The following is a 115,343-nucleotide window of genomic DNA, read 5'->3' as shown; positions in this document are numbered from 1 at the left end:
CAGCCTCTACCGTTGGTTCGGTAATGAGTAGCGCACAGTCGTGGTTGCGCAGAAAATCCGCCAAAAAGCAGTTCGCTGGCAAATGTGCCAAAATCGGACGCCCCGCCAAAAGGTAATCCAGTGTTTTCGTAGGGAAGATCGTCCGAATTTCTTCCTCCGGCAACCCCGTCTGAAAGGCATGAGGCAGCAAGAGTATATCCGCCGCTCGAAGCGCCTTTCGCAGGGCGGCATTATCCGGCGTGCTAATCGTAAACGCCGCCCCCGTCGCCCCTAGAGCGGTCAGGTTGCTATAGGGTGTCCCCGTGTAAAGGGCGCAGCGCACATCGCCTTCTGCCTTTACCGCCGCAATCATCCGTTCCAACGCATCAGACACAGACGCCCAGACGCTCCCCATGAAGGCTGTTTGAAGGGGAGCGCTAAGGGGTGGGAGAGCGGCATCCTCAAGAGGGGGCGGCATCCCGCTGAAGGTATGGGGCAGGGCAGAACAGGCAAGGGTGGGATAGCGTTCGGCATACAGGGTTCGCATCCCTTCGCTCATGACGAAAACATGCCGCGCCCGCCGGAAAACACGGGGTTGCAGCCACCGTGCCAAGCGCCCCTTATGCGCCTCTACATAGGTGTTATGGAAATAGGCGTAAAGCGCCCGTCCGGTGATCAGGCTGAGCAGATACCCCACAAGCAGGTAGATCGCGTCGGGGTAAACGGAAAGGATACCCTGACAGCGCCCGATCACAAGCGCCCACCATCCGCGCAGCATCACGTAGGGCAATTGCAGCCAACGGAGATACCGTGCGCCGCGCCAAGTTTCCGGCGGCTGCACCATCACATAGCGCAGTGGGGGAGACCCCTTTGCCCACTCTACAGGGAGGGCGTTCAGATAATACGCACCCATGAGCGTCATGTCGGCGGGGGTAAATTGGCGGGCGAGATTGCCCATCACGGTGGCTGATCCTGTTACAGCAGGGGGGATACTCCACGAGAGGACAAGTAGTTTAGGTATCGTTTGCCCAGTGACTTGGCTCATACCGCGATTTGCCCCCACCTGATCACATCGATCCGGCAGTTCATCAGCCTATCCAACTGTACGTCCTTTTGCTGAACCGGTGGACAAGAAGCGATTAAACCTTATTAGGGTCTATTGACATTGTAATTCCCGTAGGGGCGCAAGGCATTGCGTCCAGCGCCGTCCGTGAGCGCCCGCCGCTAAAGCAGCGGGCTAGGAGCAGCCACCCCTTCGGGGCTTGGAACCCCCAACCCCCTCCCCGTACACAGGGAAAGGGGATAGGGGGTCTAAACCAAAAACGTCAATAGAACCTAGCAATCCTATGGAGACGCCCTTTTTCTTTCCTCAATATAGGCAAGAAAAAGGGAAAAGCGGACGAGGGAACACAACCCCTTAGCGTATCGTTCGTTTCCACTGATCTTTGAATTGTAGATTGGTCAGATCGGGCGCTTCTAGAAAATCGATCAGCAGGCGGTTGAATTTCGCCTGAATTTCCATCATCGGGAAGTGCCTCACCCCCGGCTCGACCAGCGAGAGGAAATGCCCCGGTTGTTTCATCGCCTCAATGCGCCGCAGCAGTTCCAGCGGGGGCGGTGTGATGAAGCCATCATCTTCCCCATGCAGCAAGAGCGTTGGGGTGGTCACTCGTTTTAGCTCCAACGCCAGATTGAACGAGTCAAAGGCTTGGGCAGTGGCAGCAAGGGCGCGTTCGTCCGTCTTATCAATCTCGGTGCGCAGCGCATCGACATCCTGCATATCTTGGCGGGTATGTTTGCTGAACAGCGGTCCCGGTTTTGCCCCCACCAATAACGCCGTCAGCGGATTTGTTCCCGCCTTCACTGGCGCGGGGATAGGCGGCAAGGCTGAGGCTTGTGGGGGTGGGGCGATAGGACGGGCAATACCCGTAGGAAGAACGGGCGACGCCGGGCGTGTGCTTGGGTCGCCACTTGTTCCAGCCGCAGGCGGTACGGCTTGGGTTGGACCGGTATCCCCTGTCCTCAGCGGCAGCGATCCACTTGTGGCGCCGCTTGGGAGAGCCGGTGCTGCGCTTGTCGGCGCGTTTGCCGCAGCGGGTAGATGCGGTGACGCCGGAGGGGGGGGCGCTCCGGTGGGCGTTGTCACCGCTGGCGTTGAGCCTGTTCCCCCTGTTTTTACAGGCGGCGCAGCGCTGGTTGGCGCGTTAGGGAGTGTTGTTGCCGGAGAGATGGGCGTTCCCCCGCTAGGCGTCGGCTGCACTTGGGATTGTGTTTGCGTGCTGCGGGCGCGAAGGCGGGCAAGGATTTCTTCCGGTGTTTCGCCGCGGCTGCGGAAGGGGTTACGCGGAAGCGTCTCACTGCTGCTGCTGTAGGTGGGGGCGTTGGCGGGAGTCACCGTTCCGGGTTGTTCCCGCAGGGCAGGCAGCGGGGGTAGCCCCGCTGGGGTGCTTGTCGGCGGGGCTGCGGATACGGGCGGTACATTCCCAGAAACACTTGAAGATGATGATGGCGTCGTCGGCGCGATAGGCGCGGCGGGCTGTGTTTCCCCACTGATCGCCCCTCCGACGGAAGGTGAGGGGGCGGCAGGTGCTGCGCTGGTAACGACACTGGGCGGAAAGGGGGTGCTGGTGACAGGCGGGGCGGCGGGAACAGCGGGAGTTATCCCTGTCCCCGTGACGGTTCCACTCATCCCAACCGTTTGTGTGCTGGTAGTATTCATGCCGCCGCTTAAGCCAATCATTGCCTCTGGACGTGTTTCGTCCAAGCCACCCGCATCATAAAGCGGGGGGCTGATCAACATCATCCGATAGGCACGATCTGGGAACTGGCGGGCAAAGCTGAGGCAGACTGCCGCCCCCAACGAATGTCCCACCAAGGCTGCTTTGGGAATCCCCAAGCGTTCAAAGAATTGAAACAGAAGCATCACCTGAGACTGCAAGGAGTATTTTTTCTCATCCTTGCCAGAATCCCCAAAGCCCCATAGATCAAGGGCATAGGTGCGGTACTTGCTGCTGAGGTACTGCATCGTATTCACCCAGTAGCGCCACGACCCCAACCAGCCGTGAACGAAGATTACCGGGCGACCTCTGCCGAGGACTTCATAGTGTACAAGGTCGCTCTCGATGGTAATAGCACTCATGAACCGCCGCCTACTTGTTAAACTTGGCAAGGATTTCTCCGACACGTTGAGCCAGTTCATCGGGCGCAAAGGGCTTCAGAATGTAGTCATAGGCGCCCACATCCATCCCTTCATCAATCTCCGAATCCTGCCCCTTTGCGGAGAGGAAGACTACCGGAATATCTTTCACACTCTCAATGAGCTTCAGAGCGCGACACGCCTGATAGCCCGTCATACGGGGCATCCGCACGTCCATCATAATCAGGTCGGGCATCACCTGTGGGGCAAGTTCAACGGCCTCTTGCCCATCTTCTGCTTTGATCACCTCATGTCCGGCAAAAACCGTCAGCGTCACATCAATCAATTCCCGAATGTCACGTTCGTCTTCTGCGATGAGGATGCGTGCCATAAATGTTCCTACAGTGTTCCTACCTTAGTTCTCTGTGAAGGCGGGGATGCGAATGTAGAAGGTCGTCCCCTCTCCGACCTCACTCTCTAACCAGACCTGCCCATTATGCAGATCAACGTACTCCTTCACAATAGACAAGCCCAACCCCGCCCCAGAGGTTTCCATGACAAGGGTTTGCTCCTCATCGCGGTAGAACCGCTCCCAGATGCGATCTTGCTTATCCTTGGGAATACCCACCCCGGTGTCGGTGACGGTGATCACCACACTGCGTTCTTCGGGAACTGCCCCAAGCCGTATTGTACCGCCCACCCGCGTATAGCTGTACGCATTGGCGACGAGATGGTTGATAATCTGCAAGAGTTTATCAGGATCAGCACGCAGCAAGGGCAAATTTTCGGGAAGGGTGTTTTCGACGTTGACATCCTTCTTTTCCGAGCGGATGCGCTCCCCAATTTGATTGAGGCTCATATCGATGATCCCCATGAGATCGGTGGGTTGTAGGTTCAGCTTGACAACGCCGCGATCAATCCGCGAGATATCTAGCAGCTCGTTCACCAACACCGAAAGGCGATCGGCATTGGTCTTAATTGTACTCAGGAAGCGCTGCTGCTGCTCGGTCACTTTGCCAGCCGCCCCAAGCAAGAGCAGATCGGCATAGCCTTTGATGGAGGTCATGGGGGTACGCAGTTCGTGGCTGACCGTCGCCACAAACTCAGATTTCATGCGATCCACCTCAATCTCACGGGTGATGTCACGGAAAACCGTCACCGTCCCCAAGAATTGATCGCCCATCGTCACGGGCGAGAGCGTCACCGCCACGTAGCGCCCGTTATCAAGGGCAAGCTGCGCCCGAACTTCCTCGCCCGCCCGGTGTTCGGTGGGGGCGTTCGTCCAGCGTTCAATTGCCTCCAACCAGCTTTGCCCGCCCGCCGCCGCATACAAGCCAGAGAGCGCCGAGATGTGCTTGCCGATGATCTGCTTGCGCGGCAAGCCCAAAATACGCTCCGAGGCGGTGTTAAATTGGGTGATTTCCCCTTCGCGGCTGCCGACCATCACACCATCGGCAATGGAGTCAACGATGGCGAGGTTCTTTGTACTATCGACCTGTTCGCGGCGCACCATGGCAGCCAACCGATCCGCCTGATCGCGGATGAGGACGTACAAATCGGCGTTGTTCATGGCGCTGGCGATCTGCGTTGCCGCCGCCTCAAGGATGCGCAGTTGCGCCTCGGTAAAGTGATTCGGCTCAGTGTGGTAGAGCATCACCACGCCGAGGGTGTCCTCGTTTGCCTCTAGAAGCGCCCCGATTGCCGAACGAGGGGCGTTTTCCCACGTCCCCAATTGCAGCCAGCGGTAATCGTTCTTCACATCGGGGACAACCGCCCCCTGATGGGATTGGATCATCCACCCCGCCAACCCGTCGCGGGTGCTGATGCCCGATTCGCGCCCGACTTCCTCACTCAGGTTGTACAGGGCGCGGAAGGTCAGGTTATCGCTGATGCTATCAATGCCCAAAATCACGCCCATATCGGCGTTGAAGGCGTCAACCATCATATCCAACGCACGGTTCAGCGTCAGGTTGATGTCCAAGCTCATCGTCAGGCTAGAAGTCAGCCGGTAGAGGAAGTCGATGCTATCCCGTTCGCGCTGAAGTTCTATCGTGCGCTGTGTCACCGCCCGTTCCAGTTCGGCGGCGAATTCGCGTGTGCGGGCAAACTGCCGCGCATTTTGCAAGGCAACGGCAATTTGCGCCCCGACGGTGGAGAGTACCTGTTGGTCGTCCAAGCTTAGGGCGTAAGGATTCTCATCGTCCCCGGCGACAAGCGCTCCGAGGACGCGCCCACCGGCAATGAGCGGCACGCCGAGGAAGCTCTTGGGGTTGCGCATCAGGCGCGGCGTAATCTGTTGGTTTTTCAACACGCCCGCCACTTCCGCGCCAACCAAGCGCTGCGTCATCCCTTGCCGCATGACAAAGGAGACTTCATCATTTCCGGCAAGGTGCGATTCTAGGGCGATCTTCTGCCCATCGCGGATTGCCAGCGGGTAGATGAGCGTTTGGGAGTCTTCCGATTCAACAATGCCCAACGCCAGTGTGTGCGATTTCACCAACTGCGGTAGGCGCGTGCGCACCAGATCGAAAATCTGCTTTTCCTCAGTGACACCCGCCAATGAGGTTGAAAGATCATTGATTACGAACAGTTCGGCAAGCTTGGAGGCAGTCACCGTCTGCAAGCCGGCGTTTTCAATTGCCACCGCCGCCCCAGACGCCAAAGACCGCGCCAAGCGGACTTCTGTCGCCGTCAGGGTGCGGTTGGGATCGTTGATCTCTAACTCAATCAACCCGATGGATTGATCGCGGACGATCATCGGCAGCAAGACACGGCTTGCCGCGTCGCGTTCCTTCAGCATCGCCCGTTCGCTCTTTGTCAGGGCGGGGTCGCTGGCGCGGATCATCACGGTGTTGCGGGTTTGCATTGCCCGCCGCCGGATGGGGTAATCGGTCAGCGGGATGATTGTTCCTTTCGGGCTGATAGCCGTTGGATCGTTATCGGCACGCAAATCAATGGCAACTTCCAACGCCTCTTGCGCCGTATTGAAATTCAGAATTTCACAGCCATCGGCGTTCAGGGCAACCATCATCTGCATGGCGATGTTTTGGATCACCTGATCGAGGTTGAGCGTTGCCGAGATCGATTGGGTCGCCTCAAAGAGTGTTTCCAACTCACGGGCGCGGGCAAGAGACTGCTCCAAGAGGTTGGCATTGGCAACGGCAATCGCCGCTTGGGAGGCAATCGTTTGGGAGGTCTCTACCTGCTCTATGTCAAAATCGCGGTATTCGGAGAGCGAATCGAACTTCAAGAATCCGATCAACTGCCCGCTGACACTGAGGGGGACAATCACTGTAGAAAGCGGGCGGTTCGTCAGCAGCGGGTCATCGACATACTCTGGGCTATGCGTCACATCGCGGATCACAATGGGCTGCATCCCCGTCCGAATCGCCTCGGCAATCTTGCTGCTTTTCAAGACGATTAGGGCGGTCTTATCGGGTGGGGTATCCCCGCGTGGCGATTCGATCACCAAGCGGGCGTCTGCCCCCTCAAGGATGTACGCCGTCCCCCGATCCGAGCCAAGCATTTGGTTCGTCTCGCGGAGTGTGACCTCAAAGACATCTTCAAGGTCAATCGACTGGGTAAGGGCATTGGAGACGCGGTAGAGCAGCCCCAAGCGCCGCGTTTGCTGGTCAAGCTCTTTGGCGCGGTTCGCCGCGTCGCGGTAGAGCAGCGTATTTTCCTCAGCGGCGCGGGTGGTTTCCTCAAAGAGTGCCGCATTTTCAAGGGCGACGGCGCATTGGTTGGCAAAGTTCAACGCCACCTGCTCCATCGTATCCGTATAGTAGGTTACTTCTTTCTTCTCAAGGACGAGCAGCCCCGCCAAATTTCCACGACTGACGAGCGAGACGCCCAACCACGAACGCATGGGGTGATCTTCGCTGAAGGTAGGGAAGCGCTTATCCAACGTCATATCGGGGATGTTCAAGACCTGCCCACGCCCCGCCAATTCGCGGAAAAGCTCCGAGTCGGCAATCTCTGCCTCAATCCCGATCAGCGCTTCGGCGTTTTCGTAGCCGCGTGCTGCTTCGATCACGAGTTTATCCTCACGGCGCAGCCAAAGCGTGGCGCTGTCGTAATCGAGGATGCGCTCCAATTCATCAAACATGACGCTAATGACTGCCGAGGGTTTCAGCAGGGCGGTCAGTTGGCTAGAGACGTCTGTCAGAACAGAGAGTTGTTGAGCGCGGGCGGCAATATCCGCCTCCAACGCAGTACGGGCAGATACGTCCTCAACGAGGATAACGATACCCTCTACGCGCCCCTCTTGAAGAAGGGGGTAGACATAGAAGTTGCGCACCACATAGCCGCCGTCATCCGCCCGTTCGCGGATGTTGTAGCGAATTTCCGGGCTGCCCGTGACGAGGACATCCTCAATGGCTTCCTCAAGGAAACTGCGGTAGTTCGGGCGGTATTCAAAGAGGTGCGTCCCCTCGCTCTCCGTCCCCCAGTTGTAGACGCGCTGCATGAAGTTATTCACTGTACGGATGCGCATATGCCGATCCAGCACGACGATCCCTTGCTGGATGGATTGAATGACGGCGATGTTGAAGGATTGCAGTTCACGCGCTTCCTGCGAGAGACGACGGCTTTCCAGTGCGATTGCCGCTTGCACAGCAAAGGCGGAAGCGCGTTCCAAATCGGCGTCGGTAATGCGCCGTTCAACATCCTCTTGGATGAAGATCAATGCCCCCAATGCCCGTTCCTCACGGACAAGCGGCACACCCAAAACCCCCTTCCCGTGCGATTCGGGGATGATTTTCGTAATGAGTGGGCTGCGCCACTCTGCGGGGGTTGTCTTGGGGCTTAGGTAAATGGGCTGGCGTTCGGCAATAACCGTCCGCATGAGGCGATCTTCCTCATCAATGGCAATCCGTAAGCCGTTGAACCGATCTGCGTTCGTCCCCCGTCCGGCAGTGCCAACCAGTTCATCGCCACCTATCGTCCATATATAGGCGCTGCGCGTGTTCAGCAGTTCGCGTGCCTCGTCAAGGATGGTCGCCAAGACCTGCTCTGCTGGAATCTGAGCGTTCACCGCTTGGGAAACGCGGCTGAGCGCCGAGGCAAACCGTTCACGGTCTATCGTTTGTTGGAAGAGGCTGGCGTTCTCAATGGCGACACCGGTCAGGTTGGCAATACGGGCAATCAGCGACAATTGCGACTCGAACCCGAATGCCTGCGCCAACTCGCTGCCCATATGGAGCGCCCCTACTGCCCGCCCACCAGCGACCATGGGGACGACCAACGAGGTGCGCTCCCCCTCTGCCCGCCAGCCTGTCAGATCCGTATATTCGGGGACGATCTCCGCCGTCTGGGTGGTCAGTATCCCTTCGGGGCTGCTGCCGTCAATTTCCGCCTCCAGACGGGCAACATTCGTGGCATGGTAAACGCGGGGGGATGCCCCTTCCATCGCCGCGCCGAGTGCCGTCCCTTGAAGGGGAATGGGCGTCCCTTCCCGCACGTCCACCTCCCCGCGCAAACTGATCGTCACACTCAGAATATCGAGCATGTCGCTGCCTTCGGGGAGCAAGCCAAAGCTCATCCGCGTGAAGGGGATCATTTGCTGCAAGCCGTTTGCCACACCGCGAATGATCTCATCGAGGTCAAGGGTGGCGGCAATGGCTTCAGTGACCTCGTTGATGCGCTGCTCCTGTTGGGCAGAGGTGATCATCGCTTGATAGAGGCGGGTATTTTCAATCGTTGCCGAGGCTTGGGCGGCGAACAATTCAATGGGACGCATGACCGCTTCGGTGGGGATATTCCCATCGGTGGGCGTGTCCATTGTGATGATCCCAATGGCGCGGCTGCGATCCACCCCATAGAGCGGCAAATAGACGGTATCAAGTGGGTGCCACTTCGTGGGAGAGGCAGCTCCCTCGTCTTGAACAACTGGTTCAACCAGCCCCGCCATCAATTTTTTCTCGGTCATCCAGGGGTCATTATGGCGGAGGTAGTATGCCTGCCCCAGACGGTAGCGGCGGAGTTCGGGGTCGGCAAAGCGCTGTAACCAAACCGAGCCCGGAAGGATGTTTTGCTTGAAAGCGGTCAGTTCCGTCTCATTGTAGCCGCTGGTGATTGTTTCCATCGGCTCAAAGTCTTCATCGCGCAGCGTGATGGCAACGTTTTCCCAACCAGCCGCACGGATACCATCGGCAATGACCTGCAAGCGGGTGACGAGATCGCCCTCGCGCTGCGATTCACTGGAGACGGCGTAAAGCTGTTCCAAGCGTTCCGCTTCGCGGCGGGCGGCGTCAGCTTCGCGCTGGAATGCCTGCACCAGACGAAAGTTCTCAATGGCAAAGGCGGCTTGGTTGCCAAAGGTTTCCAGCGCCTGGAATGTACGCAGTGCCGGGCGGCGTCCGTCGCGGGGGTCGTCCACGCTCATGATCCCGATCAGTTCATCGTTCGAGCCGCGCAAGGGGACGATCAGGAAGTCTTCGGCGTCCCACCGATCCCGCCCCTTGTAAGGATTGACTGTCTGGGAGGGAATCACCGGCAAGCTGCGCACGGCGTCCGCCGACTCTGAGGGGACGAAATAGGAGGCGCTCTGTTGAAATTCGGGGCGGAAGAACCGATCTAGAAAACTGAGTGGGTTTTCGCGCTGACGTGCCGCCTCCCATGTTTGGATGGGCAAGCCGGCTTGTGCTACGCGGCGTGTCACCTGCTTTTCATCATCAACGATGCTCAAAATGACGGTATTGAACCCAACCGTTTCGCGGACGCCATAAGCGACGGCTTCTAGGACACCCTCCAACGACTCACCGGAGCGGAGCATACGCCCTAATTCAAAAATCTGGGAGAGTTGTTCCCCGCGCTGCTTAAGCAGTTCGGCGCGTTCAAGCTGTTCCTGATAGCGAAGGTCGTTTGTATAGGCAATGGCGGCTTGGTTTGCCAGCGTTCGGACAAAATCTTGGTTTTGCGCGGAATAAGTGGGCAGTTCCGAATTCCAAATCTGGATCACGCCAATAATTTGGTCGCCATAAAAGAAGGGGGCGGCAATGCCGTTGGTGGTCTCTTTATCTGACCCCTCCCACACAAGTTCCCGTGCATGGATCGCCTTCACTTCCAGCGGGCTGATGCTGTCTCCAAATGCCTCCCCGCCAACGCGCCGTTCGATCTGCACCTCGTCTTCGGGTTCGCCGGCTTGCGGCGCACGGAAGATAACTACCGTAGACCCTTCGGCATAAAGCGTCCGCTGTGCCTCTGTGCGGATCACCTCCAAAATACGCCCGAACTCTACGGTGCGGTTCAATTCGTTCGAGATGCGCGTCACGGCGTCCAATTCGCGCAGACGGGCGCGGAGATCGTCATCGGTTGTATTGCCGAGGCGCTCACGTCCCAAAACGGACGCCAACTGCACGCCAATCGCTTCTAAAAGCCGCAAGTCTTCGGGGGAGAAGGCGCTATCTCGCCGTGCGCCGACGGTCATTTCGCCAATGCCGCGCTCTTGGATAATCAGCGGCACTTGCATGGCGGCGTTGAAGTTATAGCGCTCGGCAATGCCCTTATAAACCGGAAGAACGCGGGCATCAGTACGAAGGTTGTTGCTGAAGAACGAACGTCCTGTTAGTACCGTGCTGTTTTGGAAGCCGGGGGCATAGGTGTCGATTGTGTAGGGAACGTTGATCCCCGCCATGCCCGCCGTCCACTCCGGCTTAATGATGAGCGCTCCGGTTGTCGCGTCAAAGAGCGCCACCGCCCCCACATCACAGTTCAGGGAGCGGACGATCTCCGCGATTACCCCTGCCACAACGCGATCTACGGTATCCTCGGCAACGATCACTTGGGCAATGCGGCGCAAACTCTCGGACTCATCGGTGCGGCGGCGTACCTCGCGGATGAGGCGGGCGTTTTCGAGGATAATCACCGTTTGTCCGGCAAAGATGCTCAAGACACGGGCATCTTCTTCGGCAAAATCGCCTTGCGTCCGGTTGGAAACTTGAACGATCCCCACCCGCCGTTGGTTAATTTGCATGGGGACGACCATCGTCTGCCGAATGCCAACGAGCATAGCGAGCTTGTCCATCCCGCCTTCGCGGATGATGGGGTCAAGCCGTAATTCGTTGCTGATCCAGAAGGGGTGGTTGAAGAAAATATCGCGGAAAGTTGTCCCTTTTGCCACCGAAAGGCGGTAATGGCGGATCACGTCGTTGTCAATGCCAAAGAAGGGCGCTTCGCTGACCAACTGCTCTATCTCAACGTTGTAGAGCAGAATCCCGCACATGTGAACGTCCATGAGCTTGGCGATGCGGCGGGTGATTTGCCCGTAGAGTTCTGCCGGGTCGCCCACCGAGCCAATCGTTTCGCTAATATCCTGCAAGCCAACGAGTTCGGCATCGCGGCGGCGTTCTTGGTCAAAGAGGCGTGTGTTGTCAATGATGATCGCCACTTGGGCGGCAAAGACGGCGAGCAAGCGCATGTCGTTATCGCTAAAGCCGCTGGCGTCGCGCTTGTTGGCAACCTGCACCGCCCCCAAACGGCGCTCCCCAATTGCCATCCGTGCAAGGGCTGTGGTGCGCACGCCAACGGCATCGGCTAAGCCAAGCAGCCCCACCTGGCGAACGAGGTCATCGCCCCGGACGTTGTTGGTGTACCACGTTTCGCGCTGCTCAAAAATCGTCCGGGTGCCGTTTTCGCCGCTGATCGGGATGCGGCACATGCTGGCAATAGAATCGGGGACGCCGGCAAAGGGAAGCTGCCCGATGAGCATCCCCTGATCGTTGTCATAAAGCAGAATGCCGCACATTTCGACGTTCATCAAGCCCGCGATGCGGTTGGCAAGTTGGGAAAACATTCCCCGGCGGTCATCCATATTGCCGAGTGTTCCGGTCAAGCCTTGCAAGCCGATCAGTTCAGCAATGCGCTCTGTTTGCACCTCACCGAGGCGGGCATTTTCAATAGCAATGCCGATCTGTCCAGCTATCGTCCGCAGCAGAGACATATCCTCATGGTCAAAGGCAACCCGTGTTCGGCTGGCAACCTCAATCGCCCCGATGAAGCGATCCCCCACGAGCAGCGGCACACCAACATAGGATTTGAAGGGGTAATCGGTCAGTTTGGGGCGAACGTCTGGGCGAAGGCTGACATCGGCAATGAGCAGCGGCTGCCGGTAACGGGCAACCCACCCGCTGAGGCTGTCGGCAATATGGTACACGCCGTCTGTGTTATCAAAGGCTTCAAAGTAGGCGGTTTCGCCGTAGCGCCCACGCGAGCGCATTACCTGCAAATCTTCGTCCCACAGAGTCACCTCGCCCACATCGAAGGGGATAATGGCGTGAATCTCGGTGAGGACGGCATCGAGCATGTCGTCAAGGCGCGGTTTGGCGCTGACGATTTGCCCAATCGTGCTGAGGATGTTCAGCGCCTCCAGGGGATCGAGCATATCGGGGGTTGCCCTCGCCACGCCCAATTCGCGCATGACGACAACCATCTGGGGGGCATCGGGGCGGGGGACGTAATGGGAGGTCGCCTCTACACGGCGATTCCCAATGCGGAAGGAGGCTTGCCCCTCTTTGCTAAAGAGTTCAAGGAAGGTGTCGGCGGGCTGGACGACATCCGCCATCAGTTCGAGGTCTGGTTCTTCGCCGTCCATCGTGAACCACTGCCGCGCTTTGGGGTTGGCAAAGACCAACTGTCCGCGCTTTTCGGCGACGATCACCGCCGAGTCATTATCGAGCAGGTTGACCTGAACGACAGAGGGCGATAGTTTATCGCTGCTCTGGGTACGTTCGGCACGCACTCGGGTCATGAGGTACACCGCCCAAAATAGGCTGAACCCAACGACTACTAGCAGAAGGAAGTAACCCATGATCGGCTTGCCTTGCCCGTGAACTTGCTACGTTGGTTAATTCGGTAAATCGGCTAACTGGTGGTTTGTTGTCTGCACCTGCGATTTACCACGAGGTTTCAATCGGCTCAACAGAATCGCCCTGAGGACGCCGCCGCGCATCGGCTGCCAATTCGGTGATCTCGCGGATGTCGGCAAAGCGTTGGGTGGCATTGGAGACGATCCCCACACCCATCGTCATCAGTGGGCGAGTCTCGCCGTTTTCAACAACAATATGCCCGCGTTCGCGATCAATGAACGAATAGTGCTGCTTGACATCATCGTTGAAGCGCTGGATAACGCGCTCTTTCAGTTGTTGGCTGCGGGGGGAATAGGTGATAATGACAAAGTTATCGTTACCGGCATGACCGATAAAATCATCGCCCGTCCCCAGTTCATCAACAATCTCGCCCAAGATGAGCGCCACAAAACGCATGATCTCCGTGCTGGCGAGCATCCCATAGACTTCTTGGAAAGCGTCAAAGCCGTTGATCTTCAAATCCATGTAGTACCAGGTGTTTTGCGTGCGCATCAGTTCGCGCAGTTGTTCTTCGATCAGGCGGCTGCTTGGCAGGTTGGAGCGTGGGTCCATGCTCTTTTCCCGATCCACGCGCTCAATCGAATTGCGAACGCGGTACTTCAACTCCTCAATGTCAAAGGGTTTTGTGATGTAGTCGTCCGCGCCCATCTCCAGACCGATCAGTTTATCAGAGCGTTCGTCGCGCTGTGTCAGGAAGATGATGGGGATGTGTTTTGTGCGTGTTGTTTGGCGCAGTTCGCGGCAGACGGCGTAACCATCCATATCGGGCAGCATAATATCGAGGACGATCAGGTTGGGAGACTGCTTACGAGTGATGTTCAGCGCATCCCCACCACGCGGGGCAACCTGCACATCATAACCTTGACCGCTGAAATAAATTCGCAGCATATTTGAGATGTCGGCGTCGTCTTCGACGACCAAGATTCGTCCCTTGCTCACAGCATTCCTCCCGACTTGATGGCTGGCACTATGATAAGTTCGGCGCGTTGATGATCATTGTAGCGTGAAAACCGATTTGTCCACAACTCTACCTTGATTTCTGCCGCCGCGCTGTGCTTTGTGTGGTAGATCACCGCTTTCCAAAGCCGTTTCTTGCCAATCCTCCGTCATGAGAAGCGGAAAAGAACGTCTTGAAGGTTTGCCGCAAAGCCCTCATAATGGGTTGCCAACGTTCGGATGGAGGGAGTTTGTTTGACCATTATGGGGTGTGGCGTTGTTCGGATGATCCTCGTTGGAGGGGTATTCACCATAGCCGTTCTCGGATGTAATCTTTCGGCGCTTCCTTCAACGCCCACCGCCACCCCGTACAGTGTGGTGGTCATCCTTCCCAACGACACACCCGTCCCCACGCCGACGCCAAGCATCACCCCGACGCCTTCGCCAACCTTCACGGCAACGCCCACCGCAACGGATACGCCCCCGCCAACGGCAACCTTCACGCCCACCGAAACGCCAACGATCACGCCCACCCCATCCATGACCTTTACGCCGTCGATCACGCCGACGCCCAGCATTACCCCAACGCCCGCCCCCATTGACTCCAAGGTTTGCGAGACCTGCAAAGTCCGCTTACGCACTGCCCCCGGCACGGCGGGGACGATCCTCGGCTGGTTAGAGGAAACGATCACCTTCACGGCAACAGGGCGCACCGAAGATACGCTGTGGTTGGAGATCACCGTGACAAACCATCCCAAATTTAAACAAGGGTGGGTTTACCGCGACCTAACTGCCCTACGCGAAACGGATGTGACGATGCTCCCCGTGAAGGGCGAGACGAAAGACGCCCCCACACCGCCCCCCGCGTTGCAAGTGGCGGCGGCATCGATCAGCGGCGTCACCGCCCACAGCCATCAGATTTTCCAGCGTGGGCAGGCGCTTGGCAACCGCCCTTTCATCGTCTCCCGCGTGGGGGATAGCATCAGCGCCTCGCCTTACTTCCTGACGACGCTAGGCAGCGCGAATGTCGATTTGGGGATGTACCAAAACGAACTCACTGATGTGTGGAATTTCTTCAAGGGGTCGTTCACCCGCCCTTTCTTTGCCGCTGGAAATGGGTGGGGGGCGGATCGCCTTTTACAGCCGGGTTACAGCAACCCCGGCACCTGTGGCAGTGATTCCCCGATTGTCTGCGAATACAAACAGGCAAAGCCCGCCATCGCCCTGATCATGATCGGGACGAACGACTCCGGCGGCGTTGATCCGGCGGTTTATGAGGCAAATCTACGGCAGATTGTCCAAATTTCCATTGATATGGGGGTGATTCCCGTCCTCAGCACGATCCCCCCGAAACAAAATACGGCGTGGAACGCGGCACGGGCAAATGAATGGAATGGGATCATTCGTCTTGTGGCGCAGCAGTACGATGTTCCGCTGATGGATTATTGGGCGGCGTTGCAGGGCTTGCCGGGGCAGGGCATCAGCGAAGATGGAATTCACCCCTCCTTCCCGCCAGGGGGAAACACCGCCCGTTTCACCCTTGATGGGCTAAACTATGGGTATACCATGCGCAACCTGATTGCCTTGCAAGCGCTCAATGCCCTTTGGCGGAATGTGATGTATTGATGATTACCGTTGAGAACCTGACCAAACGTTACGGACAGTTCGCCGCGCTGAGGGGAATTAGCTTTCATACCTCGGCGGGGGAAATTTTGGGCTTCTTGGGACCCAACGGGGCAGGAAAAACAACGACGATGCGCATCCTCACCGGCTTTATGCCCCCCACCGAGGGGCGGGCAGAGGTGGCGGGCTTCGATGTGTTTGAGGATTCGCTGAGCGTGCGAGAGCGCGTGGGCTACCTTCCTGAAACCGTCCCCCTTTACCCCGATATGACGGTGAAGGGCTTCGTCCGCTATGTGGCGGACTTGCGCGGCGTGCCACAGGCAGCAAGCCGCACCGAGGATGTTTTGAAATTGGTGGGGATGTATGACCGCCGTGACAGCTTGATCCGCACCATCTCCAAAGGGATGCGCCAGCGGACAGGGATCGCCGGGGCGCTTGTTCACGACCCCGCCGTGCTGATTTTAGACGAACCGACCATCGGGCTTGACCCTCGGCAAACGCTGGAAGTGCGGGAGATGGTGCGCGGTTTGGGCAAGCAGCGGACGATCCTCTTTAGCACGCACATCCTCTCTGAGGCGGAACAGGTCTGTGATCGGGTGATCATCATTGATCGCGGGCAGATTGTCGCGGAGGACTCCCCGCAAAAACTGCGGGATCGTCTCCAACAGGGCGGGCGACTGCTGCTCCGTCTGGGGGGGGATGTTCCTTTCGGGACGATCCAAAAAACGATCCTCAACGTGGGCGGGGTGGCGGGCGTTGAGTCCACACCCGATGGGCTGATCGTTGCGGTACGCGGGACACAAGACCTTCGGGGGCGGCTGGCGGCGGCGGTAATACAAGCCGGATGGGATTTACTAGAACTGCGTCCGCTGGCGATGTCCCTAGAAGAAATATTCTTGGAGATCACCGCACGGCAAGGGAAGGGGGCGTAAGCGATGCGTCACATTTGGCTGATTTTCAAACGCGAACTTGCCGCCTATTTCACCTCACCCATTGCTTATTTCGTCGCTTTTGCCATCCTCATCTTGTGCGGGGTCGCTTTTAACAACGACCTTGCCGGACGCAACGGACGGCAAGCAACGGATGGGGCGATCATCATCCTTTACCTCGCCCGTTGGAGCATCTTCTTCATCCCTCTGATTACAATGCGCTTGTTTGCCGAAGAAAACCGCGAAAAGACGATGGAACTGCTTATGACGCTGCCAATCAAAGATAATGCGATTGTCTTTGGGAAGTTTCTTGGCGCGTGGGCGTATTACACGGGCGTCCTCGCGCTGACGCTGATTTACCAAGCCGTCTTGGTGTGGCTGAGTCCGCCGGATATGGGCAATGTGTTCAGCGCCTATCTGGGCGTGTGGCTCTTTGGCGGGGCGGCAATTGCCATTGGGATGTTCTGTTCTGCTCTGAACGAAAACCAGATTGTGGCTGCCTTTTTGGGCGTGGCGGTCTTGCTCCTCCTTTGGCAGGCAGATTCTGTTGGGGAGGTCGTCAACAACAGCGCCTTTGCCGAGGCAATTCGCGCCCTCAGCTTTCAAACGAACTTCATCTATTCCTTTGGGTTGGGGCTGGTGCGGCTTGACCACACTGTATTTTTCCTCGCTGTGATGGGCGTCATGATCTTTCTGACCATCCAACTTGTCGAATCGCGGAGGTGGCGCTGATGGCTAACGAATTGCCGGCGCGGCGCGGGTTTATGCTCAACCGCCTGAGTTTCGCCCGCCTTGCCAGTGGGGTTGGGGCGGCGGCGCTCATCCTCAGCGGCGCCATCCTGATCACCGGAGGCGGAATCACGCCGCTCACCGTGCTGAGCGCTGTGCTAGGGGTAGGTGGGCTGCTGCTTTACATCCTGCTTGCCCCCGATGATTTTCGCCTGCTGATACAAGGGCGGCGGGCGGTCTATGGCTCAAACAGCCTCTTAATTAGTGTGTTGTTCACGGGGGTGATGATCCTCCTTGTGTGGGTGGCACGCCTTTCGGCTGTGGCGGTGGATTTGACCAGTCTGCGCTATTACAGCCTAAAATCGGATGTACGCCCGATCATGGCAAATCTGAATCGCCCCATCCAGATCACCGCCTTCCACAGCCGCCAATTGTTGGGGCAAAAATCCGTAGACACGCCGATCCTTCAAATGTTTTCGGATGCCGCCCCCGACAAAGTGAAGATTGTCCTGATCGACCCCGACGAGCAGCCGCTGACCGCCCGAAATTTTGGCTTGAACGCTGCCTATGGGCTGTTTGTGTCCTACCTGAATACGGACGGCACAGCCGATACACGCCCCGCTGGAACAGTTCAGGTGCGGGGGGATTACGCCAACGAGAAATGGATTGCCGAGGCAATTTTGCAGCTTCAGGCGAAGGGCAATTACAAGGTTGTCTTTAGCACGGGCGGCAATGAGGTCAGCCTGCAAACGGACGCGACGGGCATCCGCGATGGGCTGGCAAGCGTGGGGATTGCCGTTGGGACGGTGGACTTGCTGAACGAGGACATTCCCGCCGACACCACCGCCCTTGTGATCCTTGCCCCCTGGATTGATTACCCGCAGCCAGTGGTGACGAAGATCGCCGTTTATCTGGCGGGCGGGGGCAAACTGCTGCTCATGGCAGAGCCAAGTTTCGACAGCCGGATCACCTTTATACAGCGCCCAGATAGCCCGCTTGCCGTTTACCTTTGGGAGACGTGGGGCGTGCGCCCACAGCGGGACATTGTTTTTGATCCGCTCAGTTACGATGTCTCTCGTTATTACGTGCGGGCGGCGAGGTATTTTGAGGGGCATCCGATTGTTGTCAAAGATGAAACGGGCGCGGTGAGCCGCCCCTTGTTTGTGATTACCCAATCGTGGGAGGTGGGCAGCGCGGACAATGTGACGGCGACCATCCTCTACCAAACGACAGATCAGGCGTTTGGGAAATTGAACTTGCAAGAGGTTGCCGCCGACCCTGACCGCGCCGAACGAACGACGGGCGATCTAGGGGGACCGCTAACGCTTGCCGCTGCCTTCGAGAACGACCTGAACGGGGCGCGGCTGATTGTCGTTGGCGATGCCGATTGGATTCGGAACGATCAGATCGTCGCCTTTGATGGGCAGTATCTCTGGACGGATATGATCGATTGGCTGACGCGCTTTTTGGAACGGATCACGGTGAATCCAGTGGCGATTCCCTTGCCGCTGAACGTTTCCACCGCCGAACTGAATATCGCCGCGCTCATCACGATTATCCTTGTGCCGGGCGTCATCTTGCTGACAGGCTCTGTTGTTTGGTGGCGGCGGACACGGCGCTAAGTAGATAGCTATTAGGACGAATGGCAACATGGACATCCGTGCGGGCATTCCCACAGGGCGCACGCCCTACCACAACTTGATCCTCACAGGCTTTATCGGGATCGGGCGGACGGCAATCGGGCGGGCAATTTCAACCCGCATTGGCGTCCCTTTTGTTGATCTGGAAACGGAAATTCAACTGCGCGACGGTGCATCTGTAGAAGAACTCCGTCGTTTGTATGGCGAGCCGCATCTGCGTGCCGCTGAGGATAAGCTCTGCCAAGAGCTTGCCCTGCGGCGCGGCGCGGTGATCGCCGTTGGGGGGCATACACTTCTGGATGGGGAAAACCGCGAACGGCTGACCAGGGCGGGGATCGTCCTCGCCCTAACCTGTCAACTGGGGGAGATTTTGCGGCGGCTGCATGTGGCACAAGGCGCACGCTTCCACGACCCCCAATTTCGCGCCGCTGCCATTTATCAGGTGCGTATCGAGCGAAAGGCAATGACCTTGCCGGAGATTACCACGCTTGACACAACCACCCTTGATACGGAAGCGATTGCCGCCGCCGCCATTCAGTTCTGGTACGAACGGGAGACTGTTCTTCTTTAGCTGCGCCCTGTTTTCCAGTTTTCCCCTCACCCTTTGCCACACGCTCTGTTTGCCTATCCGTGTGGGCATGGGATAGACTCGTTGGGTAGGCACGCCAAACAGTGACGAATGGTCGAATTTTTCCATGACAGACACCCTCACAATTCGCAAAGTCGAATCCAAGCGTGATTTCAAAGCGTTTTTTGAATTTCCATGGGCGGTCTACAAAGATAATCCTCATTGGGTGCCACCGCTGCTCTCCCAACGCCATCACCTTTTGGATAAGAAGAAAAACCCTAGTTGGGATTATTTAGAAGGCGATTATTATGTGGCGTGGCGTGGTGAGCGTCCCGTTGGGACGATTGCCGCGTTTATCAACCACCGCCACAACGAGTATTGGGAAGAAAAGATCGGCTGGTTCGGCTTTTTCGAGGTTTTTGAGGATGTGGAGGCGGCAAGCGCCCTGCTGCAAACCGCCCTTGATTACGCCAAAGCAAAGGGCATGAGCGCCGTTCGCGGACCGGCGAACTTTACCCTGAACGATGAGTGTGGGCTGCTGATCGATGGCTTTGTTCAGCCCCTTGTCCTGATGCCCTACAACCACCCCTACTATCAACGCCTGATTGAAGGGGAAGGGTTCGAGAAAATCCAAGATACGATCAGCGTGTGGACAGACCCCTCGCGCTACCTTGATGAACAGGGCAACCCACCCGCCAAAGTGATTCGCGTGGTGCAGAAGGTTGCCGAGCGTAAGGGAATTACGACACGTGCCGCCGTGATGAAAAAGCTGAAAGCAGAACTGGAACTGCTCCGCCAAATCTACGAGAAGGCGTGGGAGAAAAACTGGGGTTTTGTGCCGCCCACCCTGCGCGAAATGGACGCGCTGTTCAAATCGCTCAAGGATTTTTACCATCCGGCATTGGGATGGTTTGGGTTGGTGGATGGCAAAGAAGTGGGCTTTATGATGGGCTTGCCGGATATGAATCAGGTCTTGAAACATGCCTACCCGCACCCGCGCACGCCGGAGATCATCACGCTTCTGAAGGCATTCTGGCATTGGAAAATCCGCTCGAAAATTACCCGACAGCGGATTTTGCTCTTTGGGATCAATGCCGAGTTCCGCAGCATGGGCGTAGACGCGGCGATTTTCCTCGCTTATGTCCTCGCGGCGATGAAATCGATCCCCAACATTGACGCGGGGTGGGTTTTGGAAGATAACATCAACGCCCTTTCCAACATGAAAACATGGGGTGCTACCGAGCATCGCCGCTACCGCTTCTTTCAAAAACCGGTGAACTAACCCCTTATCTATGACTGATTACCATGATTATGATGATTTTGACGGGGATGATCCCGATGCGACGAATCCCAACCCCGTCCACCTAGAGAAATCGAATCTCGACAGCGCGGGGGAGATTCTCACCGTCGCCAGCAGCCTTACTGGGCAAACCTTGCGCTCCCTGTTTGGCAATCGGAATTTTGTCCCGCTCTGGTTGGGGCAGTTGGTCAGCTATCTCGGTGATCAGTTTATGCTGATCGCCGTCCTTGCCGTCTTGGGCAAGCTGACGGGTGGGAATACGCTGGCGCTGGTTGTTTTTGCGGTGTCCCTTGCCGCGCCGCAAATCCTCTTTGGTCTGATTGGCGGCGTCCTCACCGACAAACTGGATCGCAAATGGACAATGATTGTCACCGACGCCGCCCGCGCCGGAGCGATGTTTTCTATGCTGCTTGTACAAGGACAGCCGGATCGCATTTGGATCTTTTATCCGGCGATTTTTGTCATCGGCACGGCGCAGATGCTCTTTTATCCGGCGCGGGCGTCGGCGCTGCCATCGATCATCCCCAAGCGCGATCTCGCCGCCGCGAATGCGCTTTTGGAGGCAGGGTTTGTCGTTGCCCTCATTTTTGGGTCGGGGGCGGCGGGGCTTTTGGTCGAAAATTTGGGAGAAAACTTCGCCTTTCTCTTCAATGGCTTCGCCTTCCTCTTTTCGGCGTTGATGATTTTGATCATCCGCATCCCGCGCCGCGACTTGACTGGGACGGGGGGGAGTTACCGTCAGGTATGGGCAGAACTTGTTGAGGGGCTGCGCTACATCTGGCAAACGCGCTCTATGCGCTACATCATGGGGTTAAGCATTATGGTCGCCGCTGGGTTGGGGGCGGTTGTCGTCCTTGTCTTTGAATATCTGAACAAGGAACTGGGGATCGGCGCCGATGGCTTTGGGGCAGTGATCGGCATTTTGGGCGTCGGGATCGTCATTGGCGGGATACTGATTCAGCGGCTCTCAAAATTTCTCCCCACAAACCGGTTGGTGGCACTGGCGATCTTCTTGCAAGGCGTGGCGGTAGCCGCTTTCGTCTTTAATCCGCCCTTCCTCATTGTGCTGCTGCTGACGGCATTAATTGGTTTCAGCCTGATCGTGGCGCGGGCAGTACTTAGCACGCTGACACAAGCGATTCCGCCAGAGGAATATCGCGGGCGGGTGCAAAGCGCCTTCAATTTGATCTTCAGCGCTCCACTGACCTTAGCGATTGGCGCGGCGTCGGCAGTGATCAGCTTTGTGCCGCGTGGGGTGGCGGTGATCTTTTTTGGGGTGATTTTGATGCTGACGGCGTGGTTTGCAGCGTCCATGCTGCGCGGCGTGGATGAAGCGATTTACGGAGGCTGATGCCCCTATGCGCATACCGCGCAGACGTTTTCCGAGAGAAGACGATTAGGTTGTGGTAGAATTTTCCCCGTAATTCACACCGATCAACCCTTTCCCCATTTTGGGAGCAAACACTCACTATGCGTGTACCGCTGTCTTGGCTCAAAGAATATGTCACAATCACCATCAGCGCCGAAGAACTTGCTGAGCGTTTGACGCTCGCCGGATTGGAGGTGAAGCAGCTAGATTACCTTGGTGTCCCACAGGGCATTGCACCAGAGGGGATCACCGTGCCGCCCTCGGATCATCTCGTTTGGAATCCCAAAAAGATTGTCCTCGGTGCGATCCATGAGGTGAAAGCGCATCCCAATGCAGATCGCCTTGTCTTGGCGCTGGTTGATCACGGGACAGGGGAGCTTGATCAGGTTGTCACCGGAGCGCCGAATCTGTTCCCATACAAAGACAAAGGGAAAATCGATCCGCCGCTCTACGCGCCTTTTGCCCGCGAGGGTGCAGAGGTCTATGACGGACATGCCGAGGGGCGGGTGCGTATGGTGCTGAAGGAAAAACCATTGCGGGGAATTCCCAATAAGCATATGGTGTGCAGCGCCAAAGAGCTTGGCTTGGGGGGCGACCACGAGGGGATTTTGCTCTTGGATGCTGACTCGATCCCTACAACGGCAGCGGGGACACCCCTTGTCGATGTGTTGGGGGATGTCATTTTCGAGATTGACCTGACGCCCAACCTTGCCCGCGCTTACGGGATCATCGGGGTGGCGCGGGAGGTTGCCGCGCTGACGGGGCAAACCCTTCGTGAGCCGGATTATGGCAGGGTGGTGGCGACGGGTGGGGATATTGGAGAGGCGATCACCGTTGCGATCAAGGATTCATACTTGAATCCGCGCTTTTGCGGGATGGTGATCCGCAGCCTTCAAATCAAGCCTTCTCCCCAATGGCTGCGCCGCCGTTTGGAGGCGGTGGGCGTCCGTTCGATCAACAATATTGTCGATGTGACGAATTATGTCATGTTTGAAACAGGGCAGCCCCTTCATGCGTTCGATTATGACGTGTTGCAGCAGCGGGCGGGCGGCGGGATTCCGGCAATCATCACGCGGACGGCAAGCCCCGGCGAAACCCTGAAAACCCTTGATGGTGTGGATCGCACCCTTGATGAGCAGACCATTCTCGTCTGTGATGCGCTGGGCGTCCTCGGTTTGGGCGGCATCATGGGCGGCGACGAGAGCGAGATCAAGCCGGACACACGGAACGTCTTTTTAGAGGCGGCGAATTGGAACTACATCAATGTTCGCCGCACAATGACCGTCCAGAAAATGTCCACCGAGGCGGGCGTTCGCTTCAGCCGAGGGATTCATCCGGCGCAATCGGAGCGGGGAGTCCGCCGTGCGGCTGAGATGATGCGCCTGTTGGGGGATGGCGAGGTCTTGGCGGGGATGATTGACGTACACCCCGCCCCCGCCCCCGTGATCCGTGTTGATCTCCCGCTTAGGGAGGTGGAACGCCTTATCGGGATCAGCCTCAGCGCCGGGGAGATCAGCGGAATTCTGACCCGCCTTCAGTTCACGGTGGAACCCCTTGATGAGCAGACACTGCGCGTCACCGTCCCCGATCACCGTGTCGATATTGCCACTGGTGTGGTGGGCGCTGCCGATATTGTTGAGGAAGTCGCTCGTATCTACGGCTACGATCGTATCCCCGACACGCTTATTGAGGACATGCTCCCCCCCCAAGCGAACAACGACGAACTAACCCGCGAGGATCGTGTTCGCGACCTTTTGGCAGAGGCAGGGCTGCGAGAGGTGATCAATTACCGCCTGACGACGCCCGAAGCAGAAGCGCGGCTGATTGCCCCCGGCGAAAGCGCCCCGGAAATCAATGGGGCAGCCTACGTGAGGCTGGCGAACCCAATCAGCCTTGATAAGACCGTCCTACGCCACACGCTGTTGAACGGCGTCTTGGAAAATATCGTCCGCAATGCGCGGCACAGCGTTCGGCAGCGCTTGTTTGAAATCGGCAGCGTCTATCGCTCCCTTGAGGGGGCAGCCCTCCCCGATGAGCCGCGCCATCTTGCCCTGGCGCTGACGGGGGCGCGGCGGGTAGCGACCTGGCAAGAAGGGAAAGATGTGGATCGGGCGGATGTGGCGGGATTCTTTGATCTGAAGGGCGTCCTTGAGGCGCTCGTCAAGGGGCTTCGCCTGCCGGCTGGAGCGCTAACCTTCAAGCGCGGGGAGCATCCGACCTTTCATCCGGGGCGCTGTGCGGCGGTTTATCTGCGGGAGACGCTGATTGGCTATGCGGGCGAACTTCACCCCCTTGTGGCAGCGGCGTATGACCTTGAGCAGACGGTGGCGGCGGCAGAACTGCGTCTTGATCCGCTGATCGCAGACTTGCCGCGTGTGGATCGCATCACACCGATCTTGACGACGCCCCCTGTTTACCAAGATATTGCGCTGATTGTTGGCGAAAAAACCCCCGCCGATGATGTAGAGCGCGTGATCCTTGCGGCGGGTGGTGATCTGCTGCGGGGGGTGCGCCTGTTTGATGTGTACCGAGGCGATCCAATTCCGGCGGGAAAGAAATCGCTCGCTTATGCGCTGACCTTTCAAGCGGAAGACCGCACCCTGACCGATGGCGAGGTGGCGAAGGCGCAAGCGAAGATCGTCAAAGCGGCGGAGCGTGAGTTGGGGGCTGCGCTGCGGGGGGGATGAACGCCTATAGTACCCCTCCCTTGTGGGGCGACCCCCTGTGGTCGCCCGCGCTCAACTATCGGGACATCGTAGGCGGAGGACAACACCTTTGGATCACAAAGCCCACCTGCTGGCTCGCCTTGACGCCATAGGCGAGTCGCTTAAAAACACGGGAAAGGCGCTCGCCTTGCTCGGACTCGGTTCGGTAGGCGTCGAAACCTCACGGCTTGATGCCTATTCCGACCTCGATTTTTTTGCTGTTGTCAAAGTGGGCTGCAAGCCCCTCTTTCTGGATGATCTCGACTGGTTGAGGCGTATCCACCCTGTAGACTACTCGTTCAAAAATACGCCAGACGGCTACAAACTGCTATTTGCCGATGATGTGTTCTGTGAGTTTGCCGTTTTTGAACCAGACGAACTATCCGCGATTCCCTTTACGGGTGGGCGTATTGTCTGGCAAGATGTCGCCTTCGATGCCTCCCTGACAACGCCACGCGACCAACCAGTTCGCGCCAAAAGCACGCTTGAATTTTCCCTGGGGGAGGCGCTGACGAATCTCTACATTGGGTTGGGGCGCTTTTGGCGAGGCGAAAAGCTCACGGCGGCACGCTTCATTCAGAATTATGCCGTCGATCAGATCATCAGGCTATCGGCATTCATTGAGCCTGAACAGCCCGCCTTCACCGATGTGTTCAACCATGAGCGGCGCTACGAAAGGCGCTTCCCCGGCATGGCTGCACACCTGCCGGACTTTGTTCAGGGGTATGATCGCAGCCCTGAGTCGGCACGGGCGATCTTACAGTTTTTGGATCAGCATTTTACGATCAATGCGGCGATCAAGGCGAGGATTGAGGCGCGGTGCAATCGGGCATAGGGAACGATGCCCGATTATGCTCTATCCAAACCCCGCTTTCAGCTCAGCGCTTTTTAGAGGCAGGATCATGCGTCATGCCGCCTGTTCATTGTGGTTGTACTTAGTAGTCCACCACAGAGGTAGATAGTGGCAGGGGGATGAGGGCAACTGGGTAACGTCTGCCCCAATAAAAATTCATAGAAAATTAGTTTTGGGATTGATTTCGGTTAAGAAAACAGTGTTATGATGCTATCTGTCTTTCATAGACAATCGCTACCGCACCACTGGAGATTTCATTGTGAACGCCAGACGCTGTTTCCTCCTCCTCATTGCCGCTTTGCTGCTTGTCCCCTCGGTGATTGCACCAGCACCAGCAAGCGCACAAAATACGTGTTTCCCTGCCAACCAAGAAAATAACCCCGATGTTGTCAATGCTTTTGCCAACGATGTCCTCAAGCGGGTGAACGGCTTCCGCGCTGAGAACAAACTTCCCCCCGTCACCCTGAACCCGCTGCTGAACAAAGCGGCACGGGTCTACGCCGACGACATGAAATACAACGGCTATCCCTACGCCACCCCTCACATCGGTACAGATGGCTCCACAGCCGATCAACGGATTGCCGCTGCCGGCTACGAGGCGCATACGACGGGCGAGAATATCGCCGGGGGACCCGGACCAAACGCTGAATTTGCCTTCAACCAGTGGTATACCAGCACGAAGGGTCACCGCGAGCAGATGATCCGCGAAGATGTCTCCGAGATGGGCATTGCCTTCACCTGCACCGAGAAAGGCAATAAGGGCGACGGACCCGGACAGTACTACTACGTACAGGTCTTTGGTTTCCCCGTTAAGCCAGTTGAGACGATCCGCCAAGAGTTTCTAAACACGATCAACAGTGGGCGCATGGCGAAGGGTCTCAAGCCGATTGCCATGGATCCCATCTTGAACACCATTGCCGATAAAGCGGCGGAAAAGGGCGCGAAGAAGGCGCTAATCAACGCCGATGCTGAATTGAAGGCGCTCAATTACACCTACAAAACAGCCTACGACATTTATGACCTCGCCACACAGGGGCTGTTTTACCCGCGCCTAAGCGCCGCACCCCAAAAGAGTCGTACACTCGCTATGTTGTTCAACCAGTTGGAACTGTGGGAGCCGGGTTGGATGTACACGAAGGATGATGTGAACACCCGCATCGGGATCGGTATTTTCGTCGCCCCCAACAAGGCATTCTACTTCGATGTTCTCTTTGTGACGCTGAAATAACATCCTGTTCTTTCTGCGGCGAGGGGTTGAATAAAACACAAAGGGGAGGGGAACCCTCCCCTTTGTGTTTTCCCCCTCTCCTCGCCCCTCAGCCTGTCTATGTCAAGGCAGCCTAGTAAATAAACGGGATCATTTTTTTTACCCGCTTTTGGTAGGCGGCATACTCAGCATAGCGCTCTTTTAGACGTTCTTCCTCAAAAGACGCCTTCTGATCAAAGAAAAACCCTAACCCAATCGTCAAAACCAGCGAAGGCAAGCTGAGGATCAAGATTGACCACCCAAATGCCAGCAAAATGACGCCGGCATACATTGGGTGGCGGACAACGCCATACACCCCATCGGCGCGGAATTCGCCATCCGTTTTGGGGGCGGGAAAGACGGTGAAACTTCGCCCCAAACGGGTATAGGCAGCGATCCCCATTCCCACCCCTGCGGCAAAACTAATCCCACCCAAGAGGACGCTCATATCGCGCAGAAAATCACCGAGGGGTAAGATTGCCCATGATCCCAAACGCCCCCAGGGGACGACGAAGATGCCAATCAAAACCATGACTTGGATGATCACCCAACCCTCACCCCGCCCTTTTTCGATCATTGCTCCCCTCCCTTGATCTTTTGGGATACTCTGTTACAATCCGTGGTGTTCTTAAGTACGGGGTATGGCGCAGTTGGTAGCGTGCTTGCATGGGGTGCAAGAGGTCCCCGGTTCGAGTCCGGGTACCCCGACAACATCTTTTGATCGATTCAACGGAACGGGCGGTGGCTTATAACACCGCCCGTTCGATTCCTGCTAGCGAACACGCCAGAAATTCAACACCTCGTAGCGAGTCAGAGCGTTTACCTGCTTATCGCCATCTAAGATTCCGGTGGCAATCGAGACATCGCCCGTCACGTCTTGTTTTTCGGAGACATCCAGTGTGGCGATGTACGTTCCATTCACAAACAAGTGCGCTTCTCCCAACGTCACCGCAAGGCGGATGAAGTTCGAGTCCTGCGCGCCATGCTTCAGATTGGGGAGATCGCCCCGCCCTACGACACGCGGCTCACCATCACGCAAGATGAGCGCGAAATCTCCCGCGCCTACCCCTTTAGAGCGGACGAGAAGGCGGTATTGGCGTGTGGCGCTTTCGGTGCGGAAGATGAATCCGTAATCCCATGGAGCCGCCTCTGTTGCTAGGTAGGGGTTGAAGAACCGCGCCTCAACGACAAAATCGGCGGCTCGCCCTTCTAATTTTTCCTCTATGGTGGTTTTCACATCCGCCCCATGCAGCAGAGTGCCGCTCTTTGCCTCAATGAGCAGCCGACCCGCCCGAATCATCCGATCCACCTCAGCAAGGCGGGCGCGAAGTGTGGCAGTTACAGCGGCGGTTGCCGTCGCCACTGGATCATCGGTTGGGGTGGCGGTGGCAGTCGGGGGGAGCGTCGCCGTAGGCAGCGGCGTCTCGGTAGGCGTTGGGGTAAAGGTATTTGGCGGCGTGCGGGAGACCGTCACCGTATGGGTGGGGGTGAAGGTCGCCGTATGCGTTGCCGTCGCGGTGGGGGTGAAGGTTGCCGTCACGGTGAAGGTTGCCGTTGGGGGAACAACCACAATATTCCGTGTGGGCGTATAACTTGGGGTGGGGCTGATCGGATTCGCTGAGGCTGTTGCCGCAAGGAAGGCGACACCCGTCGCCGTCTTATCAACGTCACTCACGCCTGGCGATCCGGCAAGAACGATAAACACAAGGGCAAGGACGACAATCCCCACCCCGCCCAAAATCAAGGGGATAGGGAGCTTTCGTTGTGGGGGAGGGGGGGGCGCGGGCATGACTGGCGGTGGCGGCGCATAGACAGGCGAAAGCCCACCCGCAGAGGCGGGGCGGGGTGGCAGGGTGTCCCCCGTGTATGCCGCCATCGGACGTGTTAAGCCGTCTTCTTCATCGTTGAAGGCAGCAGCCCGCATCGGCGTGGTGACGCCCATATCCCCTTCAGGCATTTTGGGCAGTGCGGCGGGGGTGAAGGCTTGACGCTGGCTGGGATTCACCACTGAGGAGGGGGGAGCAGAAGGCGGAATCACGCCGAGATCAGTTTTGGGCTGCGGATCACGCTGGACAGAGCCGGTAGTCCCGATTGCCATGCCCACCGAGGCGGCGAATTCTTCGGCAAAGTTACTCCCCGACTGGTAGCGCATGTCGGGGTTTTTTGCCATCGCTTTTTGCAACACGCCATCAAGTTCTGGCGGCAGATCGGCACGGGTCATGCGGACGGGGGACGGCATTTGGTTGACATGGGCTTGCATCAAGCCATAGAGGGTGTCATTGGCAAAGGGCAGCCGCCCCGTAATCATCTCGTAGGCAACACAACCGAGGGCGTAAATATCGGCTCGCCCGTCAATGGGTTTGCCTAGCCAATATTCGGGAGCAATGTAGGAAGGCGTCCCTACAACAGCGCCTGTTGCGGTCAGTTCGGCAGTTTCGTCTTGCATTTTGGCAATGCCAAAATCGACCAAAAAGGCGTTGCCCGATTCATCGAGGAGAATATTTTGGGGTTTCAGGTCGCGGTGGATCACGCCTTTGGCATGGGCGTAATCAAGGGCTGCGCCAATCTGTCGCAAGATGGTGACGATTTGAGCAAGCGACAAACTTCGCCCACTGATCCGTTCGCCAACGCTGCCGCCCGGGAGCAGTTCGGTGACGAGGTAAACAATGCCTTCTTGCTGCCCGTAATCAAAGACTTTGAGAATGTGGGCATGGGAGAGCATCGCCACTGCCCGCATTTCCCGTTGAAAGCGCTCAGTGAATTCGGGATCGTTCAAGAGTGCGGGATCAATCACCTTCACGGCGACAGATCGCCCCATACTCACTTGGGTGGCACGGTAGATTGTTGCCATACCACCCCTGCCGATCAACTCATTAATCTGGTAACCGCCCAGCTGCTTGCCACTGTAATCCGTTCCGGTCATGCCGTTTCATCCCTTGATAGGTGATCCCGTGCGGCTTATTGTATGCCGGAGAAGGGGGGAACACAAACGGAGGCAATCATCCTGTATTACCCTGTCCGCTTTGTCAGCCATTCTGCCAGCCAAGCCACATCGGGATAGGCTAAGGCGCGGGCATCGGCAATGACTGCCTCCCAATCGAACGCGACGCGGCGCATATCAAGCGTTAGACTCCCGCCCTCAAAGGTGGCTATGGCATACTGCGCTTCTTGCCCGCCATGAGGCAGCCCAACACTTCCGGGGTTGACCACCCGCCACGCCCCAAAGTCACGATCCATCGGACGGTGGGTATGCCCCCCAACACCAAGCCGCCCCTCCCGATCTGAAAGGTGATCTAGCACCTCCTCAGTGGGGGTGTCGGGGTAAAGAAGCCCTTCATCATTTCCGGGCGTGCCATGATAGCCAAGCAGCCAGCCATAGCCGGGGATGTTCATCTCTAATTCGCCGCGCAGCCCTGCCAAAAACTCAAATTCCGCCCATGCCAGATGCTCCACACCCCAGGCATAGACCGCTTCCCGACTGCGTAGATCAGCGGCAAAGGTGGGGTAGGTTTCCGCTGTTTGGGGTTTTACTTTTCCCCGCGCTCCGCTGACGAGGTAACGATCTGTATTTCCAGAGAGGAATGAGGCATTTGGCAGCGCTCGCACGCGCTGGATCACCTCTGTAGGGCGCGTCCCATGCGCGGCGTAATCCCCCAACAGCCAATAGGCATCCATCGTCCCTTGCCCAGCGAGATCGGCAAGGACAGCGTCAAGGGCGATTAGGTTGCCATGAATATCGGAGAGCAAGGCAAGGCGCATGAATATTTCCTCAATGTGGATCATCCTTTTGCGGCGAAACGTCCTGTATTGTGCCATAATGAGAGGCAAACACCAAACGGTTACAGAGGGACAGAAGGCGCACAGCATGACGAACAAACCAAGTGCAGCTCCCAATTATCCAGATATTCTCGGTGCGCTCAGCGGTGGGACGCGGCATAGTTTCGACGCGCTACAGGTGGCGGTTAGCCCGCGCCCCGTTCGTGTTGAGGGTGGGAAACCATTCTCCATCATTGTTCTCTTGCAAAATTGCCTAAATGTTGATATTGACGCCGTGATCGTCCCTGAATTTCCAGAGGTGGACACTGCGGGCAAGAAAAACATCATTACCACAAAGTTGATGAAACCACTTCGCATTGGGCTGCGCCCCGGCGAGGTTGGCTACGCAGAATTACCCCTCCAAGTGACCCACCAAGCGACACCCGGAGAGGGCTATCAGGTAGGGGCGGACATCACTGTAGAGGTGAAAGGGCGCAACCCCACCCGCGTTCGTGATGCGAATGGAGGTATTCCCGTCGTATGGGACGATTTTCCGCCGGAGCGCCAACCGATTCTTGAGCCAATTCAGGGTTTGGGCTATGCGGCAACACCACGCGGGCGCATGACCGGAAGAAGTGGGGTTGTGACCGCCCCGCTAATGATCCTTCCGGCGGCGATTGCTGGCTTGCCGCCAGACCGCAAACCGAATTATGTATCGCTGTGGACAAGCGCCGATTACGTCGATGTAACCGCCCTTATTCAAGCGGGGAAACCCGCCATTGAGGGCATTCTAAAAAAGCTGACGCGGACTGTTGCCTTTTTTGCCCTTCTAAAGCAGACCCAAACCCTCTTTACCGCTGCCCGCTACCGCCTTTGGGCCGGGGAAGCGGTGATGATTGCCAAACTCATGGTGCAAGTCTTAGAAAGCGGCGAGGCGCTCCCCATTGGTGCATCGACAGTAAAGCCGCGTTGGTACGCAGCGTTGGAAGACATGGCAAAAAAGCAAACTGCCTCGTTAAAACCAGGCTCAGCCGAGCCGCTTTTGATCGGACGGCTTTATAAACACCTTCTTTACGATGCGGCGATGTTTGGCTTTTCTGCGCTGGAGGCAGTCACCCGTGAGGATTTTGGCACGCCGGAGGAAATGGCAGAATTCACCGAAAACCTCATCCATTCGCTGGAAGGGGGCAATCTGCCCCTTGATTTCAGCCGTGCCTACTTACCGCTTGTGTTGGGGGGAATCATTGCCAACAATGTGGTGGTAATGCCAAGTGAACGCGCCAACGAGACAGTTAATTTGCTTCACTATGCGCTTCAGCAGCGTGCCGATGAACGCGACGACTATACTGATTTCATTTTCGCTATGGCGAATGATCTCTTGGATCGGGCGCTGATGAGTTAAAACACCCTTACCTTAATCATCGAATTATTACACAAGGATAGCCGACCCATGCCCGCTGCAATGACGAATCTCCCTGATGTACTTGGCATGATCACTGGCGGGGCGCGTGCCACCGCCGATGTAGTGAGTTACGCTTTTGCCGTCCATCCGCTGGCAATTACGGTTGGGCAAGCGGTAGAGGGCTTAATCTTACTCCAGAATAATTGCGATAAGCCGATTACGGCAACCGTGCAGCTTCGCCTTCCCCGCAAGGATATGGCGGGGCGTCCGATGAGCCTGATTGTCCCCCGCGAAAAACTGGATGTCCCCCTCCAACCGGGGGAGACGGGGCTGCTCCATCTTCCCATTGCGGCCATGCCGCCCACCCAACCAAGCGAAGGCACGATCCTCGGTGTACGTGTGGAGGCGAAACCGCCACGCGGCTATGGATGGGTACGCCCTCCGGCGGGCGGACGCCCGGCAAGCATTTTGAGCATGTCTCCTTTCCGCCTCTCAATTTTGCGCGGGGTGGGGTTCACTGCTCACGAAGAAGGTGGTTTCATCACGCGCATTGTCGATATTGTCGAAGGGCAAATTAACGCCCCAGCGCCGGTTCTCGCCCATCGTTATGAAACGCTTTGGTCGGCACGAGAACTCCCTCAAGAGCAAGCCCGACACACCCAACTGAGCGAGAAAGCCACGCAGTTTGCCGGAACGATTTCCCATTCCCAAATCCTTCTTCCACTGATCAAGCAGACAGAGAAAGTCTTCAGTGATTCCGGCTTGCCCCTGCACCCCGGCGAGGCTGTCTTTATCGGAAAAATTCTTGCCTATACCCTTGAGGATGGCTTAGAAGTACAAGGCATTTGTCGCGTTGGTGAATCAGCATGGTTTCAACATCTTGTTGGGCTTATCGAAGACCCGCTGGTGACGAAACAGCCCGATGTGTTGGTCGAAAAAATTTACATGCCGCTCATTCGTGATGGTGTACGGCTTGGCTTGAAATTAGTGGAGACAGTCACCGGTGAATCACTTGGCAGCGCTGATGATCACCGCAGTTATGCCCAAGAGGTCGTCAGCGTTTTGGGGCGTGGGGATGGGATTGATCTTAGCCATGCCTATTTGCCGCTTGTTTTGGCGGGGGTGATCTTGAATTATGATATGCGCTTGACGAGTGAAAACCTATGGGGGAATATCACTGCCCTGCGCGAGGCATGGCGCGGACGAATCAAAATTATCGGCTCGGAGTTTGAGTGGGTTGCTCAGGTGTTGAGCAACCTTCTCCACGAGGCGGAACAACTTCTCTTGCACCACAAAATCCCCAAACGCTAACCGAATGAAAGGGAGGTTATGTCCAATCAGCCGAAGCCTGCTATAGGCAAGCGTATTCGCCTTGAATCTCTACCCGTGCCAACACTCACTGCCGCCCACGTCGATGACATTTGGACGTTTGCCAACCGCTTTACGGATACCACCCGCGAGATTTACGAGCGCAGCCTTCGCCAAAAACAGAAGGTTTATCTCATTCGAGATCACGATTCGGGGGAATTGGTGGGCTTAGCGGCAGTGCAGCGCTATCCGGTAACCTTTGAGGGGCGACGCTACGTGATCATTTTTGGGGGAAATGTCCTCTTGGCAGATGGCTATCGTGGCTTGAACATTATTCAACGCTTACAGCATTTTTCAAGGAGATTGACCCCTTAGTGGTTGACAGCCCTGCTTATCACGATATACTTATCGATGGGCTAGGCGGTGGTGATCTAAGGGGTAAACGAGCGACGCCCGCCCTTCTTGTAAGAAGGCTGGTTGCAGCCCAACCAGTGAGGGTACTGCAATAGGGATTCAAAATTACCTGCAAGCACGGGTTCGTCACCCCTTCACGCCCATTTTCATCCTCTTTGATACCTTCAGCTACAAAAGTTATCTGATGCTCTCCCGTAACATGAAGGAATTCTACCCCCGCCGTGATCGCCCTACGCCAGAATGGTATGCCCGCTTTGTCGATTTTCTTGCCCGTCAGCGTTATGGAGAGGCGTGGGACGCCGAACGCGGTATTGTCGAAGGGACAGGGGATCGCAAACTGCGGGATTTTGTGCTGCCCGTTTCGACAAAGGAATTGAAACTGCCCACCCTTCGCTTTTTCCTTGAACGCAATCCCGGCTTTCAGAAGGGCGATCTGCTCGTTTGCATTGCCCCACTCTCCATAAGTAACATGCTCTCGGTGGTCACCAATACGATCCGCCGCACAAGAAAGAAACGTGCCAACGCCGCATCATGAATACTACGCCAGAAACAACGATTCGTACCACCCGCCCCGCCGCACTGATCGCGCTGTTGATCTTCCCCATCCTTTTTATGTTAGGGTTGGCATGGGCGCTCTTTGAGGCGAATCAGGGGCAAGTTGCCAGCGGCGATGCGCCCGATTTCACGATTATCCGCTATGACACAGGCGAACCGCTGCGCCTGAACGATCTGCGAGGGAAGGTTGTCCTCGTCAATTTCTGGGCGAGTTGGTGCGGACCCTGCCGCTCGGAAGCCGCCGACCTGAACGCCCTTTGGGAAGATTACGAAGATCGCGGCGTCGTCCTCGTTGGGGTCGGGTACAACGATACCGAAGCGAATGCTCGCGCCTTCCTTGCTGAATTTGGCATAGTCTACCCAACCGGGCATGATAGCGGGAACGCCGCCAGCCGCGCCTACCGGATCAAAGGCGTTCCAGAGACGTTTATTGTCGATAAAGAAGGGAAATTGGCGAAGATTTTCATCCAACCGATCAGCGCCGCCGACGTTCGTCCCATTCTCGAAGCACTTCTTGCGCCGAGTGAGAACACCCCCAAAGAGAACACCCCATGAGTAACGGCGGATACATCTTTTTCGCGGGCGTTGCCCTGATCGTGGCGGCACTGATCGCCTTTCCTCTTATCGGGCGTGGACGGCGGATCGGTAGGCAAAACACAGGCGAGGAAGAATTTGGCGATATGCCTTTGATCGCCCAATTGGAGGCAGAGCGCGAAGCGATCCTCGCCGCTGTCCACGACCTCGATTTTGACCACCAGACGGGGAAGATCACCGACGCCGATCATTACACCCTGCGCGAAGACCTTCTCCGGCGGGGGGTGGCGATTTTGAAGTCACTAGACGCCGCCCAATTAGGGGCAATTGATGCGTTGATTGCTGAGAACATCACCCCCGCACAGCGCAAAGGCGAATCAAAGGCGGCGAAAAGGTGAGCATCCCGCTATGGTCAGCGTGTGGGGTTAGTGCCTGCTCCAACGCTCTCCGGCACGCCGCCCGCCGCCCCTCTGAAAGCGCCTGAAGGGTGTGCCACGCCGTTGCCCATGCCAGTTTTGCCCCTAGAAAGGTGGCAATTGGGATGCGCACGCGGACGAAGGGTTCTTCGTGGGCATAGACGAGCGAAAAGCCCCGTCCACGCAGCCATTGGCGGTAATCATCGGCGTCTTGGAGGTGGTCATACCAGACTGTTGGGGAATCACAAAAGTGGCGCAAGGTAGAGGGCAGCGCTTCAGGCAGGTCAGCGGCAAAGGAATCCAAGATATCCTCAACGATCTGACTAAGCGGATCACGCGCCCCCCATTCCTGAAGGATCAACAACCCCCTCGGACGTAGGACACGCGCTGCCTCCCGCAGGGATACCTTCGGATCGCTGTGATTCAAGCCAAAACATGCCCCAACCAGATCAACACTGGCGCGGGCGAAGGGCAAAGCGTGTATGTCACCATGGACGGCAAAGGGGAGGGATATTTCCCGCAGCATTTCGGGAACAAGATCGATGCCGATCACCTCACGGACAGTACCCGCTAACCCTGCCGCCAACGCCCCCGTACCCGTTCCAAGATCAAGCGCCCGAATGGGATAGACCTCATGTGCGGGGGAACGGATCGAGGGGAGATCGAAGGGATCGAACAAGCGCCCGGCACGGTGGGCGGCAAGGCAGTTAAGCGCCCACTGTGCGAGATCATGGGCAAATTCCCCCATCAGCGGGGTGATCGCAGTTGTATAGCGATCCGCTGTTGCTTTGTACAATTCCCGAACACCTGTCAGGTCACACTTCATGCGCTTTTCCCGTACAATCGAAGCTATAGAGGAGGATCAGTAACCCCAATGGGGGAGAGGGGTATTATGATGTCCACACACCCATTACGACCCGCCGCTGCACCATTACGCCTCATTGCCCTGCGCGTTATGCAGCCCGAACTCACTACGGTAGCCGCTCAACCCACTGTTATTGAGGCGTACCGACTCACCATTCGCTACCACGATGGACGCCACCCCGATCAGGTCGGGACGCTTGTCCGTGTACGAGGGAGCGCAGAGGGACATCTCGCCGTCACCTATCGCCGCCCAAATGCCAAACCGCTGACCCTTGAGACGACGATTGATACCATTCGCTATGGGGCGCTGACGACAACCCTCCGCCAACTTCACTTCGATTCCCTTGATGACGCGAAAAATAGTTCGCTGGTTGGGGCGGATACATGGCTTTTGGAACGAGCATCCGGTACATTTCACCATGATGTAATCCTCACCCCGGAAACTGCGCATGCCGTTTATGCCGACATTGTTGCCGCTGTGCAAACGCATCTACGGGAAGCCGTGCGGACAATAAACCTGTGAGATGAGGGGGGGTGGGAAATCACGTCCCTCGCACGATCAGCCGTGTGCTAAGGACGGTTGCCCCGCTGATGCGCAGCCCATCAATTTGCTTGACCACCTGCCGCGTTGCACAGACGCCAAGCTCGCTCACATTGGCAGCAACGGTGGTCAGATCGGCGTCAAGGGCTTCATGCCCATCGCCAAAGCCAGCAATGGCGACCTCATCGGGAATATCAATGTTCGCCTTGTAAAGGACTTCTGCCGCCGCAATGCCCATCATGTAATCGGCAGCAAGAATGGCATCAAAGGGGAATTCTTTTCGCTGCTTCACCAACGCACGAATGGATTGTGCGGCGATGGGTGGATCAAAATCCCCGGCGACAAAGCGTGCGTCTTGTGGAGAAAACCCGCGTCGGGTAAGTTCTTCTCGAAAGGCACGTTCCCGTTGTTGGGCGTCGATCTGGGCGGCAATGCCTCGGATATAGACAAAGCGGGAGCAACCGCGCTCGTCACACAGATAGCGAACGAGTTCAGCAATGCCTTGCGCATTATTTGAGATTACTGTTGGGACGGGTGTATCAGGGATGATATGGGCGATCAGCGAGAGCGGTTTGGCAAGGCGGTAAAACATGCGCAAAAAATTATCGGGGACAGCCGTCGCCACGCTGATGATCCCCGCTAAGGAGTCATAGCGCGGCGCCGTATTTTGCCAATCTGGAACAGCAATAACCTCAATCGGATAGTCGTGCTGTTTTGCCTCTTGCTCCACCCCGCGTATAACATTGCGCTGAAAGACACCGTTCGGATCATTGGTGAAAACGCCAATTGCTTGGGGGGTTTTGGGGGCGCGTCGCATGAACGTACCTTTTTAGAAAGAATTTCGCTAAACGTAGTATTGAAGATATCACACTGGGCGCAGAGACACCTTATCACATATGCACATACCACATTCAAATAATCCCTAATTCGCGCCGCAGCGCCTCTGCTACTGCGCCCACCGCGCCAAGCGCCGGAGTCGTATTCAGGCTGACGGTCACTTCTTTGAGCAAATCGGGCAGCACAAGGTCATGGGCATGGGCAAGTGTGCGGCGGAGGAAGGGCTGCCCCAAATCGGCAATTGTCCCCGCCAAGACAAGGTGTTCGGGGCGCAGCATGGCAACCGTCCACGCCACCGCCCGCCCTAGCGACGATGCCAATTCCTCGTGGAGCGTCAGCGCCCCGGCTTGCCCATCCAAATATGCCCGCCGAACATGGAGGTACGACCATTCCGCGCCCATGAGGTCATCCCGCCGTTGAAGGTAAAGGTCTTCGGCGCGGCGGCGGACGGCTGTCCAGCCTAAGAGTGCGTCAAGGTAGGGCGTGTCGCTGCCCCCCACCCGCAGATAGCCAATCCCTCCCTGATAGGAATTGCCATCAATGACCCACCCAACGCCAACGCTATTCCCAACATGGATCATTGCCAGTGAGCGAACGGCTTCCCCACTCCCCCAAGCGTATAAACCGAGGGCGGCAAGCGCTGTGCTGCTCCCGATATAAACAGGGACACCGTAACGCTCTTCAATCATCTTTGTCAAAGGGAGGTTGCGCCATGTGAGCGTGGGGGCGAGTTCTACAACACCAGCGTCTGAATTGACCAACCCAGGCACACCAATGCCAATGGCAAGCAGCGGTACACTGATCTGGGCGATCAAGCCATTAATCACATTGCAGATCGCTTCGATCATCTCCTTCCCGCTGAGCGCTTCCGTAGCCAAGCGATGCTCAACCAGCACATCCCCTCCCATATTGGAGAGGACGCCGAGGAGGTGATCTCCGTTGAGGCTAACACCAATGACATGGCGCGTCTCTCGTTGAAATTCCAACAGGCGGGGACGTTTCCCCCCCTCGTCGGTGGATTGCCCCAACCCCGTCTCGGCAAGGTAGCCTTCATCGATCAGACTGCCGATCACTTCCCCAACGGTGGTTTTCGTCACACCGAGGTGCGTGGCAAGGTCAACGCGAGTATTCGCCTCTCCGCTGTAAATGGCGCGGAGGATGGCTTGGCGATTGGCGCGGCGGGAATCACGTTCTCCCGTTGTTCGTTGTTTGAGTGTCATGAGGTCGTGGTGCCGTTATCCTGTGATGGGGGCGCGGGTGCAATCGCCTGTTGAATTGACATACTGAGCGGAAACCCACCCCTCCATCCCGTTGCTGCGGCGGACACTGAGCCAGGTGGTATCGTTGTTTCGCCCAATCACGGTCAAATCCTCACCAAGCGGGAGTTTGACGATAATGGCGTAAGCGGTTCCTGCCCCCCGCCGCATATTCAGGTTGTCAATGTTCACTTTTACGGTACACACTGCTTGCCCAGATGCCGCCCCTAAGGTTGGATCGAGAGAGGCTGGATTGCGCAGTTCTCCCACGCTCCCAACAATCTCTAAGGTGAGGGAAACGGGTGGACTATCCCCCGTTTGGCTGTAGGCAATGACCTCTAAGGTGATGTTCCCTGTCCGCATAGGTGTATAGGGCAAAAGCACAGAAAATTCTTTTTGGGCATTTGGGGAAGGTAGTGTGACCACAACACGCCCTCCCTCACGCATGACGACGCGGGTAATTCCGTTGGTATCCGTCGCCCGCACCTTCACGGTCAGCGGTTGGCGTAAAACGCCTTGCGAGCCGTTGGTCGGCGCTTCGATGAGAACCAGTGGGCGTCCAGCACCGTTGGGGGAAAGTGTCTCCCCCGCGTTTGGTGTTGGCGTACTGCTCCCCGCGGCACCCATCAGGTTACAAGCGAGGATCGCAGCGAGGAGAACAAGGATAGGGAATGTCCGTGACAACCTGTGCATAGGGCAAATCACACGGAGGTCAGTTCGATAGTTTCCGGCGCCGATTGAGCGATCTGACCCGGCAGGCGTCCGACCATCGACCATGGTCCTGTCCATATGATCTCCACATCGACCACCTCGCCGCGTCGATTTGCGCTCGTTTGTCCTTCATCCTCGAAAAACACCAGTTTGTTTTGAGGCGTTCGCCCTCGCCAACGGGTCTCTTGCTTTTCTTCCACCAATACAGGAACAGTTGCCCCTAACAAACGCCCGTTGATCGCGGCACATGTCCGTTTTTGCTGCTCATCTAGCAAGGCACGGCGGCGTTCCTTCTCTACTTCAGGGACATCATCAGCCATCGTCCGCTCGCTGACGGTCTGCGGGCGTGGGCTGTATTTTGCCAGATGGATTTTATCCAATTTGAGGTCTGCCAAAAGATCGTGGGTCGCCATAAACTGGGTTTCTGTTTCGCCGGGGAAGCCGACAATAATATCCGTGTTGATCGCCACCTCAGGGATAATCTGCCGGATGCGCTCAATCAGGCGGCGGTATTCTGCTTGGGTGTAGCCGCGTTTCATGCGCCGCAGCACTTCATCATCGCCAGCTTGGACGGGAACTTCGATATGGGGCATCACATGGGGCAACTCGGCAACTGTTTCGAGCAGTTTATCGGTCATCCAATTGGGGTGGCTGGTCAAAAAGCGAATACGCTCCAACCCTTCCCCAACGCCTACCTCGTGGACAATCCGCAGCAGAGCGGCAAGGTCCGGTCCGTCGGGAATGTCCTTTCCATAACGATCCACAATCTGCCCCAAAAGGGTGATCTCTTTGACCCCCTGACGGGTTAGGCTGCGCACATCAGCGACGATTTCCCCCACCGTCCGGCTGCGCTCCACCCCCCGCCGAAACGGAATAATACAAAACGCGCAGGCATGAGAACAGCCATACACAACCGGAACATGGGCACTGATGAGGTGTCCGCGTTCATGGGTGGGCAGCAGCAGTAAGTCCTCGTCTTGGAGCGCATCGCGGAAGGTACGCGAGGTATCCTCATAAGTGCGCACATCCCCTTCTATTCCTCGCTCGTTCAGGAATTCAAGCATGGGGTCGGGATCAGAGGGCGCCATAAAGACATCGACAAAGGGGAACCGTTTCCGCAAAGGAAGCGGATCGCGGACGCCCACCATGCAGCCCATCAGCCCGATCACTTTGTCGGGAAATTTCTGTTTGAGCGGGCGCAGCATGTGCAGGCGGGAAACGCCTTTATCTTCAGCGCCTTGCCGGACGACGCAGGTATTCACGACGAGAATATCGGCGCTCTCTGGTTCATCTGTCGCCCGGAAGCCGCGCTTTTCCAGTTCACTGGCAAGCCGTTGGGAGTCAGCAACATTCATCTGACAACCGAGGGTCCAAATATGATAGTGAGACATTCGTCCTTCGTACTGATCGTTGTTTGCCACCGCAGCCCCTCCATACCACCCAACGCGAACCTGTCCGTGAATTATAGTTGAGAATCGGCTTAGGATGAAGGTGCGTTATACGGCAAGGTAAACAAGAAATCTGATCCGGCGTTCGGCTCGCTCTCTACCCAAATCTGTCCGCCGTGTGCCTCAACCAATTCCTGACAAATGGCTAACCCTAGCCCTGTCCCCGAACGGCGTTTGTCAAGCGTCTGGGGTGCTTGGTAAAACCGCTCAAAGATGCGTTCTTGGGCATCCAAGGCAATACCGTTCCCCGTGTCGCGGACACCGACGATGAGCATCTCACTTCCTAGTTCGGCATGGAGGACAACCTCCCCCGCTTCGGTAAACTTCAGGGCATTGGAGAGCAAGTTGATGATGACCTGATGAATCCGCCCCGGATCGATGGTGATAGAGGGGAGTTCGGCGGGAATCTCGAGACGAAAGGAAACCCCCTCTGCCCAGGGCAACCCCATACCGATGTTGAAGATGCCTTGCAAAAAGGCAACGGGGTCGATTGGTTCTTTATAGAGGCGCAAGCCGCCCATCTCCAGCTTGGCAAGGTCAAACACGTTGTTGGAGAGCACCAAGGCACGGTTCGTGGCGTCCAGCGCTCGCGTTACCCATTCCAACATCTCGCCTTCCACCGCGCCAAATTCCCCCTCTTGCATCAGCGTCAGCGCCGAGATGACAACGCTCAGCGGCGCACGCATATCGTGGGTGATTTTCCCCAACCACTCGGTGTGCATCCGGTTCACTTCTACCGCTTGCTGCCATGCCGTCTCGACTTGGGTGATCGCTCGTTCTAGCTGGCGTGTGCGTTCGGCAATCCGTTCTTCCAATTCATCGTTCAGGCGGGCATTCTCAATGGCGATTGCCGCTTGGTTAGCAAAGAGCAGCAGCGGTGGCAAATTCGCCTCGCCGAAACGCCCCTCAATGCTGCGGTTTTCCACATAGATTGCCCCAATCACGCCGCCGCGCACCAAAAGTGGGACGCACATCACCGAACGCAAACGGAGCAGCACGACACTGGTGGCATTGGCAAAATTGGGGTCAATACCGGCATCGCGCAGGACAAGTGGCTTGCCGGTCCGAATGACCTCGCCCAAAATCGTGCCGCTAATGGCATCATCGGGGACTGCTGACTTAGAGCCATCGCGGGAATAGGCGGCGCGGAAGGTCAGTGTTCCATCGCTCTCCAAAAGGACAAGATAGCCTGCCTCTGCCCCAACAAGGTTTACCGCCTCCTCCATAGCGTAGTTCAGCAGTGGATTCAGGTTGCGATTCTGTGCCATGTGGTGGCTGATGTTCAGCACTGTCTCCAGTGTCTTGGCATCCATGCCTTGCCCAGATGAGGTAGATGTAAGATCTGTTGGGTTTCCGGTCATTGGCGGCACATCCCCTGAAACGTTTATACATGCCTCATTCTACACGAATTTGCGTTGGAATACGGTTAGGGTGTGGTTTTCTAAAAGAATATCGTTCGTTGAACAGCGATTAAGAAGAATACTCATGACAAATCTGGTGATAAAGTGCCTCGTATTCGTCTGCAATCCGCGCCCATGTAAAGCGTTCCTCAGTAAAGGCACGGTTTGCCTTTCCCCAAAAGGCTAAACCCGCTGGATCGTCAAGAGCGCGGCTAACCGCCGCCGCAAACGCCGCCGGATCAGGATCAACGATAGTGATACCGGCGGATCCTTCCATGCCAGCAATACCTGCCTCGGTGGTGATGATTGGCAGCCCCGCCGCCATTCCCTCTAAGAGTTTGTTTTTCATCCCTGCCCCAAAGCGGATGGGGGCAGCGAGAAGCCGCGCCAGTTGTAGCTCGGCGTTCACATCGGGGACAAAACCCGTCACGGTGATGCCCGCTGCCGCTGCCAAGTTGAGCATCGCCGGCGTAGGGGCATTTCCCACAAGGCGCAGTTGGCAATCAGGGTGTTTTTTCCGTACACGGGGAAAGACCTCCCGCCCCAAGAACAACGCCGCATCTTCATTCGGCGCATAGGCGTAATTTCCGACGAAGATCAGCCTCGGCTCACGATGATCAAGCGGTGACTGGCTGAGGGGAAACCGCTCAAGGGCAATGCCATTGGGAATCACGATCCAGTTCTGCTGGCGTCGCCGTGATAACCGTGCCAAGGCAGCCCGATCTTGTGCGGTGAGAACGACAACCCGCTGAAAACCATTGAACATCCGTCCTTCATAGCGGCGCGTGAGTGCCAATCGTAAGCGCGTAAGCATCTTTTCGCGGGGGGAACGCACTTCTCGCAAGGCGGATTCTAAATATAGGCTGTAGGATTCATAAGGGACGATCAGATGTGGTTTTGAGCGAATCAGATCGCGGTATTCATAAACCTGAATTCCCCCAAACAGGTGAACGACATCAGCACTCGCTAGCCGTTCCTCAACCGCCCGCCCCATCTGTGGCGACCAACACTGTGCTGCCCGTTGTGGGAAAAACGTCCCCGGCACAACCAAGCGCTTCAGATAATCAACTGCCGAGCGGCGCGGGTCTGGGATCAGATGCACACTGGCATAATCGCTTCGGTAGTGGGTTATCTCAGCGCGATCTTCGGTGCGGTCAGAGAAAGCGATCAGGTCAATCGCATAGCCGCGCCGCGCTAATATCGGCAAGAGGTTTCCGAGAATCAAGCGATCTCCGAGATGAAGGGGATAGGGTGGGCAGCGGGCGATCACCAACAGGCGCATCGGATGTCCCCTCTCAAGATTGGTTCTTCATTTGGGTTGGGTAATCCGGTGTTGCGACGCCTTTTTGCCCAAGCAGCATGTTCAACTGGGAGGCGTGTCCGTGAACAATGAGGGTGAAGGGTTCTGGGGGGAGAAAGCCATCCTCTGTGCCAGTCAGGTAAAGGTCTAACCAAAACAGGGTGTGGTAAGCAACATACCACGCTTGGGAGAATTCTGGTTTCGTCTGTGATGTCGTCCATAGCGAGGCACGCCAAAGTTCCTCAGGATAGGCATCTATCGTACCGGCAAGGTACTCAATCGAAGCGCTAAACTGCTCCCAAATACTTGTTTTCAGATTGCTAGCCACTGGCAACCCCTCCTTGAGATAACTAGATGTTACGCAGTTGCCCTCATCCCCCTACCCCCCTTCTCCCAGTGGGAGAAGGGGGAATCCATTTTTTTGAGGGGGCTTCCCCCTCAAACGTCCCCTTTCGATGAATACAGGGTAAACAAGTTCAACTGCGTAAGTTCTATGTGGAATGAGGATTTTTGTTATCCCTGCTTGCCCCCACCCCCCTCACTTTGATATATAACTCTTTGCCCATTCTTAAAAGCCATTTAACAATCCCCGTAGCTATCCTTAACCTGTGATCCGCTATCTTCTCTAACGATGAGGGCAACCCCTCTCAACCGCATGTCAATTTTCGGAGGATGGAACACATGTTGAAAAAACGCCTCGCAGCGCTTTTTGCGCTGGTGGCAATTCTCGCCTCGACGTTCGCCAACACGCGGGCGCAGGCTGGAAAAACGATTGTCGATATTGCGATTGAAAATGGCAACTTCAAGACGCTTGTGGCGGCTGTGGAAGCGGCAGGCTTGGTCGATACCCTCAAGGGTGAGGGTCCGTTCACAGTTTTCGCCCCCACCGATGAAGCCTTTGCCAAAGTTCCCGCCTTTGTTTTGGATTACTTGCTCAAGCCCGAAAATAAAGACCTGCTCATCCGCATCCTGACCTACCATGTCGTCCCCGGCAAGGCGATGGCTGCCGATGTAGTGGGTATGATGACCGACAACGTGGCGACAGCAAAAAGCGTTGAAGGCAGCGAACTGGTTGTCTCTACCGAAGGCGAGAGCGTCTCGGTGAACAGCGCCGAAGTGATCACCGCCGATGTGGAAGCCTCCAACGGCGTGATCCATATCATTGACACCGTGTTGATCCCCGATATTGAACTACCCGAAGTTGATCCCCTCGCCGTAAAGGGCAATATCCTGACCGCTGGTTCCTCGACGGTCTATCCAGTGACTGCGGCTATCGCGGACATCTTCCGCAATGAAGGCTTTACCGATAACGTCGAAGTTGCCTCCGTTGGTACGGGTGCTGGCTTCGAGCGCTTCTGCAAGGCAGGCGAGACGGATATTGCTAACGCCAGCCGCGCCATCAAGGGCAGCGAAATTGAAGAATGTGCCAAGATCGGGCGTGAGCCATATGGCTTCTTCATCGGTGTGGACGCCCTCGCCGTTGTCGTTGGCAAGCAGACCGACTATGTGAAGAATCTGACGAAAGAACAATTGGCAGAAGTCTTTTCCGGCAAGTACGCTACATGGAAGGATTTCAACGCCGAGTTCCCCGCAGACCTCATCAAGCTGTTCAGCCCCGGCACAGACTCCGGCACCTTCGATTACTTCGTTGAAATCATTTTCAACAAGGCGAAAGAGCCGATTTTGAACGCCGCTGGCATCCAGTTCAGCGAAGATGATAACGTCCTCGTCACCGGTGTGGAAGGCACCAAGGGCGCTATCGGCTACTTTGGCTATGCCTACTTCGCCCCGAACACCGACACACTGAACACCGTCAGCATCAATGAGGTTGTCCCCACTGAGGAAACGGCAGAGAGCGGTGAATATGCTCTGAGCCGCCCGTTGTACATCTACACAACGGCAACGATCATGGCGGAAAAGCCGCAGGTTGCCGCCTTCATCAACTACTACCTAACCGTTGTTGATGAAGTCTACGGGACGGAAGCGGGCAAAGTTGGTTACTTCCCGGTGAACAGCGACGCCCATAACCTTGACCGGTTGGCGTTCCTCGCCCTCACCGCCAAGTAATCTCGCCTCGACATGGTGAGTTTATAACATTGTTGTGGGGAGGGGCAGAGTGTCCCTCCCCATAACCTGTCCTAAGGGAGACGTACAAGACACTGCCTATGCAAAACGATAACGCTATCCGCACCACCGCGATCTCGGCACGGGACGCTGTACGTCAGCGCAACGAAACGACGGGCTTACAACGTCACCCGCGCTTCCGCGAAGACCTTATTCGCCTGATTTTGATCGGCTGTGCCTCGGTGTCTATTCTGACCACATTTGCCATCATCCTTGTTTTAGGGACGGAATCCTCGCGCTTTTTCACCCGCGTGGGCTTTTCAGACTCGAACAAATATACAACGGCGGCGCTTGACGAGACGGCAGATCTTTTGGAAGTTACCGATGTGGGCAGCACGCTCAATGTCGGGCGCATCCTCCGCATTGGCGAGGAAGAAGTGCTGATCACTACAGAGGAATCGGCAACGCGCTTTCGCATCCAACGTGCCTATGGGGGGACGCGCCCAGAACGCCATCCGGTGAATGCTGCCATCGCCCTCGGTGAACCTGTCGATCTGGGGGATTACCTGACGGGTACCCGTTGGCAGCCAGAGATCGGGCAGTTTGGGATTTTGCCCCTCGTGAATGCGACCTTCCTCACCAGCCTGATTGCTATGCTCATTGCCGGACCGGTTGGCTTAGGGGTCGCTATTTTCCTGAGCGAATATGCCTCAGAGCGCGTGCGAGCGGTAGTGAAACCTATTTTGGAACTCTTGGCGGGCATCCCCACCGTCGTGTATGGCTATTTTGCGCTCACCTTTGTCACGATGATTTTGCGCTCCCTGTTGAATCGGGGGGACATTGAAATCATTGGGCAGTACAACATGCTCTCCGCCGGGTTAGTGATGGGCATCATGATTATCCCGACCATTTCCTCCATTAGTGAGGATGCGCTCAGCGCCGTCCCCCGCAGCCTACGCGAGGCAAGCTATGGCTTGGGAGCAACGAAATTTGAGACGGTGGTCAAAGTTCTCTTGCCTGCGGCGCTCTCTGGTATTTTAGCCGCCTTTATTTTGGGCATTGCCCGCGCCGTTGGGGAGACGATGATCGTCGCTGTGGCAGCCGGGGCGGGTCCGGTGCGGAACTTGACCCTTAACCCTGTTGAGTCTGGCGAAACCATGACGGGGCATATTGCCCGCATCAGCACGGGTGACCTCAGCTTTGGGTCGATCCAATACAACAGCATTTTCGTCATTGGCTTGACGCTGTTTCTGATCACCCTCGGTTTGAACCTTGCCAGCAACTACATTCGCAACCGCTTCCGCGAGGTGTATTCATGAGCGATCAAGCCATTCAGCCAATCCATCCTGCCCTGCAAAACACCGCCTTGTTTGAAAAAGCCTTAGCACACCGTAACCGTCGGGCGGCACTATGGCGCATGATCTATTTGGGTGCGAGTGTTTTCGCGCTGCTGGCGCTGGTGATTCTTTTCCTGACTATTGTGGATAAAGTCTTTGGGTTGGGCGTGCGCACCTATGACATACGCCCCGCCGAACTTAGCACAAAGCCCTTAGAGACGCTCAGCGAGGCGGAACTCGGCGCGATTATGGTCGAAAAAATCGGGGTGCGCCGCCTGCGGGTCATTGTGCGCGATAACCTGTTGGGCAAAACCATCGATCCAGCGCGGCTTAGCACGGAATCTATTGGGCAGCTTTTCGCTAACTGTCAATACCCTGCCGAAATTGCGGAGAAAATGTACAGCGAATTGGACGCTACCAATTTGGTGGCACTTTTGGAGAGCAACGTTGACCAAGCCGGGTTGTACGCCATCGTCAGCAAAGATGTGCTGCAACCGCGCATTGTTCAATTTTTCCCCCTCTTGCAAACCCTTTTTAACCGGAGCAGTGTAGAGGCAACCTTTCAGGCAAACTATCCGAAAGACGAACTTGTTTGGCACTCGTGGTTGAACCTCTCGTTCCTCACCACAGAGTTCACCCGCGACCCCGCCACCACCGGCTTGCGCATCGCCATTTTGGGGACGATTTACATCCTCCTTTTGACGATATTCATCTCTATCCCGCTTGGGATTGGCGCGGCGATTTACCTTGAGGAATACGCCAAACACACCCGCTTCACCGCCTTTTTGGAGACGCTCATCCGCAACCTTGCGGGCGTTCCCTCGATTATCTATGGGATGCTTGGGTTGGCGATCTTCGTGCGGGCATTGGGCGATGAGGCTGGTCTGACAAATGGGCGCTTTGTTGGAATCACCGACACGAACGGGCGGACGATCCTCTCCGCCGCCTTCACTATGTCCCTGCTCATTCTTCCTGTGATTATCATCAACAGCCAAGAAGCAATCCGCGCCGTGCCATCCTCGCTGCGGGAGGCAAGTTTTGGTATTGGGGCGACGCGCTGGCAGACGATCTGGCGGACTGTCCTACCAGCGGGCATTCCCGGTATCCTCACCGGTGTGATCCTCTCCCTAGCGCGGGCAGTGGGGGAAACAGCGCCCCTTCTGGTGGTGGGCGGGCTGACCTTTACCACACTTGACCCCAACGGCATCTTCTCAAAGTTCAGCGTGATCCCTATTCAGATTTTCGCCTGGACAAGCGAACCTGACCCGCGCTATAAGAATGTTGCTGCCGCTGCCATTCTGACCTTGTTGGTAATTTTGCTCACCTTGAACGCCACTGCCATTGTCTTACGTCAGCGCTATAGCAAGAAATTACGAGGGTAACCACCGATGACCGCACAAGCAAACCTTGCCACCATGAACGGATTGGCTACTAGGGACAACCTCGCCCTTGAACTGCACGATCTAACGGTTTTTTACGGTGAACATCGCGCCGTAGCTGGCGTGAACATGGCGGTTCAGAAAAGCAAAATCACCGCCTATATCGGACCTTCCGGCTGCGGAAAAAGCACTGTTTTACGCAGCATCAACCGCATGAACGACCTGATCCCGGGCGCACGGGTGGAAGGGGAAGTTCTTTATCATGGGAATAATCTCTATGCGATGGGCGTTGACCCCGTTGAAGTTCGCCGCCGTATCGGGATGGTTTTTCAGAAGCCAAACCCGTTTCCCAAAAGCATCTTCGATAATGTTGCCTATGGTCCGCGCTTGTTGGGCATCCGCGATAAGAACGTCCTCACTGAGATCGTTGAAACAAGCCTCCGGGCGGCAGTCTTATGGGATGAAGTCAAAAATGATCTGAAGAAATCAGGGTTGGCTCTCTCCGGTGGACAGCAGCAGCGGCTTTGTATTGCTCGCGCCCTCGCCACGCAACCCGATTTGATCCTGATGGACGAACCCTGTTCGGCGCTTGACCCCATCTCCACGCTGCGCATCGAAGAACTCATGCAAGAACTCTCTAGCCGTTACACGATTGTGTTGGTGACGCACAACATGCAGCAAGCGGCGCGGGTCAGCCATATGACAGCGTTCTTCCTCGCCAACGAAACGCGCACAGGGACGCTCATCGAATATGGGCAGACAACGGACATGTTCACCAAACCGAAGGATAAACGGACTGAGGATTACATTTCCGGGCGCTTTGGCTAGAACGTATTTCAAAAACTCCTATCCCCCCTACGCCCTTTCCCCGCTTGCAGGGAAAGGGGGAGCGATTCCCTCTTTCTGTGTACGGAGTGGGTGTTAGAGTTTCCAAGCCCCAAAGAGGTGGTTGTTTTCAGCCCGCTGCTTTAGCGGCGGGATCACTGGGGTTACACGGTCAACACACCCTACACCCCCTACAGCATTTTTCAAGGGGATTGACCCCGCCCTTCTTGTGAGAAGGCTGGCTGCCGCCCAACCAGTGAGGGTACTGCATTAAAGCGCGAGGGACACCCACCTTTACCCACCAATAGTTGTGGTTGGTCGCTGTTCGATCACGGTGACGCCGACCTCTTTGAACCTGCATTGAGTTTCCTCTCAACTTGCAGTAGAATCCTTACGTTTTCTTTGAATCCCAAAAGCACCCGCACTCAAAAGGACACGCGCAGCTATGGCGAAGATGGTACAGATTGGTGAGCATTCCGTTGGCGCAGGGCAACCTACATTCATCGTTGCCGAGATCGGCATTAACCACAACGGGGATATGGACATTTGCAAGCGCCTGATTGACGCTGCCATCGAGAGCGGCGCCAATGCCGTAAAATTTCAGAAGCGAACGATTGATGTGGTCTATTCGGCGGAAGAACTCGCCCGCCCCCGCGAAAATCCCTTTGGTGCGACGAATGGCGATCTTAAATATGGGTTAGAATTTGGGGTCGATCAGTATGCCGAGATCGACGCCTACTGCCGCGAGAAGGGCATTCTGTGGTTTGCCTCGTGTTGGGATGAGGGGTCGGTAGATTTCATTGAGAAATTCCAGCCCGCCTGCTACAAGATTGCCTCTGCCTCGCTCACCGATGACAACCTCCTCCGTCACCACCGCCAGTACAAACGCCCGATTATCCTCAGCACAGGGATGAGTACACTAGAGCAAATCGATCATGCGGTGGAGGTTTTGGGTAAGGATGATTTGATTCTGCTCCACACGACAAGCACCTATCCTTCCCAGTTGGAAGAACTCAATCTGCGAGTGATGCATACCCTTGCCGCCCGTTACCCCGATGTTCCCGTCGGTTACAGCGGGCATGAGGTGGGACTTGCCCCCTCCATCGCGGCGGCGGCGCTTGGGGCGGTGATGATCGAACGGCACATCACGCTGGATCGCGCCATGTGGGGCAGCGACCAAGCGGCAAGCGTCGAACCCCAAGGGTTCGCCCGCATGGTGAAAGATATTCGTGCCATTGAGATCGCCCTCGGTGACGGCGTGAAGGTTGTCTACGAGAGCGAAAAATCGATCATCAAAAAATTGCGCCGCGTGGGGGCATAACACACACCGTGTCCGTCCAAGAGACACTCTCCCTTCGGGATCGCGTCGCCGTCATTACCGGAGGGGCGGGCTTGCTTGGCATCAAGCACGCGGAGGCAGTTGCCGAGATGGGCGGCAGCCCCGTCCTTGTGGACATCAGCGCGGAGCGGGTGGCTACCGCCGCCGCTGACCTCCAAGCGCGGACGGGCTGTGGGGCGTTGGGCATCCACGCCGACATTACGAATCCTGATTCGGTGCGGGGCATTCTTGAACAAACGCTCGCCGCCTTTGGGCGGGTGGACATCCTGATCAACAACGCGGCGAACAACCCAAAGGTTGAAGCGGCGGCGGGTCAGCAGTGGTCGCGCTTGGAAAATTTCCCTCTAAGCGTGTGGGAGCAAGATATTGCCGTTGGGGTGACGGGGGCGTACCTCTGTTCCCAAGTGATTGGTGCGGAATTGGCGCGGCGCGGAAAGGGTGTGATCCTCAACATCGCCTCTGATCTCGCCGTGATCGCCCCTGATCAGCGGATTTACCGCCAGCCCGGGCTGCCCGACGACCAGCAAATGGTAAAACCGGTGACTTATTCTGTGGTGAAGGCTGCCCTTGTTGGGTTGACGCGCTATTTGGCAACCTATTGGGCGGAACAGGGCGTGCGGGCAAACGCGCTGAGTCCGGGCGGCGTCTTTAATGGGCAAGATGAGGCATTCGTTGCCCGCCTGACAAACCTGATCCCGATGGGACGCATGGCGGCACAGGATGAATACAAAGCCGCCGTTGTGTTCCTTGTTTCTGACGCTTCCGCCTACATGACAGGGGTGAATGTTGTCATTGATGGCGGGCGGACGGTGTGGTAACGGTTGCGATAGAGACACGACAGATTGAGGTGTGAATGGGGATGTAGAGTATGTTCATTCGCCGCCTTATTGGGCTTTCCTTTATTGGGATACTACTGTTCACTACCTTAGGCTTTTCCTCTACCGGAATCAGTCGCGCTCAAGATGAACGTGGCATGGAGCGCTATGCGGCGCAGTTCACTGGCGAGGTTGGCGCGGCAATGGTCAAGATTGCCCAACGGGGGCGCACGAATGGGCTGCACCTCAACGTGTTCTCAACGGCGGGTGATTGCCATGTTGCCGATAACTGGTTCATTCAGTTTTACAAGGATGGACGTTCCTACAACCTCGGTAACTACCACTGGCTGCAAACCGTCCTTGATTACTACACGGAAGGATCGTTTTTGAATCGCAGTTGGGCGCACGAGGGGGGCTTCACCAGTGCCGCCATTCTTGATCCGACATGGGCAGACCCCAAAGCCTGCGTCGCTGACGAAAGCCCGATCTTATGCGAAATTCGGGTGCATCGTCCAGCGGTGATCATCATTGAAGTGGGGGTTATTGATCTCGCCATTGGGACACCCCCGGAGCGGTTCGAGTCCAGCCTGAATCGGATTATTGATGCCGCGCTTGATGCCGGTGTGATCCCCATGCTTGCCACCATGCCGCAGCGTCCGCGTTATTTCCGCCAAGCCATTGCGCTCAACGACACTGTGCGGAGCGTTGCCGCCGGACGCACCCTGCCTTTGATTGACCTCGCCGCTGCTATTGATGCTCTCCCCAATCATGGGGTGGCGACAGATAATCTTCACCTTAGCCCGGGCAACGCCTTCATCAGCGCCGATTTCCGCTATATGGAGGATGGCTTCACCATTTGGAACTTCCTCGTCTTGCAATCGCTCTACAATACCATTCCTATTTTGAATTGGTCGCAAGCGGAGAGCGTTCAGAACTAGCGCTGATTCCCCAATCAAAAAGGCGAAGAGGCGTTACCCCTTCGCCTTTAGAAAAATGATCCTATATCGGCGACGGCGGGTTACGCCTTCGCTTTCTCCAAGACGGTTGCCAATTCAGTACGCAGGCGTTCCTTCGGACGGAAGCCAACCAAGCGTGCCGCCACTTCGCCGCCCTTAAAGACAAGCAAGGTAGGGATACCCTGAATGCCATAGGTTTCGGGGGCGATAGGGTTGCTATCAACATCGAACTTGCCGACGCGCAGTTGTCCGGCGAATTCCTCGGCGATATCCTCTACATGGGGGGCGATCATCTTGCACGGACCGCACCATTCTGCCCAAAAGTCAATCAGCACGGGGGTTTCCGAATCAAGAACCTCCTGCTGGAAAGTTGCATCGGTCACTTCAAAGGTATGTTTACCCATTAGCGTATACTCCTCTATCAGGTATGTTCGCCGCACCGCTGCCGTTTGACGCCTCGCCCTGTGTGGTGCTAAGATGCAGCACAAGAGGGATTTGTATTGGTAAGCAGTGATGTGGAAGGTTATTCTCTATGACTACAGACGCAAATCATCTCCCAGAACTTACGGAGCGTCAAGAAAAAATTCTTACGCTCATTGTTCAGGAATACACCAACAGCCCTGAACCCGTCGGCAGCAAGTACCTTGCCGAAACACACCTTGCCACCATCAGCAGCGCGACCATCCGCAACGAAATGGCGCGGTTAGAAGAATTGGGCTTGCTTGCTGCGCCGCACACTTCCGCCGGACGGATTCCCACTGAAGCGGGCTACCGTTATTTCGTCCGCTCCCTCATGGCGAACCCCGACCATGATCTGAGCGCCGCCGACAAACACCTGATTCGGCAAGATTTTGAACGCACCCCTAGCGACCTTGCCATGTGGCTGCGCACAGCGGCGACGACCCTTGCCCGCACCACCCGTTCGGCAACAATGGTGACCGCCCCTCGCGCCCCGGCAAGTTACTTTAAACATCTTGCCTTGCTCGCCACACATGGGCGGATGGTGATGATGGTGTTGGTGATGCAAAGTGGCGATGTCCGCCAGCAAATGTTCACCCTTGCCGAAAGCTATACCCAAGATCATCTGAGTGCGGCGACAAACAAGCTGAACACGATGTGTGCTGGGTTGGATGCCGATCAGTTGCAAGCGCTCATCCCGTCTTTTGAAAGCGATCTTGAACGGGAAGTGTTCGATCTGGTTGTGGAAGCCCTGCGCGATCTCGATCCACTGGCGGCGAACGCCTATCGAGGGGGACTTAGTGATGCCCTTTTTGAGTTTCCCGACAGCCAGAGCGCCCAACAAGCCGTTCGGCTGATTGAAGGGCAGCGCGGCTTAGAACCGATTATGGATGAGGCTGCCGAACAACCGATTGGCGAGGTGCGCGTTTTGATCGCTGGCGATGGACGTTGGGAAGCGATTCGTCACCTGAGCGTTGTCCTCAGCCGCTATGGAGTGTCGGGGCGGGCGGTGGGGACGTTGATCGTCATTGGACCAACGCGGATGCGCTATGGGCGGGCAATTTCAGCAGCGGGCTATGTCTCTGGGATGATTACCAATCTGATGCTTGGGGTGTATGGTGTGGGTGAGGAGTGACAGGGGTGATCGCGTGAAGGTTCTGCGTGCTTTGCGACGTAGCTCTGTGAGACTGCCTCTGACGGCTGTTCACAGCGCTTATGATCAGTTGGCAGAAATCTACCCCCCGCACGCCCACAACGCCCTGATGCGCGTGGAAGAAGCGGCAATGCTGCGGCATATGCCCCCTCTAAAGGGGAAGCGCGTCCTTGACCTGGCCTGTGGGACGGGGCGTTATGGGCGCTTGGCACAAGAGGACGGCGCGGCACAGGTTGTTGGCGTTGACCTCAGTCTCTCGATGCTCCGCAGCGGCGTGCTGAGCGCCGCCCAAGCGCGGATGGACTGTCTTCCCTTCCTGGCGCAGACGTTCGAGGTTGTCTTGTGTGGGTTAGCAATAGGGCACCTCCCGCCATCAGCCATGCACACTGCCTATAGGGAGATCGCCCGCATCCTCGTTCCGGGCGGCATTGCCCTGATCAGCGATTTTCACCCCTACCTTGCCCTGCGTGGTGGGCAGAGGCGGTTCACACTTTCCGATGGTCGCCAGATTGCCATTGCCCACTTTGTATATTTTCTGTCAGATCATTTTGCAGCCATGCGTGAGTCCTCTATGATTCTAGAGCAGATGGATGAACCCCTTACAGAACTTGGCGGAGAGCATATCCCCGCTGTCATGATTTTACGGTGCATCCGAGAGGAGAAGGAACGATGAATACCGATTATGAGTTAGCCCAACAACTGTGGCAAGATGGCTACCAACGACAAATGTCGGGTGCGGCAGGGGGTATTGACGAGGCGATTCAGCTTTACCAAGAGTCCATCATGACCTACCCAACGGCGGAAGCGCACACCTATTTGGGGTGGGCGTACAGCCTGAAAGGGCGTTTTGAAGAGGCCATTCGCGAATGTGAGATTGCTATTCGGCTTGACCCCGATTTTGGCAACCCTTATAACGACATAGGCGCGTACATACTGGCGATGGATCGCCCCCTAGAGGCAATCGAGTGGTTTGAGCGGGCAATTGACGCGCCGCGTTATGATCACCCCGCCTTCCCTCATATGAACATTGCCCGCGCCCGCCTGAAATTAGGGGAGGTCTACGCGGCATTAAGTTCGCTGCGGCGAGCCTTCCAGATTGATCCCGGCTATTTGCCGGCTGTGAACGCCTACTACGACATCCTAACAAAGTTGAATTAGGCGCATAGGTCAGGGCGCTTTTGCAAAACCCCTATCACCCTTTCTTCGCAAGCCATGACAGGGGAACGGGGGGAATACACCCGTCCCCGGCGCTGAAGTGCCGGACTTGAAAGCCCGTTCTTGGTTTCCTCTGATCGCAGCCCCGCCCTTTAGGGCTTGTTCGGTAAGGAAAAGAACGTATCGCCCATGGACAATCCAAGCCAACAACGAAAGGATTGAACAATGGATAAGGATACCTTCTCCACCGAATTATAGGTGTAGAGGTTACGCCGTTGCCTTCATCCCCCTAACCCCCTTCTCCCTGGGGGAGAAGGGGAAATCACATCTTTGAGGGGGCTTCCCCCTCCCCCCCCCGCCCACAGAATTTCTGACCTTTCCCTGTGTGCGGGGAAAGGCGACTGCTGCGCAGTAACCGGGGGATAGGGGTTCTTTTAGAAATCTTTCCGATGAACGCCTAGCCTTTCACCGACCCCGCCAGCAGACCACGAATGAAATACCGCCCTAACAGGATATAGACCAACAGTGTTGGCAATGCCGTTAGGAACGACCCCGCCATTTGCAAGCTGAAATCGATTGCCTGTCCGCCGCCTAAACTAGCGAGCTTCACGGTGATCGGCTGCGATCCCTCGCTGGTGAGCATGACGGCAAAGAGGTACTCATTCCAAATTTGGGTGAACTGCCAAATGATCACCACAACGAATCCAGGCAACGAAAGAGGAAAAACGATGTTTGCGTAAAGCCGCCAAAAGCCTGCCCCATCGATCTGACCCGCCTCCATCATCTCCCCCGGAATCTCCGCGTAGTAGTTGCGGAAAATGAGGGTCGTGATTGGCAGCCCGTAGATCACATGGGTCAAGATCAGCCCGACGAGATTTCCGGTCAGGCGGTATTCCCCAATGCGCACCCCACTGATGAACTGAAAGAGGGGAATCAAGATGCTTTGGTAGGGGATGAACATCCCAAAAAGCATCAAGGGGAAGATAATCCCCGCACCGGGAAACTTCCATTTGCTGAGGATGTACCCGTTCAGCGACCCCAACAATGCCGAAAGCGCCGTAGCCGGAAGGGTCAACAGTAGGCTGTTAACGAAATTCGGGCTGAGTGTGTTGAAGGCGGTGACGAAGGAATCGAGGCGAAACCCTTGCGGCAGCGACCACACCCGCTCCAAGTTCACTTCGCTCGGCGCTTTTAGGCTCGTCGTCAGGACGAGGTACACCGGCACAAGGAACAAGATACAAGCAATAATCAGCGCGGCGTAAATGGCGAAGCGTCTCGGATTCAAGCCCGTGCCGCCCGCCTTTGGCTTGGCAGAAGAAAGTACAGCGGTCATGGTTAACGTGCCTCCGAGGAACGCAATTGACTGATGAGGTAGGGAACGATCACAAGGGCGACCAAGACCAACATGACGACGGCGATTGCTGCGCCGTAGCTGAAATTGTTTCCTCGGAACTGTGTCCACATCTGAACGCCGGGGACATCCATGTAGAGGTTGTTTGCCCCTGCCATAACGAACACGAGGTCGAAGATTTTCAGCGAGATATGACCGAGGATGATGATCGCGCTGAGCGTGATCGGTTGTAAAAGGGGCAGTACCACATGGCGGTAGACGCCCCACTCATTGCAGCCATCGACCCGCGCCGCCTCACGAAGTTCTTCGGGGATGCCACGCAGACCGGCAAGGTACATCGCCATGGTGTAGCCGGACATTTGCCATACAGCGGCGACAACAACGGTGAACAAGGCATAGTTTAAGCCGTATAGTTTGCTGGCGCTCACCTGCATGAAAGCATCGGACAGCCCGCTGAGGAAAAACCACCCAACCAGACTCGCCGCCGCGATTCCGGCAATGACTGCCGCTCCTGGACGGCGTTTCATGGCGGCGCGTACCGCCACAACGATGAACCCGACGACCACCAAAAGGATGATGATGTGGACGGCTGCCCCCCAACTGAAGTTTAGCCCCGTGCGAGTATCCGTCATCCAAGGGAACTGCTGCGGTGGCAAGGGCGGACTGCCGACGACGGTAGGGAGGGTGTTGAACCCACTGCGGGGGTTAAACAGCCAACGCCAGACCGTCCCCGTGACCACAAACGAGAGCGCCATCGGAAAGAGAAAAATGGTGCGGAAGATCGACTCCCCACGAATTTTCTGATCCAAGAGGATCGCCAACGCCAAGCCTAAGATCAAGCACAAGGCAATGAAAAACAAGGTGAAAAAGATCGTATTCGTCAGCGAAATACGAAAGCGGAGGTTCGAGAGATTTGTGTTGTTGGTGAAGAGATCAACGTAATTGCGTGTGCCAATGAAATTAATCGTTGGATTTTCTTGCATGGTTGCCCAATCGGTCAGAGAGTAGTAGACCGTTTGGGCGATGAAGCCGTAGACGAAGATTGCCAAGAGGATCACTGAGGGCAACAATACGGCGATTGCCATCAACCGATCACGAGAAAAACGTCCGACCATAGTGATTTTTCCTAACCAATAAGCAAGCACAAACCGGTTTCAGATATGAAAGCGGATCGGTCTGTACAGACCGATCCGCCACAAAACTATCTCACTGCACCCAAGCGCAAAAGGTTATTTCGCGTAGGTGCTTTCCGCCACGCCCTGCGCCGCCATCGACGCCAAGCCGCTGTCGCGGGTGGCAACATAGACGGAGAGGATCGTTTGGAAGTCGTTCGTGAACGATTCCGGCGCGGCTGCACCATGAATCAAGCTACCCACAATGGCATCTTTGGCAAAGTCTGCCGCCGCGCTCTGGAGGTAGGCATTGTACAAGGCAGGATTCTTCGTATCGGCGTCAATACGTGCCGGAATCGACCCCTTCAGCGGGTTGAAGGCATCTTGCCCTTCCACCGAGCCGACCAGTTTGAGCCAGTTCATGACGTTTTCTGTGTTGGCAACGCCCTTCGGCAAACCGAAGGCATCGCTCAACATATTAAAGACACCAGCCGTGCCGGGGGCGGGCGCATAGCCAAAGCCCACGCCGGGTTCCAGGTTCTTCGTCGTGGTCATGTAGCCGGCTGCCCAGTCACCCATGATGTTGAAGGCGGCTTTGCCCTCCAACACGAGGTCGGTTGCCTGCTGCCAGCTTAGCGACGCTGCATCGCTGTTCGTGCAGTCCAACACCTTGCCAAAGGATTCCCACGCCTTCACCGCCGCTTCATCCGTCCACTTCATCGTGCCAGAGAACAGATCGCGGTAGCCTTGCACACCCAGTTCTGCCAAAAGGACGTTCTCAAAGAGGTGAACGGCTGTCCAGTTCTCACCGAGAGCTAACGCGGTGACGCCAGCGCCCTTTAGGGTTTCGCAGGTGGCGAAGAATTCATCCCACGTGGTGGGGACTTTCACGCCCCACTCTTCGAGCTTGGCGGGGACATACCACATGACGTTCGAGCGGTGAATGTTCACCGGAACGCTGTAGATGTTGCCTTCATAGCTCATCAGATCGAGCAAATCCTTCGGGAATTTGTCTAGCCAGCCTTCGCTGGTGTACAAATCGGTGAGGGATTCCATCCGCCCGGAGATCACCCACGTGCCGGTGAGTTCTTGCCCGGCATGAACTTGGAAGCTATCGGGCGGGTTACCGCCGAGCATACGGGTCTTCAACACAGCACGCGCCGCAACGCCTGCCCCACCGGTGACGGTGGCATTGATGACTTCCACACCCGGATACTTCTCGGCATAAAGTTTGAGCAGCGCCTCAAGCGCGGGACCTTCATCCCCTGCCCACCACGAATAAATTTCGAGCTTGCCGCTTTGAGCAACAGCCGTTGCCGCCGCACCAAAAACTAAAGCAAGCACCATCAAAAGAGTTAACGCACGTTTCCGCAACATATCCACGAACCTTTCCGAAAAGTGATTCATTTTTGGCGTGGTGTAAGTTCATAACAAACTTCCCACACGCACCATTGAGGATTATAGCGCTGTTGCGGCAAGACGCAATGTGCCTATGCCCAAAAAGAAGGGTATGACAGGAGGTATTTAACACTGGCTAGGCGTTACCCACGTGACCTTAATCTACCCCCCTTCTCTCTGAGGGAGAAGGGGGAAAGGAGGGGTTACAGATGCTCGAAAACCGTGTGGCGTACAGTACCCTCACTGGTTGGGCGGCAACCAGCCTTCTTACAAGAAGGGCGGGCGTCGCTCGTTTACCCCTTAGATCACCACCGCCTAGCCCATCGATAAGCATATCGTGATAAGCAGGGCTGTCAACCACTAAGGGGTCAATCTCTTTGAAAAATGCTGTAGCGTTACCTATGGCGCAGCCTCAGGCTATTCCCCACCACAAATACCACAGAATTCAAAGCACCATAGCAGCGGCGGTGTAAAGCGATTAAATGTTGCAGCACTCTTCGACAGCCAGTTTCTTGAGAGATTGTCCCTCTATACGGGGAAATCTTCCTACTATCTTGCAGCCTCGTAAGTAACCAATCTGATGATTTGAAGTACGGTTTCAGAGAACCGTACTTTTTTGCATCTTGTGCAGGGTCGCCAACTGTACGATGCCTCTCACCGTTGTGCTACCATGAGATCACATGTCAAAAGAGGGTCGTCAACCACTTCAATTCGATATGTTCTCTGGTGAGCTTGTTGATGCCCGTACCGGGCATCAGAAAAAGAAAGACCGCGAACGAGATACTCCTCAGCAGACGATGATGTTCAAAACCCAAGAGGTGGTGCAGTTCGGAGGAAAAAAGAACTCAGCATATCGTGAGTGGCTAGACCAAGCCACCGCTCCCCCACTCATTCTCGAATCACAAGATACACGAACACCAGAGGAAATTGAGCAAGATTTTTTGCGCGAAGCGCAGAAGCATACCATCTCACTGTTTGAGGATACCTTGATGGAAACACCAGAAGTGGAAAAGGAGAACGCAGAGCCTCTCCACCCTCTCCCACGTTCTGCAATTGTGTTTGAAGCCCAAACCCATCAACAGATCATTGGCTTTCGCGCAAAACTTCGTAGACATTCACTTGCAGGCAAGGTTAGGCGACGAACTAGTTGATAGAGAGCTACGGTTTCCCTTACGGTTTTCCTAAACCGTACTTTTTCTCCTCCCATCACGCGATTTGTCACCCCGACTACACTCAGTTTTCATCCTTCGTGTCTGGACATGCGCTGCGCCGCTTCGCGCCGCAGCTTATCGCGCCCGAACCACTGTGATTATTTCCTCAGCGATGGAGATACCTCACGCCTCACCCCGTACCCGACCTTTTATATAGGCGCGATTTATTTCAGCAATTCTTTAGCAAGGCGGCTATCGGTGATTAATCCGTTGACATACCCGCACATCAGGGCAACACGGACAATCGGGGCTTTCTTGGCAGTTCCACCAACAAAATAGACTTTTCCGGTGTTTGCAATACACTCTTGGAGTGCTTCGAGCGGAATACGTGTTGTCGCTGCACTCATCGCCTGAAGCGTATCAGTGCCTACAATATTCCCCTCAGTGTCAAGCACATAGCCTAAAAATTCTCCCGCAAGTCGATTAATCTCTCTCGTGCTTTCGAGCATTCTGTAGATACCTCGATAGCTTGTGGGAACACGAGTATTATCTTCTTTGCTCCATCCATATCCACTGACAAACGCAACATTTAATCGTTCCCAGTCCCGTCGCATCTGTTCAAGCTGTCGAGATATTGGTTGCTCCTCAACGGGTACATAGGGAAGAAATGCGGCAGCGGAGTTATGGTGACGGTGACGCATAAAAGCAGCAAGAAAGTTGGCTGAGTTCACGGTTACTTCTTCATCATGCCGATAGGTAATTAGTGGTATCCACTGTGTTCCACTGAATTGTTGGGCTTTAGGCAATGTATTGGCACACATCCGATAGAGTGTATAGCCGTTGCCAAATCCAACCCGCGATGGTTTGTCGATATGCGACAAGACATGATGCGCGGCTGTCCATCCAATCAATTCCGGCGGGAGTGCTTCCCCAATCATGCTTTCAGGGAGATCAACAACAATGACAGACCCCGCAAGCTGTGGATATTGTTCTGCGATGCGTGCTTCAAGCGTTGAAGAGCGAGGCACAAAGGTAAAGGTAATCTCGCCAGAAAGCAGCGCAGCGCGGAGAAACGCAATAACCATATCTTTGTTCGCACGATACTTTTCAAGCCCTGGTAGGGCGTATAGGTCTTCGAGAGTTTTTCCTTGAAGGCACGCTTCAAGCAACTCCACGCCATGCTTCAAATCGCGTTCAGTATCAGGTGTTTTCAGATGAGAAAGCGCATTGGTATGGACATAGAGTGGACGCGGGTACGGTATCTGGGATGCGTCAGGGATGTGAGATGTTTCATCTCCAAGCAACGTATCAAACGAACACTGAAAGAGGGTACACAACTGCCAAATATCGCTCAGTCGCGGAAGTGTTTTCCCCCTTTCCCATTTGCTGACTAGCGTATCGTCACACCCGACAAACCCCGCCACATCAGTTTGATTCAAGCCAAATTCTTCACGTTTCTCTCGAATATTCTTTCCAACACGAACCAGAAACGCCTTAACATCTTTTTTGGGATCAATCTGCTTTCTCACCATCTCTGACGCAGCCTAACGTGCTTTACCTTTTCAATTCAAGTCTAGCGATTTTCAAGTTTCCGGCAACCGACTTGAATGCCGTTCAAGTCAGCCATTTTCAAACATGCTGGTTGGGTCAAGTGGGTTTGCTCTTCAATGGAGATAGCTTCGCCGATGAAGCACCTATCCGAAATCAAGATATGCAAAGGAGCTACTTCCCATGTTTGATCCATTTGTTGACCAGTTCTTCCGTATTTTATGGTACACCGTCTTGTTCATCTTCTGGGTCATCAAAGGCATCTTCGTGACCATTGCGAACATGAGCAACCGCCGTCGATAGGAGGAGCGGCAATGAACATAGTAGATGCAACCTGTGCGAACTGTGACGCGGAGATGCGTTGGCAAACAGGCACACCGCGTCTCTGTGGCAAATGCACAGCACGTCTCAAACGGCTTTCACAAGCTACCAGTGTTCCCCACAAAGAGCGCAGAAAGACCGCCAAAGAGGATACTTTTCTCTCCCCGACAATGCGGCTTGCTGCCAAGAAGTAACTCGCGGTGACATCCTTGTAGTGAGGGTGTCACCACATTCGCCATCATTCATGCGATTGCGAACATACAGAAAGGCTAGTATTCATGGCTTCACATCGCACGCCATACGTTCTTACGCTCTCTCTCCCCAGAGATACAACATGGGACGGTGACAGAGCAGCCCAGTTTATGCATCAAATCATCTCAGGATTCAATTCCCTGACGTTCCGCATCATGGCAACCACTGACACGATGGTTTGGCAGGTGCTTGACTTCGACAGTGGAGATGCTCACGCGCTTGAAAACGCCATTCGCGCCAGCTATCCAGAAATCAACGTGGAAGTCGAGGAATTTGGAGCAGGTGAACTTCCTGACGAGTATCCGATTTCTCGCATCGTGTTGAAGTATCAGCAAATGATGGAGACCTTCCTTGCGCCCATTGTCTATGCCAATGACATCACCAGCCCCGATCCCCTCTCACATATCGCCGAAATTATGGGGAACTTGCGTCAGGGTGAGCGTATTATGTATTACCTGTTTGTCTGGGGCGGAGCGCCAGAAGCCTATAAACAAGGCGAGAAACACCTGACCCGCAATATCTATGATGGAACTCTCACTGGATTTGTTGACCCATACCGAACGGATAAATACTCAGGTGAGCTAAGTCGTGTGTGTCGCGGCAAACTCTCACAGCGCCTCTATCATGCTAGTGTTTTTATCCAACTCGATACTCCTGACCCACAGCGGGTCAACGCACTTCTGACCATCGACAACCAAATGGTCAGTTTTGACCGTCCTCAGTTTGGTGCATTGGGCTGGATTAGTGATGGGCAAAAAATATTTACTGTCACCGATCATAATGCCGAATGGGACACCAGCGCATTGGGACAATTTGCCACGATTGTCACCAAAGAAGATGGGTTGTTTCGCAAGAACAAGCTCAAGGAACAGATTGACCTTATTCTTGAGCCACGCGAACTAGCTTCACTCTGGCATCTTCCCCATGACGAATTCACCGCCCCCACGATTGTGTGGTCTTACGGCAATGTGCGTATTCCCGCTGTACTACGCACTAAAACTGAAGGGGTATGCGTTGGGGTGAATCGCTTTGCCGGACGCGACGAGCCAATCTACATTCCAGACCGAAGTGGACACATCTCGATCATCGGGCAATCTGGTGTTGGCAAGTCCAACCTCATGCACCATCTCATTCATCAGGACATTGCTAACGGATGTGGGGTTGTGGTCATTGACCCACATGGACAACTGGTCAGCGATACTTTGCGATACAGCATTCCTGTCCACCGCGAAAAGGATGTGATTGTTTTGGATATTGCAGATGAGGCATACCCCGTGCCACTCAACTTGCTGGCTGTTCCAGCAGGGATGGATCGAGGCAATGCCGCAGGGCAACTGATGGGTGTGCTTGATCGCCTGTATGACTTCAATAGCACACCAACAGTTGCTGACGCGATGTCCGCCAGCCTTGTTGCGCTTCTCCATGATGAGCAAGCAACCATTCGTGATGTGGGGCGTTTGTTTCGAGATGAGAGCTACCGGGGGCGATTGATGGATAAGCTCACCAACGTTGCAGCCCTTGAGTTCTGGGAACGCTTCACTGAGCAAAAATCTGGACGTGACCAAATCATTCGCCCTGTACTATGGCGCTTACGTGCGCTCTATGGGAACTCTTTTCTCTATCCAATCTTGTGTCATCCCGACACCCTTGATCTTACCTCCATCGTTGCCAACAACAAGATTTTGCTTGTGTCACTGAAGGCGGATGAGGCACGTATCCCGATGCGCGAACAACATCTTTTGGGCTTAATTCTCCTGACGCAGTTGCAACAAACCCTGATGGTGCGTCCGAAAGAAAGCGAGATGTTTTATCTCTACGTGGACGAAGTGCAACATTTCGTCACCACCACATTTGAAACATTGCTCTCAGAAGCACGCAAAAATAAGGTCTCTCTGACCACTGCCAATCAGTATTTGAAGCAGTTAGCAGGTGATATGCTAGACGCGATTTTTGGTAATGTCGGGACAACAATTGCATTCCAAACAGGGCTGGTAGACTCAAAGTTGATCGAGCCATACTTCGCACCCGGTTTTGATGCAGAACATCTGATGCACCTGAATAAGTACGAAGCTGCAATCACCACACGCTACAAAAGCCAGTCTTTGACCGCTTTCTCAATGCAGACGCTTGCCCCACTTTCTGGACGGATTTCGCTGTCGAAAGCGCAGGAACGGGAACAATATCTTCGCGCCCTTTCACGGAAACATTACATCCCTAAAACCCGTGACGAGGTGCTTGCATGGCTTGCCAGTCGGTACGCTACTGCCACCACTCCATCAGGGGCAGTGGACGACATCGTAGATTTTGAGTAGGTATGAATAACCAACCCCTCGTGTGGGGCGATTGTATCTGTCTGATAGACAGAAACGCATGAGGGGCTTTCTAAACAGGAGCAAAAAGGCTGATGGACGAGAAAAAACGGCTCAGTAGACAACGCCGAAGTAATAATCCGCCCAATATGCGCCTCACAGCACGAGATATTGAAATCTTGAAAGCATTAGCAGAGTACCGTATTCTCCGCCAAGATCAGATACAGCAACTTTTCTTTGGTTCAAAAAGCACGGCACAGTATCGTCTTTCGCATCTCTATCAACATGGGTTTGTACAACGTCATTTCCTGCCTGTGTATGCAGGATGGAGTCCGACGCTCTACACGCTAGATAAACGTGGAATTGCCGTGTTAAAGACCGAATATGGCGCTATTGGAATCTCAGTCTGGGATAGCGAGAATGGACATGAATTTCTGTCTCATGCGCTTGCTATCAATGACTTCCGTATTGCAGTGACAGTAGCGTGCAGACAGGCAGGCTACACACTTCTCACATGGAGTAGCGAAGCAGACCTCAAAGCAGACTATGATCGCGTGACCATCACCGACCACAAAGGAAAAAAGCAATCCGTTTCGCTTATTCCAGATAGCTACTTCACCCTAGAAACTCCCAAAGGGAAAACATCGTTTTTTCTTGAGATGGACATGGGAACAATGACTGTCGGGCGCTTTCAAACCAAGATACGCGCCTACCTTGTATATATGCAGAGTGGTGCGTATCAAACTCGGTATCAATCGAAGAGTCTACGAATATTGACGGTCACGAACAGCGAGGCTCGATGTAAAAATCTCAAGACATCGGCGGAGAGTATTGGAGGAGATAGGCGATTTTGGTTCACCACCGCAGAGCAGGTAAATACATCAATTCTTCACTCCCCTCACTGGCATGTGGCAGGAAGTGAAACACACTCTCTGCTCGTTCCAACTTGATAGTAGGTTGACATGGTATACTTTGATTTACCCGAAGCCAGAGTGTGCCACCTTCACCAGTTACGCACTGGCTCAGTTCAGAAGAGTTAACGCCTCTTCATCACCACCAAGCCAGCCACGACAGCAACAAACACGACAGCTTGTATAAAGTCGTGAAGGCTTGTTTGGATCGTAAAAGACATATGCCTCCTTTCCGAGCTTTCAATGTGGGTAGCTCGTTTTAGGCGGCACATCCAGCTTCTCTCTCAAGTATAGTGCGGTTTTCTCAAGTAAACGCATAACTTTTTCAATTACTACCCGACATTTTGACCCGCTACAATGCTTATGTGAAGGAACGACTACGCTCACTTGAGCTTGATCCTCAGCTTACTCGTGCATTTGCGGAGACGTTTATTTCCCGTTGGGATTGCTATCCCCGTCAGGTTGACAATGGCACGTACATTCAGATGCGCGAACCACTCACTTTCCCCAAAATCACCAAACACTTGACCAATGCCAGACTGGGATTTAAGCCTTTTACGATTGGGGCATACGCCCTTGATGAGCATAGCCAAGCAAGGTGGGTATGTTTTGATGCAGATGCAGATCATCAGTGGCAACACCTTCGTGAACTTTCACGCAGTCTATCAGTTCAAGATGTCCCTACATATCTTGAACCGTCCCGACGAGGCGGGCATCTTTGGCTGTTCACTCCCCTGCTTTCGGGAAAGGACATTCGCACCTTTGCTCGAAATCTTCTAGCAAAATACAAGATTGCCGAACTTGATGAAGAGAAAAAACGCAAGATCGAAATCTACCCAAAACAAGACGTACTTGGAGAAGGCGCAGGTTCTTTTGTTCGCTTGCCGCTTGGCGTGCATCTGAAAACTGGACAGGTATATCACTTTGTAGATCATCAAGGACTGCCGATAGCCCCAACCATCAGAGAGCAAATACGCTTGCTTGGACAGCCCCAAAGAATACCGCAAGCGTTCATAACCTCATTTCTCTCAAACGAAGTTCAGGTATTCCCTCCTCCACCCAAACCACCACCCGAATTTAAGAAATACACACCACGTCATAACGAACCACTCTCCGAGGCGCTCAAGAATGCAATTTCCGTCTTTGATTTTGTAAGCCGATATGTATATCTCAATGAGCAAGGGCGCGGATTATGCCCGTTTCATGACGACCACGCGAAGTCTTTTGGAGTAAACAAGGGACGCGATTATTGGCATTGTTTTGCAGGATGTGGCGGCGGTTCAATCATTGATTTCTGGATGAAGTGGCGTGAAGTGCATGGTCAAGACAGCAGTTTCGTAGCGACAGTTAAGGAATTGCGTGGGATGCTGCTTACCTAACATTCCCCTATTGACAACGCCTCATCGCTTTGATTTGATATATTCACGTAATAAGTACCCATTTTTGACCCAGTTTGTGACCAAAACCAGCACCCCCCCAACCACTGCTCAAACCTTTATCAAGGTGCATCTATCGCCATCCTTGAAACAACAACTTCAAGAACTTGCTAAAGAGCGCACTGTATCGCTTTCATCCTTAATGAGAATTATTGCCACAGAATATATCAAAGCGAAAAGGTAATTATGGTCATCTCTGTTGCAAACCAGAAGGGCGGTGTAGCGAAAACAACCACTGCCATTAACCTTGCTGCTGGTTTAGCCATTATGGGTTATAAAGTGTTGTTGATTGATGCCGATCCGCAAACGAATACAACCCAAGTCTTTATTCATCCTGATATTGAGATAGACCTCGAAAAAACGCTCTATCAGGTCATCTTGAAGTTCGCTCCCCTTACATCTGTTATTCACCCTACCCAAGTCAATAATTTGTCGCTTGTCCCCTCTCATTTACGGCTTTCTAGTGCTGATTTAGAGTTGGCACAAGCTCTTGATAATCGTAGCGCACGTCTCAAGCAAGCTATTGATGAGATGAGACATGTGTTTGATTACATCATCATCGACAATCCCCCTTCACTTGGTTTAGTAACAATGAACTCCTTTACTGCCAGTGATCGTATCCTCATTCCCGTCTCTACTGCCTATTTTGCACTCACTGGTCTTGACCAACTCAAAGAGACGATTGGGATGGTCAAACAGACACGCCTAAACCCTGATTTAAGGATACTTGGGGTTCTTTGCACATTCTGTGAGGAAACCAACGTTTCGAGAGATGTTGAGAATCAACTTCGCCGTTACTTTGGCGACTCGGTGTTTGAAACTACCATCCCTAAGAATGTCAAACTTGAGGAAGCTCACTCTAACCATACCCATATCTTCGATTTTGCTCCCAAAAGTACAGGGGCAAAGGCTTACTCTGCCCTTGTCCAAGAGGTAATTGCTCGACAATGAAACGTAAAAGCGGATTAGCTGACAGTCCATTTTTTCAGCCTGTTCCAGATGAAGTGAAAGAACAGACTACTACAGTCTTTCCTGTGGAATCATCTCTCAAAAATGAGAATCATCCAGGTGATACCGTGATACCAAGCAACCACGAAACCAAGGTATCAAGCAATCATGGTGTCGTGGTATCACGGTATCAAGACACCACTGTTGAGTTTATTCGGAAGGCTGTAAAAGAATTCGGCAAAGAGGCTGCAACTCATCGGTTTACACTTACTGAGAAACGAGCGGTTGCAAGTGTCGCTCACACCCTCAATATGCAAGGCATTCGTACAACAGAAAATGAGATTACTAGGATTGCAATTAATTTTGTGATAGATGAATTTAATCGTAATGGCAAAGATAGTCTTCTCGGTTTAGTTCTTCAAGCTCTCAAAAAATAGATGGTTGGTATCACGGTGTCATGGTTGCTTGACATCATGGTATCGTGGCATCTTGATGTCTCGGTATCATGGTGGAATGGTGTCGTGGTATCTACCATGAAACCATGCTTGGTATCATGGTGCGTTTTTCCCCTTGAATGAGTCTTTTTTTCATGTTGTGATGCTTATGTTCATACGTGAAAACGTGTGAACGGAACGCCACTCTTCCGGCGGACGGGGAAGAGCCAACCGACCAAAGCAACCGAAGTGAAAGATCAACTGTTGGCAGAGAAGAGAGGGAGACCTCTCAAACATGCCTAATCTCGCCCGAAATGCGAGACTAAGACACCTCAAGCGAGTTGAAGCCGTCGCCTCGTGAAAACAAAGAAGAAAATCACGAAGCGAATGCTTCGCTTAGGAAGATCAGGAACGAAGAGCAGCGACGGGAGGGAAGGACAAGAATACATCATATGGGGACAAACCCTTCCAGCCCGGAGGGCAGGGAAAGGGATGATTTGTCACATCTACTTGCACTCAGCATAGGGTATGTGATTAAGTGGAGACCTTGTTTAAAAAGCGACCAAGCGAAGCCGAGTTACACCCATCTTCACTCTGTCGCGTGCTTCCAGACCACACCCCCGCATCGTTCCTCGTGGTGCTGTGGTCTGGAAGATCAGATGGGTGTACAAGCCGCTACGCGGCTAAAAACACACTACATGCGTGTAGATGTGTGAAAACAAAGTACAGATATGCAGATTACTGAGAGGGATATACGGATATTGATGTGGATAGGGGAGCAGTTCATTGTAAATTCAAGAGAACTCGACTACCTGTTCCGTTTTGATGCGGAAAAGCACAATCTCCAACCCATTGGCGAATATTTTGTGAGAGACGCGGTACATCGCTGGAAGCGTGATGGGCTTGCCCAGACCTCGCACCAACTTCGGCGAGGAAACCATGTGTTCTTGGCAGCGCAGGGTATTCGGGCAACGGGCTTACCATTTGCACCACGTACACCTGGAACATCGGATGTAGCACACCTCACCCACCATGACAGTGTAAATATGGTGCGTCTTTTTCTTGAGAAAGAGGCATGGAAGAATCGCCAAGTAATGTCGTGGGTCTCAGAGCGATCCTTAATGCAGCAAGAGAAACTTGACGCAAAAGAACATCCCCATGCACCGAAAATCCATCGTCCAGATGCAGTCATTCATACAGGAAATGAACGTATTGCCATTGAGATCGAAAAGGCATACAAACGTCCGAGCAAGCTCAGGAGCATACTTCAAGGCTATCTGTATACCGAGCTTTACACACAAGTACGCTACTATTGCGAAACGCCTGCTATTCAACATGCGATAGAGCGAACCGTTCACGCTATTTTGTGGGAGCTTCCAGCCCCGCAGCGCGAGCATCTGACAGAAAAAATTCTCTGTCTGCCCATGCCGCAGCTTTATGCCTGATGAACATCTAATTTCGCGCCGTCGCACGGGCGAGAGACTTCTTATCTATGCGTGTGTCAGCGTCGTGTACGCTGTTTTTTTCGGTGTTGGAGGTCTTGTTGGCATCCTATTGGTATACAAGCGCAAAGACATCCCAAAGCCCTGGTTGTATGCGCTTTCAGGGTTCAGTGTTCTTTGGGCGATGATGTTGTTTTTCACCCATGCCTATGATAACACCCTACGATATTGGCTCATTTATGCCATTCCACTCGGAGGTCTTTCCAAAATCGTTGTTCAAGTGTTGCTCATCCTTCACGAGTGGTATTTGAATTTACCGTCCTGGGATCATACACTTCATGTCCAAGAAGCGCGGTATGAACGCCGCAAAGAACGTGATGTTGAATCCCGCCTCTCACTTGAGCCAACCCGCGAGTATGGGATTGAAATCGGATTAGTCATTGAAAAAGACGCACGAGCGTTAAACATGGACGCATTCCAGCTTCAAGAAGACTATCTTTGGGCAGATGAACAATTTCTTAATCAACACCTTCTTTTGATAGGAGCGCCCGGAAGCGGTAAATCCGAAGCCATTAAACACTTGATTGCCCAAGTTTTAGCCAAGACACAGCGAGATGTATTTATTGTGGACGGAAAAGGGGAGCGTGATTTCGCTTACGGAGCGCAGCGCCTCTTTTACGATCACCGCCAGACCACTATTCCTGTCTTTCAAATGGGGACGCAAGACCGAGGCGATCCCTATAACGGGTTTGTTGGGACACCAGAGGCAATCAAGCAGCGTTTAACCGCGATGTTTAATGTCGAGCAGCAAATAGGCGACGGGGAGTTTTATGCGAACATTAATCGGGCGCTACTAAATCTGGTGTGCTTTTCCCCAGAGGGAACACCACGTTCTCTCTCGGAACTGGATGAACGGTTGTCGCTTTCATGGCTTCGCTATTGTTATCGCCACGATCCGAGAAAACTGCGTGCCATTGAGCGATATGAACCCTACTTTGATGGTTTTCGCTTACGCGCAGATAGTTTGATCTGGGATTTTGAGGAGTATCTTTCGCCGGAAGGATTTAGCCTAGATGGTGTCTCTGGCGCAGTCTTTTCACTTCGGACAGCAGCGATGGGAGATACCTCACGACGTTTCTTAAATTTTCTGATCGAAGATTTCAAAGACTGGGTTGGGAAACGCCAACAGCGCCCTGCACTCCTTGTGATAGATGAATTTGGTCAGTTTGAGAACCAATCCATTATTGCGCTGATTGAATTGGCTCGAAGTGCCAATCTTGGCATCCTACTTGCTACCCAAGACCTCTCAACAGTTCGGGAACGTCATATCAGAGAGCGTATCCTAAGCAGTGTGCAGACTAAAATTTTGATGAAAACGGATACCCCAGAAGTGATCGGTGAACTGGCAGGTACATTTACCGCGCCCCATCTGACGTATCAAATGGATGAGATTGACCTGACCGGGCTAGGGTCAATTCGTCTTGAGGAGCAGCGCAAAGTAAATCTGAATGCAGTGAGACGATTTCCACCCGGACGAGCCTACGTCATTCGCTCTGGTGTAGGAACGATAGTGCAATTCCGTCAGGTTGCAGCATAAAGTTTCTGCGAGACCGTCTTACAGACAGTCTCATATTCGCCGGTCTGCATCCCTACTTGCACCGATAGGATGTTATGATCTGATACAGAAATGACAGAAAAAGGAGCAGCATTCCTCAGCGAGCATTTCCTTCAGATGGCTCGTGAGGATAAGAGTGTCCAGCGCGTAGTAAATCGGGAAGTTGAGGGTGTAAAGCTTGATTTGATACAAGGATATTGGAAAATTTACTAGCGCTGAAGAAATTAAAGATAGGAGTTTAATGAACGATTTTGAAAAAAATGCAGCAATAATGCTATCCTTAAAAGATACTCTTATGAAGCATCTGAATTTTTCTGAAGTATCTGACTTAATTGCAGATGAGAAGTTGGAAACCCCAAAAGAACTAGAACGAGTTGGCAAGGGAACTGTTGGTGCGGTCTATAAGATTGAAAGACCTGATGGCGAAAAAGCAGCTCTTAAAGTTCCGGTTTCAAGAGATACATCAGTGAGAGAAGGTATCAATCAAGAAGGGAAGATCCTCAGAAAACTAAAAGGAATTTCTGGTGTGGTAGATCTAAAATATCAACCGGAAAATGTTCCGCTTCTTGTGGTCGAATTTTTAGACGGTTCAAGTCCTAATGATTACTTTGCAAACACGCCTGATTCTGTAGAAAAGCGAACACAGGAGATAGGTGTTGTTCAGCAGATATTAATGACTATTCAAGAAGCAATGAAGAAAGGCATCTTTTTGGTTGATTTTGGCTATGACTTGAATGTTTTGGTGAGCCAGAGTGAGCAAGGGGTAGATGCAAAAATATTTGATGTGGGCGGCGCTTTTGATATTGATGAACTTAAGAGTAGTTTAGCGAAGAGATTGCGTGGCAAACAAGACAACTTACAACGGCAGCGACAAACACTTGAGGAAAAGCAAGAACAATACAAAAGAAATAAGCAAGGTATTAAAGATATATTTTCTTCTCTTAGCCAAGACGAAAAAAGAAATAGTCAAAATAGACGAACCATTGAGCTAATAAATGACAACTCATTAAAATCTGAGCTTCTCACCCAAATTGATGGGACACCGAACCAAACTAGTGAAATGTCACCTGAACTTTACCGTGTCGTTCTGAGATTTAATAATTCAGAGAGGAGTGAGCAACTTATTGCTTTGAAGAAAAAAGTGGATGAGTTGGACAGAGAAGCACAAGCTATAGAAGAATTAGTAGATTCTTTATCCAAAAACCCACAACATTTATTTAATCACCTAGACCAATTCAAAAAACAGAACACAGCACTTCATCCACCAATCAAACTTGATCTCCCACCCGAACAAACAACACAGTTAGAAGACAGTGTACGAAGAATAACCAAGTCCGTTGGTGAGTTTGTTGCACGAACCTTTGAGGTTCACTCACAGGATGAGACGCAAATGAGAGAACTATTAGCTCAAAAAGGATTTTCGGATCAGTTTGTAGACATCGTTATTCAAGCAATACAACAAAAAATAGAAGACCCATATCAGGCTGTTCAGCAAATTTTAGAAGCTCTACCTAAAGAAGTTAAGAGTTTTACAGAAAACACCAACACAAAATATAATGAGAAAAAGCAGGAAGTATCGATTAAATTAGCTCTTTCAGAGCGTAAAAAGGCGGCAGTAGTGTACCTTTTGAACGGAACGCTTAACCAAGTAACATTCGGTTCTCATATGGTTTTGACAGTTCTTAAGTTAGTGGGAGTTAATGAAAAAAGCTTTGACAACTTGCAGAAAAATCTTAGTGATAACAGAAGCAAAGCACAGTGGGATGAATTGAAGAAATTTTTTTCATTGGCGGTTTCTAGCCTAAGAGAAGAAGGAGTAGAGACCACTCTAGAACTTATTGATAATATTCATAAAATCCTTGATGAAGAACAGTTACCTGAACAAGATGCAAGTTATATTCCCCGAGTAAAATTGGTCAAAAATCAATTACTTGACTTAATGAGAGAGTAAGATTTCCGTTCCCGTAGATTTAAACTTGCCATATTCTCGTGGAAAAACGCTTGAATTCTTCTCCACACTTCTTGCCCGACTAACCCGACTGAACGATTCAATCAATCACAATAGTGCAGTTTCGTCTAGTTGCGTCATAAAGTTTCTGCGAGACTGTCTTACAGCCAGTCTCATATTCGCCAGTTTGCGTCTCTCCTTGCCCAGTTGTCACCCGTATGATTTGATACAGAGATGACAGAAAAAGGTGCAGCATTCCTCAACAAACATTTCCTACAGATGGCTCGTGAGGATAAGAGTGTCCAGCGTGCCACCAAGAGAGAGATTGATGGCTATAAAGAAGGGCAAAAGATAGCCCCAGAGAAGAAAATCCAAGCCTTTCTCCAAAGGCTTGAAAAACTCGTTGATCCCCAAGACCCCATTCAAAAAGAACGCAATATTGCGTTGCTCAGTCACCAATTCGTCGAAAAGGTAATCACTGCTCCAGAGGATGTCCCAGAGGCGTATTTCGCCAACCAGGTCAGGGCTACCGCTGAACAACTGGGGATAAGGAAAGAACTCACTGATGAAGCTAGAGATCAAGAAATTGATCGCATTCGGGCAAACCAGCAAGAAAGTCTTGAAAAATGGGTAGACTACCTCGCCCAAAATGATGGCAACTATCCCATGTGGTTCAGATATTATGTCTTGAGAATGGTCATTAAATATGAACCATTCAACAAAGAGCAAGGCACATTCAAGAACCGTTCGAAAACTACCACCAAACCATTTCCTGAATTGAATGCCGAAGTGTTGGCACTTGTTTACAATGATCTTTTGCGAAAAACTGCTACTTTAGGTACACAACCAAAAGAAGAAGTTGCATCTAGAGAATGGAAAAGATCCCAGGAGTTGTGGAAAACCTTCAAAACCACTCACCCAGAGCGAGCAAAGTTAGTAGAAGTGGGTGATTTTGGAACTTTGTATGCAGACAGTATTCGTCATCTCGCGGAAATTACAAAGCATCAAGAAGGAAAAGAACGAACCACCGAAGGTAAATGGGTGAAGTACGACAAAGGCAGCGGCGGCACGGCGCTCTCAGAAGCCATTCTAGGTTATGACACAGGTTGGTGTATCGTTGGACGAGCCACCGCGCAGTCTTACGTAGACCAAGGGGATTTCTACGTCTACTTCTCCTACGACAAGGAGAAACACGCCACTATCCCTAGAGCTGCCATTAGCGTGACCCATCTTGGCGTGACAGAAGTACGGGGTGTTGCCCAAGACCAAAATCTTGAACCAGAAATGCTTGGCGAAGTGAGTAAGATGCTTCACAGTGATGAGTTGAGAGAAAAAGGTGGTGACAAATACTTCAAAAAAATGGAAGATATGCGAAAATTGACGGCTATAGAGAAGAAAGTCAAGAAGGGTGAATCGCTTTCACAGAAAGATTTGCTTTTTCTCTATGAAGTGAATGGCGGGATAGAGGGATTTGGTTATGAAGATGACCCTCGAATCGCAGAACTGCAAGAACAATGCTTTACGCGAGTAGAAGTACAAGAAATTTTGCCAAAGCTGATTCGTAGCAAAAGACAAAATATAAGAGAGAGAGCAGCTAACGTAGTGTCTGAGAATCCAGAGTTATATGCAGAGGAGCTCCACCTCTTAGCAGAGGACAATAACCCTTGGGTAAGAGAACAAGTTGTACAAGCAATGGGACATCGACCAGAGTTGTTTGTCGATGCACTCACCTCGATTGCAAAAGGTCAGGTTATGAATAATACAATGTTCACTCACATGCTCGCCCTAACAGGATATGACAGTGTTGACGTTGTATTAAAAAATGGAAATGTGAGAACGAAAGCTATAAGAACAATGAGAAATCGACCAGAGTTGTTTGTCGATGTCTTCACTACAATTGCAAAAGATAAAACTTATCCGGAAATCTGTCGTGCTGCCATACAAGCAATGGGACATCGACCAGAGTTGTTTGTCGATGCACTCACCTCGATTGCAAAAGACTACGATTACTTCAACTATGGTTTGGGGCTAGATGTCATACAAGCAATGGGACATCGACCAGAGTTGTTTGTCGATGCACTCACCACAATCGCAAAAGATAAAACTTATCGGGAAATCTGTTGTGATGCCGCACAGGCAATATTGCAGAATAAAATTCCTAATAAATAGATCAAATTAATCTTTCAACTGGTGATAATTTTATTGTCCGCGATGAGTATTTTGTGACGATTGCTTGACTCGCAAGGACTTTAAGACGCTTGGCAACAGGATGCTCTAGAGGAAGCTCATCAGGAAATGATTTTCGGAGAATTTCTGTCAGGTGCAGGCAGAGTTCGTGCAAAGAAATGCCGTCATGGTTTTCTGGTAACGCGCCGCGCAGTATGGTTATAATGAACTGCTCGTTTTCAGTGAGATAGGGCGCAAGCGCGTCAGCAGAAAACGAAGCCACTGATAAGATAGGGTCGTAAAACAGTTATTGGCAAATTCGCTTCTAACAAGCGTATAGCACTCATCTTTCCATCCTGAATTTTGATCGACTATTCGCTACTTTACTTGCCTATCGCCATCTGTTATGGTGCAGCTATAGGCATGAAGAAATACCTCCCTATTTTTACCCCATTTTCAACATATACGCCCCTTGAGAAACCAGTTACACATGTTTGGCAAATAGGGAAGAACGAATTTGAGCTTGTTGGCGTGAATATCAGTGAACACTATATGATTCGTCCTTCGCTCACGGATGAATGGCGATTAGATGTTGTGTACTTGGGCGCAGCAGGCACATCACATTGACTACTCTGAAAGCGTATATGTCATGGATCGAAAAACAGTCCCATACTCGCTTAGACAATCTCCTCATTCATGGATTGCATTTCCTTGACGGGGACATCCTTGCTCGTATTTTGGCACTCAAGTATAGCGGTGCAACAGTTCCGTTTTTTAATCCCGAATGGTTGAAAAACCAGAAGATGCCACAGGTCGAATTTCCGTCTGGGGAGACGTTTGACATCTGGGAAACAAGCGATCCGCAAAGTGGTGGCATCATTCACATCTACGGTGAGATGGACTTACCGTACTTCTCAACACGCGACGAAGCATGGGATCGAGCAAATGATATTGCCGAAGCAGTCGGCTATCTTGCCCGTAAACGAGGAGAGAACGGGCTTGAAGTTATTGGTCATGATGATGGCGAACACTATCTGATTACCTACAATAACCAAGACCGCCGGATGGAAAACATCATACAAATCAAACGGGATCACACCGAAACACCCGCGCAGCGACCAGAACCTCTTCTTGACCAGAAGAGTAGAGAACTGCTGCCAAAACTCTACACGAACGAGGCTATTGGCTTGAATGCCCTTGCTCAGGTGAAGTTTTTCACTCCAAGTAGTAACTGGACATGGTACGCCAGTGAAGCAAGTGCAGTGATGAAAGACGGAACGTATAAAACTCTGACCGAAGTAGATCAGAACGATCCTAGCATTGAAGATGTGATTTTCTTCGGGTTAGTTGACGGATACGAACTTGAACTCGGTTATTTCTCACTCTCCGAGCTAGAAGGTGTTGGTGGGGGATTGCAACTTCCAGTAGAACGTGATCGACACTTTACTCCAATTTCCCTGAAAGACCTTCAAGATAAGCATCGCAAAGAACGGCGGGGAGCGAATAACGACTAATTTCAGTTATGTCAGCAAACGAACGTCAGCCAAATCCGTGTTTCAGTTTTACCGAGCGAGAAAAGCTCTACGACCACGTAACTCACAACCGATTTCTCGCCATTGTAATGCAACCAGATGTAGATATTCATGAAATCAAGGAAGACAGCAACAGTTTTGGCGAATATTTGTTTGTGACCATCAGTTGCCGCGCCGAGCAGCCCAAGAAGCTGTACACATTTTGGGGACTTGGGTATCACGAACACCGAGAACGCTTGATCGTTGATAGTTGGCAATGGTTTGAAAGTCAGCGAAAGGCAGAAACACTTCCAGCCCTTGCGAAAGCGGAAGTCCGCCAACAGATTACAGAGCGAGAAGACTTTGTTCGAGCAAATTCGACTCCATCTGGACAGTCGCCGCGTGCCAAACTCTACGAGCTACTGGCTGACCTGACTGATGAAGATGGAGCATTGTCAGAACTTGATGACCTTGATAGTTTGGGATGGTCATTACTTGGTGGGGGTGAGTAAATTCACTAAATATATTTGGACTTGAAATAGATAGTATACCTAGCGGCGACCCGGAAATTATAGGACATTTTCACTGTGAGATTCAATTACTCGAACGTCTAAATATCTTTTCTCCACAATACTTCCCTTTGGTAACATGCTAGTACATCCACAAAGTTGACATTATAGGCTGTAAGTTATATACTAATATATAGTTGTGATGACATTTTTCTGTCATAGCGATTGAAACACGTCTCTCAACGCCCCTTAAAAAGCACTATTAAACAACCTTATCTTGTAAGGCAAAGAGGATATCTCTCCGGTGTTTTCTTTGCCTTACAAGGGCTTCTCCGGTTTGGAAAGCTACCATATGGGTGGCTACCGAGAGAAATGGTGAACAAAATGCGAGGTTTCAATACTTGGTGGGTGCTTGGTTGGGTACTCGGGTTATTTGTTGGCTTTATTCTTGGTTCAGCTCACACCACGCCTCCATATAGCTGCTCAGCACGGCTGATAAATGATGCCCCTCTGTTTAATGGGTTTTCAAACGATTCAGGTGTTTATACGTACCTGAATGAAAATCAGGAAATATTTATCATGGCAAGTGTTGGGGGGTATTTGGAGGTGATGTACGAAGGGCGTTACCTCTGGGTACGTTCCCAGAGTGTCGACATAGATAGAATGCGGAGTGGGTGTGCGCTTATGCTGCGCCATCCGACACCGCAAAGTTAGTGCTTTTCACCCCCTTGCCACAAACAAGGGGGCTTTGCCTTTTTAAACTAAAAATTTCCCTTGTTTCACATCAAGTCTTTCTAATGAACTGGTTGGCTATCACTATTGCCCGCAAATGTATTAACGACGCTAGACACCTCATTTTCAGCATGGTAGTGTAATCTTCTTCTTTTGATCTTTTGCCGGAGGTGAGTGCTACGACAAGAATTTGAAGTTCGTCCATATCATTCTGTCTTTCCTTCTGAGCGTATCGTTTTCCCAGATATAAAAACCAGTGATAGCACTCCTGTAAAAGAACTCCCCACACACGTCACCCAAGAGCCAATACCTGAAATTGAACCTGAGCCTCAATACTCCACTCAATGGAGAGGAGGCGCAACCCTCGAAGAAATCTTGACTGATAAAAACGTTCAGAATGTCGCGTATGCCAAAATGCGTTCACTTGGATATACCGATCAAGATGCTGAAGACTGTTTCCAGCTTGGGTCACTCAACCTCTGGAAAGCTCTCAAAGAACAACCAATGCTGCTCTGCGATAAACGAGCAGCTTGGGTTGGTATATGGATTGCGTTTTCAGGGAGTCGAAGGGCATTATGGAAGCACAAGGCAAGAAATATTCCTCTCGATGGTGCTTATCACTACAGTGGCAATCGCCCAGAGCGATGGGCAGGTTTTGCAACTCGTGTTGATGAACAGATTGACTTTGCGCTGTTAATGAATGCTCTGGCGCAGAGATATGATGGTGATCCTCAAAAACTATTCGCTCTGTATTCTCTGACCACATCAGTCAAGATGAAAGACGTATTGCCAGTCGCTAAAGCCCATAAGAATCAGCTTATCGAAGCCCGAAATGAAGTAAAAAATGAGATGCGGGAAATTCTTGAAAAAGATGAAGGCAAGGGCTTCTCCGATGAGTTTTGGACAGATAACATTAAACGGGGAGAGAACCTTGAGTGTGTGACACGAATAGCCGAGCGTGTGATGAATAATCAACGACTTCTCTTAGCCTTGTATATCGTGACTACCTCTGCAAAACGCAAAGATGTCGCAGAGCTTTTCAGTATTCCACTTACAAAGTTTCGCCAAGAAATTGCTCAGATCAAAATGATGTTGGCAGAGGAATTTCGTAAAGCACAACGGAGATAGCACGGTTGCAAAATCCGATAATTCGTCCACAGATAGAAGATAAGCAGGGTAATGTGTATGTCGTGAATATCGTTTCTGAAGGAGAGATTGTCTTCAGCGCATATATTTCCTTTGAGAAGATTTGTGTGGGGCGCATTAATTGGGTGATTGAAGAGAACAATGTGATGACGCTCGCTGATCTTGTGATTTTTGATAAGGTAGGTCATCGTCCATTGTGGTCAAGGCTTTTACCATTTCTCACATGGAAACCACCGAACTTCAGACAGCGCGGACTAGGTTCGGCAATGCTGCGCTATGTTATTTCCCAAGCTGAAAAGCTAGAAGTTGAGGCGATTTCAGGATTTGTGACATCAGATGATCTTCGAGAAACGCCATATTTACTTGAGTTTTACAGACAGCATGGTTTCACAGTTCGGCACAACGCCACACAATCCACTGCGACGATAATTAAAGAAATCCGCTGAACGCGGTAAAAATTCTCATATTCGCCAGTCTGTGCCTCTACTTGTTCAGTTGTCATCCGTATGATTTGATACAGAGATGACAGAAAAAGGCGCAGAGTTTCTCAACAAACACTTTCTTCAAATGGCTCGTGAGGATGAGAGTGTCCAGCGTGCCACCAAACGAGAAACTGAAGGCTATAAAGAAGGTCAGAAGATAGCCCCAGAGAAGAAAATTCAGGCTTTTCTCCAAAGACTCGAACGTTTAGTTGATCCCCAAGACCCCATACAAAAAGAACGCAATATTGCGTTGCTTAGTCATCAATTCGTCGAAAAGATGATGATTGCGCCGGAGGATGTACCTGACGCTTATTTCGCCAACCAGATTGAGATTGGACGACAGATGGGACTTGGTACTCAAGAACTCACTGATGAAGCGAGAGAGCAAGAAATTGAACGTATTCAAGCAGACCAGCAAGAAAGCCTCGAAACGTGGGTGAACTACCTTGCCCAGAATGATGGTCAGTACCCCATGTGGTTCAGATATTATGTCTTGAGAATGGTCATTAAATATGAACCATTCAACAAAGAGCAAGGCACATTCAAGAACCGTTCGAAAACTACCACCAAACCATTTCCTGAATTGAATGCCGAAGTGTTGGCACTTGTTTACAATGATCTTTTGCGAAAAACTGCTACTTTAGGTACACAACCAAAAGAAGAAGTTGCATCTAGAGAATGGAAAAGATCCCAGGAGTTGTGGAAAACCTTCAAAACCACTCACCCAGAGCGAGCAAAGTTAGTAGAAGTGGGTGATTTTGGAACTTTGTATGCAGACAGTATTCGTCATCTCGCGGAAATTACAAAGCATCAAGAAGGAAAAGAACGAACCACCGAAGGTAAATGGGTAAAGTATGACAAAGGCAGTGATGGTACGGCGCTCTCAGAAGCCATTCTAGGTTATGACACAGGTTGGTGTATCGTTGGACGAGCCACCGCGCAGTCTTACGTAGACCAAGGGGATTTCTATGTCTATTTTTCTTATGACGATACCCAAAACGCCACTATCCCCAGAGCAGCCATTAGTGTGACCGATCTTGGCGTGACAGAAGTGCGCGGCGTTCAACCAGGACAAAACCTTGAACCAGAGATGACCGAAATTGTGGACACGAAGTTAGGTGATTTACCAGAGGGTGATAAGTACCACAAAAAAATGAACGACATGCGGAAGCTCACGGCTATTGAAGAGAAAACCAAGAAAGGTGAACCACTCTCGCCAAAAGACTTTCGATTTCTCTATGAAATAGATGCTGTGATTGATGGGTTTGGTTACCAACAAGATCCCCGTATTGAAGAGTTACAAGAGAAATACTTTTCACGAAAAGAAGTACAAGCGATTCTACCAATGCTGATTCGTAGCCAAAAATATGATGTTAAAATAAGAGTCGTCAATTTAGTAATTGAAAAGCCAGAGTTTTATGAGGAGGAACTTAACCTCCTCGCAAAAGATGAATCCCCTGATGTACGTAGACTTGCAGTAGAAGCAATGGGAAAACGACCAGTTTTATTTGCTGATACGCTTATCTTTGCGCTAAAAGATGAATCCCCTGATGTACGTAGACTTGCGGTACAAGCAATAGAAAAACGACTAGAGTTGTTCACAGAAGCATTAAATGATCTTGCGAAAGATAAGTCCTTTCATATACGTAGACTTGTAGTAGGAGCAACGGGGAAACGACCAGAGCTATTTGTTGAGACGCTCACCACTCTTGCGAAAGACGAAAATGCCGGTGTAAAAGTTGATACCATGGATGTTATAGCAAATCGTCCTGAGTTATTTGTCGAGGTACTCACTGCCCTTGCAAAAGATGAAGATGAGTGGCTGAAAAAGAGAGCCATCAAGGCAATGGGGAAACGACCAGAGCTATTTGTTGAGGCGCTCACCACTCTTGCGAAAGACGAAAATGCCGATGTAAAGTTTGCTGCTGTAGAGGTTATGGCAAATCGTCCTGAGTTATTTGTCGATGCGCTTACAACGATTGTGAGAGATAGATATGAGACTCAACTCAGTTTCGCTGCCAAAAAAGCGTTAGGCGATCTACTTCAGTCAGAACCAGAAGTAACTGTCGAGGAGCTGATTAAGTTTACAAAAGATAAAAGACGTCATGTGCGAGTACATGCCATAGGTGAGATGGAACACAACCCAGAGCCGTTTGTAGACGTACTCACTATGCTTGCTAAAGGTGAAGATCAAGATACAAAGCTTGCCGCCGTAAAGGTTATGGCAACTCGCCCAGATTTATTTGTTGAGGCACTCGTTGCGCTCGCAGAGGATTCAAACTATTGGATAAAAAGCACAGTGAGTAAAGCAATGAGAACTCGACCAGAACTGTTCTCTGATACTGTGTAATAACTCACTTAGTTCGTCCTGACTCAGGACACTATAAAACCTGAGAATTTTCCAGAGCTTTGCCCAAGAGGGAATATCTATAAATCTTATCCTACTCGAAAAAGTCAATCGGCTCCTAGCGTCTCATTTTTATGGGGTAGTCTATTAGCTTTCTAATCATCATATTTCGTCACTCAACTGGCGATATTTTTATTGTCCCGCTTTTACTTCATCTCCACAAAGTGATTGTTCAAGTTCACGTTCAAACGAAACCTGAATATAGGACAACCGAGACCGTTACCCTATAGGACGATCTCATATTCGTCTTCCTCAAGAGGCTCGATTTATTGATTTTTCTGAAATGTGCTACTTGAGGAAATTCTATGTCGCTTTATAAATATTGTGCGACGTTTTGAATCACGCCGTACCCATACCCACATTCGTGTGTTGACTACCCTATCTACCCGTGCTGTAATACGATCTACCATGCAACAACAAACTGTGAAAACAACCTTGTCTTTCAGTGCTGGATTCCTTCAACGAGTTAGAACCATTGCACGAGAACGCCGATGGAGTATGTCTCGCGTGATTGAAGCTGACTTGAACAGCCATTTTGAAGAACAAGAGAAACAACGCCTAGAGAAGATGTACGCGGCGCTCCGAAAATGGCAGGGGAGTGGTTCTCCAGACGTTACTGATGCTTCTCAAACCATTGATGAAACGCTCTACGGTGCAGATGGTGTCTGGAAAGGAAGTCGTGCCGAGTAGCTTTGATTATTTGATAGATAGTGACACTTTTGTTGGCTTATTCCTGCCGAATGATGCCCTCCACACTACAGTTGTCAGCCTTTTTGAACGCATTTCCCAACGATTTCAACGAGTAGCGACTACCAATTGGGTAGTCGCAGAAACCGCCACTGTCCTTAGCTCTAGAGATAGTCAAGAAACCGCCATTAAATTTCTAACTATGATTGATGAGGGCGCAATTCCGGTACTGCCAATTACAACTGAGCTTGAACAGAATACTCATGGCATCTTTCGAGAGCAAACAACCAAGAAAACCAGCATGGTGGACTGTAGTAACGTGGCAGTTGCCAAGCACTATGGCATATCGAATCTGCTTGCTTTCGACAAATTCTACGAGCGCTTTGAATTGGTTATCCAGAAAAATTTGTAGTCATATTTTATGAACAACTCCATAAACTCCAAATGGAACTTACACCACGATCTGAGTAAACGTCATGAGCAACTGGAACACTTAGACAGTACAGAGCAATTGCCTGAGGAGGTGATCGAAATGATTGAACAATCTCAAGAGGATGTTCGCTTGGGAAGGCTTCGCCCGTTAACCGATTTGTCGAAGGATTGACTACGGTTCTACAGGAGCGTGAGCAAGTAGCGACTGAGATTAAAGTAGCTTTTGCGAGGCAACGTTTCACAAACGCTTCTGTATAGCTGCAAGCCTTTCGGGAAGTAGTTCCAGCCGATACTAAGCAAACTTTTTCCTGTCTGAAATTCAGTAGTGTATGGACGAATCTTTAGACCGAACTCTGACAGTAGATAGGCAAGAGGTTCAACGATGGGCGTTGGTACAATGAGCAGCCCATGCCCATCTAATCCTTTTCTACAGTTTTCAACGTTCAGTGATTGCTGTTCAATCCGGCACTCAAATGTAAAATCACGTTTCTGCTCAATACACTGACGATACACGGCTGCGAAGTGATTGCCACCATCAATATTGACCAAATAGTAGGTATTGTCCCACGCGCGATGATAAATGACTGGAACGCCATCATCATTTCCAGCGATCCAACTTAACCTGTTGCGTAGATACTCACAGTTTGTTTGGAAGTCTTCCTCGGTTTCATAGCCAATCCGATTTCCCAATGTATATTCGTGAGCGGGTCTGAGCGCACGCCCATAGTTGAGAAATGTCTCAACATCTACATTGCCCGGTGTTTTGCCCGCACATACGCCTGTAAGTTTGCGAACAGAGAATTTTTGTTTTTTCGGCTCAAGAGTTGATTGAATAAGCTCCACATTTTTCATTCCAGGTAGCCATTGAAGAAGCGAAATAGCGTTCGGCTCGTACTTTGCGGTCTGAATAGGTTGCCCTAACTCACCAATAGGTAACTCACACAATGCTTCTCGGAAACCCTGATCTGTTTTCAGTTTGCGGTGAATGACTTTTAAGAAACCCAATTTCTTATGACCTTTCAATGGAGGCTTTAAGCTACTCTGTAGTTTTCAAAAGCTGTCGAAAGTTGGTGAAAATAATGTCTTCCATTTCCTGATATGGCATTTGATGGAGTTCAGAGAGACCTTGTACAACCTTTTGCATATCAAGGGGGTCTGCTGCTCGTCCTTGCGTATTCACAAATGGGCCATCGGATTCTGTCAGTAGCTTGTCCCTTGGGATTTCTCTGATTATCTTCAATCCATTCTCGCTGAGAAGCATGGCGGAATTAACCGAAAAATAAAATCCGTATCCTAGACCTTTCTGTAATGCTTTTTTACTTCCAGAATACCAATGTAAAATAACCCTATTAGGGTAATTGTCTCCAATCATGTCAACGACTTCCATTGCCGCCCGACGACTATGGATAGTCAGAATCTTCCGCTTTAAGGAAGCGCAGTGGCTTATTATCTGTTCAAAGACCTTCTTTTGTATGTTCCGGTTTTCTTCATCCGTTGTTACAAAATCTAGCCCAATTTCGCCAATGTACTTTGTGTCTGAAGCTAACTCAACAAATAAATCAATCTCATATGCTCGTTGGGCAACAAGCTCAGGATGAAAGCCGAGAGCAGTCCTTAAAAACTTTGTATCCTTTGTGAGTGAATTGCTCTGGCGATATACAGATGGGGCAGTAGTGACAGCAACCGTGTATATTTGCTTTGCTTCAACACGTTTGACCACCTGTTGATAATCAGGATAGAGATCAATATGGCAGTGCGTGTCAACTAAGCTCATTGTGTATCTGTATACCTTCTTAAAAACGTTGCGACTTCTGTTAATCCGCGTTGATATACACCAAGATACGACCTAAGTTCATCATCCGTGCCGGGAAGTGTGCCTGAAACTAAAACATCTTTTAACAGAGGTGGGTGCGATTTATAGCGATCAATGGCTATTCTAAATGCTTTGAGGTCTGAGGCTCTGTTTGTTGATAACGGAGCGGCTAAGTCCTCAAACGCATAAGAAGTTGGATCGGGAAAACCTCCTGCTTGAATCGCCGCTCTGCGAACAAGGCAAGGAACGCAATACCCACAATGAATATTAGGGTCTTTTGCCGTAGTAAAACGGTTCGCTGAAGGATGAGAGCAGGACATGGTGGATGACAAGACGGTTTCGATGAGCGGACGATTTTGACACCCTTGAAGCATTTCACCCTTAGTCATGAAGCGGTATGGTAACTCGATTTCAATACTAATACCCAAGCCAACGATAAGTTTCCTGAGCAAATCAATCAAATATGGGTGAGTTGTACGGGTACTGAAACTTCCCAATCGTGACGGAGTGAGTGGGATATTCAGTGAGATAAAACCATTTTCTGGCACAATCAACTTAGCTTCACCTAGCGCACTTGCAACCGCAAGCCCAAGCCCAAAGAAGATGATTGACCGCGCTCGTGTGGTTGTTTCGGTTCTATCTGACACATTTTTGGGCGGGACAATCCAAAATCGAAGAAATGGAGCTTTATTGTCGTCGTAGCATTTGCGTAATGCCTGAATAGCATCATTTTGGGAAACGCTTGTTGCACCACCCCCACGTCCATGATGACCAACAAGCACTGTATTCCCATATCGCTCAACTTGGTCAATCGCTCCAATGAATGAATCAAGTCCGCCAGAAAATAAGCTCACTATCTTCGATTGAGGCTTTTTCTGCACTGGCTTTGTGCTATTGAGGCGCTGGCTTTTAGGCAGTTGACGGAGAACGACTGCCCAATAATCCCCTGTAAGAAACGAAAGCAGTTCTTGGAAAACAGGGACTACTGGTTCCCATTGTTGCGGATCACGAACAGCGAAATGAAGTACCATATCTCGCGTCCAGCCATCAGTGGTTTCTCCTCTAGGAACGCGAATGTCCGCAATATATGCCCCGATCGCTGCATTCAGGATTTCCATTGCTTCTGCGGTTGGCGTAAGACCGTATGTGTCAAATGTCTCGATGAGCGATGAAACATAGGTAAAGTAGTGATGGTATTCTTGGAATGGGAGTACAAGACTTTGGTCGCCGCCACGTAATTCAGGACTATAGTTATCGTCCCCAAAGAGACAGACAATGTGCCAACTCATTCCGCATCTCCTAACAACGAATACGCCTCTTGATATTTTTGCTCAATCAGGTTCTTTCCGTCTGTCCCCTGCCAGTCAAAAGTTACAGGGTCAATATCTTGAAAATCTAGCCGTACAACCTCGAAAACAAAATCCTTTATTTGTGTGGCACAATTATTTGCCTCTGTCTCATTCATAGTGCCGCGCTCTACGCGATAAAATAGCTCTTGCTGTAAACGTTCATTCACATAATTCGAGATATACAGCCCAATCACTTCAGTTAGTTCATTACGCCCTAATTTATCCAATGCGCCAATCCCCTCCGTATTGACACCGTACCTGTCAAATACCTCCCAGAGAGTATCATTGAGGGCATCCCGTGCTATTGCTTGTTCAACTGTTGCTCCACTAGGTGCAATCAAATCAACAAATGATGCAAGTACGAACTCAACATCTCTCCCAACTAGATTGCCGAGTCCAATTTGACGAGCTGCTTCCGCAAATCCACTACGAATGCCATTTGCCATGAATCCGGCGAGACTTCCGGCTGTCTGCCTTCCAGATCGTGCTGAAGTGGCGAGATGGCTTGCCCCACCATTTGCACTTACATAAGATCGTCCCACAGACCCTAGCGAACCACCCCCATGTGCAAACCTTGTCATTGCCCCTTTAGGTACGCTCCAAGGAGTCGGTTTTTGTGTCTGAGGTGGCAATGTAGGCGTAGCGTTGCCTAAAGGTTCATTATCCTGATCCGGTGGAGGCGGATTTGGTGGTATAGGATCGCCACCCCAAGGTGGCAATAGGTTCGGAGGGCGTTTTGGGCCAGGTGAGGAGCTTGAGGTTCCCATAAATATCTGCTCAGTTCTTTCTGTTTAAGATTTGCTTTGACGCCGAAGCAAGCCCTTGATTTGAAGAACTTGACCAACGTGTCATGAGATTACGGGCAATACCTTCAGCCGGAGTATCTTTTGACACCCGTAAAAGCATTGGCGGAATAGCAGGCACTATCCGCAAATCAGGTAATGCCTCATAAAACGCAATTAATTGTGGAAGCAAGTCTCGTTTCTTCTCGACTACATCAAACAAGGTTCTCTCAAGTTGCGTAGTCGCAGAACCTTCCATTTGCCGTATTTGGTCAGTCAAACTTTGGAATATTGAATTCACGTCAGCTTCGTTGAGGGTTTCCAAATCTTTTAGACCAATTTTCCGAGTTACTTCCTGCGGGCTAATCAGGCGATTCAATACTTCTCTTGCTCTGGGGGTAAGGCGTAATTGGCTTCCAGTGAACCCTCCAACCTTATCATGAGCGATATAGAAGTATGGGCGCAGATCAATATCCGCTAGTATCGGATCAAGTTTTAACCATCGGAGCATCCATTCATCTGTTACCCATGTTTGGACTTGCCAAGATAGCGATGACTCACTTGTATCCTGTCCACTCGTATGGGCAGCAGACTTAGAATCTTTCAATTTGCTTTTTTGTGCAGGCAAATCCGTAGCTTGAGCTAGTTCGAGATTTTCCTTATCTGTCTCAGTTGCCGCACCAATTACGTATTTTTCGGCTTCTTTGAGTTCGTTTGGTTTCCCTTCCTGAAGGATTTGCAAGTTCGCAATTTGCTTAAAGAACTCTGATTTTGTGTACTCAAGCACCATCAATTTCACAAGTACACGCTGCTGTAAGTCAATACCGCGCTCTTTACTTAACTTCATTCTCAAAATCATGGTGTTGAGGAAGCGCTTAGTCCTGCGTGGATTGCCACCAAGTCCTTGACTCAATATGGGAACAATTCTTGCTGTTAGGTCGAGATCAGCTTGTATTAGCGAGACATCATCTTGCTTCAGAATGTTACGTGCGCTCTCTATATCGAATGTTCGCGCAAATACGTCAGCAGGTTTTGCTTGTGTGAGTTTCTCGCAAAGGGACGAGTAGCAATCCGAATCAAGTGCTTTTTCTGCAAAGAGCAGATTCATATAGGATTCAATTTCACCACCACTCAAAGGCGGGATTCTCAATGGGATTTGAATGAGTTTTTCCAAATAATCTTTACCGAGAGCAAGTTCGCGCTCTACGCCAGGAGTAGCTGGGAAACGAGTACGGGCAGCATACTCTACCAACCGTTCATCTGCTCCGAGAATGAAGACGGTATTAGGCACAAAAAGGAATAACCGAATTGCTTCTAATGTCGCTATCACGGTTTCAGGCAGGCATCTGTCCAAATCATCAATAAACACTACCAGCGTGCGAACCTCTGTTTCGTGAAGTAGCTGGGCAAAATCTTTTCTGAAATCCCTTATGTCGCGGCGGATCTCTTGGAGTTCTTTGGGATTCGCTTTAATGAGTTTCGATAACTCTTCAGGGCTAGTTGGCTGAGTTTTCATCATATCCGCTGCCGCAGTAAGGGCAGCTAATTGAGGCATCCCTAAAAGGATAGGGAGACCGTATTTACCCACAAGACCAATGGCTTGCATCCAACTCACTCGTCCGAGCAATTTCGTGATGAGCGCCCCAGATTTTGCGAATATTGATTCGTTTGCTTTTGCGTGCTCTTCAAGGGCATCAATGATGCTTCCCATAAGGGCGGTTTTGGCATCTTCATATCCTTCAAACAGCCATCCGTTGAATGTAAGGCACATGACACCATCCATACCCTCAAGATCATTCTGAATCATTTTCAGCAAGGTGGACTTGCCACTTCCCCAGTCACCAAAAACGCCAATCGTGGTAGGTAGAAGGCTATCTGTTGTAATGACATCATCTATTGTTTTTGCAAGTGACCGAAAGCGTAGCAGGTCAATACTTGCCTCGTTGTCAGACCACATAAGTTCTCCTTAGCGTTGTTTAGAGAGGCAGAAATGCCTCAATTTCGGATTATAAACCCATAGCCCGCCCCCATTATGGGGTAGACACTATACTCATAATCCACGCATAGTGTGGATGGTCTTGCGCTGGTTCGGCATTCCCTCTTATCCGAATTTTTTCCAGCACTTCACGGAGAACATCAACACCGATGTTCTCCACATTCGCCCAGTGCCGTACCAAATCAATCGTTGTGAGAATTTGGGTCTGAGGCATCAAAACGGTCAGTTTCTTATGGGCATGACGATCATCTGTGACTATTCCCCATCCCTTTTCTAGGGCAATTGCACTGGAAATTTTTTCACCCATTCCACTAATACCAGCTCGACTTAACACGATAATCTGATTGGCATGGATGTTCCAATCATGTGCCGCAACATCGAGGATACCTGCCGTAATGAGTGGTTCTAAGTTGATAGGGTTGCGTTGGCGTTTTCCGTCAATGACTTGTCCATTAAATACTCCGAGCGCTTCTTTATCTTTCACATGGGAACAAACGGCAAAACGGGTAGGAGCAGCCCGTAAAATGTCTCCCATTCGGTCTGTTGCATACAAATTAATCACAGAGCACGCATCACAGATAACACATTCATGTTGGAAGGCTAGTTCGCTGCTCAACTACTGTTCTCCTTCACCGAAGTTCCAATATATGTGGCATGACCACTACCTTCCTAGAAGGAGAGTGCTTCACCTTTAAGGGCAGCAAAAATTGCGCGTGCCTCAAGGAGATCGACTTCAAGTAATTGGGCAAATCGGCTCTCACTTACAAGACCTTGATCGAGTGCTTCAACAGCAAGAAGTTGATGACGCAGCGGCAGGCGTTGCCGACTTGCTGGCAACATTTCAAGTCCTAACTGCGCTTTTACATATTGCACTTTAAATCCTTGTTCTTTGAGATGCTCAAGCATTCCAGATGGAATGAGCCGTAACCCCTCAAGGCGATAACATAGTGCTTCAAAAGACACGCCAAAATAGTGTGCCATTTCTACTAAATCGTATGGCGTAACCTTCCCCTTCGTCTTGCGAATGTCAGTGAACCTTCTCGTAATCCCCGTCGTTGGCATAAGAAAATGAACCGCAAATTGATCGGCAATTTTTTCGGAGTCAGACCGTTGAGGATAAAACCCTTCGATATAAAGCGTGGGTTTATAGCGTGAGGTGAGAAAATGTCCGTAATCATGAGCAAGAGATAATCTATCCCGCTCTTCAGGGTGTTGACTGTTTACTGCAATACAACCACCGATTTGATCGCTATAGACATATATTGCCGAATACTTTGAGGGCTTGAGCGGTAAGTAGTAAATCCTTAGCCCAACTTCTTGTTCTAGTAGCGTCCGAAGCACCCCAATTGGTTTATCACCCAGTCCTAGCCGTTGGCGCTCCTCAAGGGCAATGCTTTCGCCAATTTCATCTGCTTTAAGCCTACCCATCTGATATTCTGGCGGATATTTTTTGACCATTGGAGCATCGAGAAGTTGCTCATACTCAAAATAATCCGCAGCGAGTTCTTTTAACGTTTCAATCCATTGTTCGATCTGCGCGTCTTCTTCATTTTCATAGTGTTCGGGTCCCCGAAACTGCGGTTCGGTGAAGAGCGTTGGTTGCATCTCTCGAATGAGATCATTCACATCACGTCCATATTCGATTGCAAGTTGAATTAGCTCTTCAGGGCGAATCCTACGCTCTCCCTTTTCGATTGCGACAATCGTGGTACGACCAACGTTGATGACCTTTCCTGCGTCGTCTTGCGTCATGCCTCGCCGTTCACGAGCTAGGCGAAGTCGCTTGCCGAATTCGCGTGCATCGAGAGCATTCAATATCTTTTCAGCGTCGTTCATTTTTGCATTCCTTCATGCGAAACAGCGTTCGGTTGTTTCGTGCGTTTGGGGACACGTTTTATGTCCTCGATTTCTCGGTCAAAAACCGCTCTTACGCTCGGTTGCATCCACTCATCAGCGTATCGCTGAAAGAGAGAAACTACTTCTTCGATAATGTTTTCACGATTTTCGCCTACTTCTTGACTTAAGCGGTCTACCATATCAGCAAGACGACTTGGATGTTGCCGTGCGAAAACATCCCAAGCATGTCCATTTTGGAGTGCAGCATACATGGTTTTAGATTGATACATCATGTGTGGTAGTTGGCTTTTGCGTAAAAGCGCATGTAAAGCGTTTCCCGACTCAGTATGAATAAGGTATCGGGTCTTATCAGGAATGCCAGAGGCGAGAAAGCTTTCGCGCCGGAGGAGACAAGATGAACAACGCCCACATTGAGGAGTATCTTTCCTGTGTTGTCGATCACATGAGACCGTTTGCCAAGCAATATCCGTTACCCCCAATTTCTCCAAAACATGACACATTTCTGCTTTCGTCCACCAGATAAATGGGTTGTGAACGACAAATTGCTCCTCAAGAACAAAAGACACCAATTTACTGACCCCATGTAGCGAGAGGGGATGGACGGAACGAGCATGGTCAAGTCCCACCTCAGAGGCGCGAAATGGCAGGTTTATAGCGCCCGTACCATTCTCATATAGCGCGAGCGCATGTTGCCCTTCTAAACGAGCATAGGCAGAGCCTAAGAGCATAAAGACCACTCCACGCGCCCTCAGTTTTTTGTCTGGTCGCAGCCCAGTTTTTTTGGTATCGCGTTGATAAATGTGCAATTGCATCAGGTGCAAATCACCACCTAAACGCTTCTTTAGGAGTTGGAACACACGCTGCTGTACACCACGTATTGAGGAGTTTCCTCCTGCCCCAAAAAGAAGAAAACGATCAGCTATACCTTGATGAATGCGATTGCAGAGACCTGCCAAAGCATCAAGCCCGCCACTCCAAAGCGCAACTTCGGCATGAACATCTGCGTTTGATGATTTCCACAACGGACGTTGCAGTTCAGCAAACCGTCGTTGCTGGCTTAGGGCAGTAAACTCGAAGATCCAATAATCACCAGTGAACCAATACAACATCGTTCGAAGATGCTCATGCAGTCCAGGTTGATTGAACCTTTCAAGATGACGCACAGGCAAACGGACACGTATGACACAGGGGAATTCAGGATCACGCTGCGACCAACGATCCGCTTCAGAAATGGCAACCGCCAAGTCAATGAGGTCTGCAATATGACCATCAACTTGTAATCCACGAAGGTGGAGAAAATCGGTGTCATCCACTGAAACACGAATCGTTGCAGTTCTCCCCTCAAGATGGTCAGTAATTTGCAGGTGGCTATTCTGAAGGTGATCAGAAAGCCCCTCAAAATCAAAGGTGTAGTGAGGCTCAGGCATCGTCATCATTGTCACCATCCTGCCAATCACCCGGCATCGAAATATCCATTCCCGAAAAATCAGGTTGTGACTTGGTACGATCACGAGCTTCTTTACGCAAACGGTCAACCCGACCAGTTTTGGCGATTTGTGCCACTATTTTTTCAATTTCTACATCAACGTGAGGGGCGTACTTGCTGAATCCGTTGGTCAACGACCTCTGAAGATATGTCGTTGTGGTGATTAAGAAGCGGCAGATGTTCGTAAAAGTCAGCTTGCAGTACCCGCGAAACGTACCCACGTATGACAGAAACAACGGTAAGGCTATTTCCAGCCCCAGCACAAACCTGCATGACATACTCTTTACAAGCATCAACGGCAAGCGGAGTTCCCCGCCGATGACCCATGAGTTCACGCGCCGTTTGATCTATCTGGTAGCTTTCTTGGGTAGACAGGATTCCGGTTCCCCTAGCAACAGCGTCGGAGACATCAGCAAAGGTTTGAGTAACAAGCGTTATCGGCTGATTGCCGTATCGCTTCAGTCCTTTACGGAGGGCTTTTGCTATTTTTCCTGCAACCTGCTCATCACTAAAGTATCCCTCACATAGTTCGTTGTACGCTCCAGCGTATCCCCGACCCACGCCGTGATACACGACATCTCCGTCAGGCATTTCACCACTCCTAGACTCAACCTCATGAATCGGAGTCTATGCGAAAATACCTGACTTGTCAATCTATTTTTTGCAATGTCAGAATAAAATGTCAGGCTACTAGAAGGATGTCAGAGACGATGCTTCTGTAACTGGCTATGACGTATTCGCCAGTCTGGAAGATACAGCCCCATGCTGACTTTCCACGCTTTGCTGTGATCTGGGCAGCGCAAATGCACAAGCTCATGAACAATCACGTATTCTGCAAGGTCAAGAGGGAGACAGAGCAAGTGGCTAGAAAGTGTCAAAATGCCAGCCGTCGAGACAGATCCCCACTTTCGCTTCATTTTTCGTATTTGAACACGAGTGACTGAGACACCAATCTCTGTCGCCCAACTATCAATCATACTGTGAAGATGCTCCGACGAATGAGATGCTTGTGAAGCAAAAGTCTGGTGACTTGTCATCACATCACCGTTCTGTGCATTCGCAGCAAATCATTGACGAGGTTTCTGGCATTTTGCGGGTTTACTGGTTTTGGAAGTTCTTTCAGCAACCGAGCATATAGTTCTGTGCGTACTTGTCCCTCTAGGCGTTCGTTGTAGATCCATCCTTGTCGCTGGTTTAGCAAAGCTGCGAGTTCTTGAGCGAGTATATCTGTATCACCTGCAAATTGTTGGCTACCACGCAGTACCATGTTGAGCGAGAATGCCACATTATCTAAATCGCTTTCAGCCCGTGCTTCTTGCATTTCCACCAGCCGTTCAGCATTTTTCAACTGTTCAGCAAGGGCAGTTTCCGCACTAATTTGCCGATCCAAGAGCCGTTGGATTACTTCTTCCACTGCATCGCTCAAACTCAATAGATATGGTTGTTCATCGCCGAGTTCTTCAATTGTTGCGATGAGGCTACGTTGTAAATTGATGACCTTCACCTGGGCGCTGACATTATCGCTGTTGACCACATCGGCAAGATTACGATTGATAGGATATATGTGCATTGGCGAAACGACTCGATCAGCAGATACATGCTGGCGAATCAATGCATCTGTTTTCTTCAAAAGCTGGCGTTCTAGCCGTTGTTGTTGTGCTTTTGGGGAGAACTCTGCATAGACCACTTGGTAAAGTTGAGTGACAAAGGCAAAGCGATCCAAGTATGGATACAAGAAGGCATCAGGTGAGAGAATTTCGAAGGCATCTTGAAGTTCGCCAAACACTTCAAAGAGACGTTCACGGACTTCAGTATCGAAGAAGTATTCAAGTAACCTATCAGTACGCCCTTCAACCTTGTTGGGATTAATCGGGGCAACAATGCCTTCTGCGCTTGTGAGGAGTTCGCCAAACCGAGTTTTGAGCTTTTCAAGGTCAATGAGACCTTTTGTGATGCTGGCTTGGTCGAATGCTAATGCCCGCTGCAAATCTTCAAAAATCGCTTGATAATCAACAATCAAACCGCTTTTCTTGTTTGGATAGGGGCGATTCACTCGTGCTATTGCTTGAAGCAGCGTATGGTCTTTGAGTGGCTTATCCAAGTACATTGCATAGGCAACCGGAGCATCATACCCCGTCAGCAATTTTTCTGTCACAATTAGGATTTTTGGGTCTCTCGCAGGGTCACGGAATGCACGGCGCACCTGCTTTTCACTATCATCATCAAGGTGGTATTCACGCAGTAGCCCAATATCTTTATGGTCTGGACTATAGACTACTACACTCCATTCTGTGGGCAACAATTGGTCGAGTGCTTGCTTATAGAGCGCACAGGCTTCACGATCAGGAGCAACGACCAATGCTTTGAGACCGAGCGGCAGCACAGCTTCTTGGAAGTGTTGCGCGATATGTTCCGCTATGGCTGTAATACGAGATGGAGACTTCAGAACAGCCATCAATTTATCAGCGCGTTGGAGTAGACGGGAAAGGGCTTCTTGACTTTCCGCGCCTTCCTCATCAAGTTCGTTAAAGAATTCATCACGGAGTTCGTGAAATTCTGTCTCAAGTTGCTCTTTATCAAGCCAAACTTTTGATGGTGCAAGTGTGTAGTACAGTGGGACAGTTGTACCGTCTTCAATGCTCTCATTGATGCTGTATTTGTCATGATACCCTTCAGCATCAAACTGTCCGAAGAGTTTAAATGTGCCTTTTCCTACTTTACCCTTATCAATCGGTGTTCCAGTAAACCCGAACTTGAAGGCATTTGGCAGGGCAGCATTCAAGTACACACCTAAATCGCCTTCCTGAGAACGATGTGCTTCATCAATTAGCAAGATAACATTTTTTCGAGTGCAGGCATCAGCATTCATGCGGTCAAACTTATGGATGGTCGTCACAATCAAACCACGATAATCATTGTTCAGCAGTTGCCGCAGGTGTTCTCTACTCTCTGCGCGTGTCACACCAGCAAAACCGAACGCTTCAAGGTTTTGCTGCATCTGGGTTTCAAGTTCAATTCGGTCTACTACGATGAGGAGTGTTGGGTTTTCTAATTCACGCTGACGACGGAGCAAGTGTGCCGCCACGATCATCGTCAGGGTTTTGCCGCTACCTTGTGTGTGCCACTCAAGCCCTGTATTCGCTTCCGCGCCATGAATTCCTTCGATGACACGTTCAACAATCTTTTCCACCGTCCGCATCTGATGAGGGCGCATCAGGTATTTCTGTAATGTATCTTCGCTTCGATAAAAAATGGTGTAGTCACGAAGGATATTGAGTACGTTTTGACGATCAAAGAACGATTTACCAAGAGCTTCCAGTCCAGTTGCGCTAGTGTGTAATTTCCATGTGTAGAATGCAGTCATGCGCGGATTCCACGTTGCGCCATACTCTACACCCCGCGCACAGACGGCAAATGGAATTGGAAACTTGAGAAACTCTGGGATTTGGGCAGTATATGTTTCTTGGACTTGTCGAAAACCCTGCTCTCCGGCATCGGGCAATGTGGGTGCTTTGTTTTCGATGAGGACGACAGGCAAGCCATTGATGAATAGCACCATGTCCATTCGACGGCGATCCCGATCCTCAAACCACATTTCTTGAGTGAAGTGAAAGGTATTGCGCTCAGGATGTTCATAGTCAATCAGGTTGACATTGAGTTCACGTTGCTGTGTAGGGTCATACGCCGTCCACTGTCCACGTAACCCTTTGAGGAACTGCTCATTACCCTCAATATTCGCCGGAAGTAGCCGCAGCCGACGAACCACGTCCTCAATTCGAGCATCACCAACTTGCCAGCTATTTAGCATGGCGAATTGTGTTGTCAAGGTTTCAACTAAGAAGGGATTTCGTTCGTTATTTTGTCGGGCAAGGTTGCTATCAAACGGCGGGAGATATTGCCAAGCGTTTCCTTGAAGGTAATTTACAAGGCGGTCTTGAACATCCCGTTGCTCACTGATACGGCTCATAAAGGCAATCCTTCGTCTGATAGGAGGCGAATTTGTCCAGTCATTAACTGGTGAAGTAGACTGCGGAAAAGTTCTTGAAGCGCAGCTTTTCGATCTTCCTCAGCCGCTATTTTTTCATCAATATCTTTCAAAAGCTCTGTTATCGCATCTTGATCCTCAGGCGATGGAACAGGTACAACCAAATTACTTAACTGGTTGGCATTGAAATTAGCTTGATTGACCGCGCGTCGTGAAAGACGAAAAAAAACGCCTTGATTTCGCAAGAAACTCAGAAGGTAGTGAACAAAATTATAGCTGACGTGTTGAACTGGTCGAAGCCGAAGGATAAAAGAGGCAAAGATCGTTGGCTCTGATAATTCAACATCGACAAGAGCAGTTTTCCCAACATGCTCTTGAGCATTACGCCAATTAAATAGAATATCGTTCTTGCGAATCAAATATTGCTCAACAGACGAAAGATCAATATCTATCTTCCGAATTCTTGTTAAATCAAGATAGCCTTCATTCTTTATCTCGGCAGTGCTAATGATGTCTACACCTGTTGATAAAGCTGCTTTTGGAATAGAAGTCTGATAGCCATATTTGATGTCAACTAACTGACCAATCGGATAGAATTTCCAATGGCTAGGAAACTTCCCTATTTCGGTCTCGACAAGTTCAACAGGAGATTTGTAAATCCCGAAAGTAAATAGATGTGCCATTGTACTTCGCTTGAACTCTCGCATTTCGCTGACAATATCCTCTTGAGCGGAAATTTCCTCCTGTATAACCTTTAGGACAGCGGCTATGCGACGTTGTTCTGGTAGGGGTGGAAGTGGAATCATCCAATTTTCAATGATGCTTTTTGGAACGCGCTGTCGCCCTGTCGTCCCTTCCATTTTCCCCGCTATGTCCATGCGAATATCTTGAATTTTAAGGTATCCAAAGAGAAAAATTGGGTTGAGAACTTCAGGGATAGGCTTAAGGGCGTAAATTTCTGTTGTTGCATATGCAAAATCAAGAGGAATGTCAATTAGAATACCTTGCTTGCCGTTCTCGAAAGAAGGTGTTATTTTCGCAACTAGAAGGTCGCCACGTTCACAGTAGTTTCCGCTATTTATTTCAGTTGGACTTCTAAGTTCAAACTGATTTGCATATATTCCTTGCTCAGAAATGAGTTCCATAGGTACAAAAGGGATGAGTTCAAATTGAGATAAATTCAAGCTCTTAGGCTTTCGAGAAAAAGTGACGCAATTCTTTATAGCGGCGACATTCCAATCTGAGGGAAGCTGACCAATTTCTGTCTCCTTGAACTGTGTCAAGGGGGGGTTATTCCGCATCATTGTTGTTTACCTTGCTATCGAATTCACGCCAATTTACAAATCCTAATATTTCCATTACTGAATCTAATTTCCTATCAGCCTCTTTTCGGGCTTCCTCTGCCTCCTGTAAGCGGACTAATGCCTCTTCAAGCGGGAGCGCTGGTTCAACATCCGAATGGGAAACATAGCGCGAGGGCGATACGTTGTAATCGTTGCGAATCACCTCCGTTCGCTTGACCGCTTTACTGAGGTTTTCAACTTCTCTCCATTCAAGATAGACTTCCCCAATTTGATTGATATGTAACTCAGTCATAAAATTTTTCGGATTGCCTTTTTCATACATTTTATTGGCGTTTATCAGTAAAATTTCGTCCGCATGAGCGCGAGGTGTTTCGACTGTAGTACGATGTATGACCATAATTACACCTGGCGCACTGGTATTGAAAAACAGATTTTCTGGTAAAAGGACTACCGCATCTATCCTGTCAGCTTCTATGAAGGCTTTGCGGATGTCCCGTTCACGATTTGCTCCCTTGTTGCCGCTTCCCCGTGCTACTGCTCCTGTGTCGAGAACTACAGCCATTTTCCCGCCTGGGAGTAGACTAGCAAACATGTGCTGAATCCACCCCCAATCGGCACTATTAATTGGTGGAATACCATTGATGAAACGCCCAAAAGTATCATTCTCATAGACACTTTCAGCGAAATTATTCTGATTCCACATTGGGTTTGCGGCAACTTTATGAAATTTCCGCAAACTACCACCATCCAAAAACAGGGGATTACGAATTGTGTCTCCGCGTAGAATTTCTGCGTCCATGTCGTGAATAAAGGCGTTCATTCGGGCAGCCGCGATGTTATCCGCTTGGTATTCCTGCCCATAAAGATGCACAGGCAGTGGGTCGTCTTCTGGGCTTAGATCATCTATAGACTTGCTGGATGCAGTAGCTAGTTTTTCTCTATGCCGTAACTGAGCTTTAATCAGCAAACCCCCTGAACCGGAAGCGGGATCATAAATCGTGTCACCCGGCTGAGGATCGAGTATACGAGAGATCAAGAAACCAACCTCAGTTGGTGTGAAAAATTCACCCGCACTACTCCCACGCTCGGCGAACTTGCGAATAAGATACTCGTAAGCACGTCCGATGATGTCAGGTTCAACATCTTTAAGACCCAGGCGGTACTCACTGAGTATCTCTATCAATCCAGCGAGAATATCATCATCCAGCACACGTTGCCCTTGCTCCGTAGCGTTAAAGTCACGGCGATCAATTACCCCTTGTAGTTTAGGATTTTCTCTTGCAATTTGCCGCAATATATCAGTTAGTGTTTCGCCCAGATTGGTTGTGTTCTTACGAATCTCATTCCATCTCATTTCTGGCGATAGGTAAAACCGAATGAGTTTGCGATCATCAGCAACCAGAAGTTCTGTAGTTGGAATATCAACGTCTAATTGACGGGCAAGTTTTGCAAGTTCATCTTCAAATACGTCGCTCAATCGCTTAAAGAAGATAAGGGGAAGAATATAGTCTTTATACTTAGCAGCATCTTCTGCTCCACGAATGGAGCAAGCTGCTCTCCATAACCAATTTTGTAACGTTGACAGTTCCATTCATCTTTGCCTTTGCCGTGCTTATTAGGTTCAAAATTATACCGAGAAACTTCGTACTTTCTTAGCCCTTTTTCGGATGAGATAATTACATTTGTTCTATGTCACAACCGCCCGCCTCATCAACATCTGAAAATCTTTCCCTCCTCTCAGTTCTTGTGAATTCAGAGCTTGTTCGCCTAGTGTTCGCCGAAGTCTTGCGATTTTGGCGAGAATCGCGTTTTCACGGACTGTATCGAGTTAATCATCACGAAGCTACCCTAGAGCTTCTTGATTCGCAGGGCAGAGTTGCGGTGCATACTAAGCGCCAGAAGGTGATATTTTTGCGCGACGATGTATTTGCTATTCAGGATCAGATTTGGGGCGATGGAAGTATCTTTGCCGATTATAAATGTTCACCCGGTTTTCCAGTAGACATATACCAAGAAGGCTATCGTCATTTTGTACTTATATCCCTCCGCCAGAACTATCGAAAAGGCATGGAGGAAGAAATCTTCATCGAGCGCACCATTGAAAATGGTTTTTTGACTAATAATGAGACATTTCAAATTCAAGTTGACCATCCTATGAAGGTACTAACCGCAAGGATTATTTTCCCCAAAGATCGTCTTCCAAGAAACGTAGCTATTGTGGAAAACAATCTAAAACGTTCACATCAATTAGGGGTGCAACACGAGACACATTTCCCTGACGGACGCATTTCCTATACATGGGAAGTCAACAAACCGCGTTTATATGAAGGCTATATCTTTAAGTGGGAGTGGTAACTAAAAAGGCAACAGCCAAAGACTGTTGCCCATTTCCACTACTGACGGTTACAAGTGCTATGAACCGCCGCCACCGTGATCGAGTGCCATTGCACACGCTCCTCATATCAACTCAGTGAACAGGACGAGGTTTCTTAGTTGAATTTCAACTAAGAAACTATGGCGAAAACGATATAAACAGTCTAGCGGATTCTTGGTATTCTCGCAATAGGTTTTTATGTTAAATTGGAATATTGTGTCTGTGGATCAAGTTGAATTAGGCTTACGCATTCGTCGCGCCCGCGAACGTATCGGCATGTCTCAAGAGTCATTCTCCGAGGCCGTTAAGCGCGATCAAAAAGCAGTCTCAGAGTACGAAAACGGCAAACGGAAGTTACCTGCCACAGAACTTCCAACGTTTGCTCGTGTATTAGGTGTGCCTGTCTCATATTTTTTTGAAGGCGACTTTCAGGTAGATGATCTTGACCAACTCTTGCTCCAAGAGTTTCATACACTTCCTACCCAAGAGGATAAGCAGGCAGCTATTCAAGCAGTACAGCTTATTTCAGATACGATAAAGCGACACTCCTCAGAATAGTTTTGGGCATAGTTCTTATCTCGATTCTGCTGGTTGACTCTTCTTAATGAGTCCTGCTAGATTCAGACTCGATATGCCAGATTCGCTTCTCAAGCAGTACCAGCACTACAACTCCCTCCAAACAAGTCTAGATACATATTGGTCAGCGTGTCACTTATTGCACCGTCGCAATGATCTTGCTCAACTTGTGCGATGGGCAAAGAGAAAACGCCTCGCTAAACCACGCAATCTGTACCAATATCTTCTCCTTCAAGAAGAACAACGCTTATGGCGCTATGAGCATCGCGCCCCGTTCATTACTTCCTTTGCGAAATTCTTGGTTGGACTTAGTGACTTGCTCAACCCAACATCAAAACACAAATATAGGCGCGGTTACGCGGCAACCTACTATAGATAATGCGTCCCACCAATAGCTTTGGTGTTTATGCCTTAGATTTTTATGGTAATATTGATATAATTCTAAGGTTTGCGCTCTCGGAAGGTGCTGGTAACACCCGCCGAGAGCTAACCAGCGACGCTGATAGAGACAGCATCGAAGGCTAACGTGCAATTATTTCGTGGGCGACGTTTGCCGTCAATGCTTCATAGGCGTTGACGGCTTTTTTATTTACTACCAGTAGCAAAGGAGTTATGCCAGACCAACCATTCACACCTTTTCAAGTTCACGTACACCAGCGTAAAGAGGAAAAGAACGGAATTGATTTTCATCATGCCTATCGTGCGCTCATCAAAGGCTTTGTACGGGCAAAAACATCACAGCATTTGAAGGACACTGAGCAAGAACTGGAAGAGAGACAAAAAGGATAATTTACTATGGCAGCAAAACGTACTTATCAAGCGCAACACAAGTCTGAAACGCCAGCCATTCCCGGCGCACTCCCACTGGATCGAGGAGTTGCGGTGTACTACCGCCAATCTTCGATGAAGCAGGTAGGGAATATCTCTACCGACATGCAGCAAATTGACTTGCCTCGTTACGTGAAGTCGTTAGGTTGGCAGGAAGACCAAATTATGCTCATTGATGAAGATGAGGGTGTGAGTGGGGCAAAGCGTATTGATGAGCGCAAAGGCATGAGTCGTCTGTATAACCTGATTATCACCTGTGGCATTGGCACAGTTGCAGTACAAGCAGAAGACCGCCTCTTTCGTGACGAGACACAAATTCAGGTCAATGTGTTCATTGATGCGTGTGTCAAAAGCGACGTTCGTGTGATTACCCCCTACTTTAAGTACAACTTTGCGGATAAGTATGAAGGGTCATATCACCGTTTACTCTTCCGTATGCGTGCAGAGCAGGCAGCCGATTACCTCAACTCATATGTGCGTGGTCGCCTTATGGCAGCCAAAGAACGAATGCTTCTGCAAGGTATGTGGATGGGTGGGAACATCAATTTGGGGTTTATGGTAGATGACCGAAAAAACCTCTCAAGTGGTGTGCCTAATCCACAGTGGCGCAAGTTTGAGCCATTCCTACCATGTGCCGAAGTTGTGGTGGAATTGTTCGAGCTATTTGTAGAGTGTGGTGGCAATATTCGCGGAACACTTCGCCACATTTTTGAACACGGTCCTCACTTTCCTGATTTTGATGATCCAGACCTCCAACGCCTCGTGTCACGAGGGTACATTTTCGGGAAGCCCGTGCGAATGCTCAAACGTGGTCACATTTATATGCCTGGTAGTCTTGCCCTGACAAACATGATGACCAATCCTGTCTATCTAGGTCACTGGATGCACAAAGGACATATTGTGGTCTGGAATAATCACCCACCCATTGTTCCTGAAGACCTCTTTTACAAAGCCTTCAATTACCTTTCCCCGTATACCCTTGAAGGCAAACCCAATCCCGATTATGCACCACGCTTAGGGCGTGTTCATTCAACCAAGAAAAAAGAACGGGTTGCCCCGCCTGCTATCTACACTGGATTAGTTGGTTCGTATCATGAAGGCAAATGGCGTGGAGCAACAGTGGCTTGGGAAAAATCCATTGAAGGGTATGCCTATGTTTGCCATTACATGGATTTGGCGGATAACCAGCATCTCTTATGGTCACGGCGATGTGAGTATTTCGACAATGCCCTCACGGTGATGCTTCACAAGAAACTTAAGCTCACGTTTGATAAAAGCGTGTGGGAGGAAGTTCTCTCAACAACAGGTGAGGACTTTGAGACAGAGCGCCGCGTCCTTCTGCATCAGCGTGCATCAGTTGAGCAGAAAATGCAGGCAATTCTAGGAAACTCCAGTTTTGTCCAATCTGAGTCTTACCTCAAGGCATTAGAGCTTGAGTACACCAACCTCGATCACGAGAAGGAACGTCTAGGGAACAAACTTGCAGACCTAGACCGTCGAAGTAAACACCAAGACGCACTTCTAGCACTCGCAAAGCAAGCACGGCAGGTTCTTGAGACGTGGGATGAGTTGGACACTGATGCAAAACAGGGTGTCGCTCAGGGGTTTATTTCCCGTATTGTTGTCAATCCAATTGGGAAGTATCGCGTGGTCAACGTCGAAATCCACTGGCGCGATAACACCACAGACACGATTCATGTTGCCTATCGTGCGGATGGTTCAACCATTTGGTTTCCAGATGAAGTGGAGACACTCACTAAGTTGATTGATGAGCAAGCAGACCAAGTGAAGATTGCTGAGGCTCTTCCAAATCGGAACTGGCACGCTATTCGATTGAAAGCCTACGAAATTATCGGCAAACGAAACTTCCACATTTCGCCCAAGCCTATCCGTGATGAAGAAAAGTACGAGGATTATCTTGAACGTTTAGAACGGGATGGCGAGAAAGCCAACCGGACGAGTGGAAATCGCTGGCGAAATGATGAGCTTGAGGTATTGGAAGAATTGCTTCAGAGACAGGCAACGCAACTTGAGATTTCTGCTGCATTGCCCGTCAGAAGTTGGGAAGCTATCCGCAAGAAGATTGTGCAGCTTCATGGGGATAGCTCAATGGTTACTGAGACTGGACAGTTGGAAGATGGTGAGCGGATTTCGGATTATCTTGAGCGAAATCCTTCAGCGGCGGGAACGATGCCGTTTTTAATTTTAACGAATTCGTCACGACACTCACACTGCTCACCGCCATAGCGCCCGCCGCCAACATCGGACTCAACTGGCGGAGGAAGTCTGGAGCAGCGGGGATCAGGGCAAAGACTCCCATCGCTACGGGGATCAGCGCCACGTTATAGCCGAACGCCCACCCCAGATTTTGCCGAATCACGCGCATCGTCGCCCGCGAGAGGCGGATCGCCTTCGCCACCCCGCGCAGATCGCCGCTCATCAGCGTAACATCAGCCGCCGCGATTGCCACGTCCGTCCCTGTCCCGATTGCCATGCCCACATCAGCTTGTGCCAGCGCGGGCGAGTCGTTGATTCCATCACCGACCATCGCCACAACCAGTCCTTCCGCCTGAAGGCGCTTGACTGCGGCTACTTTATCGGCGGGCAAAACCTCCGCCATGACGCGATCCACGCCCACCTCACGGGCAATGGCATTCGCGGTTGCAGCGTTGTCACCGGTGATCATGATGACTTGCAAGCCCGCTGTGTGCAGCGCCCGAATCGCCTCGGCAGAGGTCTCCTTCACCGTATCGGCAACCCCGATCAGCCCACGTGCCTCGCCCCCTACCGCCACCCAAAGAACGGTCTGCGCCTCGCCTTGAAGACGTTCGGCGTCCCCTTCAAGCCCGTTAAGGGCGACCCCCTCGGTGTCTAGCCAGCGCTGGTTGCCAATCAGGATGGTTTCTCCGCCAACAACCGCCCGAATTCCTTGTCCGGCAAAGGCTTCCACCCTCGTTGGTTCTTCAAGGGCAAACCCCATGCGCCGCGCCGCATCGACAACGGCAGCCCCAAGCGGGTGTTCGCTGCCCCGCTCAGCAGAGGCGGCAAGACGCAACAGGGTTTCACTTTTGCCTTCCCAAGCGCCCGCCATGACGACTTCCCGCACGGCTGGCTCACCCCGCGTGATCGTCCCCGTTTTATCCAGAATGATGGCATTGATTTGATAGGCTTTTTCGAGGGCGGCGCTGTTCTTGAACAAAATCCCTTGTTCTGCGCCCTTGCCCACCCCGACCATGATCGCTGTGGGCGTCGCCAAGCCCATCGCACAGGGGCAGGCAATGACGAGGACAGCGACCATACGCAGCAGACTGCTGGTCAGCCCCGCCCCGCCGATCAGCCACAAGGCAAAAGTGAGGACGGCAATCCCGATCACGGCTGGAACAAAGACAGCCGACACCTGATCAACGATGCGTTGGATGGGCGCTTTCGAGCCTTGCGCTTCCTCCACAAGCCGAATGATTTGTGCCAGCGCAGAATCGCGCCCGATGCGCGTTGCGCTGATTTTGAGAAACCCTTGTTTGTTCAGCGTTGCCCCGATCACCGTCTCGCCAACCGTCCGCGTCACGGGCAAACTCTCGCCCGTGATCATGCTTTGGTCAACGGCGCTATACCCCTCCACAACGGTCCCATCTACCGGAATACTTTCGCCTGGGCGGACGATCACCGTATCGCCAACGATGACATGGGCAATCGGGAGATCAAGCTCCTGTCCATTACGAACAACCCGTGCCGTTTTGGGGCGCAGGTTAAGCAGTTTTTTAATTGCCGCGCTGGTGCGCCCCTTCGCCCGCACTTCCAGCAGCTTGCCGAGGACGATCAGCGTGATGATCACGGCGGCGGTCTCGAAATAGACATGATGCGCCCCCACCCTATGAAGCGGCATCGCACTCGTGGGATTCAACAGCAGAAGCGTGATCACCACACTGTAAAGGTAGGCAACGGACGACCCCAACGCCACCAAAACATCCATGTTGGCGCTGCCGGCACGGAGGGCGCGGTATGCACCGAGGTAGTAATCCCACCCTACATAAAACTGAACGGGCGTCGCCAGCGCCCAAAAGAGGATGTTCACCCCCGGTTGCCATGCCCACGCGCCAAAAATGCCCAAATCGCGCCCCATACTCAGGATGAACAACGGCACAGTGAACATTGCACCAATCAACAAGCGGCGTTCTTGGTGTGCGATTTCTGCCGCACGCGCTGCTGCCTCTGCATCTTCTGCTGTTTCACCCGCTTTTACCTCTGGTACGTCGTAGCCCGCCTTACGTACCCGCGCCACAATTTCATCATGGCTCAGAAGTGCAGGATCATAATTGACCGTCAGGCGTTCGCTGGCAAGGTTGACCTCGGCGCTGACGATCCCGCTTAATTTGCGGACGTTGCGTTCAATGGTTGCCGCGCAGTTGGCACAGGTCATCCCGATGATGGGGAGTGTTTCTGCTGTTGGTTGGTTTGTCATACATTTATTCCTCAGCCAAATCGGTTAACCCCTCCCCGGTAGGGGGGGGAGTTTTACTATAGTATGTTTCATTGCCGTCTGATCTTACCCCTCCATCGCCAAACGGTAGCCCACGCCGGGTTCAGTGAGGATGTATCGCGGCAAGGCAGGCGTTTCTTCCAGCTTTCCGCGCAGTTGGGCAAAATACACACGCAAATAATGTGTTTCGTTCACATACTCAGGACCCCACACCTCCCGAAGTATCTGGGTATGGGTCAGAACTTTTCCGGCATGTTGCGCCAAAAGCCGCAGCAGGGCGAATTCTGTGGGGGTCAGCTTAACCGCTTCACCATCGCGTGTCACGGTGTGACGGGCGAGATCAATCCGCAAGCCGCCAATGATGTAAACCGGATCGCCGGATAGGGGTCCGGCGTGCCGCAGCGCCACGCGAATCCGCGCCATGAGTTCATCGACACTGAAAGGTTTGGTCAGGTAATCATCAGCGCCAGCATCAAGGGCGATCACTTTGTCGCGGTCTGCCTCTCGTGCCGAAAGGATGATCGTTGGCGTCTTTGTCCATTCCCGCAAGCGCCGCAAAACCTCCAAGCCATCCATATCGGGCAGCCCCAAATCCAAAATGATCACATCGGGGCGCCCTTGCGCAGCTTTCACCAGCGCATCTTGCCCATTGGTGACCTCCTGAACGTGATACCCGTTTGCCTCAAGCGTGATCCGCAAAAACCGCCGGATTTGTATTTCATCATCGGCAATCAAGATATGCGCCCCGCCGGAGGGGGATACCGCGTTCATAGAGCAGCCTCCCGAACGGGCGGCGCATCCCCCCCAAGGGGCAGGCGGATGGTTAGTTCGAGACCTCCCATCGTGGCATTGCGAGCGGTGAGTGTCCCCTCATGTGCCTCAACAATGCCCTGAGAGATTGACAATCCTAATCCGCTGCCGCCTGTTGCCGTGCCCGGGACGCGGTAAAACTTTTCAAAAAGTTTGCCGAGGGCGCCCTCTGGAACACCACGCCCATAATCGCGGAGCGTTGTGAGCAGGGCGCTGCCATCAATGCTGGTCGTAATGTCTGCTGCCGTCCCTTCAGGGGTGTAGTTGCAAAGATTGTTCAGTAGGTTCACAAAGACCTGTTCCATCAAGACAAAATCAAGTTGAATCAAGGGCAAAGTGGGAGAGAGCTTGAGCGTCAATGGATGACGTGCCAGACGCCGTGCCATCCGCTGGAGCGCGACGCCGATCACCTCATTGAGATCGCACCACTCGCGTTTTAGGTGCAGTTTGCCGGAGTCCAAGCGAGACATGTCGAGCAGATTTTCCACCAAATGGTTCAACCGATCCGCCGCCTCTTGAATGTCATTGATCAGTGTGCTGTGGGCGTGTTCATTATGGCTTGTTTGGGGGTCACTTAACCCACTTGCCGCCCCGCTAATCGTGGCGAGTGGTGTGCGCAATTCGTGAGAGATCGAATTGAGCAGCGTTGTGTAAAGCCGCTCTGATTCTTGGAGCATGGCGGCTTGGGCAGCAGCTTCATCGAGAAGTTCGCGCTCTACAACCAGCGCCACTTGGCTGATGAACGTTTCCAGCAAAACCTCTTGATCAAAGCTGAGTCGATCTGTTTGACGGGTGCGAATGCCAATGACGCCAACGGTGCGGTTTGGCGTCCGCAGCGGCATATAGACGGCTGAGGAAAAGGGTAAGGTGTCGGTGAAGCGTCCGGCGGGCTTGCCTTTCTCGAAGCTCCACAGAGCAACGCCAAATTCTTTATCGTCAATTGGTAAGGTGCTGAGCGGGTGCGGTGTGCGGGGGAGGATTCCCCCTTCGGGAAGCAAAATTGCCACCTCCGCAGTGAACACCCGCCCAATTTGGTCAATTGCTGTTCGCAGGACATCCGCCATATTGACAGCGGTGGCGGTTTCGTGCGCCAGCGCATAGAGCGCCATCGTTCGTTCGGCGTTGTACCGCGCTTGGCGTTCCTGAAGGCGTAGGCGGGCGGTCATGTTTCCGGCGAACAGCGCAATAATGAAGTAGAGGCTTACCAACAAGACATCTTGCTGTTGAGAGATGATAAAGGTAAAGCGCGGCTCGATGAATAGAAAATTCCAAGAGATTGCGCTAATCATGGCGGCAAGGAAGGCGGGACCGCGCCCAATATAAATGGCGATCAGCAAGACAGCCAGAATCTCCGTCAGCCCCACCGTGAAATACCCAATGTAATCGCGCAGCAGGTAATCGACGGCGGCGATTCCAATCACAATGGCAAGGGCAAGAACGTATTGGCGTGGGGTGGAATGGCGCGGCGAGAGGGGTAAAATCACCGTCGGAGCAGTAGGATTCGCCGTTTCGTCGCCCGTGATTACATAAATATCGATATTCCCACTGCGCCGCAAGAGCGCGTCCACCAATGAACCGCCCCGTAACAGCGTTTGCCAGCGGTTTTGGAGCGGCTTTCCGACAACGATCTGCGTCACGTTTTGCTGTTGGGCAAGACGGACAAGCGTTCCCACCACATCCTCTCCAGCGGCGGTGATTACCTCTGCCCCCAATTCCCGCGCCAACGCCAAGTTTTGCGCCAACCCTGCGTTTTCTTTTGCTGTCAGCGCCCGCGAGGACTGCACATAAACGGCAAGCCATGGCGCCTCAAGGTTGTAGGCGATGCGGCGCGTCCAACGAATGAGTTTTTCGGCAAAGGGGCTTGGGCTGACAGCAACCATAAGACGTTCACCAGATTTCCATGGACCGGCAATCCGCTTGACTTCCATATAGTCTTGCAGTTGATGATCGACATGTTCGGCGGTCAGGCGCAGCGCCATTTCGCGCAGGGCGGTCAAGTTCCCTGTGCGGAAAAAGTTCGTGATCGCCGTTTCCACCTTGTCTGGGACATAAACCCTCCCCTCAGCAAGCCGCTTACGAAGGTCTTCTGGGGAAAGGTCGATGAGTTCGATTTCGGTCACGTAATCAAGGATTGAATCGGGGACGGTTTCGTGAACGGTGATTCCGGTGATCTGGCGGACGGCATCGACGCGACTCTCGAAATGCTGGACGTTCATTGTCGTGTAGACGGTGATTCCCGCCTCAAGCAGTTCGATCACATCCTGATAGCGCTTTACATGCCGTGATTCTGGGGCATTTGTGTGCGCCAATTCATCGACAAGGACGATCTCTGGGCGGCGGGCGAGGATCGCATCAATGTCCATTTCCTCCAGCCTTGCCCCCCGATAATCAATCTGGCGGCGGGGGAGGGCGGAAAGACCCACTAGAAGGGCGTCGGTTTCGGGGCGGCGGTGCGTTTCCACATAGCCCACAACGACATCGATGCCTTCTGTATGGAGGCGTTGGGCAGAATCGAGCATTGCGTAGGTTTTGCCCACCCCTGCCGCCATACCCAGAAAAAGTTTTAGCTTGCCGCGCCCTTTACGGACGGTTGTCTTTTGAATGGCAGCAAGAAGGTAATCGGGGTCGGGGCGAGCATCATCGTTTGTCATGGAGAGGGGTTCTTTAGAAAATTTCTTGACCTACAGTATTTTTCAAGGAGATTGACCCCTTAATGGTTGACAGCCCCACGTATCACGATATAATTACCAATGGGTTAGGCAGTGGTGATCACGGGGTAAACGAACGACGCCCGCCCTTCTTGTAAGAAGGCTGGTTGCAGACCAACCAGTGAGGGTACTGCAATAACGCTTAGTTTCCCCGTTGTCTAATCTTCGTAGCGCCCCTCTTTGAGCGCCCGCTTCAAAACGCGCCCCGTCTCCCGTTCGGCAATGCTATCGCGTTTGTCGTACTGTTTCTTCCCTTTGGCAAGGGCGATCTCCACCTTTGCCCGCCCATTTTTGAGGTACATCACGGTGGGGATGATCGTGTAGCCTTTTTCGCGGACGCGCCCCATCAGGCGGTTGATCTCTTTTTTCTTCAGCAGCAGCTTGCGCGGACGAGTCGGCTTATGCCCAAACTGCGCCGCTTCTTTGTACTCCGAAATATGGACATCCATCAACCACAGTTCACCGCCACGTTCCTCAATAAACCCCTCACTCAGGTTCACCTTGTGAGCGCGAATCGCCTTGATTTCTGAGCCGATCAGAACCAGCCCCGCTTCAAGACGGTCTTCAAGAAAGTAGTTAAACCCCGCCTTCCGGTTGGTGGCGACGGTTTCGTGATCATTCGTCGTTTTTGCCATACCCTCATTGTATGCACTTTCCGCTGTTTTGTGTAGAGCCGTCTCCCCACTACAATGAAAGAAGGAGAGGGAGGTGTACTCTATGATTCGCGTTGCCTTTGCCGATGATCACCCGCTCATCTTGAAAATCTTACGGCAGGAAGTGGATCGGGCGCTGGATGTGCAAGTAATTTGGGGGGTGGAAGCGGTTGATCACCTTCTTTCAGCAATCACCCGCCAGACGCCTGATGTCCTCGTCCTTGATCTCACCTTTGCCGGTAATGCCTTTGACCCCGCCGGAACGGTGCGCGATCTGCGCTCACGCTTTGCGGCAATGGCAATCCTGATCCTCACCGCCCAAGATGATCCGATCTGGGTGGAGGAACTTTTGCACGCGGGGGCAGCGGGCTATGTGGTCAAAAGTGACGATCTATCGCTGCGCTTGGTAGAGGCAATTCGCGCTGTTGCCGAAGGTCGCCCGTTCCTCTCCCCAACAGCAGCCGAGGCGTTGACACGCACGCGGCGGCGCTTCACCCTCACCCCCCGTGAACGAGCCATTCTGCGCCTTGCTGCTGAGGGGCGCTCCAACCCGGAAATTGCCGTCGCCCTGACGATCTCCGATGGCACGGTGCGCAACCACATTTCGAATATCTACAGCAAGTTGCAGGTGACCACCCGCGAGGCGGCGGTGAAGGCGGCGCAGACCCTTCGCGAACTGCCCAAACCCGGGGCGACGCGGCGGCATGAACTGCGAACACCGCTGCACACCATCTTGGGTTTGGCACGCCTCTTAGAGACAAAATTGGCGCGAGAGGGGCGCTTGGGGGAAGATGCCGCCCAATTCCTCACCCAGATTGTCGCTGAGGCGGAACGACTCGATCACCTGATTGGCGAAGGTGGGGAAGAATAATGGTCACGGTGTCTGTACCCAAGTACCACCATAATGAACATGCGGGATAGGCAATGGCGTTTTTTGCCTTCCAAGCCCCGTAGGGGTGATCGCACTCAGCCCGCTGCTTTAGCGGCGGGCGACCCCATAGGGTCATCCCTACGGGGGAGGGGGGCAGGGGGGATAAGGGTTCTTTAGAAATCTTAGAACCCCTTGTCATCAACCACTAATTCACCCTTAGCCCAGGCAAGACGATGCGCAGCAAGACATAGAGGGCAAAGGCTGCCAACCCCACCACCAAGAGGCTTGCCACCACCACGCGCCCACCCCTCCACCGCCCGCTGAGGAGGGCGATCCACGTTCCCACCCCGCCCGCAAACACCAACGCCAACGGCACAAGCGCCGGATAGAGGTAGCGCCCCTGAAACTGGACAAATTTTGTGTTGTAATAGGCAAAGGCTGCTGCCGTCACCAGCAGCGCCCCCCCCATGACGAACAGCGCCGGGGCAATCCGCCGCCGCGCCGCCTTGAACACGATCAGTCCCGTCACGCCGCCGACGTAGGCGATCCCAGTCAGCGCCAACAGTCCCCCATAAATCGTCTCTGTCATGGGAATGCCCATCCAGCCGAACTGTCCCCAAAAACTTTGGAAGGTCGTTTTCGTTAGGTCTGCCAGCCAGCCCATCCCTCCGTGTGCGGCAATGTAATCCGCCGTCTGTGGCTGCCCCACGACAATGCGATCATGTGCCGCTTGCGCCAACACATCGGGAAACCCGTAACGGCTGAGGTTTGTCAGCCAGAAGGGAGCGGCAATCAGGACGGTGATCAGGGCGATGGGGAGTGCCTCTCTCAAGAGGGCAAGTCCGCGCCGTCCCTCCCGCCATGCGGCGAGAACTGCCGCCACGCCGAGGATGATTACGATGGGGTAAATCGTCAATTTCGTCAGGCACGCCGCACCCGCCAACAGCGCCGCAATCCACCACCGAGAGGGAGCTTCCGGCTGCAAAAGACGGCGCAGCGCCCAAACCAGCATCCCCCCAGAAAGGGCGACGGCGAGCGAATCGTTGTTGACGCTGCCCATGATCGCCAGGTATTGCGGGAGAAAAGCGACGAAGCCAGCGGCGAGGATCGCCAGCCAGCGCCCCGCCGGAAAGACGATCCGCCCCCCCACCCATGCGGCGATCACCCCTCCCGTGCCGAGGATGAGTGACGCCAACCGGAGCGCCGCAAGGCTGCCGCCGGCGAGGGCAAAAACGGGCGTCAGAAGGGCGTAATAGAGCGGTGGCTGGTGATCTTCGTACTGCATAGAATCAAGGCGATCCTCCAGCGCGTCTGGGGCAAATTTTGCCGCCTTGATCCGTTCCAGATAGGCGCTGTCCCAATCCCCCGCCGCGATGAACGGACAGCAGCCCTGCACGATCTGGCGGATGTAGTTGTAGTGAGCGGGTTCATCAGGCGCTTGCCATGCCGGAGTGTAGAGGGCATAAAGCGCCCCGATGATGAGGTAGGTAGCCAGAATTGTGAAAAGGGGCAGCAGGCGGCGGATCATGTGTCTCCTATGGGATCGTTTGGTGGTTCATTATAGGGCGGTTGGTACTCGTGGGGGTAGTGGAGGGGGTGCAGAGAGGCAGCTTTCATCTGCGCTGCCTTGCACGAAGGGAAGCAACCTCGTTACGACTCGGGTTAAAAAATCGCCGCTAACACCCGCCGGGGCGGTATTCATAGAGGCGCATCCCGCCCATGCCGCCTTTGGCGTCAAAACGCAGGCAGAAATCGCCCTCATAGGGGGCGGGGTTGCCGTTCCAGAAATCGAGCCATTGGGTGGGCAGCAGCATCACATAACGAACGCCCCGCGCCCGCATCAGCGCCGTCAGCCCTTCGGGGTTGCGCAAGAGGGGAATCACTTCCGGGCTGACCAAGCCAGCCAGATCAAGGATGGGGCGCGGCGCTTCGACGCTGTTGGCGAAAAAGCCAATCGCCCCTATATCATTCACTGCTAATAAGTGATCGGGGGGGACGTTCGCCTGAACCCACTGCGCGGCGACGACCATATCCGAGTTGATGCGCCACACATCTACCCCATAGACACTTGCCCCGACGCCCCAAAAGACGACAATCAGCGCCGCTGCACCAATGCCCAACACACGCCCCACCACCCGCACGGGCAAAGATCGCCGCCGCGCCGACGCCCACCGCATCAAGAGGAATGTCCCCCCAATGCCCAAGACAAAAATCGGCGGCAGGGCAGGAATCACATAGCGCCCGTGATGAAAGGGAGCGGGCATCCGCACCACATAGAGCAAAATGAGCGCCGCTGACCAAACCAACGGCAAGGCATGAAGCGCGACGCGGCGCGGCGTCAGGCGGCGGGCAAGCACCGCACACGCCCACAACAGACCGGGAATCAGCAAAAACTGCCCGCCCGCCGTCAGGGGTTCAATCATCGCCGCAAGGTTGCGGAAAAAACCAAGCTGAAGCAGTGGCGCGTTCCCCACCAGTTTGGCATCCAACGTGTTGGGAAAGGGTGATCCGGTCAGGCTGAGATTCAGGGCAAAATAGGGCGCCAAACCGATCAGCCCACCAAGCGCCCCCCCCACCAGCCAAAAGCCGAGTTCCCTCAACGTCCGTTGGGGGCGGGCGATCAGCATTGCCAAACCAGAAAGCCCAACGCAGACCAACCCCTCTGGACGGGTTGCCACACACGCCGCGCCAATGACGCCAAAGAGAAATCCGGCAAGGAAGCGCTGGCGTTCGGCGGCGGGGTCGGTTTGGCTCAGGGCGAGGGCGATTACGAGGAGGGCGAGGGCGGCAAAGAGCATCGTCTCCATGCTGGATGCCGCCGCCCAAACGAGATGCCAACCCAGCGCCAGCGCCGCGCCCGTCCATAGGCTGACGGCAGGCAACTCAGGAAAGAGTCGCCGCGCCATACGTCCGCCGACCACCGCGCCAAGCGTCAGTGCAGCCGCGCCAAGCGCCATTGCCCAGAGAAAGTAAGGGACGTTCAGACGGTAACCGAGGCTCAAGAGGACGGTATAGAGGGGGGAGGTTGAGCCAGCACTAGGAATGCCCGGCGTGAATGCCCATGTGCCGGTTTGGGCAAGGTGACGAGCATAGGTTTGGTGAATCCATGAATCGTCAAGGGGGAAGCCAACGCCACCCGTCCGCGCCGCGCTGAGGGTGTAAAGCGCCATACCGAGGATGGCGAGAATAAGACAAAGAAGGGTCAGTGTCGAGTCTGCTGCGCGTTTCATGATGACCTTAAACCCCCACCCCCTTCCTATTTAGGGTAAAAGGAAGGGGGATAGGACGTTTTATGGGTTTGCCACCGCCAGCGCCAAAATGCGCCGAAAGATCAGGCTGTTCACGCTGGTCCAGACCGCCGGAAGCGCATCGGCAAGGGCGCTTAAGCGGGCGGTTTGGGCGCTGCGCATGGTTTCGATGCTTGTATCCGGCGGGCGAGGGGTGGTCGGCTTGCGTCCTCGGCGGGGTTTTGCCGAATCTTGCTCCACGGCAACCATGACCGCTTGGGTAATCAGGATTTCGTTGAGGTAATTTTCGAGGGGCGTCAGCATATCCAACGCTTGCCCCGATTCCGCACCGAGCAGATCACGAAAGGCGACGAGGTGATCTTGCAAGCGGCGTGTTTTTGCCACTGCATCGTGAACGCTCTCGCCGTGTTCCATCGTCTGCCGCAGTTCCGCCAAGCGCTCCCAGAGCATCGCCGCCACGTAATAGGCAACATGGCTGGTTTCTTGCTGCTGGTTCGCGCTTTGGATCGTCTCGCGTAGGGCGCGGGCAGTCGTCGCAAAGCGAGCGCTGTCCAGACCTTGCACGGTTTTGTGCGCCTCAACATCCCAAGCGTTCGCTTTTGTCAAGAGTTTTTCATCGTTTAAATCATCGGCAAGAGCGCCGCCGCGTGCGGCTAAGACCGCGAGAATGTGAGCGCGTCCGACGGATTCCGCCAACCACAGCAAATCATTGCTGCTCAGGTTGCCCTCAAGGTGGGCGAGTTCAAGCGCCGTCCCCAAGCGGCTGACCTCCCGATCCAGTGAAGGGAGTAGGCTGAGTTCTCCGGCGACAACGCGGCGCAAAAGTGCCTCAACACGGTTGACAGAATGGAGGGCGAAGGCACGTCCGGCGCGTT

General features: G+C 52.4%; 91 protein-coding genes, 1 tRNA gene and 1 pseudogene (2 of these 93 cut by a window edge). 51 read left to right on the top strand and 42 right to left on the bottom strand.

The features are described from left to right. The 5 genes from HS103_08295 to HS103_08275 form a co-directional block, all read right to left on the bottom strand. Nucleotides 1-1,024: the 5' portion of a hypothetical protein gene (locus HS103_08295; GenBank protein ID MBE7512801.1), read on the bottom strand. Its footprint begins 146 nt before the window's first position; the window shows 1,024 of its 1,170 coding nt (coding positions 1-1,024); it begins with the start codon at nucleotides 1,022-1,024; its stop codon lies off the left edge, out of view. A 372-nt stretch (nucleotides 1,025-1,396) separates the two neighbouring features. Further along, entirely contained in the window at nucleotides 1,397-3,118 is a 1,722-nt protein-coding gene (locus HS103_08290; protein ID MBE7512800.1) for an alpha/beta fold hydrolase, read from the bottom strand. Nucleotides 3,119-3,128: 10 nt separating this feature from the next. After that, nucleotides 3,129-3,506: a response regulator gene (locus HS103_08285; protein ID MBE7512799.1), complete on the bottom strand. Its 378-nt coding sequence runs from the start codon at nucleotides 3,504-3,506 to the stop codon at nucleotides 3,129-3,131. Nucleotides 3,507-3,530: 24 nt separating this feature from the next. Then, the gene (locus HS103_08280; GenBank protein ID MBE7512798.1) at nucleotides 3,531-12,863 is read right to left on the bottom strand and encodes a GAF domain-containing protein; all 9,333 of its coding nucleotides are present in this window, start codon (nucleotides 12,861-12,863) and stop codon (nucleotides 3,531-3,533) included. 145 nt (nucleotides 12,864-13,008) lie between these two features. After that, nucleotides 13,009-13,920, bottom strand: coding sequence for a response regulator (locus HS103_08275; protein ID MBE7512797.1), 912 nt, complete (start codon nucleotides 13,918-13,920; stop codon nucleotides 13,009-13,011). 252 nt (nucleotides 13,921-14,172) lie between these two features. Between HS103_08275 and HS103_08270 the strand changes: the two genes are divergently transcribed. The 10 genes from HS103_08270 to HS103_08225 all read left to right on the top strand — a co-directional run bounded on the left by HS103_08270 (nucleotide 14,173) and on the right by HS103_08225 (nucleotide 26,861). Continuing rightward, a complete protein-coding gene (locus HS103_08270; protein MBE7512796.1) occupies nucleotides 14,173-15,543 on the top strand; it encodes an SGNH/GDSL hydrolase family protein in 1,371 nt (456 codons plus the stop codon). Further along, the gene (locus tag HS103_08265; protein MBE7512795.1) at nucleotides 15,543-16,472 is read left to right on the top strand and encodes an ABC transporter ATP-binding protein; all 930 of its coding nucleotides are present in this window, start codon (nucleotides 15,543-15,545) and stop codon (nucleotides 16,470-16,472) included. The genes HS103_08270 and HS103_08265 overlap by 1 nt, the downstream gene beginning before the upstream one ends. 3 nt (nucleotides 16,473-16,475) lie before the next feature. Further along, nucleotides 16,476-17,201 carry an ABC transporter permease gene (locus HS103_08260; protein ID MBE7512794.1) on the top strand — a complete coding sequence of 242 codons (726 nt, stop codon included), beginning with the start codon at nucleotides 16,476-16,478 and terminating at the stop codon, nucleotides 17,199-17,201. Further along, nucleotides 17,201-18,820, top strand: a complete 1,620-nt coding sequence (locus tag HS103_08255; GenBank protein MBE7512793.1) for a Gldg family protein — start codon at nucleotides 17,201-17,203, stop codon at nucleotides 18,818-18,820. Before HS103_08260 ends, HS103_08255 begins: the two co-directional genes overlap by 1 nt. A gap of 28 nt (nucleotides 18,821-18,848) precedes the next feature. After that, the gene (locus HS103_08250) at nucleotides 18,849-19,409 is read left to right on the top strand and encodes a hypothetical protein (GenBank protein MBE7512792.1); all 561 of its coding nucleotides are present in this window, start codon (nucleotides 18,849-18,851) and stop codon (nucleotides 19,407-19,409) included. A gap of 124 nt (nucleotides 19,410-19,533) precedes the next feature. Beyond that, a complete protein-coding gene (locus tag HS103_08245; GenBank protein ID MBE7512791.1) occupies nucleotides 19,534-20,688 on the top strand; it encodes a GNAT family N-acetyltransferase in 1,155 nt (384 codons plus the stop codon). Nucleotides 20,689-20,698: 10 nt separating this feature from the next. After that, on the top strand, nucleotides 20,699-22,057 hold the full coding sequence (locus tag HS103_08240; protein MBE7512790.1) for an MFS transporter: 1,359 nt from the start codon (nucleotides 20,699-20,701) through the stop codon (nucleotides 22,055-22,057). Nucleotides 22,058-22,176: 119 nt separating this feature from the next. Further along, on the top strand, nucleotides 22,177-24,762 hold the full coding sequence (locus HS103_08235) for a phenylalanine--tRNA ligase subunit beta (protein MBE7512789.1): 2,586 nt from the start codon (nucleotides 22,177-22,179) through the stop codon (nucleotides 24,760-24,762). A gap of 88 nt (nucleotides 24,763-24,850) precedes the next feature. Then, complete coding sequence (locus HS103_08230; GenBank protein ID MBE7512788.1) at nucleotides 24,851-25,615, top strand: hypothetical protein; 765 nt, start codon at nucleotides 24,851-24,853, stop codon at nucleotides 25,613-25,615. Between the two features lie 277 nt (nucleotides 25,616-25,892). Beyond that, entirely contained in the window at nucleotides 25,893-26,861 is a 969-nt protein-coding gene (locus tag HS103_08225) for a CAP domain-containing protein (protein ID MBE7512787.1), read from the top strand. A gap of 112 nt (nucleotides 26,862-26,973) precedes the next feature. Here HS103_08225 and HS103_08220 read toward each other — a convergent pair whose 3' ends face one another. After that, nucleotides 26,974-27,456 (bottom strand): isoprenylcysteine carboxylmethyltransferase family protein, encoded by a 483-nt coding sequence (locus HS103_08220; GenBank protein ID MBE7512786.1) that lies wholly within the window; start codon nucleotides 27,454-27,456, stop codon nucleotides 26,974-26,976. A gap of 58 nt (nucleotides 27,457-27,514) precedes the next feature. Between HS103_08220 and HS103_08215 the strand changes: the two genes are divergently transcribed. Beyond that, nucleotides 27,515-27,587: transfer RNA gene (locus HS103_08215), tRNA-Pro, on the top strand. A 64-nt stretch (nucleotides 27,588-27,651) separates the two neighbouring features. On the opposite strand, the gene HS103_08210 is transcribed toward HS103_08215, so the two are convergent. Both HS103_08210 and HS103_08205 read right to left on the bottom strand, forming a co-directional pair. Then, nucleotides 27,652-29,802 (bottom strand): protein kinase, encoded by a 2,151-nt coding sequence (locus HS103_08210; GenBank protein MBE7512785.1) that lies wholly within the window; start codon nucleotides 29,800-29,802, stop codon nucleotides 27,652-27,654. An 86-nt stretch (nucleotides 29,803-29,888) separates the two neighbouring features. After that, nucleotides 29,889-30,638, bottom strand: coding sequence for a metallophosphoesterase family protein (locus HS103_08205; protein MBE7512784.1), 750 nt, complete (start codon nucleotides 30,636-30,638; stop codon nucleotides 29,889-29,891). A gap of 106 nt (nucleotides 30,639-30,744) precedes the next feature. On the opposite strand from HS103_08205, the gene HS103_08200 reads away from it, so the two are divergent. The 6 genes from HS103_08200 to HS103_08175 all read left to right on the top strand — a co-directional run bounded on the left by HS103_08200 (nucleotide 30,745) and on the right by HS103_08175 (nucleotide 35,246). Continuing rightward, a complete protein-coding gene (locus HS103_08200; protein MBE7512783.1) occupies nucleotides 30,745-32,037 on the top strand; it encodes a hypothetical protein in 1,293 nt (430 codons plus the stop codon). A gap of 48 nt (nucleotides 32,038-32,085) precedes the next feature. Continuing rightward, the gene (locus HS103_08195) at nucleotides 32,086-33,348 is read left to right on the top strand and encodes a hypothetical protein (GenBank protein ID MBE7512782.1); all 1,263 of its coding nucleotides are present in this window, start codon (nucleotides 32,086-32,088) and stop codon (nucleotides 33,346-33,348) included. An 18-nt stretch (nucleotides 33,349-33,366) separates the two neighbouring features. After that, nucleotides 33,367-33,720, top strand: a complete 354-nt coding sequence (locus tag HS103_08190) for a hypothetical protein (GenBank protein ID MBE7512781.1) — start codon at nucleotides 33,367-33,369, stop codon at nucleotides 33,718-33,720. 223 nt (nucleotides 33,721-33,943) lie between these two features. Continuing rightward, entirely contained in the window at nucleotides 33,944-34,294 is a 351-nt protein-coding gene (locus HS103_08185; GenBank protein MBE7512780.1) for a hypothetical protein, read from the top strand. After that, nucleotides 34,291-34,869 (top strand): TlpA family protein disulfide reductase, encoded by a 579-nt coding sequence (locus HS103_08180; protein ID MBE7512779.1) that lies wholly within the window; start codon nucleotides 34,291-34,293, stop codon nucleotides 34,867-34,869. Before HS103_08185 ends, HS103_08180 begins: the two co-directional genes overlap by 4 nt. Continuing rightward, nucleotides 34,866-35,246 (top strand): hypothetical protein, encoded by a 381-nt coding sequence (locus tag HS103_08175; protein MBE7512778.1) that lies wholly within the window; start codon nucleotides 34,866-34,868, stop codon nucleotides 35,244-35,246. Before HS103_08180 ends, HS103_08175 begins: the two co-directional genes overlap by 4 nt. On the opposite strand, the gene HS103_08170 is transcribed toward HS103_08175, so the two are convergent. Further along, nucleotides 35,200-36,090 (bottom strand): class I SAM-dependent methyltransferase, encoded by an 891-nt coding sequence (locus tag HS103_08170; protein ID MBE7512777.1) that lies wholly within the window; start codon nucleotides 36,088-36,090, stop codon nucleotides 35,200-35,202. The two genes, HS103_08175 and HS103_08170, sit on opposite strands and share 47 nt — an antisense overlap. A gap of 66 nt (nucleotides 36,091-36,156) precedes the next feature. Between HS103_08170 and HS103_08165 the strand changes: the two genes are divergently transcribed. Then, nucleotides 36,157-36,651 (top strand): hypothetical protein, encoded by a 495-nt coding sequence (locus HS103_08165; protein MBE7512776.1) that lies wholly within the window; start codon nucleotides 36,157-36,159, stop codon nucleotides 36,649-36,651. Between the two features lie 19 nt (nucleotides 36,652-36,670). Here the strand turns inward: HS103_08165 and HS103_08160 are convergent, their stop codons facing one another. The 7 genes from HS103_08160 to HS103_08130 form a co-directional block, all read right to left on the bottom strand. Then, nucleotides 36,671-37,486 (bottom strand): substrate-binding domain-containing protein, encoded by an 816-nt coding sequence (locus tag HS103_08160; protein ID MBE7512775.1) that lies wholly within the window; start codon nucleotides 37,484-37,486, stop codon nucleotides 36,671-36,673. A 94-nt stretch (nucleotides 37,487-37,580) separates the two neighbouring features. Continuing rightward, nucleotides 37,581-38,726 carry an ROK family protein gene (locus HS103_08155; protein MBE7512774.1) on the bottom strand — a complete coding sequence of 382 codons (1,146 nt, stop codon included), beginning with the start codon at nucleotides 38,724-38,726 and terminating at the stop codon, nucleotides 37,581-37,583. 15 nt (nucleotides 38,727-38,741) lie between these two features. Then, nucleotides 38,742-39,455 carry an SH3 domain-containing protein gene (locus tag HS103_08150; GenBank protein MBE7512773.1) on the bottom strand — a complete coding sequence of 238 codons (714 nt, stop codon included), beginning with the start codon at nucleotides 39,453-39,455 and terminating at the stop codon, nucleotides 38,742-38,744. Nucleotides 39,456-39,463: 8 nt separating this feature from the next. Further along, complete coding sequence (gene miaB / locus HS103_08145; protein MBE7512772.1) at nucleotides 39,464-40,864, bottom strand: tRNA (N6-isopentenyl adenosine(37)-C2)-methylthiotransferase MiaB; 1,401 nt, start codon at nucleotides 40,862-40,864, stop codon at nucleotides 39,464-39,466. 89 nt (nucleotides 40,865-40,953) lie between these two features. Then, on the bottom strand, nucleotides 40,954-42,282 hold the full coding sequence (locus HS103_08140) for a HAMP domain-containing histidine kinase (GenBank protein ID MBE7512771.1): 1,329 nt from the start codon (nucleotides 42,280-42,282) through the stop codon (nucleotides 40,954-40,956). 109 nt (nucleotides 42,283-42,391) lie between these two features. Further along, nucleotides 42,392-43,603, bottom strand: coding sequence for a glycosyltransferase (locus tag HS103_08135; GenBank protein MBE7512770.1), 1,212 nt, complete (start codon nucleotides 43,601-43,603; stop codon nucleotides 42,392-42,394). A 13-nt stretch (nucleotides 43,604-43,616) separates the two neighbouring features. Further along, the gene (locus HS103_08130; protein MBE7512769.1) at nucleotides 43,617-43,949 is read right to left on the bottom strand and encodes a hypothetical protein; all 333 of its coding nucleotides are present in this window, start codon (nucleotides 43,947-43,949) and stop codon (nucleotides 43,617-43,619) included. A 344-nt stretch (nucleotides 43,950-44,293) separates the two neighbouring features. On the opposite strand from HS103_08130, the pseudogene HS103_08125 reads away from it, so the two are divergent. The 8 genes and pseudogenes from HS103_08125 to HS103_08090 all read left to right on the top strand — a co-directional run bounded on the left by HS103_08125 (nucleotide 44,294) and on the right by HS103_08090 (nucleotide 52,318). After that, nucleotides 44,294-44,803: pseudogene (locus HS103_08125) on the top strand (fasciclin domain-containing protein). Further along, complete coding sequence (gene pstS, locus HS103_08120; protein ID MBE7512768.1) at nucleotides 44,690-45,688, top strand: phosphate ABC transporter substrate-binding protein PstS family protein; 999 nt, start codon at nucleotides 44,690-44,692, stop codon at nucleotides 45,686-45,688. Before HS103_08125 ends, pstS begins: the two are co-directional and overlap by 114 nt. A gap of 98 nt (nucleotides 45,689-45,786) precedes the next feature. Then, nucleotides 45,787-47,004, top strand: a complete 1,218-nt coding sequence (pstC, locus tag HS103_08115; GenBank protein ID MBE7512767.1) for a phosphate ABC transporter permease subunit PstC — start codon at nucleotides 45,787-45,789, stop codon at nucleotides 47,002-47,004. Next, nucleotides 47,001-48,404, top strand: coding sequence for a phosphate ABC transporter permease PstA (gene pstA / locus HS103_08110; protein MBE7512766.1), 1,404 nt, complete (start codon nucleotides 47,001-47,003; stop codon nucleotides 48,402-48,404). Before pstC ends, pstA begins: the two co-directional genes overlap by 4 nt. A 6-nt stretch (nucleotides 48,405-48,410) precedes the next feature. Continuing rightward, complete coding sequence (gene pstB / locus HS103_08105; GenBank protein MBE7512765.1) at nucleotides 48,411-49,229, top strand: phosphate ABC transporter ATP-binding protein; 819 nt, start codon at nucleotides 48,411-48,413, stop codon at nucleotides 49,227-49,229. Nucleotides 49,230-49,671: 442 nt separating this feature from the next. After that, the gene (locus HS103_08100; protein ID MBE7512764.1) at nucleotides 49,672-50,547 is read left to right on the top strand and encodes an N-acetylneuraminate synthase family protein; all 876 of its coding nucleotides are present in this window, start codon (nucleotides 49,672-49,674) and stop codon (nucleotides 50,545-50,547) included. Beyond that, complete coding sequence (locus HS103_08095; GenBank protein MBE7512763.1) at nucleotides 50,544-51,383, top strand: SDR family oxidoreductase; 840 nt, start codon at nucleotides 50,544-50,546, stop codon at nucleotides 51,381-51,383. The genes HS103_08100 and HS103_08095 overlap by 4 nt, the downstream gene beginning before the upstream one ends. Before the next feature lie 50 nt (nucleotides 51,384-51,433). Next, nucleotides 51,434-52,318, top strand: coding sequence for an SGNH/GDSL hydrolase family protein (locus HS103_08090; GenBank protein MBE7512762.1), 885 nt, complete (start codon nucleotides 51,434-51,436; stop codon nucleotides 52,316-52,318). Nucleotides 52,319-52,398: 80 nt separating this feature from the next. On the opposite strand, the gene trxA is transcribed toward HS103_08090, so the two are convergent. After that, nucleotides 52,399-52,740, bottom strand: coding sequence for a thioredoxin (gene trxA / locus HS103_08085; GenBank protein ID MBE7512761.1), 342 nt, complete (start codon nucleotides 52,738-52,740; stop codon nucleotides 52,399-52,401). Nucleotides 52,741-52,868: 128 nt separating this feature from the next. Here trxA and hrcA point away from each other — a divergent pair, with 128 nt between their 5' ends. From hrcA to HS103_08070, 3 genes are read left to right on the top strand one after another with little or no spacing between them, the layout of a single operon-like run. Beyond that, nucleotides 52,869-53,930 (top strand): heat-inducible transcription repressor HrcA, encoded by a 1,062-nt coding sequence (gene hrcA / locus HS103_08080; protein ID MBE7512760.1) that lies wholly within the window; start codon nucleotides 52,869-52,871, stop codon nucleotides 53,928-53,930. 31 nt (nucleotides 53,931-53,961) lie between these two features. Beyond that, complete coding sequence (locus tag HS103_08075; protein MBE7512759.1) at nucleotides 53,962-54,621, top strand: class I SAM-dependent methyltransferase; 660 nt, start codon at nucleotides 53,962-53,964, stop codon at nucleotides 54,619-54,621. Then, a complete protein-coding gene (locus HS103_08070; GenBank protein ID MBE7512758.1) occupies nucleotides 54,618-55,106 on the top strand; it encodes a tetratricopeptide repeat protein in 489 nt (162 codons plus the stop codon). Before HS103_08075 ends, HS103_08070 begins: the two co-directional genes overlap by 4 nt. Nucleotides 55,107-55,560: 454 nt before the next feature. On the opposite strand, the gene HS103_08065 is transcribed toward HS103_08070, so the two are convergent. The 4 genes from HS103_08065 to HS103_08050 form a co-directional block, all read right to left on the bottom strand. After that, nucleotides 55,561-56,436 (bottom strand): carbohydrate ABC transporter permease, encoded by an 876-nt coding sequence (locus tag HS103_08065; protein MBE7512757.1) that lies wholly within the window; start codon nucleotides 56,434-56,436, stop codon nucleotides 55,561-55,563. 2 nt (nucleotides 56,437-56,438) lie between these two features. Continuing rightward, complete coding sequence (locus HS103_08060) at nucleotides 56,439-57,569, bottom strand: sugar ABC transporter permease (GenBank protein ID MBE7512756.1); 1,131 nt, start codon at nucleotides 57,567-57,569, stop codon at nucleotides 56,439-56,441. A 114-nt stretch (nucleotides 57,570-57,683) separates the two neighbouring features. Further along, on the bottom strand, nucleotides 57,684-58,943 hold the full coding sequence (locus HS103_08055; protein ID MBE7512755.1) for a carbohydrate ABC transporter substrate-binding protein: 1,260 nt from the start codon (nucleotides 58,941-58,943) through the stop codon (nucleotides 57,684-57,686). A 178-nt stretch (nucleotides 58,944-59,121) separates the two neighbouring features. Then, nucleotides 59,122-59,325: a hypothetical protein gene (locus HS103_08050; GenBank protein MBE7512754.1), complete on the bottom strand. Its 204-nt coding sequence runs from the start codon at nucleotides 59,323-59,325 to the stop codon at nucleotides 59,122-59,124. 319 nt (nucleotides 59,326-59,644) lie between these two features. On the opposite strand from HS103_08050, the gene HS103_08045 reads away from it, so the two are divergent. Then, a complete protein-coding gene (locus tag HS103_08045) occupies nucleotides 59,645-60,115 on the top strand; it encodes a hypothetical protein (GenBank protein ID MBE7512753.1) in 471 nt (156 codons plus the stop codon). A 224-nt stretch (nucleotides 60,116-60,339) separates the two neighbouring features. On the opposite strand, the gene HS103_08040 is transcribed toward HS103_08045, so the two are convergent. Further along, nucleotides 60,340-61,647: a helix-turn-helix domain-containing protein gene (locus HS103_08040; protein ID MBE7512752.1), complete on the bottom strand. Its 1,308-nt coding sequence runs from the start codon at nucleotides 61,645-61,647 to the stop codon at nucleotides 60,340-60,342. Between the two features lie 699 nt (nucleotides 61,648-62,346). On the opposite strand from HS103_08040, the gene HS103_08035 reads away from it, so the two are divergent. From HS103_08035 to HS103_07955, 17 genes are all read left to right on the top strand, one after another. Beyond that, nucleotides 62,347-64,548: a DUF87 domain-containing protein gene (locus HS103_08035; GenBank protein MBE7512751.1), complete on the top strand. Its 2,202-nt coding sequence runs from the start codon at nucleotides 62,347-62,349 to the stop codon at nucleotides 64,546-64,548. Nucleotides 64,549-64,640: 92 nt separating this feature from the next. Beyond that, nucleotides 64,641-65,495 carry a replication-relaxation family protein gene (locus HS103_08030; GenBank protein ID MBE7512750.1) on the top strand — a complete coding sequence of 285 codons (855 nt, stop codon included), beginning with the start codon at nucleotides 64,641-64,643 and terminating at the stop codon, nucleotides 65,493-65,495. 446 nt (nucleotides 65,496-65,941) lie between these two features. Beyond that, nucleotides 65,942-66,835, top strand: coding sequence for a hypothetical protein (locus HS103_08025; protein MBE7512749.1), 894 nt, complete (start codon nucleotides 65,942-65,944; stop codon nucleotides 66,833-66,835). A gap of 64 nt (nucleotides 66,836-66,899) precedes the next feature. After that, nucleotides 66,900-67,076 carry a CopG family transcriptional regulator gene (locus HS103_08020; protein MBE7512748.1) on the top strand — a complete coding sequence of 59 codons (177 nt, stop codon included), beginning with the start codon at nucleotides 66,900-66,902 and terminating at the stop codon, nucleotides 67,074-67,076. 2 nt (nucleotides 67,077-67,078) lie between these two features. After that, complete coding sequence (locus HS103_08015; protein ID MBE7512747.1) at nucleotides 67,079-67,843, top strand: ParA family protein; 765 nt, start codon at nucleotides 67,079-67,081, stop codon at nucleotides 67,841-67,843. Then, nucleotides 67,840-68,277, top strand: a complete 438-nt coding sequence (locus HS103_08010) for a hypothetical protein (protein ID MBE7512746.1) — start codon at nucleotides 67,840-67,842, stop codon at nucleotides 68,275-68,277. The genes HS103_08015 and HS103_08010 overlap by 4 nt, the downstream gene beginning before the upstream one ends. Nucleotides 68,278-69,005: 728 nt before the next feature. Next, the gene (locus tag HS103_08005) at nucleotides 69,006-69,719 is read left to right on the top strand and encodes a hypothetical protein (GenBank protein MBE7512745.1); all 714 of its coding nucleotides are present in this window, start codon (nucleotides 69,006-69,008) and stop codon (nucleotides 69,717-69,719) included. After that, nucleotides 69,712-71,313, top strand: coding sequence for a type IV secretion system DNA-binding domain-containing protein (locus tag HS103_08000; protein MBE7512744.1), 1,602 nt, complete (start codon nucleotides 69,712-69,714; stop codon nucleotides 71,311-71,313). Before HS103_08005 ends, HS103_08000 begins: the two co-directional genes overlap by 8 nt. Before the next feature lie 259 nt (nucleotides 71,314-71,572). Beyond that, nucleotides 71,573-73,282, top strand: coding sequence for a protein kinase family protein (locus HS103_07995; protein ID MBE7512743.1), 1,710 nt, complete (start codon nucleotides 71,573-71,575; stop codon nucleotides 73,280-73,282). Nucleotides 73,283-73,513: 231 nt separating this feature from the next. After that, nucleotides 73,514-75,448, top strand: coding sequence for a hypothetical protein (locus HS103_07990; GenBank protein ID MBE7512742.1), 1,935 nt, complete (start codon nucleotides 73,514-73,516; stop codon nucleotides 75,446-75,448). 1,061 nt (nucleotides 75,449-76,509) lie between these two features. Continuing rightward, the gene (locus HS103_07985) at nucleotides 76,510-76,959 is read left to right on the top strand and encodes a DUF2958 domain-containing protein (protein MBE7512741.1); all 450 of its coding nucleotides are present in this window, start codon (nucleotides 76,510-76,512) and stop codon (nucleotides 76,957-76,959) included. Between the two features lie 8 nt (nucleotides 76,960-76,967). Next, nucleotides 76,968-77,468, top strand: a complete 501-nt coding sequence (locus tag HS103_07980) for a hypothetical protein (GenBank protein MBE7512740.1) — start codon at nucleotides 76,968-76,970, stop codon at nucleotides 77,466-77,468. 903 nt (nucleotides 77,469-78,371) lie between these two features. Beyond that, the gene (locus HS103_07975; protein ID MBE7512739.1) at nucleotides 78,372-79,325 is read left to right on the top strand and encodes a hypothetical protein; all 954 of its coding nucleotides are present in this window, start codon (nucleotides 78,372-78,374) and stop codon (nucleotides 79,323-79,325) included. Between the two features lie 62 nt (nucleotides 79,326-79,387). Further along, nucleotides 79,388-79,789, top strand: a complete 402-nt coding sequence (locus tag HS103_07970) for a GNAT family N-acetyltransferase (protein MBE7512738.1) — start codon at nucleotides 79,388-79,390, stop codon at nucleotides 79,787-79,789. Nucleotides 79,790-79,865: 76 nt separating this feature from the next. Then, on the top strand, nucleotides 79,866-82,175 hold the full coding sequence (locus HS103_07965; GenBank protein MBE7512737.1) for a hypothetical protein: 2,310 nt from the start codon (nucleotides 79,866-79,868) through the stop codon (nucleotides 82,173-82,175). Between the two features lie 564 nt (nucleotides 82,176-82,739). After that, nucleotides 82,740-82,922 carry a hypothetical protein gene (locus HS103_07960; protein MBE7512736.1) on the top strand — a complete coding sequence of 61 codons (183 nt, stop codon included), beginning with the start codon at nucleotides 82,740-82,742 and terminating at the stop codon, nucleotides 82,920-82,922. Continuing rightward, entirely contained in the window at nucleotides 82,912-83,331 is a 420-nt protein-coding gene (locus tag HS103_07955; GenBank protein MBE7512735.1) for a type II toxin-antitoxin system VapC family toxin, read from the top strand. The genes HS103_07960 and HS103_07955 overlap by 11 nt, the downstream gene beginning before the upstream one ends. A gap of 200 nt (nucleotides 83,332-83,531) precedes the next feature. Here the strand turns inward: HS103_07955 and HS103_07950 are convergent, their stop codons facing one another. From HS103_07950 to HS103_07890, 13 genes are all read right to left on the bottom strand, one after another. Continuing rightward, entirely contained in the window at nucleotides 83,532-84,356 is an 825-nt protein-coding gene (locus tag HS103_07950; protein ID MBE7512734.1) for a hypothetical protein, read from the bottom strand. Between the two features lie 31 nt (nucleotides 84,357-84,387). After that, nucleotides 84,388-85,125: a TatD family hydrolase gene (locus tag HS103_07945; GenBank protein ID MBE7512733.1), complete on the bottom strand. Its 738-nt coding sequence runs from the start codon at nucleotides 85,123-85,125 to the stop codon at nucleotides 84,388-84,390. Continuing rightward, nucleotides 85,122-86,453: a hypothetical protein gene (locus HS103_07940; GenBank protein MBE7512732.1), complete on the bottom strand. Its 1,332-nt coding sequence runs from the start codon at nucleotides 86,451-86,453 to the stop codon at nucleotides 85,122-85,124. The genes HS103_07945 and HS103_07940 overlap by 4 nt, the downstream gene beginning before the upstream one ends. Then, on the bottom strand, nucleotides 86,450-86,959 hold the full coding sequence (locus HS103_07935) for a hypothetical protein (protein MBE7512731.1): 510 nt from the start codon (nucleotides 86,957-86,959) through the stop codon (nucleotides 86,450-86,452). The genes HS103_07940 and HS103_07935 overlap by 4 nt, the downstream gene beginning before the upstream one ends. Nucleotides 86,960-87,290: 331 nt before the next feature. Further along, nucleotides 87,291-89,252 (bottom strand): hypothetical protein, encoded by a 1,962-nt coding sequence (locus HS103_07930; GenBank protein ID MBE7512730.1) that lies wholly within the window; start codon nucleotides 89,250-89,252, stop codon nucleotides 87,291-87,293. 73 nt (nucleotides 89,253-89,325) lie between these two features. After that, a complete protein-coding gene (locus tag HS103_07925; GenBank protein MBE7512729.1) occupies nucleotides 89,326-89,907 on the bottom strand; it encodes a hypothetical protein in 582 nt (193 codons plus the stop codon). A gap of 53 nt (nucleotides 89,908-89,960) precedes the next feature. Beyond that, nucleotides 89,961-91,127: an ImmA/IrrE family metallo-endopeptidase gene (locus HS103_07920; GenBank protein MBE7512728.1), complete on the bottom strand. Its 1,167-nt coding sequence runs from the start codon at nucleotides 91,125-91,127 to the stop codon at nucleotides 89,961-89,963. After that, nucleotides 91,124-92,584: a 7-cyano-7-deazaguanine synthase gene (locus tag HS103_07915; protein ID MBE7512727.1), complete on the bottom strand. Its 1,461-nt coding sequence runs from the start codon at nucleotides 92,582-92,584 to the stop codon at nucleotides 91,124-91,126. The genes HS103_07920 and HS103_07915 overlap by 4 nt, the downstream gene beginning before the upstream one ends. A 146-nt stretch (nucleotides 92,585-92,730) precedes the next feature. Then, nucleotides 92,731-93,225, bottom strand: a complete 495-nt coding sequence (locus HS103_07910; protein MBE7512726.1) for a hypothetical protein — start codon at nucleotides 93,223-93,225, stop codon at nucleotides 92,731-92,733. Nucleotides 93,226-93,335: 110 nt separating this feature from the next. Further along, the gene (locus tag HS103_07905; protein MBE7512725.1) at nucleotides 93,336-93,671 is read right to left on the bottom strand and encodes a M48 family metallopeptidase; all 336 of its coding nucleotides are present in this window, start codon (nucleotides 93,669-93,671) and stop codon (nucleotides 93,336-93,338) included. Then, nucleotides 93,671-96,601, bottom strand: coding sequence for an HsdR family type I site-specific deoxyribonuclease (locus HS103_07900; protein ID MBE7512724.1), 2,931 nt, complete (start codon nucleotides 96,599-96,601; stop codon nucleotides 93,671-93,673). Before HS103_07900 ends, HS103_07905 begins: the two co-directional genes overlap by 1 nt. Beyond that, entirely contained in the window at nucleotides 96,598-97,923 is a 1,326-nt protein-coding gene (locus HS103_07895) for a restriction endonuclease subunit S (protein MBE7512723.1), read from the bottom strand. Before HS103_07895 ends, HS103_07900 begins: the two co-directional genes overlap by 4 nt. Further along, nucleotides 97,910-99,514, bottom strand: coding sequence for an SAM-dependent DNA methyltransferase (locus tag HS103_07890; GenBank protein ID MBE7512722.1), 1,605 nt, complete (start codon nucleotides 99,512-99,514; stop codon nucleotides 97,910-97,912). Before HS103_07890 ends, HS103_07895 begins: the two co-directional genes overlap by 14 nt. 98 nt (nucleotides 99,515-99,612) lie before the next feature. On the opposite strand from HS103_07890, the gene HS103_07885 reads away from it, so the two are divergent. The 3 genes from HS103_07885 (at nucleotide 99,613) to HS103_07875 (ending at nucleotide 101,662) form a co-directional block, all read left to right on the top strand. Further along, nucleotides 99,613-100,278 carry a hypothetical protein gene (locus HS103_07885; protein ID MBE7512721.1) on the top strand — a complete coding sequence of 222 codons (666 nt, stop codon included), beginning with the start codon at nucleotides 99,613-99,615 and terminating at the stop codon, nucleotides 100,276-100,278. Between the two features lie 241 nt (nucleotides 100,279-100,519). Then, nucleotides 100,520-100,855 (top strand): helix-turn-helix transcriptional regulator, encoded by a 336-nt coding sequence (locus tag HS103_07880; protein ID MBE7512720.1) that lies wholly within the window; start codon nucleotides 100,520-100,522, stop codon nucleotides 100,853-100,855. 630 nt (nucleotides 100,856-101,485) lie between these two features. Then, on the top strand, nucleotides 101,486-101,662 hold the full coding sequence (locus tag HS103_07875) for a hypothetical protein (GenBank protein ID MBE7512719.1): 177 nt from the start codon (nucleotides 101,486-101,488) through the stop codon (nucleotides 101,660-101,662). A 2,152-nt stretch (nucleotides 101,663-103,814) separates the two neighbouring features. On the opposite strand, the gene HS103_07870 is transcribed toward HS103_07875, so the two are convergent. From HS103_07870 to smpB, 4 genes are all read right to left on the bottom strand, one after another. After that, nucleotides 103,815-106,160: a copper-translocating P-type ATPase gene (locus HS103_07870; protein ID MBE7512718.1), complete on the bottom strand. Its 2,346-nt coding sequence runs from the start codon at nucleotides 106,158-106,160 to the stop codon at nucleotides 103,815-103,817. An 84-nt stretch (nucleotides 106,161-106,244) separates the two neighbouring features. Then, a complete protein-coding gene (locus tag HS103_07865; GenBank protein MBE7512717.1) occupies nucleotides 106,245-106,949 on the bottom strand; it encodes a response regulator in 705 nt (234 codons plus the stop codon). After that, nucleotides 106,946-109,639 carry a sensor histidine kinase KdpD gene (locus HS103_07860; protein MBE7512716.1) on the bottom strand — a complete coding sequence of 898 codons (2,694 nt, stop codon included), beginning with the start codon at nucleotides 109,637-109,639 and terminating at the stop codon, nucleotides 106,946-106,948. Before HS103_07860 ends, HS103_07865 begins: the two co-directional genes overlap by 4 nt. 215 nt (nucleotides 109,640-109,854) lie before the next feature. Then, complete coding sequence (gene smpB / locus HS103_07855; GenBank protein ID MBE7512715.1) at nucleotides 109,855-110,331, bottom strand: SsrA-binding protein SmpB; 477 nt, start codon at nucleotides 110,329-110,331, stop codon at nucleotides 109,855-109,857. A gap of 73 nt (nucleotides 110,332-110,404) precedes the next feature. Between smpB and HS103_07850 the strand changes: the two genes are divergently transcribed. Next, nucleotides 110,405-111,220, top strand: coding sequence for a response regulator (locus HS103_07850; GenBank protein ID MBE7512714.1), 816 nt, complete (start codon nucleotides 110,405-110,407; stop codon nucleotides 111,218-111,220). A 205-nt stretch (nucleotides 111,221-111,425) separates the two neighbouring features. On the opposite strand, the gene HS103_07845 is transcribed toward HS103_07850, so the two are convergent. From HS103_07845 to HS103_07835, 3 genes are all read right to left on the bottom strand, one after another. After that, entirely contained in the window at nucleotides 111,426-112,748 is a 1,323-nt protein-coding gene (locus HS103_07845; GenBank protein ID MBE7512713.1) for a DUF2142 domain-containing protein, read from the bottom strand. Nucleotides 112,749-112,896: 148 nt separating this feature from the next. Beyond that, the gene (locus tag HS103_07840; GenBank protein MBE7512712.1) at nucleotides 112,897-114,450 is read right to left on the bottom strand and encodes a hypothetical protein; all 1,554 of its coding nucleotides are present in this window, start codon (nucleotides 114,448-114,450) and stop codon (nucleotides 112,897-112,899) included. Between the two features lie 60 nt (nucleotides 114,451-114,510). Continuing rightward, nucleotides 114,511-115,343 carry the end of a hypothetical protein gene (locus tag HS103_07835; protein MBE7512711.1) on the bottom strand. Its footprint extends 946 nt past the window's final position, so the window shows 833 of its 1,779 coding nt (coding positions 947-1,779); its start codon lies beyond the right edge, outside the window; the stop codon is at nucleotides 114,511-114,513.

The organism is Anaerolineales bacterium, from assembly GCA_015075625.1.
Lineage (GTDB): Bacteria > Chloroflexota > Anaerolineae > Aggregatilineales > UBA2796 > UBA2796.
Note: the sequence above shows the minus strand (reverse complement) of the source record. Positions and strands in the feature narration are given on the sequence as shown.

Bases quoted from the DNA above. Each gene is read 5' to 3' on its own strand.
- HS103_08290 (MBE7512800.1), bottom strand. From the start codon at position 3,118: ATGAGTGCTATTACCATCGAGAGCGACCTTGTACACTATGAAGTCCTC.
- HS103_08285 (MBE7512799.1), bottom strand. From the start codon at position 3,506: ATGGCACGCATCCTCATCGCAGAAGACGAACGTGACATTCGGGAATTG.
- HS103_08280 (MBE7512798.1), bottom strand. From the start codon at position 12,863: ATGACCCGAGTGCGTGCCGAACGTACCCAGAGCAGCGATAAACTATCG.
- HS103_08265 (MBE7512795.1), top strand. From the start codon at position 15,543: ATGATTACCGTTGAGAACCTGACCAAACGTTACGGACAGTTCGCCGCG.
- HS103_08260 (MBE7512794.1), top strand. From the start codon at position 16,476: ATGCGTCACATTTGGCTGATTTTCAAACGCGAACTTGCCGCCTATTTC.
- HS103_08255 (MBE7512793.1), top strand. From the start codon at position 17,201: ATGGCTAACGAATTGCCGGCGCGGCGCGGGTTTATGCTCAACCGCCTG.
- HS103_08250 (MBE7512792.1), top strand. From the start codon at position 18,849: ATGGACATCCGTGCGGGCATTCCCACAGGGCGCACGCCCTACCACAAC.
- HS103_08245 (MBE7512791.1), top strand. From the start codon at position 19,534: ATGACAGACACCCTCACAATTCGCAAAGTCGAATCCAAGCGTGATTTC.
- HS103_08240 (MBE7512790.1), top strand. From the start codon at position 20,699: ATGACTGATTACCATGATTATGATGATTTTGACGGGGATGATCCCGAT.
- HS103_08235 (MBE7512789.1), top strand. From the start codon at position 22,177: ATGCGTGTACCGCTGTCTTGGCTCAAAGAATATGTCACAATCACCATC.
- HS103_08220 (MBE7512786.1), bottom strand. From the start codon at position 27,456: ATGATCGAAAAAGGGCGGGGTGAGGGTTGGGTGATCATCCAAGTCATG.
- HS103_08210 (MBE7512785.1), bottom strand. From the start codon at position 29,802: ATGACCGGAACGGATTACAGTGGCAAGCAGCTGGGCGGTTACCAGATT.
- HS103_08205 (MBE7512784.1), bottom strand. From the start codon at position 30,638: ATGCGCCTTGCCTTGCTCTCCGATATTCATGGCAACCTAATCGCCCTT.
- HS103_08200 (MBE7512783.1), top strand. From the start codon at position 30,745: ATGACGAACAAACCAAGTGCAGCTCCCAATTATCCAGATATTCTCGGT.
- HS103_08195 (MBE7512782.1), top strand. From the start codon at position 32,086: ATGCCCGCTGCAATGACGAATCTCCCTGATGTACTTGGCATGATCACT.
- HS103_08190 (MBE7512781.1), top strand. From the start codon at position 33,367: ATGTCCAATCAGCCGAAGCCTGCTATAGGCAAGCGTATTCGCCTTGAA.
- HS103_08185 (MBE7512780.1), top strand. From the start codon at position 33,944: ATGCTCTCCCGTAACATGAAGGAATTCTACCCCCGCCGTGATCGCCCT.
- HS103_08180 (MBE7512779.1), top strand. From the start codon at position 34,291: ATGAATACTACGCCAGAAACAACGATTCGTACCACCCGCCCCGCCGCA.
- HS103_08175 (MBE7512778.1), top strand. From the start codon at position 34,866: ATGAGTAACGGCGGATACATCTTTTTCGCGGGCGTTGCCCTGATCGTG.
- HS103_08170 (MBE7512777.1), bottom strand. From the start codon at position 36,090: ATGAAGTGTGACCTGACAGGTGTTCGGGAATTGTACAAAGCAACAGCG.
- HS103_08165 (MBE7512776.1), top strand. From the start codon at position 36,157: ATGATGTCCACACACCCATTACGACCCGCCGCTGCACCATTACGCCTC.
- HS103_08160 (MBE7512775.1), bottom strand. From the start codon at position 37,486: ATGCGACGCGCCCCCAAAACCCCCCAAGCAATTGGCGTTTTCACCAAT.
- HS103_08155 (MBE7512774.1), bottom strand. From the start codon at position 38,726: ATGACACTCAAACAACGAACAACGGGAGAACGTGATTCCCGCCGCGCC.
- HS103_08150 (MBE7512773.1), bottom strand. From the start codon at position 39,455: ATGCACAGGTTGTCACGGACATTCCCTATCCTTGTTCTCCTCGCTGCG.
- miaB (MBE7512772.1), bottom strand. From the start codon at position 40,864: ATGTCTCACTATCATATTTGGACCCTCGGTTGTCAGATGAATGTTGCT.
- HS103_08140 (MBE7512771.1), bottom strand. From the start codon at position 42,282: ATGACCGGAAACCCAACAGATCTTACATCTACCTCATCTGGGCAAGGC.
- HS103_08135 (MBE7512770.1), bottom strand. From the start codon at position 43,603: ATGCGCCTGTTGGTGATCGCCCGCTGCCCACCCTATCCCCTTCATCTC.
- pstC (MBE7512767.1), top strand. From the start codon at position 45,787: ATGCAAAACGATAACGCTATCCGCACCACCGCGATCTCGGCACGGGAC.
- pstA (MBE7512766.1), top strand. From the start codon at position 47,001: ATGAGCGATCAAGCCATTCAGCCAATCCATCCTGCCCTGCAAAACACC.
- pstB (MBE7512765.1), top strand. From the start codon at position 48,411: ATGACCGCACAAGCAAACCTTGCCACCATGAACGGATTGGCTACTAGG.
- HS103_08100 (MBE7512764.1), top strand. From the start codon at position 49,672: ATGGCGAAGATGGTACAGATTGGTGAGCATTCCGTTGGCGCAGGGCAA.
- HS103_08090 (MBE7512762.1), top strand. From the start codon at position 51,434: ATGTTCATTCGCCGCCTTATTGGGCTTTCCTTTATTGGGATACTACTG.
- trxA (MBE7512761.1), bottom strand. From the start codon at position 52,740: ATGGGTAAACATACCTTTGAAGTGACCGATGCAACTTTCCAGCAGGAG.
- hrcA (MBE7512760.1), top strand. From the start codon at position 52,869: ATGACTACAGACGCAAATCATCTCCCAGAACTTACGGAGCGTCAAGAA.
- HS103_08070 (MBE7512758.1), top strand. From the start codon at position 54,618: ATGAATACCGATTATGAGTTAGCCCAACAACTGTGGCAAGATGGCTAC.
- HS103_08065 (MBE7512757.1), bottom strand. From the start codon at position 56,436: ATGACCGCTGTACTTTCTTCTGCCAAGCCAAAGGCGGGCGGCACGGGC.
- HS103_08060 (MBE7512756.1), bottom strand. From the start codon at position 57,569: ATGGTCGGACGTTTTTCTCGTGATCGGTTGATGGCAATCGCCGTATTG.
- HS103_08055 (MBE7512755.1), bottom strand. From the start codon at position 58,943: ATGTTGCGGAAACGTGCGTTAACTCTTTTGATGGTGCTTGCTTTAGTT.
- HS103_08045 (MBE7512753.1), top strand. From the start codon at position 59,645: ATGTCAAAAGAGGGTCGTCAACCACTTCAATTCGATATGTTCTCTGGT.
- HS103_08040 (MBE7512752.1), bottom strand. From the start codon at position 61,647: ATGGTGAGAAAGCAGATTGATCCCAAAAAAGATGTTAAGGCGTTTCTG.
- HS103_08035 (MBE7512751.1), top strand. From the start codon at position 62,347: ATGCATCAAATCATCTCAGGATTCAATTCCCTGACGTTCCGCATCATG.
- HS103_08030 (MBE7512750.1), top strand. From the start codon at position 64,641: ATGGACGAGAAAAAACGGCTCAGTAGACAACGCCGAAGTAATAATCCG.
- HS103_08025 (MBE7512749.1), top strand. From the start codon at position 65,942: ATGCGCGAACCACTCACTTTCCCCAAAATCACCAAACACTTGACCAAT.
- HS103_08015 (MBE7512747.1), top strand. From the start codon at position 67,079: ATGGTCATCTCTGTTGCAAACCAGAAGGGCGGTGTAGCGAAAACAACC.
- HS103_08010 (MBE7512746.1), top strand. From the start codon at position 67,840: ATGAAACGTAAAAGCGGATTAGCTGACAGTCCATTTTTTCAGCCTGTT.
- HS103_08005 (MBE7512745.1), top strand. From the start codon at position 69,006: ATGCAGATTACTGAGAGGGATATACGGATATTGATGTGGATAGGGGAG.
- HS103_08000 (MBE7512744.1), top strand. From the start codon at position 69,712: ATGCCTGATGAACATCTAATTTCGCGCCGTCGCACGGGCGAGAGACTT.
- HS103_07995 (MBE7512743.1), top strand. From the start codon at position 71,573: ATGAACGATTTTGAAAAAAATGCAGCAATAATGCTATCCTTAAAAGAT.
- HS103_07990 (MBE7512742.1), top strand. From the start codon at position 73,514: ATGACAGAAAAAGGTGCAGCATTCCTCAACAAACATTTCCTACAGATG.
- HS103_07985 (MBE7512741.1), top strand. From the start codon at position 76,510: ATGGAAAACATCATACAAATCAAACGGGATCACACCGAAACACCCGCG.
- HS103_07980 (MBE7512740.1), top strand. From the start codon at position 76,968: ATGTCAGCAAACGAACGTCAGCCAAATCCGTGTTTCAGTTTTACCGAG.
- HS103_07965 (MBE7512737.1), top strand. From the start codon at position 79,866: ATGACAGAAAAAGGCGCAGAGTTTCTCAACAAACACTTTCTTCAAATG.
- HS103_07945 (MBE7512733.1), bottom strand. From the start codon at position 85,125: ATGAGCTTAGTTGACACGCACTGCCATATTGATCTCTATCCTGATTAT.
- HS103_07940 (MBE7512732.1), bottom strand. From the start codon at position 86,453: ATGAGTTGGCACATTGTCTGTCTCTTTGGGGACGATAACTATAGTCCT.
- HS103_07935 (MBE7512731.1), bottom strand. From the start codon at position 86,959: ATGGCAAATGGCATTCGTAGTGGATTTGCGGAAGCAGCTCGTCAAATT.
- HS103_07930 (MBE7512730.1), bottom strand. From the start codon at position 89,252: ATGTGGTCTGACAACGAGGCAAGTATTGACCTGCTACGCTTTCGGTCA.
- HS103_07920 (MBE7512728.1), bottom strand. From the start codon at position 91,127: ATGAACGACGCTGAAAAGATATTGAATGCTCTCGATGCACGCGAATTC.
- HS103_07915 (MBE7512727.1), bottom strand. From the start codon at position 92,584: ATGATGACGATGCCTGAGCCTCACTACACCTTTGATTTTGAGGGGCTT.
- HS103_07910 (MBE7512726.1), bottom strand. From the start codon at position 93,225: ATGCCTGACGGAGATGTCGTGTATCACGGCGTGGGTCGGGGATACGCT.
- HS103_07905 (MBE7512725.1), bottom strand. From the start codon at position 93,671: ATGACAAGTCACCAGACTTTTGCTTCACAAGCATCTCATTCGTCGGAG.
- HS103_07900 (MBE7512724.1), bottom strand. From the start codon at position 96,601: ATGAGCCGTATCAGTGAGCAACGGGATGTTCAAGACCGCCTTGTAAAT.
- HS103_07895 (MBE7512723.1), bottom strand. From the start codon at position 97,923: ATGATGCGGAATAACCCCCCCTTGACACAGTTCAAGGAGACAGAAATT.
- HS103_07890 (MBE7512722.1), bottom strand. From the start codon at position 99,514: ATGGAACTGTCAACGTTACAAAATTGGTTATGGAGAGCAGCTTGCTCC.
- HS103_07885 (MBE7512721.1), top strand. From the start codon at position 99,613: ATGTCACAACCGCCCGCCTCATCAACATCTGAAAATCTTTCCCTCCTC.
- HS103_07875 (MBE7512719.1), top strand. From the start codon at position 101,486: ATGCCAGACCAACCATTCACACCTTTTCAAGTTCACGTACACCAGCGT.
- HS103_07870 (MBE7512718.1), bottom strand. From the start codon at position 106,160: ATGACAAACCAACCAACAGCAGAAACACTCCCCATCATCGGGATGACC.
- HS103_07865 (MBE7512717.1), bottom strand. From the start codon at position 106,949: ATGAACGCGGTATCCCCCTCCGGCGGGGCGCATATCTTGATTGCCGAT.
- HS103_07860 (MBE7512716.1), bottom strand. From the start codon at position 109,639: ATGACAAACGATGATGCTCGCCCCGACCCCGATTACCTTCTTGCTGCC.
- smpB (MBE7512715.1), bottom strand. From the start codon at position 110,331: ATGGCAAAAACGACGAATGATCACGAAACCGTCGCCACCAACCGGAAG.
- HS103_07845 (MBE7512713.1), bottom strand. From the start codon at position 112,748: ATGATCCGCCGCCTGCTGCCCCTTTTCACAATTCTGGCTACCTACCTC.
- HS103_07840 (MBE7512712.1), bottom strand. From the start codon at position 114,450: ATGAAACGCGCAGCAGACTCGACACTGACCCTTCTTTGTCTTATTCTC.